The sequence below is a fragment of the Kribbella catacumbae DSM 19601 genome (assembly GCF_000372465.1).
In the GTDB taxonomy this organism is placed as follows: domain Bacteria; phylum Actinomycetota; class Actinomycetes; order Propionibacteriales; family Kribbellaceae; genus Kribbella; species Kribbella catacumbae.
This window is the reverse complement of record NZ_AQUZ01000001.1, coordinates 56,056-170,680: the sequence shown is the minus strand read 5'-3', so window position 1 is coordinate 170,680 and position 114,625 is coordinate 56,056. Positions and strand designations below refer to the sequence as shown.

Below are 114,625 nucleotides of genomic sequence, written 5' to 3'. Positions count from 1 at the left end.
CTCCTGGGGACGACCATTCGGGCTGTAGCGCAGCTTGGTAGCGCATTTGGCTGGGGGCCAAAGGGTCGCAGGTTCAAATCCTGTCAGCCCGACCGAAAAGAGGGGCACCGATTCTGTCGGTGCCCCTCTTTATTGTCTCCCCATGAACACCATCGGGGACAAGCGCAGCTGGAGCGATGCCCAACTGCGCAAGGCGGTTGAAGGCAGCCTGACCTGGCGTGCTGTCGCTCGCTTGTTGGGGCTGAAGGCGAACTCCGCCGGGGTGATCCGGACCATCAAGAGACACGCGGATCGCCTTGGCCTGGACGCGTCGCACTTCACCGGGCAACGCCGCTGGTCCGATGGGCAGATGCGGGAGGCTGTACCCTTCTCGACGTCCTGGGCTGAGGTGCTGACCCGTCTCGGTGTCGCCGACAACGCGGCATCCCGGGTCCGCGTGAAGGGGCATGCCGCGCGGCTCGGCGTGAGCTACGAGCATCTGATGACACCCGACGTCCCGTCTCCGGAGGACGCGTTCTTCGTCCGGCCAGGCCAGCTGGAGATGCTGCGCGTCGCCGCTCCGGCGGTAGCGATGGCCTGGTTTGCTCTGCGAGGTTGTCCGGTCGCGTTGCCGGTCGAGCCTCAGGTGTACGACTTGCTGGTCACAACGGAGAAGGGAATCCAGCGAGTGCAGGTGAAGAGCTGTACGCAGCGCGATGGCAAGGGCCGCTGGGTGGTCGGTATCGGGTGGCGGCCTTATGTTCTGGACAAGACTGCAGCCAAGGTGCCGTACGACCCGGATTCACTCGATCTCTTCTTCATCCTGCTGGGCGACGGCAGCATCTTCCTTGTCCCGATCGCCGCATTGGCTGGGCGGACGCAGATCTACGCCCACAACTACACCCCTTACCGGGTGGGAGACGCGTCGAGTCTGTTGACCTAGAGACGTTCGCTTGATTGCTGAGTAATGATGTAATCAGGAGGCGGCGTGATGATGGATGACGAGGTGCTGGACGCGTACTCGCGGGTGGTTTCCGGGGTGGCGGAGCGGTTGATCCCGCGGGTGGCGAGTCTGCGGGTGCGGGGCCGGCGAGGTGACTCGTCCGGGTCGGCGGTGGTGCTGACCGGCGACGGGCATCTGCTGACCAATGCGCACGTCGTCGGCGACGGCACGAGCGCGACAGCGGAGTTCGCGGACGGTACTGCGGCGCAGGCGCGGCTGGTCGGGGTGGATCGGCTGTCCGACCTCGCCGTACTGCGTGCCGACCGGGAGATCCCGGCGCCACCGGAGTACGGCGACGCGGACCGGCTCAAGGTCGGCAACCTGGTTGTTGCCGTGGGCAACCCAATCGGCCTGGCCGGAAGCGTGACGGCCGGCGTGGTGAGCGCTCTCGGCCGATCGCTGCCGGTCCGGTCCGGGGCGGCGAGCCGGATCATCGAGGACGTGATCCAGACCGACGCGGCGCTCAACCCGGGCAACTCCGGCGGAGCGCTTGCCGATGGCAACGGCCGGGTGATCGGCATCAACACCGCGGTCGCCGGGATCGGCCTCGGGCTGGCCGTGCCGATGAATCCGACCACTCGCCGGATCATCTACTCGCTGCTGCACGACGGCCGGGTCCGGCGGGCGTACCTCGGGCTGGTGACGACGCCGGCGCCACTGCGTCCGCAGCTGGCCGAGCGCTTCGGTCAACGCAACGCGTTGCGGGTCGTCGAGGTCATCTCGGGTAGCCCGGCGGCGGAGGCGGGCTTGCGGCAAGGTGATCTGGTGCTGGCCGTCGACGGCACCCCGCTCCGAGACGCGCAGTCCCTCCAACGTCAGCTCTTCGCCGACGCGATAGGCCGTCGTACCGAGATCACCGCCGTCCGCAACGGCGCCCTGGTGGATGTGGTGGCCGAGCCGGCCGAACTGACTGACTGAGCATGGCCAAAGGTTTCGGTGACGGTACTGTCGCGGACAGCTACCTACGGGACCGCCCCCTTGGAGGTTGCGCATCCTCGACGGCGGCAGTGGCAACACCATCCAGACCTTCGAAATCCCCGACGTCACGCTTTGACCGGTCCGCCCCGGAGCGGCTGACCGTCGGCGGCGCGATGCTCGTTGTCGCGGACCCGCGGCTCGTAGTGGGCGAAGAAGATCTTGCCGACCAGGTCGCGCCGGCTGCGAACCCCGGTCTTGTCGAAGACACTCTTGAGGTGTTGCTGCACGGTGTTCGCCGAGACGAAGAGGCGCTCGGCGATGTCGGTGGTCGAGTTCCCCTGCAGCACCAGGCGGGTGACCTCCTGTTCCCGATCAGTCAGCCCGTACGCCGCCATCAGCAGCGGAGCGATGCGGCTGGGATGGGCCGGCTCGACGATGACGGCGACCCGGCGTGAACTCGACGAGACCAGCGAGGTCCCATGCAGCACGACCCAGCCACCCGAACGGGACATCACCCGGGAGACGGCGACTTCCCCGGCATCGGGGTACGTCGCAGTACGCAAGGCGCGGCCGGCGACGGCGAGAACAGCCGAGGGGAGACGGCCCGCGGCCAGGTCGCCGTCCGGGAGCTCGGCGAGCCAGCGTTCGACGCCGGGCGTCGCGGACTCGATCTCCCAGTTGTCGGTGACCACGATCAGCCCGGGTGCGTCGGCGCCTTCGGGATCGATGGCCTCACCGAGCAGTAGGGAGTTGCGGGCCCCGGCCGCGAGCACTGGCGCCATGGCGCGGATGAAGGCCAGGTCGTCGTCGTCGAACAGCGGCTGTCCCTGTTCGCGGTACAGGCCGAGTGCGCCCCACACGTCGCCGCTCTTGGTGCGCAGGGACGCGATCAGCTCCTGGTCTCCGCCGTACATCATGTTCTGGTGCCACCGAGGGCTGCTGGCCGGATCGCCACCCGTGGCCTCGTGCAGGGTCGAGATGCCCCGCGCGGATCGGGCGACGTCCACGAGCTGGTTGACGTCGTCCTCGTAGTACTCCTGCGCGAGCCATTCGGGCGGCAGCTCCGGCATGCCTTCGTTGAAATGGCTGGTCACCAGCAGCGACGCCGGGTCGAGCGTGTACCAGCAAGGCGCGTCGTAGTACTGGACCGCGGGCCGGAGCGCCTCGGTCGCCTCCCGCCAGAGAGTCACCAGATCGAGGCCTTGTCGCGTCAGCGCGGCGATCCTGTCGCTGGCCCGCTGCTTCGCGTACCCGCTCACCTCCCCACCGTACGACGGTGTGGCGGGTTCTGCGGATACCAGATTTCTGGAATGGGCGGCAGCCGCTCCCAGCCGTAGCTTCAGCCTTATCCGAAGTAGGGGAGGAAGCAATGAACCCGCAGATCACCGGGCCGCGAGTGCTCGGTCCACACGACGGCTTGTCCATCACAGACCCAGGGAACCGGACCGACCGGTTCTTGATCGACACCGAGGACTCCGGCGGAGGCTTCTCGCTGGTGGAGCACACGCTGGCGCCCAAGGTGCTTGCTGCTCCGCTCCACCGGCACACCAGAGAGGACGAGTACAGTTTCGTGCTCGAAGGGCGGTTAGGCGCATTGCTGGGCGAGGACGAGGTCTTCGCGGAAGCCGGCACGCTGGTCTACAAGCCGCGCGGGCAGTGGCACACGTTCTGGAACGCGGGGGACACCCCGATCCGGCTGCTTGAGATCATCTCGCCTGGTGGTCTGGAGCAACTGTTCCGCAAGCTCGGCGAGCCCGGCGGCGAGTACGACCCCGAGACGCTGCCGGCCCTGGCGGCGGAGTACGGCTGCGAGGTCGACTTCGAGGCGACGATGCCGATCGTCGAGCGCCACCAATTGACCTTCTAGGTCGTCCTCGTGGCCCGCAGTCCTGAGGAGCTCGAGACGATGCTCGAGGACGCCTTCGTCGTCCATGACGGCGAGGCCCTCGCTCAGCTCTTCGAGCCGTACGCCGTGGTCCACACGTCGCTGCGCGAGGCACGGGGCCGGGAGCAGATCGACCAGCTGATCCGTCGCCTGTGGGACGGGCAGGTCACCTATCTCGCCGATCCGCTGGCGATCCTCCAGGAGCGGGGGATCGCCCTGATCGTCAGCGACCTGGCCGTCAATGTCGCCCGCCGCGACTCCGACGGCAACTGGCGCTACGCCGTCATCTTCTTCACCCCCGGCTACCAGCCCCGGGCGCGCCACTCCGGGAGGGCGGGACGCTCGGCGCCGAGGGTGGTGTCGGCGCCGTGGCCCGGGTAGACCCAGGTTTCGTCGGGGAGGCGGTTGAAGAGCTTGGTTTCTACGTCGTCGAGTAGGGACTCGAAGTTCTCCTTGTTGCCGCGGGTGTTGCCGACGCCGCCGGGGAACAAGGAGTCGCCGGTGAAGAGGTGGGGTGGGCCGGTGGGGTCGTCGTACAGGAGGGCGATCGAGCCGGGGGTGTGGCCGACCAGTTGGATCACCTCGAGGGTGAGCTCGCCGAAGTGGATCCGGTCTCCGTCGCCGACGGGCTCGTCGGTCGGTACCGGGATGCCTTCGGCGTCGTCTCGGCCGGCGACTGTCACGGCGCTTGTCCGGGCGACCACCTCGGCGAGTGCCTGCCAGTGGTCGCCGTGCTGGTGGGTGGTGATGACCCGGCTGATGCCGCTCTCGCCGATCACCTTGAGCAGCGTGTCAGCCTCGTTGGCGGCATCGATCAGCACCTGCTCGTCGGTGATCCGGCTGCGCAGCAGGTACGCGTTGTTGTTCATCGGACCCACGGCGACCTTGGTGATCATCAGCTTCGCCAGCTCGTGCGTCTGGGCCGGCCCGCCGACATGGACATTGCCGTGATACTCGGTCATGGGCTCTCCCTAGATCTTGTGGTCATCCAAACGACGGCAGCTCGGGCAGGTCGTCGCCCAGCTGGCTGCCGTCGCTCCGGCCGAGCGCCCAGCTCAGCAGAGCCGCACTGCCGCCAGTGACGATCCTTGCACCGGCTGGTCTCACAGGCGACGACCAGGTGCTGTCAGAGCTCTCCAGTACTACGGGGAAGTCCGCGGGCCATTTGGCGGTCACGTACGTGAGCAGTACGTCGCGCGACTCGGCCGGTACGTCGTCGAACGTGTACCCGAGGCCCAGGTCGACATGGTGCACCTCTAGCTCGTTCAGCCGGGCTGGCACCACCTGGTACGCCGTAGCGGGGGTTCCGCTCGGCCAGGTGACCTCGGCGGCCCAGGCGGCAGCTGGGAGATCCTCGAAGCGCTCCAGCAGCCGGGCCTCGGCAGCGGCGATGTCCTGGACCTGCTCCGCGATCGGCCGGGCAGCGCCCTCGGCGATGTCGGCCTCGCGTGCCTCGACCGAGACGTACATCGGCTTGCGGACGCCGGTGAGAGCCCAGTCGCACAGATTCACCAGGGCGTCGGCGTTCCGGGCGACGTGACTCAGCACGTGTCCCACGCTCCAGCCGGGCAGCAGTGACGGGCGCAGTACTACTTCGTCCGATAGCTGGGTAACGGTGGCGAGCAGGCGCCGGTTCGCGGACGGTAACTTCGCGATCAGGCGACTCGTTGGCTCCGGTGCGACCATGGACCGACTCTATCGAATATGCTTTCGAAAGAGGTCGCAGAACTGGCTTCTGACCGGCACTGAAGTTTTTGTCGGTGGGCCTCGTTAGCATGGCCGGGCATGTCCCAGGAGTCGGTTCCGCAGCCTCGGCGAGGCGCCCGGTGCCGCCCAGAAACCCTCGAGAACGGCTGAGAGTGAGCTTGTGTCTGACCGTCTGATCGTGCGTGGAGCGCGTGAGCACAACCTGAAGGACGTCTCGCTCGACCTGCCGCGCGACGCCATGATCGTCTTCACCGGACTGTCCGGTTCCGGCAAGTCCAGCCTGGCCTTCGACACCATCTTCGCCGAGGGCCAGCGGCGCTACGTCGAGTCGCTGTCCGCCTACGCGCGGCAGTTCCTCGGCCAGATGGACAAACCCGACGTCGACTTCATCGAGGGCCTGTCACCGGCCGTCTCGATCGACCAGAAGTCGACCTCGAAGAACCCGCGCTCGACCGTCGGCACGATCACCGAGGTCTACGACTACCTGCGGCTGCTGTTCGCCCGGGCGGGCCGGCCACACTGTCCCGAGTGCGGTGAGGCGATCGCCAAGCAGACCCCGCAGCAGATCGTCGACCGGGTGCTGGAGCTGGACGAGGGCACCCGCTTCCAGGTGCTCGCGCCGGTCATCCGCGGCCGCAAAGGCGAGTATCTCGATCTCTTCCGCCAGCTCACCGGCCAGGGCTTCTCCCGGGCCCGGGTGGACGGCGAGACGATCCAGCTGACCGAGCCGCCGAAGCTGGACAAGCAGAAGAAGCACACCATCGACGTGGTGGTCGACCGGCTCGCGGTGAAGGGCTCGGCCAAGCAGCGCCTGACCGACTCGGTCGAGACCGCGCTCGGGCTGTCCGGCGGCATCGTCACGCTCGACTTCGTCGACCTCCCGGAGAAGGACCCGCGCCGCGAGCGCCGGTTCTCCGAGAAGCTCGCCTGCCCGAACGACCACCCGCTGGCGATCGACGAGCTGGAGCCGCGCTCGTTCTCGTTCAACTCGCCGTACGGCGCGTGCCCGGTCTGCTCCGGGCTCGGTACCCGGATGGAGGTGGACCCTGAGCTGCTCGTCCCGGACCCGTCGAAGTCGCTCGACGAGGGCGCCATCCAGCCGTGGGCCGGTGCGAACGTCACGCAGTACTTCGAACGGCTGCTCGGCGCCCTGGCCAAGGACCTCGGCATCAAGACCAGTACGCCGTTCGCCGAGCTGCCGGCCAAGGCGAAGAAGTCGCTGCTGACCGGTCACGAGACCCAGGTGCACGTCTCGTACAAGAACCGCTACGGCCGCGAAAGGTCGTACTACACCACCTTCGAAGGCGTCATCCCGTACGTGGAACGCCGGCACGCGGAGGCGTCCAGCGACACCAGCCGGGACCGCTTCGAGGGCTACATGCGCGAGGTGCCCTGCCTGGCCTGCAACGGCGCGCGGCTGAAGCCGATTTCGCTGGCGGTCACGATGGGCGGCAAGAACATCGCCGAGATCGGCGCGATGTCGATCGACGAGGTGCACGACTTCCTGGCCGGCATGGAGCTGTCGCCACGGGAGAAGCAGATCGCCGAGCGGGTGGTGAAGGAGATCGGCGAGCGGCTGCAGTTCCTGCTCGACGTCGGCCTGGACTACCTGGCACTGAACCGGCCGGCCGGGTCGCTGTCCGGTGGCGAGGCGCAGCGGATCCGGCTGGCGACGCAGATCGGCTCCGGCCTGGTCGGCGTTCTGTACGTGCTGGACGAGCCGTCGATCGGTCTGCACCAGCGCGACAACCGGCGGCTGATCGACACCCTGGTCCGGCTGAAGGACCTGGGCAACACGCTGATCGTCGTCGAGCACGACGAGGACACCATCGACCATGCCGACTGGGTGGTCGACATCGGCCCGGGCGCGGGTGAGCACGGCGGCCAGGTCGTCGTGTCGGGCACGGTCGAGGACCTGCGCAACCACCCGGACTCGATCACCGGCGCCTACATCTCGGGCCGCCGGGAGATCCCGATCCCGCCGGTCCGTCGGCCGCTGACCGAGGGCCGCGAGCTGACCGTGTACGGCGCTCGCGAGCACAACCTCAAAGACATCGACGTGACGATCCCGTTGGGGGTCTTCGTCGCGGTCACCGGGGTGTCGGGCTCGGGCAAGTCGACGCTGGTGAACGACATCCTCTACACGTCGCTGGCGCGCCAGATCTACGGCGCCAAGACGATCCCCGGCCGGCACACCAAGATCTCCGGGCTCGAGCTGGTCGACAAGGTGATCCACGTCGACCAGTCGCCGATCGGGCGAACCCCGCGGTCCAACGCGGCGACGTACACGGGAGTCTGGGACCACGTCCGCAAGCTGTTCGCGGAGACGCCGGAGGCGAAGGTCCGGGGCTACCAGCAGGGCCGGTTCTCCTTCAACGTCAAGGGCGGCCGCTGCGAGGCGTGCTCGGGCGACGGCACGCTGAAGATCGAGATGAACTTCCTGCCCGACGTCTACGTGCCGTGCGAGGTGTGTCACGGCGCCCGGTACAACCGGGAGACGCTCGAGGTGCACTACAAGGGCAAGACGGTCGCCGACATCCTGGACATGCCGATCGAGGAGGCCTCCGACTTCTTCGCGGCCATCCCGGCGATCGCCCGGCACCTGACCACGCTGAACGAGGTCGGTCTCGGGTACGTCCGGCTTGGCCAGCCCGCGCCGACGCTGTCCGGCGGTGAGGCGCAGCGGGTCAAGCTCGCCTCCGAGCTGCAGAAGCGTTCCACCGGGCGCACCGTCTACGTGCTGGACGAGCCGACCACGGGTCTGCACTTCGAGGACATCCGCAAGCTGCTGGGCGTGCTCGGCAGTTTGGTTGACAAGGGCAACTCGGTGCTGGTGATCGAGCACAACCTCGACGTGATCAAGACCGCCGACTGGATCGTCGACCTCGGCCCGGACGGCGGCCGCCGCGGTGGCACGCTGGTCGCCGAGGGTACGCCGGAAGACGTCGCGGCGAACCCGGCGTCGTACACGGGGGAGTTCCTCGCGGAGATCCTGCGCGGCCGGGCAGCCAAGCCGAGCGCGAAGCAACTCACCGCCACCGCGAAGTCCAACGGTGCGAAGTCGAGCGGCGTGAAGTCGGCCGACGTGAACGGTGCCGTGGTGGCGGCGAAAAAGACCGCGGCCAAGGCGATCAAGAAGGCCCCGGCCAAGAAGGCTGCCGGGGGTGGGACGGCTGTGGGCACAGCGACGGCGAAGAAGACCGCGGTGAAGAAGGCGGTCGCTGCCAAGAAGGCGCCGGCCAAGAAGGTCGCGGCGAAACGAGCAGCCGGATAAGAACACGACCAGGTCGTTGACCTTAGCAACCAATCTGGCTGAGTGGGATCTTCTCCTCCGCAGACCTGGTGTGCGCCAACCTTCTCGTCTCAGTCGAAAGGTCCGCGGACGGCTCGGCGGCAGGAACCGGGTGACCCGTTCGGCCGTCTATCGTTGCGTTCGCGGCGTAACGACTTCGAAGGAGAGAATGTGACCGGACGTTGGGACATGGGCCAGGACACCCTGAGCCAACTGGCCAAGAAGACCGGGACGGGGACGCAGGACCTCGGCGGTCTGGTGAAGCAGCTGGTCGCCGCGGCGCAACCGCTGGAAGGCAAGATGAGCGGCGCCGGCAAGGCGATGTTCGACGGGTTCAAGGCCAATGTCGACGGTATCGCCGCCGACCTGAACGCCGGGCTCGCGGCGATCAACCAGGGCCAGTCCGGCATGGACGCGGCCTTCCGTACCGGTGACACCGAGATGGCCGACACCGCGAAGAAGAACCAGGGCGGGGCGGACTTCAACGCCGCCAAGTTCGGGAAGCGCTGAGAGAGGGACTGACGATGGCAAATCGCAACAGCTACGACACGGCCGCCTCCGGCGAGGTGCAGTCGACCATCAACAGCCTCTCCGGTCAGATCTCAAGCCTGATCGCGACGCACAAGCAGAACGTGACCGCGGCTCTGGCGGACGCCTCGGCCAGCGGCGTGACCGAGAACTACCGCGGCGTCGAGGCCAAGTTCAACACGGCGGCCGAGCAGACCCTGGCGATCATCAGTTCGCTGAAGGAGACGCTGGCGCAGAACGACTCGACCGCTGCCGCGACGCTGAAGAAGGCCTCGGCCGCCGTCGACGGCATCGGCGGCTGACCGGTAGTACGCACATCTTCACGGCCGTGGACGTCACCCAGTGAGGGGGTCGTCCCGGCCGTTTGCGGCCTGGCGCAGGGCCGGACACAGACCTGAGGGGTGACAGTGGACTGGGACATCGATATCGCGGCGGCCAGCAAGGTACTCACGGACACGGTGACCGAGGCGGAGCCGTTCGACGGGTTGGCGACGACGTACGGCGAGAACCTCACGGCCATCATGGAGGGCCTCAACTACGACGTCTTCACGATCGTCGCGGTGGCCATCGGCGAGTACGCCGAGCACTGGTCGCCGACCCTGGAGGCGGCGGCGAACCAGGTCGGCGCCTCGCTGACCGGTGCCCAGAACGCGCTCATGGCCTACATGGAGGGGCAGGAAGAGATGGCCCTGACCGCGCAACGCAACGCGGCGAACGGCGTGATCCCCGACCCGCCGGGGACGCCGGAAGCACCCAAACCGACCGGGGAGAACATCGCGGTATGACCGATCAGGAACCGGCGGAGGTGCCGGCGGAGATCGCCGAGGCGGCGCGAGTGCGGCTGGCCGAGTGGCTGACCGCTGAGGCGCCGACCCCTGAGCTGGGCGCGACGCCCGAGGACCTGGCGGACTGGACGGCGCACCAGGCGGAGGAGTACCTCGTGTTCGTTCCGCCTGGGTACGCCAACCTGCTGTTCCTTGTGGCCGAGCACGGCATCAGCTCCTTCGCGCCGAGCGAGCAGTCGCTCGAGCAGGCGATGGCGGCGGCCCGGCCGCAGTCGTGACCACGGCCGCGCGCCGGATCTGAAGCAATCGTCGACCCACGTGTGACCGAGGACTGAACTGAGATGATCAAACCCGAAGGTATCCCGATCACGGAGCTGACCAACGTGGTCTCGGCTCTCGACAACAACGTGTCGGAGCTGAGTGGCCTCGGGCAGGGGTTCGCCGACGTGGGCGACGGCATCCACAACACGTTCGGGGGCCTGAACAACTGCTACCACGCCCCCGAGCGCGAGTTGCTGGTCAACTCGACGCAGAAGATCCAGACGAACCTCGCCGAGTTCGGTCCCAGCCTGCCGGCGATGTCGGGACACCTGGTGACACTCGCCGACGAGGTGCGCGGCCGGCTGGGCACGCTGAAGGACATCCGGACCGAGGCCTATGAGTGGCATCGCCGGAAGAACGGCAATCCGGAGTGGCAGAACGATCAGGACATGATCGACGACAACAACCGGATGTTCCAGGACACCAACCGGATCATGACGGAGGAGCTCCCCGGGCTCTGCTTCGCCGCGGCCAACGAGATCGTCAAGCTCCACGGCGGTAAGACCTGGGATCCCGAGACCGGTGTGCGCGAGGGCGAGCAGCCGCCCCCGCCGCCGGACGAGGACGCTGAGCCGGAGGAGCCGGCGTGGGGGTCCGAGGAGGAGCGGGACAAGCCGCTCTGGCAGGACATCCTCGAGTTCCCGGTGGATTTCACGGTCGGTGTCCTGACCGTCGTCGGCGAGACCATCGAGGGCATTCTGACGCTGATTCCGGTGCTGCCGCTGCTCGGCATGATCCCGGGCTTGAAGGACTGGGCGAAGAACACCCTCGGGTACGACATCCCGACCTGGGAGGACGCGGGTAACGCCTGGGTCGGCCTCGCCACGTTCGTCGGCCAGATAGCGACGCTTCCGCATCAGCTCGCCTGGTGGGGCTTCGACAAAATCACCGGCCAGGACACCCGGCCCGACTGGGTCAAGGAGTGGGGCGAGACGGGCCTCACCATGGGCGAGCAGATGTTCAAGGGCTTCGTCGCCTGGGACGAGTGGGCGAAGAACCCGGGCAAGGCACTGGGCATGGCGCTCACCAACATCGTCGCCACCGTGTTCACCGGCGGCGGCGCCGGAGCGATCAAGACCGCGGCGCTGGCAGGCAAGTTCGGCGCCGCGAGCACCGCGGTGGCGAGGGTGGCCGGGGCGGCCTCGAAGCTGCAGGGTTTGCGCACCGGGCTGCACGACCTGGCCCTCGGCGCGACGATGAAGATCCCGAAGGTCGGCGATGTCATCAACGGCCTGGCGAAGATCCCGATCGTCGGCGACACCTTCAAGATGCAGAACCCGAAGGTGGACGTGCCGTCCTCGGTGGACACCCCCGACAGCTCCGGCGTGTCGCACACCTCGGTCGACACGCCCACCGTCTCGGTGGACAGCCCGTCGATCAGCAGTCCGTCCGTGGACACTCCATCGGCGAACACCCCCGACACTGGCAGCGTCGACGCCCCCAGCACCACCAACGTGCCAAGTACCAACACCCCGTCCACCACGCCTGTGTCACACGCCAACCCGGGCACGACGACACCGGGCACGACGACGCCAGGTTCGACGACACCAGGTACGACCACACCGGGTACGACCACACCGGGCACGACGACGCCAGGTTCGACGACGCCAGGTTCGACGCCAGGTTCGACGACGCCAGGTACGACGACACCGGGTACGACGCCCGGTACGACGGCGGACCCTGGCACGACAACACCAACCAACCGCGGCCCCGAAACCAGCACATCACCCGGTCCACGCACGCCGGACTCGACCACATCGCCTGGTACGCGCACGCCCGACTCGACCACGCCGAACTCCGGAACCCCGGACCCGACAACACGTACGCCGGAGACCTCGCGCACGCCGGAGACCTCGCGCACACCGGAGTCCACGCGTACGCCGGAGACCTCGCGCACGCCGGAGACCTCGCGGACGCCTGAGTCCACGCGTACGCCGGAGACCTCGCGCACGCCGGAGACCTCGCGCACACCGGAGTCCACGCGTACGCCGGAGACCTCGCGCACGCCGGAGACCTCGCGCACACCGGAGTCCACGCGTACGCCGGAAACGTCCCGGACGCCGGAGACCTCGCGGACGCCTGAGTCCACGCGTACGCCGGAAACCTCGCGGACGCCGGAGTCCACGCGTACGCCGGAGTCCACGCGTACGCCGGAGACCACGCGCACGCCCGAGACAAGCCCTACGCCGGGTACGACACACACGCCGGAGCCCATGGCGGCTCGGCACGCGGACCCGGCCGTCACCCCGGTCATGCCGTTTCACCCCGGCGTACCCGGTCATGCCAACGTGCCGAACACCCCGAACACCCCGAACACCCCGAACACCCCGAACACCGGCACGCCGAATCAGCCTGGTCGCGTGGAGCCGCCGGCGGCCCGTCGGGAGCCGGATGCGCCCGACGCCGGCAATGACCCGAATTTCGACAGCCCACTCGAGCGCCAGAAGGTGATCGACGAGCTGAAGCCGGACTACCTTCGTCCGGAGCCGGGCAAGGACCGGTCGAAGATCGACCCGGATCAGTACATCGAGGCGGACCTGAGGGATCCTCGCCGTGGCGAGCTTCGCGACTCGGTCGGCGACCCGCCGGAGCGCAACCCCGAGAACTGGGTCGGCAAGGTCAACCCGGACTACGGCCGGAGCCACCAGTACCGGATGAACTGCGCGGACGGTTCACGCAAGACTGCGGCGATCTTGAACGGCGAGACCCCGGATCTGTCCGCCGGCCGGAAGCTCGCGAACGGCGAGAACCCCGAAGCTACCCTCGAGTGGATGGATCTGGAGGACTTCCCGGCAGAGAACAAGATGGGGCTGGAGGACTGGGACGCCGACCCGGCGGACTTCACCAACGCCGCCTACCGAAGGGTGTACGACGCGCTGGCCGGCCGTCCGCCGGGCACGCACGCGAACATCTTCGTGACCTGGCGGTCGAGCATGCCCAACATCCCGGGCGGTGGTCACGTCCTGAACGCGTTCGTCGACCCGGCGGGGCGCGTCAAGTTCCTGGACTCGCAGCCGCCGGGCGGCAAGATCGTCGATGCGTTCCCGGACGGTCACCCGGGTGCGCACCCGAAGAATCCGTACGACGACGGCACCGGCAAGGGCAACATCACGTCTATCCAGTTCGCCGTCCGTGAGCGTGGCGGCCGCTGGGAAGGCCCTCCGCGCAGCCCGAACACTCCGCCGGCCTCGCAACTGCAACACATGCGCCAAGCGATCCCCCCGATCGCCCCGAGGCCCGGAACTCCTGGGTACAACCCGTCGGGGGCCAATCCCCACGGGACCCATTCACCGGACCCGAACACTCCGGACCCGAACACTCCGGACCCGAACACTCCGGACCCGAACACTCCGGACCCGAACACTCCGGACCCGAACACTCCGGACCCGAACACCCCTGACCCGAACACCCCTGACCCGAACACCCCGGACTTGCAGACGCCGGCGTCCAGAGCTTCCGAGCAGTACGGGTCGGCTGGGACGTCTGGGCACCGGGATCCTGGACCGTTCGACGGATCGGAACTGGCCGACCCCAGTTTCCGGGCGTCTTCGCAGGACCTGGCGCGGTTCCGCGACACCTTGGGATCGATCGACCAGAGGAAGATCGCGGAGCACCGGCGACGCGGCCAGGAGCAGCTTCCCGACCACATCGACGATCTGTCGGATGTCGAGCTCACCGCCATGGAACGGATGCTGGGAACCGACCATCAGGACATCAACAACGCCTACCGGGCCGGTGACCTGAGCGTCGAGAACAAGCCACTTGTCCGGGTCGCGGCATCGGCAATGAAGAAGCTGCCCGATTTCAAGGGGCCGATCGACCGTGGCATCGCCTTCGACACCCCGGAGCAGTTGCAGGCGTTCCTGAACCGCTACCAGCCCGGCCGCAGTCCGGCGGAGCCTGCGTTCACTCACTCGGACAAGGATCCCGACGGCGCCAAGATCTTCAGCGGCGGTCGGTACTCCGCGGGCCGGGTGGTGCTGCACATCGATGCTCGGCACGGCAAGGACATGTCGTTCCTGCGTGACAAGTACGTCGGTGTCGACGAAGTCATTCACCCGCCGCACACCCCCTTCTACCCGACCGCGAGGCCGGAGTTCGACGAAGCGACCAACACGTGGCACGTGCATGTCCGCGACCACAGCGGGCCGGTAGACGTACCACCTGGAGACGCGCCGTCGCCGATCGCGGTGCAGCCCGATACTGGGCGCTCGTACTGGGCAGAACAGGCGGAGTCCCGCTACCCGACCCCGCACCAACCGCCGTACCACCCAGGGCAGCAACCTGCGCCGCAGCAGCCGGCGAACCCGTTCAACGACGGCCGCCCCCAGCAGTCGTTCGGCCCGGGCCAGCAGCCCGTCTACCAGCCCGGCCAGCAACCTGGCTACCACCCGGGCCAGCAGCCGCCGGGCCAGTTCGGTCCAACGGGTCAGGAGCCCGGTCAGCAGCCTCAGCCGCCGTACGGGCCGCCACAGCAGCACCAGCCTGGTTATCAGCCGGGCCAGCAGCCGCATCCGGGTCAGCAACTGTACCCACCTCAACCGGGTCAGCCGCACCCACACCAGCCGGGTCAGCCGAACCAGCCTGGTCGGTACCCGGAGCAGCAGCATCAGCCTGGGCGCCATCCGGAGCAGCAGCCGCCGTATGGTCCGGGACGACAGGACCCGTACGCGCCTACGCATCAGCCGGGGCAGCAGTACCCGCCGAACCAGCCGGGGCAGCCGGGACAGCCGAACCAGCCGAACCAGCCGGGACAGCAGTACCCGCCGCAGCAGCCTGGGCGGTATCCGGAGCAGCAGCCGCCATATGGACCGAGACGACAGGACCCGTACGCGCCTACGCATCAGCCGGGGCAGCAGTACCCGCCGAACCAGCCGGGGCAGCAGTACCCGCCGAATCAGCCGGGACAGCCGAACCAGCCGGGACAGCAGTACCCGCCGCAGCAGCCTGGGCGGTATCCGGAGCAGCAGCCGCCATATGGTCCGGGACGACAGGATCCGTACGCGCCTACGCATCAGCCGGACCCGTACGGACCCCCGCACCAGCCTGGGCAGCAGTACCCGCCGCACCAGCCGGGACAGCCGAACCAGCCTGGGCAGCAGTACCCGCCGCACCAGCCGGGACAGCCGAACCCACCGCACCAGCCGGGGCAGCAGTACCCGCCGCAGCAGCCTGGGCGGTATCCGGAGCAGCAGCCGCCGTACGGGCCGGGTCAGCCGGATCCGTATGCGCCGCCGCATCAGCCCGATCCGTACGGTCCGCCGCAGCAACCGGGGCACTACCCGGGGCAGCGGCCGTTCGGTCCTGGGCAGCCGGAGCGTCCTGCGTACAACCCGCAGGAATTCGGACCGAACGCGCGGCACACGCCGGAAACGCCGAACGAGTACGGCGGACAGCCGCCAGCCCAACCACACGGCCAGCAACCGCCGTACGGCCAGTCGGATCCGTACGGCTCGGCAGACCCGTATGGCTCGGCAGACCCGTACGGCTTGGCGGATCCGCCTGGTTCGGCCGCTGCACCCAGTTCGGCGGATCGGTCGGCGGCTGCGGCACCGGGGCCGGGTGAGGTGATCAGGAAGGGGAGCGGGCCGAACTCCGACTACGACGTTCGGATGCCGGATAAGGACGAGTTCGTCGAGAACGATCCGGACCTGGACGACGGGTACCGCAACATCCGGGACACGACCACCGACGTGCCGAAGATCGCCGACTCGCTCGACCTGCACGACGACGACCCGGCGACCCTGGCCGAGTTGGAGGAGGTGGTCGACGTGGCGAAGCGGAACATGTTCGTGAACAAGCACGACGTGGCGATCGGCCCCGATGACATCCGGCACGGCAACTTCCAGGCGATGCCGGAGATGGCCAAGCTGTGGAAGAAGGCGATGTCGGGGCGCTTGGACCGGATGGAGACGAACCAGGTGCGATCCCTGATCGCGCACGAGTACGTGGAGGCCAAGCTGCTCGAGCTGGGCGTTCCGTACAAGCTGGCCGACCCGGACATGTGGGACGCGGAGGGAACCTACCGCGGCCGGAAGAATCCGGGGCCGCACGAGCTGGCGCCGTTGTCGACGCGAGGCGGGGAGGAAGTCGATCTCCTGGGTCTCTGGGACATCTACGGGCTGACCCCACCGTTCCCTGGGCCGTTCCGGCCGAAGGATTTGTCGAAGGCGACCCTGGATGCGATCGTTCAGGCAATCAAGGAGCAAAGGGGATGGTGACCGACATGACCGCCGCGGAGCGGATGGTCGAGCGCCTGCTCGCGGTGAATTGGGACAAGGCCGCCGCGCTCGCGCACGAGAAGTCGCGTGCCCGGTTGGCCCGCGAGTTCCTCCGGCGTACGGCGCAGTGGGCAGTGGCCGTCGGCGCGGAGCGGGGCTGGCCGTCCAGTGATCTGGCGAGTGGTGTGGATCCTGAGGTCGCCGTCGATCCGGCGCTGCTGGCCAGGCTCGAGCTGGACGAGTCGTCGATGGACCTGTTCCCGGTTCCGACGGACCTCGCCGCGGCGATCGTGCGCTGGGCGGCACTCGGCGACCTGCCTCGGCAGCGGTTCCCACAGCTGGACGATCCCTACGAGCCGATCCTCGAGCTGTTCGACCGCGGTGGCGGTTTCGCCCGCGGTCCAGGGGAGCTCGACCTCGGCTTCATCTCGATCCAGCTCCGGTCGGTGACCGACCGGGCCACGCTGGAGCCCCTGCCGATCGATGCCGCGACGCTGGACGCACTGGATCAGGAGGCCTGAGTGTCCGGGAACTATGGGACCCAGGTCATCGAGTCGGTGGCGGTTCGGCGGCGGCGGTTGCGGGAGGCTTGGCTGTTCGGGGCTGAGCGGGCCAAGAACACGTTGAACGAGCAGACCGGGAAGGTGCTCGCGAGCGTGATGATCGGTGCGGTCGCGTGTGCGGGGTGTGCCGGGGTGTCGTACTTCAAGTCGGCGCAGGCCAAGGAGAAGCAGAACCAGCAGCCCACGCCGACCGCGACCACGTCCGGCCCGGTCAGTCCTTCGCCCTCGAAGTAGCCGCCTCAGCTGTGGCTAGCGGCCGAAGAGGTGGCGTAGCCAGCTGTGGCGGGGCTGGGGTAACAGGGCGGCGGGGAGTACTGCGCTCGGCGGGGTCGCCAGCGTGACCGGGACCTGGACCATTTGGTCGCCCTGGAGCCAGTAGAGGTCGGGGGAGCACTGGTCCGGGGCGCCGCGGTAGCAGTCGGCGACCCAGCGGGCCAGCGTGTCGGCGTGCGCCTGGCCGGCGTCGGCGGGGCAGTAGGCGACGGCGCTCAACCGCGGTACGCCGATCAGCACGCCGGCCCTTAAAGTTGCCTGAGGCAACCAGTTGTCCCGGTCGACGATCGCCATCGACACCAGCGGATCACCGTCGCGGCTGAGCACCGATATCCCGCCGTGCCGCTGCGGTTCGAGGTCCGCGATCTCCGCCAGGGTGAGCCGTACCGGCGAGGGCACGCCGGGGTCGCCGAGTCCCAGCATCGACCGCCGTACGACGGTCAGCCGGCGCAGCTCGCTGCCGGTCCGGATGAACACCACCACCTCGAAGTGGTCCCCGAACGGCAACAGCGCGTCGGCGACCGGCCCGGCGGTGCGTGCGGACCAGCCACGTTGCACGAGCAACGCGCGCTGGCGTTCGGCGACGTCGCCGAACCGGTGCTCCTCGGTGGCCAGCTCGCCCTCGGTGACGACGGCCCGCAGCCAGGCCTCGATCTGCTCGGGCCAGCGGCCCTGTGGTAGCTGAAGGCAACGATCGATAACCTCGCCGACGCTGACGACAGCCGACATCTGCAGCCCGCCACGGCCCCAGCCGATCTCGACCGTGCGCTGCTCGGTGTCGACAACGCACCCCGGTAACCAGATCGGCGCGAGTTCCGCAATGATTTCCACCACGGTGGAATCGTCTGTACCTGTCATCTCGTGACCTCACCCACCACTAGAGTGTCTCGCGCGTCCGTCGGTAAGAAACAGCAAATGTCCCCGCGCACCCGCGGGCTGGTCCAGCGGAGGAAAACCTTAGTGGCAAGCCGGATCGTGCACCGCCCGGCGCGGCGCACATCTGCCCCCGTGGTGCCGCAGCAGCGTGTGATCGAGACCGCGCCGTCTCTCGGTGGCGGCGGTGGCGGTGGGGGCGGTGGAGCTCTGCAGATGCTGTTGCCGATGGTCGGCAGCCTCGGCTCGGTCGCGATGATGACGATGGGTCGGTCCGGTCCGATGGTGATGGTCGGCATCGGGATGTTGGGGCTCACCCTGGTCGGCTCCGTCGCCGGCATGCTCTCGTCCCGCGGCCGGGGTGGCAAGGATCGCAAGAACCAGCGCCGCCGCTACCTCGACTACCTCGAGCGGATGCGCGACGACTTCTCGGTCCAGGAACGCAAGGCGCGGTCGCAGGCGCTGGAGCTGAACCCGCCACCGGACGCGCTGCTGGACTGCGTGGCCGACGTGTCCCGGCTGTGGGAGCGCCGTCGTACCGACAGTGACTTCCTGCAGCCGCGGTGCGGCAGTGGTCGCGTGCCGGCGGTCCCGGCGATGGTCGGTCAGGGCGGCTCCGCGATGGATCCGCCGGACCAGTTCATGATGGCCGAGGCGAACGGCCTGGTACGGCGCTTCACGCTGAACCCGGACATGCCGCTGACCGTGCCACTGGACCACGTGGGCAACGTCAGCATCATCGGCGACCGCGAGGGCGTCGTCCGGGTGGCCCGCTCGCTGCTCGTGCAGACGGCGGTCTTCCACGCGCCGGAGGACGTGAAGCTGGCCGCGTGCTTCCCGTGGGACACGATGCGGGACTGGCAGTGGATGAACTGGCTGCCGCACGTGCAGGACCCGGAGCGAAGGCAGGGCCCGATCCCGTTCCGCCGGATCGCCGAGACACCTGACGCGTTGGCTCGGCTGCTGTCAGACGATCTGAGCGAGCGCGTCCAGTGGGCCACCGAGTCACGCCGCGGGTCGGTGAACTTCGAGGACCGCCGCCGGCTGACCAAGCGCCTGCTCGTGCTGCACGACACGTACGGCGATGTCGCCGCCGAGGTCCGCCCGCTGGCCGACGACTCGCTCCTCCCCGGCGAACTCGGCGTCACCGTGCTGCACCTGGTCGCCGACCGCGTCCAGGAGCCGAGCTCGGTGACGATGCGGATCACCGTGTTCGGCGACGAGGTCCGGATCGAGGACCTGCGTGGGCAGTACCCGATGGTCGCCAGCGGCCAGGTGGACCGGATGGAAGCCGCCGTCGCCGAGGGGATCGCCCGCGAGCTTGCTCCGCTGCGGCTGTCCGCGGAGTCGCTGGACGAGGACGCTCAGCGCGACGACGTCGACTTCATGGGCCTGATCGGCATCACCGACGTGGCCCAGCTCGACTTCCAGCAGCTGTGGCAGCCACGTCCGGATCGCGCGTTCCTGCGGGTCCCGCTGGGGATCGACGACCATGGCGCCGTCGTACTGGTCGACCTGAAGGAATCGGCCCAGCTCGGTATGGGCCCGCACGGACTCTGCATCGGCGCGACCGGCTCGGGGAAGTCCGAAGTACTGCGGACCATGGTGATGGCCTTGCTGGCCACGCACAGCCCGGACGACCTCGCACTGGTCCTGGTCGACTTCAAGGGTGGCGCCTCGTTCGCGCCGTTCGCCGGTGTGCCGCACGTGGCCGGCATCATCACCAACCTGCGCGACGACGCGAGCCTGATCGAACGCGCGTACAAGAGCCTGGAAGGCGAGGTGCTGCGCCGCCAGCAGGTGCTGAAGGACGCGGGCAACATCGCCAACATCACCGACTACCGGCTGCACCGCGAACGCAACCCGGACCTGCCGGCGCTGCCACACCTGTTCGTGATCATCGACGAGTTCGGCGAGTTGCTGAACGAACGGCCGGACTTCATCGACCTGTTCCTCTCGATCGGCCGGATCGGCCGGTCGATCGGTGTGCACCTGCTGCTGTCCAGCCAGCGGGTCGAGGCGGGCAAGCTGCGCGGTCTGGAGACCTACCTGTCCTACCGGCTGGGTCTGCGGACGTTCTCCGAGGAGGAGAGCCGGACGGTACTGGACACCACCGACGCGTTCCACCTGCCGCCGCTGCCCGGGTTCGGGTTCCTCAAGGTCGACACGAGCGTCTACCAGCGCTTCAGGGCGGCCTACATCTCCGGTCCGTACGTTCCGCCGACGGGCGAGATCGTCGAGGACGAAGGTGCGGAGGTCCGCCCGCAGGCGCTGCCGCCGTACCAGCAGTCCGAGGAGGAGCTGGAGGCGCAGAAGCCGGTCGAGGCGAAGGCGACCGAGCGTACGACGGGGCCGACGGTGCTGACCACGTTCGTCGATCAGGTGGCCCGGGCAGCCAAGCCGGTGCTGAAGATCTGGCTGCCGCCGCTGCCGGCCGCCTGCACGCTGGACGGTCTGGCCGGCCGTGCCGACTTCGTCCAGGGCCGCGGTCTCCAGCTGTCGGTGAAGACTCCGCAGATGCAGCCTCCGGTCGGTGTGATCGACGACCCGGGTAACCAGCGCCAGGAGGTCCTCCGGCTGGACCTGACCCGCGCCGGCGGTCACGTCGCGATCGTCGGTGGTCCGCAGTCCGGCAAGACGACGGGGCTGCGGACGCTGGTCACCTCGCTGGCCCACACCCACACTCCGGCGGAGGTCGCGATCTACGCGCTCGACCTGGCCGGCGGTGGCATGCAGGCGCTGGAGCAGTTGCCGCACGTCGGTGGCGTCGCGCTGCGCACCGACCGGGAGAAGGTCCGGCGGACTGTCGAGGAGATCCGCGGGATGATCGACCATCGCGAGCGGGTGTTCCGCAATCACGCGGTCGACACCATGGAGGCGCTCCGCAAGGACCACGCGGCCGGCGCGATTCCGGAGCTGCCGACGGCGGACGTCGTCTTGGTGATCGACAACTTCGGCGCGATCCGGACCACGTTCGACGAGCTGGACGAGCCGATCACCGACATCCTGTCGCGCGGCGGCAACTACGGCATCCACGTGGTCGCTTCGATGATGCGCTGGAACGACGTCCGGATGCAGAACCAGGCGATGTTCGGCACGATGCTCGAGCTGCGGCTGAACGACCCGTCGGACTCCAGCATCGACCGGCGCCTGCAGGAGGTCCTGCGCAAGGCCGGACCGGGCCGGATGCTGGTGCCGGGCTCCAAGCTGTACGCGCAGTTCGCGCTGCCGCGGGTGGACGGCCTCGCCTCCGACGAGAACCTGTCCGAGGTGCTCGAGGGTCAGGCGGTGTCCGCGCGGTCGACCTGGCAGGGACCGCAGGCGCCGCGGATCCGGATCCTGCCGCTGAAGCTGCCCCGGACCGAGGTGGCCGACGAGATCCGGCAGGCGGCCGTTGTTCCGATCGGTGTGGACGAACGCGCGCTGGCACCTGTGTACCTGGACCTGGCCGGCCGGGACAGCAATCTGGTGGTCTTCGGCGACAGCGGTTCCGGCAAGACCAACATGGTCCGGCTGATCATCCAGCAACTGATCGAGCGGCACACGTCCGACCAGCTCGTGTTCGCGGTGATGGATCCGCGGCGCGGCCTGCGCGAATTCGTCCCGGAGGCGTACGTCGGTGGCTACGCGCCGACCGGCCGGGTCGCCGGCGGTCTCGCCGCGGGCGTGTCAGAGGAGCTGGCGAAGCGGATGCCGGACGACACCGGCGCCATTCCGGAAGCAGGCCTTGGCGGACCGCGGATCGTGGTGCTGGCCGACGACTACGACCTGCTCACATCGGGCGGGCAGTCGCCGATGGACCCGTTCCTGCCCTACATCTCGTCCGGCCGGGACATCAGGTTGCACTTCATCGTGACCCGGCGCGCCTCGGGTGCGTCGCGGCAGATGTACGAGCCGTTCCTGTCCGCGGTCCTCGAATCCGGGGCGGCCGGCCTGGTGATGTCCGGCGACCGCAGCGAGGGGCAGCTCTTCACCGGCGCGCGTCCGGGCGACTACCCACCAGGCCGCGGCTTGTTCGTACGACGGGGCGACGGGCCACAGCTAGTCCAGACGGCAATCGCCGACGCGGCGCAGGCCGTCACCGAGAACAGCGGAGGAACGTCATGACCTACGACCTGGTGGCCCTCGTGGACGGGCGCCCGTCCAGCGACGACGTCCTGGCCGGCCTTGCCGCGGCCGGGGAGGAGCTCGGAGTCCGTGCGGTGAGCGGCGGCGCCGTCGTACAGCTCTGCGACGAGGAGAACCTGCCACTGGTGTCGATCGAGCTGCCGCTGCTGGTCCAGGTGCCGGGTGAGGTGGAGCGGATGCTCGGTACCGCGGTCGGGTCGGTGGAGACCCCGGCCTGGTGGGTCGAGATCCGTGCGACGGCCCGCGACGGTGCCCGCGAGATCGCCGAGAGGTACGCGAACATCCTGATCAACCGGCTCGGCGGCAAGGTCTGGACGTCGGCGGGCGTCGAGCTTTCCCAGCGCACGAGCGAAGGAACCGACTGAGATGCCGAACGACCTGATCTTCAGCCCCGGCGTCGACCTGATCACCGAGAAGGTTGCCGTCGTCATGCAGGACCGCCCGGTGATCGGCATGTCGGCCTGGCTGACCGACGCGCTGACGTCGGCCAAAGTGGCCGGGCGGGACGTCCAGCTCGTCACGCCGCTGACGTCCAGGCTGACCTGGCCGACCCGGTCGACGCTGTTCCGCGGCGCCTACTCGAAGTGGGTCGTCACCGGTTCGGACGGCGAGTACTTCGACGGTCTGAACGGAGTACGGCTGAAGTGGAACGGGGACCTGTTCCTCGCTCGGTCGACCGCGAAGCCGGGGGAATCGAGCTCGGACCTGCACCCGGACTTCGTCGTCCAGGAGGAGCCGTTCGGCCAGCTCCAGTTCACCGTCCGGGTCCGGCACAAACCGGTCCAGAGCCTCGTCCTGGGCCGTGTCGCGGAGCGGCTGTTCAACGCGACCACTGGGAGCGGGCCGGCCGGCTGGGCGACCTCCGAGCCGGTGACCCAGCCGTGGAGCCCGGACGCGGTGACGGAGTACTGCCGGGGCCGGGCGCCGGATCCGACGTGGCTGATCCTGGCGGGACAGCCGGGCGCGGAGTTCAGGCCGTCGGTCGGCACCCTCGAGGCACGCCGGACCAAGTCCGGGCTGGACGAGACGGTGACTCTCGCGGTCGCGCAGCCCGGGATGGACTTCCCGGACGTGAACCAGGTCGGCCAGTGGATCGACGACATCGCCGACCACTACGAGCTGATCTCGGCGATGGTGATGGGCTCGTACGGCGCCGCGGACGGCACCTACCAGCCGCGCTTCCTCGGGATGGCCTGCCCGATCGGCGTCGCCGCCGGAAATGAGGCGGTCCAGGCGTCCAGCGTCGCGGAGATGGTCAAGGTCGAGGGCATCAGCAGGGCCCTGGCCATCGGTCCCGCGCATGCACCCGCGATCTGGTACCCGATCGGGAACGGGCGCGAGCCGCGGGACTGGGAGAAGTACGCGTCCCTGATGAAGAAGCTGATCCCGGCCGACGTGGCAGCCGGCAAGCGGTGACGAACCACCAGAAGCGAGGACTTCGATGAGCACCTATAGCCGGGTCACGGTGATTGGGCAGCGCAAGCGGATGGATGCGGTGTTGCCCGCCGACGAGCCGCTCGGCGTACTGCTCCCGGACCTGCTCCGGCTGCTGGACGAGCCGATGCAGCAGACCCCGCAGCGCCGGTTCCTCACCACTGCGAGCGGTGTGCTGGTGCCACCGGAAGGGACCCTGAGCGCCGCCCAGATCACCGACGGCGCCGTACTGCGCCTCGCGGCCGAGGGTGAGCTTCCGCCCCCGCCGACCGTGTACGACGTGACCGAAGAGGCCGTCGAGGACCTGAAGCGGCGCGGCGCGAGCTTCCAGCCCAAGCACCGGCGGATCCTCGCCGGCGCCGGTCTGGTGTTCTCCGCGCTCGCCGGCGCGGTGGCGCTGTTGATCGCGGCGCCGGTTGCGCTGACCGGCGCGGCACTGCTCGTGCTCGCGGCGATCTGCGCGTTCGTCGGGATCGTTCTCGGCCGCGGCGGAAACAAGGTCGTCGCCTTCCCGCTGGTCACCATCACCACCCTGCTGCTGTCGGTGACGGTCGGGTTCTGGGCCGCGGACGCGGGCTGGGAGACCGGGCTCGTCCTCACCTCGGCGGCGTTGTGCCTGAGCTTCGGGCCGCTGATCTTCGCCTGCGCGGGTCTTGCCGGTGGCGGCGTGGTCGCAGGTGCGGCCGGGGTGCTCTTGGTCGCTGTCTGGATGGTCGGCGTCGGATCCGGTCTGGCTGTTGATCGGGTCGGCGCGTTGGCCGCTCTGCTTGCTGTGCTGTTGCTGGGCCTGCTGCCCCGGCTCGCGCTGGCGTTGTCGGGTCTGTCGGGCTTGGACGACAGGCGGGCTGCTGGGCAGGAGATCATGCGCGGCGATGTCCGGAGCGCCTTGAACGCGGCGCACCTCGGCCTGGCATTGGCGACGGTCCCGATCGCGGTGTCGTCTGCCGTGGCCGGCATCATGCTGGTGCGCGACGGCGCGGGCTGGGCGATCGGTCTCGCGCTGGTACTGGCGCTCCTACTCGCTTCGCGGTCCCGGCTGTATCCGCTGGTCAGCGAGGTCGCGGTTCTGTTCGGGGCGTCGTTCACCGTGGTCGCCGGCTGCGTGCTGATCGCGGCGGTCAAGGGTGAGGGTGGCGCGTTCATCGCACTCGGCCTGCTGGTGCTGGTGGTGATGTTCTGCGCCTTCGGTCTCAGTTTCGCACCGGCGGAGCATGTCCGCGCGCGGCTCACCCAACTGCTCGACTACCTTGAGGTCGGTGCGATCATCGTGACCGTACCTCTGGCGCTGGGAGTCTTCGGCGTCTACACCGACCTGCTGCACGCGTTCTGACCGGATGGCATGACTGAATCTGACTGGCAGGGTGACATGCTGCGCCGGATCACGGCGGAGCAGTCAGCCGGCGAACAACCTGAACACGCGGACGAATCCCCGGACCACGCAGCACCACCGCCGGTCCCGGGGAATCAGCCCGCGCCTCCGGCCGCACCCAGTCAGCCACCGCCTCCGCAATACCAACCGCAGCCGGGATACCAGCAGCAGTACCCGCAGCAGCAACAGCAGCAGTACCCGCCGCCGTATCAGCCTGCCCCGCCTTACGAGCAGCCCCCCGGGTACCAGCAGCCGCCGTACGCGGACGCCACCTACTACCAGGCCCCGCCGCCGTACCACCAGCAACCACCCGGCCAGGCCGCGCCGCAGTACCAGCAGGCGCCACCGCACCCTCAGGGCGACCAGACCGGCTGGGGAGCTCCGCAGGAGGAGCCTGAGTCCGGCGGAGTCTTCCGGCGGTTCCGTCGCATCGCGTCGGAGGCGGCCTACCTGGTGGGTGCGTCCGGTCAGATGCAGCGCGACGTCGACAACATCGCGACCGTCCGCCGCCCGATCGCGATCATGCGCAGGGTCGGCGTACTCAGCCCGGTGACCGGTGCGGGTACGTCGACCGTGACCGCGTTGCTGGCCACTGTCCTCTCAGCACAGCGCGCGGACCGCGTAGTCGCCGTCGACGCCGACCCGATGGAGGCGGAGCTCTCCCGCCGACTCGAGCAGGCCCTAGGCTCCGGTCCCCTTGAGGGAGTCAGCCTGGTCCGCAGCGAGACCACGGCCGAGGCGGTCCGGAGCACACTGGCCGAGGTCCAGACGAAGGGCGCCCGGGACGTCGGTCTCGCGCTGGTCGACTGCCCGGACACGATGTTCGGCGAGATCAGCACCGAGCTGGCGTCCAACGGTCACGCGACAGTGCTCGTCGTTCCGTCGGTCCAGCACATCGCTACGTACGCCCTGGCCCAGCTGGACCAGCTCACCCCGGACGGCCAGGACGTCCTGCTGACCCGCGGCGTCATCGTCATCACGGTCGTCGAGAACGCCAATCCCGAATCGGTCCGCTGGCTGGTCGACGCGTTCCGCCAGCGCGGTCTGGAACCGGTCGTGGTCCCGTACGACGCGCACGTCGCCCGAGCGTGGCCGCTGCGCTCGGAGGAGCTGCAGGCAGAGACCCGCCGAGCAGTCCTCGACCTGGCCGCCCGCGTGGTCGAGGTGGTCACCCGCACCACCGCCGGGTAACACCTTTCCGCCCGGCAGCTGAACCGTCCTGCTCATTCAGCCGTTTGTCCGGGTGTGGCCCCGTCTTTCGGCCGATTTTTGACCGGGTCGGGTAGAAAGCTAGAAGCCAAGCGTTCAACTATCCTGCCAGCAGGCTCTTGGAGGTCCAGATTCATGAGCGACAACACGGCCGAACTCGCCCGGGCGATCGACACGTTGCGTGACCGGCGGGCGGTGCTCCGCGGTGCCGCGGTGGCCGGTCTCGCCGGTGTCAGCGTGCCGTTGCTCGCCGCGTGCGGTGGCAGCGACGACGCGGGCGGTACGCCGTCCGGCGGCACCTCCGCACCGACCTCAGCGCCGTCCTCGGCCCCGAGTTCGGCGCCTTCCTCCTCCAGTACGCCGACCAGCGGCGGCGGGGGAGCAGTACTCGGTCCGGTCACCGACGTTCCGGTGGGTGGCGGCAAGGTGTTCGACAAGGTCGTGGTGACCCAGCCGACGGCCGGTGAGTTCAAGGCCTTCACGGCGGTCTGCACCCACGCGGGCTGCGTCGTTCGCACGATCGAGAACAACACCATCAACTGCCCGTGCCACGGCAGCAAGTTCAGCGCCACGGACGGCAGCGTCCAGGGTGGCCCGGCGCCGTCGCCGCTCGCGGCGGTCCAGGTGACCGTGCAGGGCGGCAACATCCTCGGCCCCGCCTGACAGACAGAGAGGCCCGGCCGTGACGGCCGGGCCGCCCTGATCAGAAACCTACGGCTGGGCCGGGTCGACCTTGCCGGTGAACAGCAACTTGTTCGGCGAGCCCGTGCCCGGGTCACCGACCTTGTCCGGGGTCGACGCGCCGAGCAGTGCGGTGGCGACCTCGGCCGGCGTCGCCTCCGGATGTGCGCTCAGGTAGAGCGCGATGCCACCGGCGACGTGCGGGGTCGCCATCGACGTACCGCTCATCTTGGCGGTCGAGTCCGGCGAGGTGATGCCGACCGACTCGACGTCCACGCCCGGCGCGAACAGGTCGACACACTTGCCCCAGTTGGAGAAGTTCGCCTTGGCGTCCTTGTCGTCGGTCGCGCCGACCGTGATCGCCGCCGGCTCCTTGGCCGGTGAACCACCACAGGCGTCGGAAGAGTCGTTGCCAGCAGCAACGGCATAGGTGATGCCCTTGTCGATCGAGGCCTTCACTGCCGCGTCGAGGGCCGCGTCGGCACCGCCGCCGAGGCTCATGTTCGCGACCGCGGGCTTCTTCGCATTCGCCGTCACCCACTCGATACCGGCCACGACGCTCTCGGTCGAGCCCGAGCCGTTGCAGTCGAGCACCCGGACGCCGAAGATCTTCGCGCCCTTGGCGAGGCCGAAGTTCGTACCGGCGATAGTGCCGGCCACGTGGCTGCCATGGCCCATGCAGTCGACGCCGTTCTGGCCGTCGCCGACGGTGTCGGTGCCGACCGAGGCGCGGTCGCCGAAGTCCTTGTGGGCGGCGTAGATACCGGTGTCGATCACGTACACGTTGACGTTGTCGGCCGTCGCGGTCGGCTCGAACTTCTTGTCCAGCGGCAGATCCCGCTGGTCGGCGCGGTCCAGGCCCCACGGCGGGTTGTCCTGGTTCGCGGTGAACTTCTGGTTCTGCTGGACGAACGCGACCCGTTTGTCGGCCGCCATCTGCGTCGCCTGCTCCGCCGACATGCTCGCGGAGAAGCCCTTGATGGAGGCACTGAACTGCTGACGCACCTTGACGTCGTACGACGTCGCCAGGCTCTGCGTGGTGGCTCGCGTCGCCGCGGCCGAACGCGACCCGGACAGGACGACGACGTAGCTGCCGGGGATCGCGGTCGGGCTCTCGGCCCCACGGACTGAGGCTGCTGCTGGTGTGGGCGCAGTTTCACTGGCATTGCTGCCGGCCGCGGTGGCGACCAGGCCGGCCGCTGCTATCGCGGCAGCGGCAGCAGCACCAACGGCGGCCCTCAGCCGACGAGGTGTAGTCACTGGGGACATGGGCGGAACTCCCTCGGGTCTGCGTGGGCCCGGTTGCCTCACGCTCGGATCCAACACGTCAACCCTGAGTGACAAGTTACGGACAGCGCCCATCCCAACCTGGGATCAAACGGGAGATATGAGGCAACCCGCAACACGATCTTCGCGCGATCGTTAGGTCTTTCGGTTGTTGTCGGTGCCGCGAACTAGGCTGGGTCGGTGGCTGATCCTTCCTCTTACCGTCCCGCTCCCGGGTCGATTCCCGACTCGCCTGGTGTGTATCGCTTCAGCGACTCCGCCGGGCGGGTGATCTATGTCGGCAAGGCGAAGAATCTGCGGTCCCGGCTGTCGTCGTACTTCCAGGACCTGATCAACCTGCACCCGCGAACCCAGACGATGGTGACGACTGCGGCCAAGGTCGACTGGACGGTGGTGGCCAACGAGGTCGAGTCGCTGCAGTTGGAGTACTCCTGGATCAAGGAGTACGACCCGCGCTTCAACGTGAAGTACCGCGACGACAAGTCCTACCCCTGGCTCGCGATCACGCTGAACGAGGACTATCCCCGGGTGATGGTCGGCCGCGGCCCGAAGAAGAAAGGCGTCCGGTACTTCGGTCCGTACAGTCACGCCTGGGCGATCCGGGAGACCGTGGACCTGTTGCTCCGGGTGTTCCCGATGCGCTCGTGCAGCAAGGGTGTCTTCAACCGGCATCGCCAGATCGGCCGGCCCTGCCTGCTCGGTTACATCGGCAAGTGCGCCGCGCCCTGCACCGGTCAGGTCAGCCAGGACGAGCACCGCAAGATCGTCGAGGACTTCTCCGCCTTTCTGTCCGGCCAGACCACGACGTACGTGCGGCGGCTGGAGAAGGAGATGAAGGCGGCGGCGGCCGAGCTGGAGTATGAGCGGGCCGCGAAGATCCGGGACGACCTGAGTGCGCTGGACAAGGCACTCGCGAAGAACGCGGTGGTGCTCGGCGACGGCACGGACACGGATGTGATCGCGCTGTCGGAGGACCCGCTGGAGGTCGCAGTACAGATCTTCTATGTGCGTGGCGGGCGGATCCGTGGTCAGCGCGGCTGGATCGCCGACAAGGCCGATGGCGACGCGACGACCGCCGACCTGGTCGAGCGGTTCATTCAGCAGACGTATGCGGGGGAGTCCGCCGACACGATTCCGCGGGAGATCCTGGTGCCGACCCTCCCAGAGGGGGAGGAGGCCCTGATCGAGTGGCTGTCGGAGCGGCGCGGTTCGCGGGTCGCGATCCGGGTCCCGCAACGCGGCGACAAGAAGGACCTGATGGCGACCGTCGAGCGCAACGCGCTGCAGACGCTGGCCATGCACAAGACCAAGCGGGCCAGCGATCTGACCACCCGCAACCTCGCGCTGGAGGAGATCCAGGTGGCGCTCGACCTGCCGGAGGCGCCGCTGCGGATGGAGTGCTACGACGTCTCCAACCTGCAGGGCACCGAGGTGGTCGCCTCGATGGTCGTCTTCGAGGACGGGCTGCCGCGCAAGAGCGAGTACCGGCGGTTCGTGATCAAGGGCGTCGAGGGGCAGAACGACGTCGCCTCGATCGCCGAGGTGCTGACCCGGCGGTTCAAGCGGATGCTGGAGGACCGGGTCGACATCCCCGACGGCGAGGACCCGACGGCGTACCTGGTCGATCCGGAGACCGGCCGGGCGAAGAAGTTCGCCTACACGCCGGGCCTGGTCGTCGTCGACGGCGGTCCGCCGCAGGTCGCCGCGGCCCGGCAGGCGCTGGACGAGCTCGGTCTGGGGGACATCCCGATCTGCGGTCTGGCCAAGCGGCTCGAGGAGGTCTGGCTGCCCGACGACGAGGACCCGGTGATCTTCTCCCGGACGTCGGAAGGCCTGTACCTGCTGCAGCGGCTGCGCGACGAGGCGCACCGGTTCGCCATCACCCACCACCGCAACCGGCGGTCCAAGTCGATGGTCGAGAGCGTGCTGGACGACGTCGCCGGGCTCGGCGAGGTGCGCCGCAAGACCCTGCTGAAACACTTCGGCTCGCTCAAGAAGCTGCGCCAGGCAAGTGTCGACGAGGTGGCCGGGCTGCCCGGTTTCGGCCGGCGTACGGCAGAGTCGGTAGTACTGGCGGTGAACTCCGCGGCAACGAAGGCGGACACCTCACGCGAACCGGCCGTCAACACCGCGACGGGCGAGATACTGGACGACGACGTACCGGAGCTCTCCGGTGCGCCTGATGGGGACCGAACGGGGAGAACTGACAACTGATGGACGAGTCGAGCGGCAACCTCATCATCGTGTCCGGCATGTCCGGCGCGGGACGGAGCTCGGTCGCGGACGTACTGGAAGACCTCGGCTGGTTCGTGGTCGACAACCTGCCGCCGATGTTCTTGACCACCATCGTCGAGCAGGTCGTCGGTACCGGCGCCTCGCCGCGGCTGGCGATCGTCGTGGACGTCCGGACCGGGATGTTCTTCGACGAGCTCGGCGCCGCGATCCAGGACCTGCGCACCAAGGGGTACCGGCCGGTGACGCTGTTCCTGGAGGCGTCCGACGACGTGATCGTGCGCCGGCAGGAGAGCGTCCGGCGGCCGCACCCGCTGCAGGGTGAGGGCCGGCTGCTGACCGGTATCCAGCGCGAGCGCGAGCTGCTGGGTGACATCCGGGCCGGCGCCGACATGGTGATCGACACCTCGAACCTGAACATCCACCAGCTCGCCGCGAAGATCGTGAACGGCTTCGGCGACGAGGAGAACGCCGAGCTGCGCGCCACCGTCGTGTCGTTCGGTTTCAAGTACGGCATCCCGGTCGACGCGGACGTGGTGGCCGACATGCGGTTCGTGCCGAACCCGTACTGGCAGCCTGACCTGCGCCCGATGACGGGCCAGGACAAGCCTGTGTCAGACTTCGTGCTCGGTCATCCGCTGGCCCAGCAATTTCTGCAGAACTATGTGGACGTGCTGGACACGCTGCGGACCGGCTATCTGAACGAGGGCAAGCGGTTCGTCACGGTCGCGATCGGCTGCACCGGTGGGAAACACCGGAGCGTCGCGATGGCCGAGGAGATCGGAAAACGTCTGCGGGAGAAGGGGTCACCGACCTTGGTAGTACACAGGGATCTGGGGCGGGAGTGACCAGAGCTCCACGAGTCGTCGCGCTGGGCGGCGGGCATGGCCTAGCCGCCTCGCTGTCCGCGCTGCGGCAGGTCACCGACCAGCTGACCGCCGTCGTCACCGTCGCCGACAACGGCGGCTCCTCGGGCCGGCTCCGCAAAGAGCTCGGCGTACTGCCGCCGGGCGACCTGCGGATGGCGCTGGCCGCGTTGTGCCGCGACGACGAGTGGGGCCGCACCTGGGCCGACGTCCTGCAGCACCGCTTCCGCAGCGATGGTGAACTGCACGACCACGCGGTCGGCAACCTGCTGATCGTCGCGTTGTGGGAGCTACTGGGCGAGGCCGTCGACGGGCTTGACTGGGTGGCCAGACTGCTCGGCGCGCAAGGCCGCGTCCTGCCGATGTCGGCTGTCCCGCTCGACATCACCGCGCGAGTGCTCGGTCTCGACCCCGAGCACCCTGAGCGGATCACTGAGATCCGCGGCCAGGCCGAGGTGGCGACCACCGAAGGGCACGTGGTGGACGTCGCGCTCGACCCGGCCGACCCACCGGCCTGCCCCGAGGCACTGGTCGCGATCGCGGAGGCCGACTGGGTCGTCGTCGGACCGGGTTCGTGGTTCACCTCGGTGATCCCGAACCTGCTCGTCCCGGCGTTGTCCCGTGGTCTGCAGGAGACGAGCGCCCGCCGGCTGCTCACTCTCAACCTCGGTGAGCAGAAGGGCGAGACCGACGGCTTCTCCCCGGAGACACACCTCGAAGTGCTGGCCGCCCACGCCCCGGACCTCCGCATCGACGTGGTGCTGGCGGACGAGGAACACGTCCCGGACCCTGCATCGCTACGCCGTACCGCGGACTCCCTCGGCGCCGACCTGGTCATCGCCGACATCGCCGACGACCAGCGCCACCTCCACCACGACCCCGGCAAACTCGCCAAGCTCTACCGCGAGATCTTCGACTAGCTCAGCCGTTGGTCAGGATGTAGTGGTCGAACACCTTCTTACCCGCGTCGTCGTAGCCCCTCAGCCGAACCGTGATGAGTCCGGGGTTGCCGGGTTTGCCGGGTCGGACTGCCGGCTTCGTGCTCGGCTTGGTGATCGAGAAGGGGCGCCAGAGGAAGTAGCCGTCGTCGCCCATCAGGGCGCTCCGAAGGTCCTGGCCCGGATACTCGACCACGACCCGCTTCACCTCGTCCGTCGTCCGGCACCAGCCAGGCCCGCAGGGACGCGTTCGCGACGGCGCCTCCTTCGGTTGCCCGAGGGAGTCCTTCGTCTGCTGACCGTCGGGCAATCGGGAGATCTGAGCCAGCGAATCGCGGCCGTAGCTGGATTCGCCGATGGGATAGGCAGGCTTGGTCAAGCCGCAGAACGCCACGACCTTCCTGTCCGGTGAGACGATCAGCGCCGTGAACTTGTCACCGGTGCCGACGCCAGATTTCAGCGGGACGGTCCAGCCTGCACCGATCGGCCCGGAACCGTCAGGCGGCACCGGCATCCCGGGCGGTTGATCCCGCAGGAACTCGGCGTCCCAATCGCTGCAGCGCTTGATGATCTCGGCGTCGCTCAGCCCGCTCACCGGCGGTGCCGGCTTGATCGTGCCGCCGGTCTCGGCGTCGATGGCAACGGTCTGACCGCCGCCGGCCGGGGCCACGCCCGCTGGGCGGTTCGCCGACCAGACGGTCACGCCGCCGACGACAGCGGCGGTGCTGAGGGTCGCGGTCACGAGGTTGGCCAGCCGGCGGTTGCGGACCGATCGGCGGCCGCGCCCGACGATGTCGTCGACAGAGTGCCGCATCGGCTGGTCGCTGTCATCGGTCGCTTCGGCCAGCAGGCGTTCGATGTCTGTGCTCATAACGAGGTCCTCTCACTCAGTAGTTCGCGAAGATGCACCAGGCCGCGGGAGGTCTGGCTCTTGACGGTGCCGACTGTGATACCAAGCACTTGGGCGGTCTCCTCGATGCTCAGATCGGCGTAGTGACGCAGTACGACGCAGGCCCGCTGGCCGGTCGGAATGCCTTCCAGAGCAGCGATCACCAGTTGCCGGTCGTCGATGATGGTGGCGCCGTCGGGGCGCGGCAGTTCGCCGGGTTCGGCGGTCGAGTGCTCCCGGCGCCAGGGCCGTTTGGACTGGTCGAACACGACCGACACGACGACCTTGTGCGCGTAGGTGTTCAGGCCATGGATCCGGTTGAGCTTGTCCCAGCGCCGGTAGATCCGCACCAAGGCGTCCTGCGCGGCGTCCTCGGCCCGGTGCCAGTCGCCGCACATCAGGTACGCCGTCCGCCGCAATCTGCCGAGGGTGGCGGCCGCGAACTCGGTGAAGTCCGCTTCGTCGCGTCTTCGCATCCACTGCTCCTCTCGCTCGAAGGTGGTAACGAGGCCAGAGACGCGAAAGGTTGCCGGAACGCGTAACACCAGCCACTTCTGGCAGTTGGACACCAAGTGAGCAACTCGCCACCACGCGAGCGGAGCGAGCTGCGGGTGAGGGTCTTTGACAGCAGTGGGAGGATTCCCTACATGGCGATGACAGCACAGGTGAAGTCCGAGTTGACCAGCATTCAGGTCACGAAACCCTGTTGCCGCAAGGCTGAGGTGTCGTCCGTACTGCGGTTCGCGGGCGGTCTGCACATCGTGTCCGGCCGGATCGTGGTGGAGGCCGAGCTCGACAGCGGCGCGGCCGCACGCCGGTTGCGCAAGGACATCGCCGAGATCTTCGGGCATCCCTCGGACGTCGTGGTGATCTCACCGTCCGGGATCCGCAAGCAGACGAAGTACGTCGTCCGCGTGGTCCGCGACGGTGACGCGCTGGCGCGGCAGACAGGCCTCGTCGACAACCGCGGCCGCCCGGTCCGGGGTCTTCCCCCCGCAGTCGTCTCTGGGGCGTCCTGTGACGCCGTGGCGGCCTGGCGCGGCGCATTCCTGGCGCATGGCTCGCTGACCGAGCCGGGCCGGTCCTCGTCCCTCGAGGTGACCTGCCCCGGCCCCGAGGCAGCACTCGCCCTGGTGGGTGCCGCGCGCCGGCTTGGAATCGGCTCGAAGGCGCGTGAGGTTCGGAACGTGGACCGCGTGGTGATCCGCGACGGTGACGCGATCGGCGCGCTGCTGACCCGCCTCGGCGCGCACGAGTCGGTGCTCGCGTGGGAGGAGCGGCGGATGCGGCGCGAGGTCCGCGCCACCGCGAACCGGCTGGCCAACTTCGACGACGCGAACCTGCGCCGCTCCGCGCGGGCAGCCGTCGCGGCCGGTGCGCGCGTCGAGAGGGCGCTGGAGATCCTCGGCGACGACGTACCGGACCACCTGCAGGTGGCGGGCAAGCTGCGGCTGGAGCACAAGCAGGCCAGCCTCGAGGAGCTCGGCCAGCTGCACGAGCCGGCGCTGACCAAGGACGCGGTAGCGGGCCGGATCCGGCGGCTGCTGGCGATGGCCGACAAGCGGGCCGCCGACCTCGGCATCCCGAACACCGAAGCCAACCTGACCCCGGACATGCTCGACCCGGCCTGATTTGGTCTGGTCCGGAGGCTACCGGTGAGTCCGGGTGGTCTGATGTGGACGGTACCAGTGGGTCGAGTGGGCTGTTGGGCTAGTGTTTCGGACGTAGCGGCAGTGCTCAAAAGCTAGATCTGAGGAGACGCAGTCCCGTGACCGTTCGCGTAGGTATCAACGGCTTCGGCCGGATCGGCCGTAACTTCTTCCGCGCCGTACAGGCGTCCGGTGCCGACATCGAGGTCGTCGCCGTCAACGACTTGACCGACAACCAGACCCTGGCTCACCTGCTGAAGTACGACTCGATCCTGGGCCGCTTCCCGGGCGACGTGTCCGCGACCGAGACCGACATCAGCGTCGGCGGTCACACGTTCAAGGCGTTCGCCGAGCGCGACCCCGCCAACCTGAAGTGGTCTGATGTGGGCGCCGACGTGGTGATCGAGTCCACCGGCTTCTTCACCGACGCCACCAAGGCCAAGACGCACGCCGACAACGGCGCCAAGAAGGTCATCATCTCCGCCCCGGCGAAGAACGAGGACCTGACCGTGGTGATGGGCGTCAACCACGAGCTGTACGACGCCGACCAGCACACCGTCATCTCGAACGCGTCCTGCACCACGAACTGTCTGGCACCGATGGCCAAGGCCATCCACGACGAGTTCGTCATCCAGCAGGGCCTGATGACCACCATCCACGCCTACACCCAGGACCAGAACCTGCAGGACGGCCCGCACTCGGACCTGCGTCGCGCCCGCGCCGCGGCCCTGAACATCGTGCCGACCTCGACCGGCGCCGCGAAGGCGATCGGCCTGGTCCTGCCGGAGCTGAAGGGCAAGCTGGACGGCTATGCGCTGCGCGTCCCGGTGCCGACCGGCTCCGCCACCGACCTGACCATCACGGTCGGCCGTGAGACCTCCGTCGAGGAGGTCAACGCGGCTGTCAAGGCTGCCGCCGAGGGTGCGCTCAAGGGCTACCTGCGGTACACCGAGGACCCGATCGTGTCGAGCGACATCGTCACCGACCCGGCCTCCTGCATCTTCGACGCCGGCCTGACCAAGGTGCTCGGCAACCAGGTGAAGGTCGTCGGCTGGTACGACAACGAGTGGGGTTACTCCAACCGCCTCGTCGACCTGGTCAACTACGTCGGCGCCTCGCTCTGACGTTCCGTTCCCCAGCTTGCGTCCGATGGCGACCCGGTGGTCGCTTCGGGCGCAAGCCTGTTTCGACAGAGGACTGCTGAAACTGTGAAGACCATCGAAGACCTCGGGGAGGTCGCCGGCCTGCGGGTGCTGGTGCGCTCCGACCTGAACGTGCCGATCAAGGGTGACGAGATCGGCGACGACGGCCGGATCCGGGCCAGCGTGCCGACCCTGCTGAAGCTGGCCAAGGCCGGCGCCAAGGTGATCGTGACCGCCCACCTCGGCCGGCCCAAGGGCAAGCCGAACCCGGAGTTCACGCTGGCACCCGTGGCCAAGCGGCTCGGCGAGCTGCTGGAGCCCGAGGGCGTCAAGGTGCGCTTCGCCACCGACGTGACCGGCGACAGCGCCCAGGAAGCCGTCCAGGAGCTCGACGAGGGCGAGGTCCTGCTGCTCGAGAACGTCCGGTACGACGCTCGCGAGGAGAGCAAGGACGAGGCTGAGCGCGGCGCGCTGGCCGAGGAGCTCGCCGGCCTGGCCGACGTGTTCGTCAGCGACGGCTTCGGCGTCGTCCACCGCAAGCAGGCCAGTGTGTACGACGTGGCCGGCAAGCTCCCGCACGCAGCGGGTGGCCTGGTGCTGGCGGAGGTCGAAGTACTGAAGAAGCTGACCGAGGAGCCGGCCCGCCCGTACGTCGTCGTCCTGGGTGGCGCCAAGGTGTCGGACAAGCTGGCCGTGATCGACAACCTGCTGGCCAAGGCCGACAAGCTGCTGATCGGTGGCGGCATGGTCTTCACGTTCCTGAAGGCGCAGGGCCACGAGGTCGGCAAGAGCCTGCTCGAGGAAGACCAGCTCGACACGGTCCGGGGCTACCTGGAGACCGCGAAGGCCAAGGGTGTCGAGATCGTGCTGCCGACCGACATCGTGGTCGCGCCGGAGTTCAAGGCCGACTCGCCGGCCACGGTCGTCGCCGCGGACGCGATCCCGGCCGACCAGCTCGGCCTGGACATCGGCCCGGACTCCGGCAAGGCCTTCGCCGCCGAGATCTCCGCGGCCAGGACGGTGTTCTGGAACGGCCCGATGGGCGTCTTCGAGATGGCGGCGTTCGCCGGTGGAACCAAGGCTGTGGCACAGGCGTTGACCGAGGTGGACGGGCTCAGCGTGGTCGGCGGTGGCGACTCGGCGGCCGCAGTACGGCAGCTGGGCTTTGCCGACGACCAGTTCGGGCACATCTCGACCGGCGGCGGTGCGTCGCTGGAATACCTGGAGGGCAAGGAGCTCCCGGGTCTTGCTGTTCTGGAAGAGGAGTAACAAGGAATGGCTGGCTCTGAGGTTTCGGCTGCCCGTACGCCGTTGATGGCGGGCAACTGGAAGATGAACGTGAACCACGTCGAGGCCGTGCACCTGCTACAGAAGCTGAGCTGGACGCTGCAGGACAAGAAGCACGACTTCGCCCGGGTCGAGGTGGCGGTGCTGCCGCCGTTCACCGACATCCGCAGCGTGCAGACGCTCGTCGACGGTGACCGGATGAAGATCGTCTACGGCGCGCAGGACATCTCCGTGCACGACGAGGGCGCCTACACCGGTGAGATCTCGGCGGCGATGCTGACCAAGCTCGGCTGCAGCTACGTGCTCGCGGGTCACTCCGAGCGCCGGCAGTACCACGCCGAGGACGATGCGGTCGTGAACGCGAAGGCCACCAAGGCACTGGCGGCCGGGATCACCCCGATCGTCTGTGTCGGTGAGGGTCTGGAGGTCCGCAAGGCCGGCGAGCACGTCGAGTACACGCTGGCCCAGCTCGACGGCGCGCTGGCCGGGCTGAAGCCGGACGACGTCCGCAAGGTCGTCATCGCCTACGAGCCGGTCTGGGCGATCGGCACCGGTGAGGTCGCGACCCCCGAGGACGCGCAGGAGGTCTGTGCCGCGATCCGGGGCCGGCTGGAGGAGATTTCACCCTCGGTGGCCGACTCGGTACGGATTCTTTACGGGGGGTCAGTGAAGATGACCAGCGCAGGTGGCATCATGGCCCAGCCGGATGTCGACGGCTGCCTGGTGGGTGGAGCAAGCCTCAAGGTGGACGAGTTCGCCGGTATCTGCCGTTACCTGGACCTTCAGTTAGGCTACTCCTCGTGATTCTCGCTTTCTCGATCGTCGTCATCCTCTGCAGCCTGATCCTCACGGGACTCGTGCTGCTGCACAAAGGCCGCGGTGGTGGCCTCTCCGACCTGTTCGGTGGCGGTGTCTCGTCCAGCCTGGGCGGGTCCTCGGTCGCCGAGCGGAACCTCGACCGGATCACGATCGGCGTCGGCCTGATCTGGTTCGCGGCCATCGTCGGGCTCGGCCTGCTTTACAAGCTCGGCTGAGAGGGGAGTAGCTCCCGTGGCTGGTGGTGGCAGTGCAATTCGTGGCAGCCGGGTCGGTGCCGGACCGATGGGCGAGGCGGAGCGCGGCGACACCGCGCCCCGTCAACGGGTCGTCTTCTTCTGTGCCAATGGGCACGAGACCGCGACCGTGTTCGCGGTCGAGGCAGCGGTGCCGGAGGCTTGGGACTGTCCGAGGTGCGGTCTGCCGACCAGCACCGACGTCAACAACCCTCCGCCGCCCACCAAGATCGAGCCGTACAAGACGCACCTCGCGTACGTGAAGGAGCGCCGCAGCGAGCAGGAGGCCGCGGAGATCCTCGACGAGGCACTGCAGAAGCTTCGCGCCCGCCGCGCCCGTGGCGAGATCATCTTCTAGATCTCAGCAGTACTGCGAACAGGCCCGAGCCGATCCCCGGATCAGCTCGGGCCCTTCGTCTGCACTGGGAACGGACGCTCCTCGACGATGCGCCGCATCACGATCGTCGAGGTCAACCGCCGGACTCCCGGTAGCGTGGCCAGCTTCTCGTCACGCAGTCGCTGGAAGGCCGCGATGTCGACGGTGGCAACCCGGACCAGGTAGTCGGGATCCCCGAACAACCGCTCCGCGTTCCGTACTTCGGGAACTCCGGCCAGGCCGGCCTCGAACGCCGTGATGGTGACCGCGTCCTCCCGGTCCATCGTCACTGACACCAGTACTTCGAACCCGAGCCCGATCGCGGCCGGATCGACCACCGCGCGGTAGCCACGAATGGCCCCTGACCGCTCCAGCTCCCGAAGCCGTCGATGACAGGGCGCCGCACTGAGCCCGATCCTTTGCGCCAACTCGGCGACCGTCAGCCGGCCCTCGGATTCCAGCTCCGCAAGAATCATGCGATCTGTCTTGTCCATTGCGAAGATTCTAGCCCGGACAGACCGGTCCGAGCATGAAGTCGCACGAAACGTCCCTCCAAATCGCCATAGTCTGACGGTATGCTCGACTATCTGCCGATCGTGGCCGCCGCGTTCGGGATTCCGCAGTACCTGCCACAGATTCTCAAGCTGCGGCTCACCCAAGACACCGCCGGACTCTCCTGGCCGTGGGCGGCGCTGACGAGTCTCAACAACGCAGCCTGGCTCGCCTACTTCCTGCTGTCGCACTACTGGACTGCGAGCATCCCGTCGTCAGCGGCCGCGACGCTGGCCGGCACAGTCGCGGTGATGCTCGCGCGCCGGGGGCTGGTGACGACGCGGGCGGCGATTCTGGTCGGGGGTTGGGCGGTACTCCTGGTCACGTCGTACGCCGTGGCCGGGCGTGCGGGCCTCGGGACGTTGCTCGCCGCCGCATCCATCATCCAGGTCACACCGTCGATCTGGACGGCTTACCGAACGGCCCGGCCGACCGGAATCTCCCGCGGTACGTGGCTGCTGCTCCTCGGTGAACTCTCCTGCTGGACCGTGTTCGGCCTGTACCAGTCAGACGCGCGCCTGATCTCGCTCGGCATCACCGGGGTGATCGCCAGTCTCCTCATGCTCGCCCGGATTCTCCTGGTGACGCGTGCCGAGCGAAGAGTGCGTTCAGCTCGCCCTGAGGAACTTGATTCGCTGCGAACGTGATGGTGCCTTCGGTCTGGAGTTCCTGGGCTGCCGCGCGGATGAAGGCGAGCGCGGCGCGGGCGATGCTGCCGCCGAGGCTGATCCGGGTGACGCCGGCGGCCAGCAGGTCGTGGGTGGTCAGGCTCGAGCTCCCGAGGCCGATCACGACGTTGAGTGGGCCGTCGATCTCCTTGACCAGGGTGGCGATCGCGTCGAGGTCGTTGACGCCGGGGACGTAGAGGCAGTCGGCGCCGGCTTCGCGGTAGAGGTTCGCGCGGTGGATCGAGTCCGCCAAGACTGTCGGCGTCTGGAGTAGCTGGCCATCGGTTCGCGCGGTCAGGACGAAGCCGGGTCCGGCAGCCTCTCGGGCTGCGGCGATGCGCTCGACGGACAGCGCTTCGGCGTACAGGGCGCGGCCGTCGTAGTCCTCGATGTTGCCGCCGGCCAGGCCTGCCCCGCGGGTCAAGCGGATCGTGTCGGCCACGGCCTCCGGTTCCGCGCCGTACCCGTCCTCGAGATCTCCGTTCACCGGTACGCCGGAAGCTTCGGTGATCTGCTGGACCCGCTCGAACATCTGGTCGCGTGAGACCGACGGTGCTCCATCGGGAAGCGTGTGGTCGCCCTTGCCGAGCGAGAAGGCGATCCCAGCGCTGGTGGTCGCAATCGCCGGAAAGCCGGCCTCGGCGAGCAGCACGGCGCTGCCCGCGTCCCAGGCGTTCGGCATCACAAAACCGGTGGTCGCGTTGTGCAGCTCACGAAACGTCGTCATGACCGTCATCGTGCCACCCGTATTGTTCGGCGACCGCCGAACCCAGCCGGCGTCAGCGCTACGAGAGCTTCGAGGAGGCGGTCTCGTCGAGAAGCCAGAGCGTGCGGTCGATGCCCTTCGGAATGGAGGCCGGCAGATCGCTGGTGCCGGACAGTGCCCCGGCGACAGCGTCCGCCTTGTCCTCGCCGGAGACGACGAACCAGGTCTCCCGTGCGTTCGCCAGCGCTGGGAAGGTCAGTGACACCCGGGTCGGCGGCGGCTTGGGGGAGTCGTGCACCGCGACCGTCGAGCTGTCCACCACGATCCGCGCCGGGTTGTCCGGGAACAACGACGCCACATGTCCATCCGGACCGACACCCAGCATCAGTACGTCGAACGCCGGTACGCCGTCGCCGTCATCCGTGCCCGCCACAGCCGCCAGAGTCGCGGCGTAAGCCTCCGCGGCGGCCTCGGCGCCCTGACCGGTGTCGGCGGGCATCGCGTGCACCAACGCGGGGTCGACATCCACGCGGGACAGCAGCGCATCCCACGCCTGCGTCGCATTGCGCTCGGGGTCGCCCTCGGGCAGGAAGCGCTCGTCGCCCCACCAGAACTCCACCCGGCGCCAGTCGATCGCGGTCCGGGCCGGGGACTCGGCGACGGCCCGGTAGACCACCGCAGCGACGCGGCCGCCGGTCAGGACGACCTGGGCGACCCCGCCACTGCTCTGTACGTCGACCAGCTTGGTGATGAGCCTGGCCGCGACGGCGTGGGCCAGGCCCTCGGCGTCGCGGTTGACCAGGACCGACGGTGAACTCATGACCGTCCAGCCACCCTCTTGCTCGTGCTCTTCTTCGCCGCTGACTTCTTGACCGCCGACTTCTTGGCACTGGCCGGCGCCGCCTTCTTGGCCGCCACCGACTTCTTCGCCGCGCCGGTCTTCTTCGCGGTGGCCTTCTTAGCAGCAGCCTTCTTCGCACTGGACTGGCGCCCACGCCCGGCAGCCTTGGCCTCGAGCGCCGGCGACGCCGCCTTGCCCGCGACCTTCGCCGTCCGGACCGCGGCCTTCTCGGCGGCGGTCTGGACGGACCGGCGGTCGGCATCGCTGACGACCTTCGCCGAGTCGGGCAGGTTCTCCCGCTTGACCATACAAGCCAGCGTCTGCGCGTAGACGTCGTCAGGATCCAGCCGCCGCAGCTCCTCGCTCAGCAGCTCGGACGTGTTCCGCCGCTTCAGCGCCACCGGCCGGTCAGGCTGACCCGGGATGCTGAACGTCGCCACCGAACCGTCCGGCCGCGTCAACGAGATCGGGCCAGCCGGCGTGAACATCCGTACTGCGGTGATGCCCGGCCCCCGCGAGATCCGCTGCTCCACTGGTACTCCGAGACGGCACTGCAGCCAGGCGGCCATCAGATCCGCACTCGCGTTGCCCTTGGCGGACACCACCTCGGCACCGCTGACCTTGGTCGGGTACTGGTCCAGCGCCGCGGCCATCAGCGCACGCCACGGCGTCAGCCGCGACCACGCGAAGTCCGTGTCGCCTGGCGCATAGCCCTCGGCTCGCGCCGGGAAGTCCACGGCTGCCCGACGGGTCGCGGCCGCATCGGTCACCCGGCGACGTCCCAACGCCCCCAGCGGGTCGTCGTGCGGCACCTTCGGCCCGCCACCCGGCCACCAGACGATGACGGGGGAGTCCGGCAGCAGCAGCGGCGTGATGACGGACTCGGGCACCTTGGCGAGCTCGCCGTGCAACCGCAGCAGCACCGCCTCGCCCGGAATCCCTTCACCAACCCGTACTTCGGCGTCCAGGCCGCCCGTGCCCCGGCCGGGACGCAGGATCGCCACGAGCACCCGCGAGGGGTGTTCGCGACCGGCCTCGTTCGCCGCCTTCATCGCGTCGTGGTGGGACGACTCGTCCACGACCACCACGATCGTGCCGACCATGCCCATCGCCGGCGAACCGGCGTTCCGGCGGGCCTTCAGCAGCGCCGACGCGATCTCGCTGGACGTCGTACCGGTGAGGTCGATGATCATGGCCGCCTCCAGGCGCGTCCGTCGCGGGCGAGCATCTCGTGGGCGGAGTCCGGGCCCCAGGCGCCGGACGCGTACTGCTCGGGCTTACCGTGCTCGGCCCAGTAGTTGATCACCGGGTCGAGGATCTTCCAGCCCAGCTCCACCTCGGTGTGCTGCGGGAACAGCGGCGGGTCGCCGAGCAGGACGTCCAGGATCAGCCGCTCGTAGGCCTCCGGCGACGACTCGGTGAACGAGCCGCCGTACGCGAAGTCCATGTTCACGTCGCGGATCTCCATCATCGTGCCGGGCACCTTGGCGCCGAACCGCATGGTGATGCCCTCGTCCGGCTGGATCCGCATCACCAGGGCGTTCTGGCCGAGTTCCTCGGTCTCCGTCTTGGTGAACGGCAGGTGCGGCGCGCGCTTGAACATCACGGCCACCTCGGTGACCCGACGGCCGAGCCGCTTGCCGGTCCGCAGGTAGAACGGGACGCCGGCCCAGCGGCGGGTGTCCACGTCCACGCGCAGCGCGGCGAACGTCTCGGTCGCCGACTCCGCCGGGATGCCGTCTTCCTGCAGGTAGCCCTTGACCTTGGTGCCGCCTGCCCAGCCGGCGGCGTACTGGCCGCGAGCGGTGTGCAGGTCGAGGCGCTCAGGCAGCTTGACGGCTGCCAGCACCTTCTTCTTCTCCTGTCGCAGCGACCACGCGTCGAAGCTGACCGGCTCTTCCATCGCGATCAGCGCCAGCAGTTGGAGCAGGTGGTTCTGGATCACGTCCCGCGCGGCGCCGATGCCGTCGTAGTACCCGGCGCGGCCGCCGATGCCGATGTCTTCGGCCATCGTGATCTGCACGTGGTCGACGTAGTGACTGTTCCAGACCGGCTCGAACATGGCGTTGGCGAACCGCAGCGCCAGCATGTTCTGGACGGTCTCCTTGCCCAGGTAGTGGTCGATCCGGAAGACCGCCTCGGGCGGGAAGACCGACTCGACGACGTGGTTCAGCTCGCGCGCGCTCTGCAGGTTGTGCCCGAACGGCTTCTCGATCACCACCCGCCGCCAGGATCCTGGGTTCTCCTTGGTCAGCCCGTGCTCACTCAACTGCTGCACGACCTGCGGGAACAGCCCCGGCGGGATGGACAGGTAGAACGCGTGGTTGCCACCGGTACCGCGGTTGACGTCCAGCTCGTCCACGGTCTCCCGCAGCCGCTTGAAGGCCTCGTCGTCGGTCAGGTCGCCGGGGACGAACCGGAAGCCCTCGGCGAGTTGCTGCCAGACCTCCTCGCGGAACGGCGTCCGCGCGTGCTCCTTGACCGAGTCGTGCACGATCTGGGCGAAGTCCTGGTTGCTGAAGTCGCGCCGGGCGAAGCCGACCAGCGCGAAACCGGGCGGCAACAGGCCCCGGTTCGCCAGGTCGTACACCGCCGGCATCAGCTTCTTGCGGGCCAGGTCACCGGTGACGCCGAAGATCACCAGGCTGCAAGGCCCGGCGATCCTGGGGAGCCGACGGTCCTGGGGATCCCGCAGCGGGTTCACCGGGCCGGGCGACTCCTCGTCGAGCTCTGCGGTCATGCGCCGCCGTCCTCCGATTTGTCAGGTGCGTTGAGTAGGGCGATCAGCTGCTCGACACCGGCGGCGGGGTCGGTGAGGTGCAGCCGCAGTACGGGCCTGCCACGGTCCGCCAGTACGCCGGCGTCGCCCGCGGCCTGGGCCGAGATGAGCGTGCCGAAGGTGAACGGGCGATCCGGGATCTCGACGTCGGTCGACTCGGCGGTCGTGATCTGCAGGAACACGCCCTGCGGGTGACCGCCCTTGTGGTACTGGCCGGTGGAGTGCAGGAAGCGCGGACCCCAGCCGAAGGTGACCGGACGCCCAGTGCGGCTCGCCAGAGCGGGCCGGATGGCGTGCAGCTTCTCGTCGCGCTCGGAGTCCAGGTAGGCCATGACGGCGACGTAGCCGTCCTCTGCCAGCTGGCCGAGCAGGGAGTTGAGCGCACCCTCGACCGTTTCGACGCCGTCCAGCAGGCCGTCGGTCCCACGGACCTCCACAGCGCCGTCGGTGAAGGCCGCGGCCTCCGGCTCGGGCTGTGCGTCCAGCAGACCGCGCGCGGCATTCTTGGCGCTCTCCACGTCCGGCTGGTCGAACGGGTTGATCCCCAGCAGGTATCCGGCCACAGCAGTGGCCGTTTCCCACAGCAGGAGCTGCCCGCCCAGCGAACCGGTGGTGACGACAGTCGGCGTCCCCGAGGCGACGGAGGCCGAGCTGGTGTCGGCAGCGAGCAGCGCGTGGACTAGATCTCCGGCGCCGCTGTGCAGCTCCGGAGCGTGCATGCCCTTCACAGCAACGGGCAGTACGCCGGTGCCGTTCTTGCCGGTGCTCTCGGCGATCAGCTGCTCGGCCCAGTCGGGGAAGCCCACGATGGACGAGCCACCGGCCGCAATGATGGCCTTGTCGCGACCGGGGCTGCCGGCCAGTACAGCGGCGAGGATGAGCGCGGGGTTGTCCGCACTGTCCTCTTGCAGCTGGGGCGCTGCCTCGGCCGCTTGGTCGAGCAGCTCGGCGACGTCCGCGCCGGCGAGTGCCGACGGCACCAGGCCGAACGCGGTCAGCGCGCTGTAGCGGCCGCCGACGTGCGGGTCGGCGAGGAAGGTCTTGCGGTACCCCTCGTCCTCGGCCAGCTTCTGGAACGGCGAACCCGGGTCGGTGACGACGACGATCCGCGAAGCCGAGTCGATGCCGGCGTCGTCGAACGCCTTCACGAAGGCGCGTCGCTGGCTGTCGGTCTCGACCGTGCCACCGGACTTGCTGGAGACCACGACGACGGTGCGCTGGAGATCACCGGCCAGCGCCCGGGCGATCACGTTCGGGTTGGTCGAGTCGAGCACGACCAGCTCGACGCCCGCAGTACGGGTGATCACTTCGGGTGCCAGGGACGAACCGCCCATGCCGCAGAGCACGATCCGGTCCAGCCCTTCGGAGCGCAGATCGGCCTGCAGCGCCTCGATCTCGGCCAGCAGCGGCCGGGACGAGTCGTACAGGTCGACCCAGCTCAGCCGGATGGCCGACTCGGACTCCGCCTCCGGACCCCACGTGGTGGCGTCCTTGGCGGCGATCCGGGAGGCGATCTTCTCCCCGGCCAGCCGGTCGACGACCTCGCGCCAGCCTTCGCCGTACGCGGTGACAGTGAGGGACTCGGTCACTTGGCGGCCGCCTTCAGTGCCGCGGTGACGGTGTCCTGCAACTCGGTCCAGGACATCTCGAACTTGCTGACGCCCTCGTCCTCGAGCACCTGGACGACCTCGTCGTACGAGATGCCCAGCTTCTCCAGGTCCGCGATCACCTTGCGATCGGCGTCATAGCCGGCGCGGACGGTGTCACCGCGCACCTCGCCGTTCTCGGCGAACGCGTCGATGGTTGCCTGCGGCATCGTGTTGACGACACCGCTGGTGATCAGCTCCTCGACGTACATGGTGTTCTTGTACGCCGGGTCCTTGACGCCCGTCGAGGCCCACAGCGGGCGCTGCGGCTTGCCGCCGGCGGTCTCGATCTCGCGCCAGCGGCCGGAGGCGAAGATCTCCTCGTACGCCTCGAAGGCCAGCCGGGCGTTCGCGATCGCGGCCTTGCCCTTCAGGGCTTTCGCTGTGTCTTCAGAAGCGGTGCCGATGAAAGCGTCCAATCGCTTGTCCACCTCGGAGTCGACCCGGCTGACGAAGAAGGACGCCACGCTGCCGAGCTTGGTCACGTCGTGGCCGTTGTCGATGGCCTTCTCCAGGCCGGTCAGGAACGCGTCCGCGACGGCCTTGTACCGGTCCAGCGAGAAGATCAGCGTCACGTTGACACTGATGCCCTGGGCAAGCGTCTCGGCGATCGCCGGGATGCCTTCCTTGGTGGCCGGGATCTTGACGAAGACGTTCTCCCGGCCGACGGTCTCCCACAACTCCTTGGCCTGGGCGATCGTCTTGCCGGTCTCGCGGGCCAGGCCGGGCTCGACCTCGATCGAGACCCGGCCGTCGACGCCGTCGGTGTCGTCGTACACGGGCTTGAACAGGTCAGCCGCGGTGCGGACGTCGTCGGTGGTGATCACCCGGATCGCCTGGTCGGTCGAGATGCCCTCGGCCGCCAGGCGCTGGACCTGCTCGGCGTACGCGTCGGCGTCGGAGATGGCCTTGGCGAAGATCGTCGGGTTGGTGGTCACCCCGCTGACGTGCTGGTCGTGGATCAGTGCCTCCAGGCTGCCGCTGGTCAGCCGCTGCCGGGAGAGGTCGTCGAGCCAGATGGAAACGCCGGCGTCGGCGAGGTCTTTCAAACGATCGGTCATGTCCGAAGCCCTCCGAATGTTCTGTTGTGGGGTGTTCAGTGCTGGGCGAGGGCGGAGTCGGCCGGTCCGACCGGCCCGGCCGCGGCACGTCCAGCCGGTACGCCGTTGCCACCGAGCTCGGCCGCCGCGGCGATGCTGTCCTTCGCGGCCTGGGCGACGGCGTCGGCGGTGATGCCGAACTCCGTGTACAGCCGCTGGTAGTCGGCCGAGGCGCCGTAGTGCTCCAGGCTCACGCTGCGCCCGGCGTCGCCGATGATCTCGCGCCAGCCGAGCTTGATGCCGGCCTCGACGGAGACGCGGGCCCGGACGCCGGCCGGGATGACCGAGTCGCGGTACGCATCGTCCTGCTCGTCGAACCACTCGCGCGACACCATCGAGACGACCCGCGCCTTGATGCCGTCGGCCGCCAGCGTCTTGCTCGCCTCGACGGCCAGCTGCACCTCGGAGCCGGTACCGATCAGGATGACGTCGGGCGTGCCGTCGGTGTCGAGCAGCGTGTACGCGCCCTTGTGGACGTTCTCCGTAGTCGCGAACCCGTCGGTACCGCGCGGGTAGGTCGGCACGTTCTGCCGGGTCAGCACGAGGCCGGCCGGGCGGTCGGTGTGCTCGAGGATCGCGGCCCAGGCGGCAGCCGTCTCGTTCGCGTCGGCCGGGCGGACGATGTCCAGGCCCGGGATCGCGCGCAGGGCCGCCAGGTGCTCGACCGGCTGGTGGGTCGGGCCGTCCTCGCCGAGACCGATCGAGTCGTGGGTCCAGACATAGGTGACGGGCAGCTTCATCAGCGCGGCCAGCCGGACCGACGGGCGCATGTAGTCGCTGAAGACCAGGAACGTGCCGCCGTACGGCCGGGTGCCGCCGTGCAGGGCGATGCCGTTCATGACCGCGCCCATGCCGTGCTCGCGGATCCCGAAGTGCAGGACGCGCCCGTACTCGTTGCCCTGGAAGTCCTTGGTGGAATGCTCGGCCGGGATGAACGACGGCTCACCCTTGGGGGTGGTGTTGTTCGATCCGGCCAGGTCGGCCGAACCGCCCCAGAGCTCGGGCAGTTGCGGCGCCACCTTGGTGAGCACCTCGCCGGACGCGGACCGGGTGGCGACACCCTTCGCGTCGGCCTCCCAGCTCGGCAGCACGTCCTTCCAGCCGGCCGGCAGTTCGTGCTTGGTGAGCCGGTCGAACAGCTCGGCCTGCTCGGGTGAGGCCTGCCTCCAGCCGTCGAACTTCGCCGTCCACTCGTCCTGGAGCGCCTTGCCGCGCTCGACCGCCGTCCGGGTGTGGGCGATCACCTCGTCGGCGACCTCGAAGTTCTGCTCGGGGTCGAAGCCGAGGATCGTCTTGGTCGCGGCGACCTCGTCGGCACCCGCGGCCGAGCCGTGGATCTTGCCGGTGTTCTGCTTGTTCGGTGCCGGCCAGCCGATGATCGTGCGGAGCTGGATGAAGGTCGGCTTGTCGGCGACGGCGTTACCGGCCTCGATCGCGTCGTACAGGGCCTGCACGTCTTCCTCGTAGCCCTCGCCGCCGTTGGTCCAGTCGACGATGTGGACATCCCAGCCGTACGCCGCGTAACGGGCGGCGACGTCCTCGGAGAACGCGATGTTCGTGTCGTCCTCGATCGAGATCTTGTTGTCGTCGTAGATCAGCGTGAGGTTGCCGAGCTGCTGGTGACCCGCGAGCGAGGAGGTCTCGGAGGAGACGCCCTCCTCCAGGTCGCCGTCGGAGGCGATCACGTACACGTGATGGTCGAAAAGACTTTCACCCTTGGCCGTCTCCGGGTCGAACAGGCCACGCTCGCGGCGGGCCGCCATCGCCATCCCGACCGCGTTGCCGACGCCCTGGCCGAGCGGACCGGTGGTGGTCTCGACGCCGGGGGTGTGGCTGTACTCCGGGTGGCCCGGGGTCGCGCTGCCCCAGGTGCGCAGCGACTTGAGGTCGTCGAGCTCCAGGCCGAAGCCGGCCAGGTAGAGCTGGATGTAGAGGGTCAGGCTGGAATGCCCGGCCGACAGCACGAAGCGGTCGCGGCCGGCCCAGTGCGGGTCGGCGGGGTTGTGCCGCATCACCTTCTGGAACAGCAGGTACGCGGCGGGGGCGAGGCTCATCGCAGTACCGGGGTGGCCGTTGCCGACCTTCTCCACGGCGTCCAGCGCGAGGACCCGCACGGTGTCGACCGCGCGCTTGTCGAGCTCGGTCCAGTCAAGCTTGGGGCTGGTCTTCTCCGTCACGCCGGCGGCGCTCCTCTCGATGGCTGCGAACACTGCAGTTGGATCGGCGTCGAGGGGCCGGCCGGACCAGCTGGTCCCACGCCGATCGCGCCCCCGCGCGTCACCGTGAGCGAGCCTACTCGCCCGGTCGTCCAGCACCTTCCATACCTCGGAAACCTGGACCGGCCTGTCGTTGTTCCCCGGTTGGTCCAGGCGTCTGCCAGATCACATCGGGTACCCGTCCGGGCGCGGCCCGACACCCCGGTCAGGGTGGGTGCAAGGGACTCCTACGGGGCGTCGTAGACTGTCGAACCGTCAGCGCCGGTGCCCGGCGTCAATCATGAGTTTTCGAGGTGTTCGTGACGGCCGTCGACCCGCGTCCAGCCGCGACGACGGCGTACCCGGCGCCGCTGCCGATGGACCCATCCCCTGAGGTTGCCAGTCCGTCGGTGCGCGACGTGATCAAGGCGTACGTCGGTCTGACCAAGCCGCGCATCATCGAGCTCCTGCTGATCACCACGGTTCCGGTGATGTTCCTGGCCGCCGGGGGAGTCCCCGGGCTGGGCGTCGTCGCCGCCACCCTGCTCGGCGGGATCCTCGCGGCCGGCAGCGCGAACACGATCAACTGCGTGCTCGACCGCGACATCGACGAGCAGATGCGCCGCACCCGCCGCCGCCCGCTGCCCCGGCACGCGGTCAGCCCGCGCTCGGCGACGGTCTTCGGCATCGTCCTGGGCATCCTGGCGACGCTGGAGCTCGGGCTGCTGGTCAACTGGCTGTCGTCGCTGCTCGCGCTCGCGGCCAACGCGTTCTACGTCTTCGGCTACACGATGGTGCTCAAGCGCCGTACGGTGCAGAACATCGTCTGGGGCGGGATCGCGGGCTGTTTCCCGACTCTGATCGGGTGGACCTCGGTCACCAACTCGCTGGCTTGGACGCCGTTGGTCTTGTTTGCCGTTGTGTTCTTCTGGACTCCGCCGCACACCTGGGCGCTGGCGATGCGCTACCGCGAGGACTACGCATCGGTGGATGTGCCGATGCTCCCTGTAGTCGCGACGCCGGTGCAGACGGCCCGCCAAATCCTGGCGTACTCGATCCTCATGGTGATCACGTCGCTGGCCCTCTGGCCGGTCGGCGGGACCGGCTGGGTCTACCCGCTGGCGGCCGTTGTCCTAGGCATCGTCTTCCTCCGCGAAGCCTTCGCCCTCCTGGCGCGAGCCAACACCGGCGCCGACGGCCCGGCTCTGCGGCCGATGCGCCTGTTCCACTTCTCCAACATCTACCTGGCCCTGCTCTTCATCGCCGCAGCCATCGACCCGCTCCTGCGCTAGCACTCCGGCCTACGTCGCCAACCCCGCTCACCCCCGGGCCAAGGCACGCTGGCGCCTCTGACCACTAGCCCGCTACAGCCCGCCAGTGGCCGTCCGCCCTCACCCAGCTTCCGCCCCGCAGTTCCCTCATCGTCAACTGCCTCACCGCCGGGCCGACGCCCCGACGCGGTACCGCGACCTTGAGCACCGGGTGGGCGGCTGATCCGCGATCGGGCGACTGGGTGGTGCTCAAGGTGCTGGGAGAGATGGGTAGGGGTGCGACTTTGGGCACGGGGTGGGTGGGTGAGTGGCACTTGGGTGACTGGTCGGTGCTCAAGGTCGAGTGGGGGTGACGCTGGAGCCGCGCTCCTGGGGTGAGCGCCGTAGTACCAGCCTGACCGGGCAGAGGTTGTTGCCCTGTCGCCCTATGTGCCCTCGGTGTGCGGGTGGTGCATGGGGGCTTGCCGTTGACCTGGGCGGTTCGTGGTACCAGGCGACGGACCCGGATCCCTACAACTTGGCGGATTCGCCGACCGAGACGAACCCGTTCGGCGTGGCGACGCTGCGTGACGGCACGATTCTCGTTGCCGATGCCGCGAACAACGATCTCCTCCGGGTGTGGCCGAACGGCACGATCAAGACGGTCGCCCGGCTCAAGCCGCGCGTCGTGAAGGTGCCGGCCGGTCTACCTCCGGGTACTCCGCCGGCAGGCGCGCTGATCCCGGCTGAAGCCGTCGCAACGTCGGTGGCGGTCGGATCGGACGGCTGCTACTACGTGGGCGAGCTCCGTGGCTTCCCGGCATCGCCTACTACTTCGCAGGTCTGGCGGATCAAGCCCGGCTCGGTCAACGCGGTCTGTGACCCGGTGAATCCGTTCAAGGGCAACTGCCAGCGGTACGCCGACGGCTACACGTCGATCGTCGACCTGGCGGCCGGCCCGCGTGGAACGCTCGCCGTCGTCGAGTTGGCCAAGGTCGGTTGGCTGCAGTGGGAGCTGAGCGGTCAGCCGACCGCGGTGGGCTCGCTGTTCCTGCAGTACCCGGGCCACCACCACAAGGCCGGCTACAAGAAGGAACTTGCCCCAGGCAAGCTCCAACTGCCGGCCGGCGCGGCGATCAACAAGGCTGGCCACGTCTTCGTCTCGTCGCCGCTCTTTGGCCCTGGTGCTGTCTACCGGATCAAGTAGCCGGCGTGCCGCGTTCGCCGTATACGGCTGTCACCAGGGCGATCAGTACTGCGGCGAAGAACATGTGGATCAAGACCAGCACCCACGGCAGACCCGTGAAGTACTGCGTGAAGCCGACCGCGCCCTGTAGCAGCTCCATCGCCAGTAGCCAGGCAGCGAGTTTGCGCAGGGTGCGGGAGGTGGCCGTGACGCGGGTGGCGATTACCAGCGCGATCGAGGCGCCCAGCAAGGCGAACACGACGTCGGCGTGCAATTGGCTGATCACCGTCTCGTCCAAACCGTTCCGGCCGGTCTCGGGATCGCCCGAGTGCGGTCCGGCACCGGTGACGAGGGTGCCGAGGGCAACGGCCAGCCAGACCGCAACCACACAAGCGGTCGCGAGTGCGCGGACCACCGGGGGAGTGTGCGGGTAGGGGCTCGTCCTTGACCGCCGCATCATTGCCACGGTCAACGTGATGATGATCGGCGACACCAGGAAGTGCGCGGAGACGATCCACGGGTTCAGCCCGGTGAGAACACTCACTCCACCGATGAGGGCCTGCAGCGGGACGCCCAGAGCGGCTGCCGTGGCGAGTCGTCGCAGGTCGGTACGTCGTGGCCGGTAGCGCATCACCGCGAGCCAGGTGCAGATCGCGATCACCGCGACCACGAACCCGAGCATCCGGTTCCCGAACTCGATCGCGCCGTGAATCCCGAGCTCACCGTGCGGCACGTACGACTCATCGGTGCAGGACGGCCAGGTTGGGCAGCCCAGTCCGGACCCGGTCAGCCGGACGAGTCCGCCGGTCGCCACGATGCCGATGTTGGCCACGACAGAGGCCCAGCCCCAGCGGCGTACGGCGTCCAGGCTCGGCTCTGGCACCAGTCGCCAGAATCCGTTGACAGGCTCGGCTTCAGGGGCAGGAGCATCCGTGGTCACCGGCACACTCTAGAGAAGGACTTTCTTAGTCCCACCGGAAGGTCCTGGACACCAGGTATCCGAGCACTCCGGCCCACAACGCCAAAGACAGTGCTGCGGCCCACGGCACAACGCCTTCCAGGGTGGAGTTCGCCAGCCCATTGGCCAGCGCAGCACTGGGCAGCAGCCGTACTACGCCCTGCAGGCCCTCGGGGTACTCCTCGACGGGCGTCATGATCGCGCCGCCGACCAACAGCAGCAGGTACAGGAGATTCGCCGCGGCCAGAGTCGCCTCGGCGCGCAGTACCCCGGCCATCAGCAACCCGAGCGACGCGAAGGCGGCAGTACCGCACAACACCATCAGTAGGACGCCGAAGACCGCAGCAGCCCCGCCGACCGGATTCCAGCCCAAAGCGAAGCCCGCGCCGATCAGCACGGCCAGCTGGATCACCTGGATCGCTAGGACCGAGCCGATCTTCCCGGCGAGCAAACCGGTCCGGGACAGGGGAGAGGCGCCCAGTCGCTTGATAACGCCGTACCGGCGCTCGAAACCCGTAGCGATGGCCAGGGAGGTGAAGGACGTCGACAGCACGGCCAGGGCGAGCACCCGCGGTACTGCGAGGTCCACGGCCGGTCCGTCGCCGAGGGGGAGGCGGTCACCGAGACCCGTGCCTCCCAGGAGCAGCAGGAGGCCCAGCGGGATCACCAGAGCCAGCAGTAGCTGCTCCCCGTTGCGCAGTAGCAGGCGGAACTCCATCACTGCATGCGAGTAGACCTTGCGGTGCCAGGGCGCAGAGCCAGGGCGGGGGACGTACGTAGTACTCACTTGCTCTCCCGAGCCGTCAGCGCCAGATAGACATCCTCGAGCGACTTGGCGCCGTGCTCGGTCAGTACGTCGGGAGTGCCGGAGGCGATCACCTTGCCGGCCGACACCACATGCACCTGGTCGGACAACTGCTCGGCCTCGTCCATCGCGTGGGTGGTCAGTACGACGGTCACGCCGTCGTCGCGGAGATCCCGGATCAGCTGCCAGATCTCCCGGCGGCCGTGCGGGTCCAGCCCGGTCGTCGGCTCGTCCAGGAACACGATCTCCGGCCGCCCGACGATCGCCATCGCCAGCGACAGGCGCTGCTTCTGCCCACCCGAGAGCCGCCGGTACGGCGTACGGCCGCAGGTGCCGAGGTCGAGCCGCTCGATCAGGGCCGGGAGGTCCAGCGGGTGGACGTGTAGCGAGGCGACGTACCGGAGCATCTCCAGCGCGCGGACGCCCGACCAGGCGCCACCCTCCTGCAGCATCACGCCGATTCTGGGCATCAGCTTGTCGTGGTCGGCGATCGGGTCCAGCCCGAGCACCCGGACCTGGCCCGAGTCGGGTCGCCGGAAGCCCTCACAGCTCTCCACCGTGGTGGTCTTGCCGGCGCCGTTGGGGCCGAGGACGGACGTGACTGTTCCGCCGGTTACGGTGAGACTGAGCCCGTCGACAGCGGCCTTCTCGCCGTACCGGACGACGAGATTGTCGATCTCCACCGCGACTGGCACATACGCAGTGTAGGAAACGGCGAGACGTGACGCTGCTCACGGTCACCTTTCCACCCAGGCGGAGTGGCGTGAACCGGTTAGGGCAGCCTTATTTGAAGGCCCTCGGTATTTAGGTGACACTGATGTTGTGAAAACTCCCGCAGAGAGCAGCCGCGTGCCTTCGGGCACTGCTGTGGCGCGGGACGAGTCCACCCGGGACCGGGTCGCCCGCTCGATCCTGACCAACGGGCCGTCCAGCGCCGCGGTGCTGGCCGAGCGGCTCGAACTGACCCCGGCGGCGGTCCGCCGGCACCTCGACCACCTCCTCGACGAGGGTCTGGTCGAGAGCCGCGAGGAGCGCGTCTACGGCCCCCGTGGCCGCGGACGTCCCGCCAAGGTCTTCGTGCTGACCGACACCGGCCGGCACGCCTTCCACCAGGCCTACGACGACCTGGCCGCGACCGCTCTGCGCTTCATCGCGGAGTCCAGCGGTGACGAAGCGGTGATCGACTTCGCTCGCCAGCGGTCCGCCGAGGTGGAGAAGCGGTACCGGGCGCTGCTCGACCTGGCGCCCGAGGGCAAGGAGGCGGAGGTGCTCGCCCAGGCGCTGACCGCGGACGGTTACGCCGCCTCCACGATGCAAGCCGGTGCCGGCGAGCAACTGTGCCAGCACCACTGCCCGGTCGCGCACGTGGCAACTCAGTTCCCCCAGCTGTGCGAGGCGGAGGCCGAGGTGTTCTCGAGACTCCTCGGCCGGCACGTCCAGCGACTGGCCACCATCGCCCACGGCGACGGTGTCTGTACGACACACATTCCCGGTGCCCCGGCATCGGTTTCCCCTGTATCCGACAGCGAATCTGCGAGGACTGCACGATGACGCAAACCGCTCACCCCGAGCTCGAAGGGCTCGGCACGTACAAGTTCGGCTGGTCCGACAGTGACGCTGCCGGTTCCGTCGCCAAGCGCGGCATCAGCGCCGACGTGGTGCAAGGCATCTCGACGCTGAAGAGTGAGCCGGAGTGGATGCTCGACCTGCGGATGAAGGGCCTGAAGCTCTTCGACCGCAAGCCGATGCCGTCGTGGGGTGCCGACCTGTCCGGTATCGACTTCGACAACATCAAGTACTTCGTCCGCTCGACGGAGAAGCAGGCCACCAGCTGGGAAGAGCTGCCCGAGGACATCAAGAACACCTACGACCGGCTCGGTATCCCGGAGGCGGAGAAGCAGCGCCTGGTGGCCGGCGTCGCGGCGCAGTACGAGTCGGAGGTCGTCTACCACCAGATCCGTGAGGACCTGGAGGCGCAGGGCGTCATCTTCCTGGACACCGACACCGGCCTGCGCGAGCACCCGGAGATCTTCCAGGAGTACTTCGGCTCCGTGATCCCGGTCGGCGACAACAAGTTCGCCGCGCTGAACACGGCGGTCTGGTCCGGCGGCTCGTTCATCTACGTGCCCAAGGGCGTCAAGGTGGACATCCCGCTGCAGGCCTACTTCCGGATCAACACCGAGAACATGGGCCAGTTCGAGCGGACCCTGATCATCGTCGACGAAGACGCCTACGTGCACTACGTCGAGGGCTGTACGGCGCCGATCTACAAGTCGGACTCGCTGCACTCCGCGGTGGTCGAGATCATCGTGAAGAAGGGCGCCCGCTGCCGCTACACGACGATCCAGAACTGGTCGAACAACGTCTACAACCTGGTCACCAAGCGCGCCACCTGCGAAGAGGGCGCGACGATGGAGTGGATCGACGGCAACATCGGTTCCAAGGTGACGATGAAGTACCCGGCCGTGTACCTGATGGGCGAGCACGCCAAGGGCGAGACCCTGTCGGTCGCGTTCGCGGGCGAGGGCCAGCACCAGGACGCCGGCTCCAAGATGGTGCACAACGCGCCGTACACCTCCAGCTCGATCGTGTCGAAGTCGGTGGCCCGCGGTGGCGGCCGGACGTCGTACCGGGGGCTCGTCGAGGTGGCGCCGGGTGCGCACCACAGCAAGTCCACGGTGCGCTGTGACGCGCTGCTGGTCGACACCATCAGCCGTTCGGACACCTACCCGTACGTCGACGTCCGCGAGGACGACGTGGCGATGGGGCACGAGGCGACCGTGTCCAAGGTCAGCGACGACCAGCTCTTCTACCTGATGAGCCGCGGGATGGCCGAGGACGAGGCGATGGCGATGATCGTCCGCGGCTTCATCGAGCCGATCGCCCGCGAACTCCCGATGGAGTACGCGCTGGAACTGAACCGACTGATCGAGCTGCAGATGGAAGGGGCCGTCGGCTGATGTCAGCCACCGAAACCCTGGTTGCGACCGGTAACCAGGCGCACTCCCACGGGCCGGGCTCCCCAGTGCCGTTGCAGGCCCGGAACGAGCGGACCACGTCGTACGACGTGGCCGACTTCCCGGTGCCGAACGGCCGTGAAGAGGAGTGGCGCTTCACGCCGGTCAAGGCCCTCAAGGCGCTGTTCGCCGACGAGGCCGGCACCGAGACCCCGAAGATCGACGCGTACGGCCCCGACGGCGTCGTCGTCGAGAGCATCGCCCTCGACACGGTCAAGGTGCTCACGCCGCAGGACCGGATCGCCGCTGTCGCCTGGACCCATGCGGGTGCTGCGACGGCCGTGCGCATCCCGGTCGAGGCCGAGCTGACCGAGCCCGTGCACGTGAACGTCGCGAGCCTCGGCGGCCGTGGCTACGGTCACCTGGTGATCGAGGCCGGCCGGCACAGCCGCGCGACCGTGATCATCGACCACACCGGCAGCGGTGAGTACGGCGCCAACGTCGAGATCGTGGTCGGAGACGGCGCCGAGCTGCGCGTCGTGTCGATTCAGCAGGGCGACCACGAGTCGATCCACATCGGTCAGCACGACGCCGTGATCGGCCGCGACGCCAAGCTCAACCATGTCACCGTGACGCTGGGCGGCAAGATCGTCCGGCTCTCCACCAACGTCCGGTACGCCGGTCCGGGTGGTGACGCGAACCTGCTCGGCGTGCTGTTCGCCGAGTCGGGCCAGCACCACGAGAACCGGCTCTTCGTCGACCACGAGGCGATCAACTGTAAGAGCAACGTGCTCTACAAGGGCGTGCTCGCCGGCGACCATGCCCGCTCGGTGTGGATCGGCGACGTGCTGATCCGGGCCGCGGCCGAGGGCACCAACACCTTCGAGCTGAACCGGAACCTGGTCCTGACCGACGGGGCACGCGCCGACTCGGTGCCGAACCTGGAGATCGAGACCGGCGAGATCGAGGGCGCCGGGCACGCTTCGGCGACCGGCCGGTTCGACGACGAGCAACTGTTCTACCTGCAGGCCCGCGGCATCCCCGAGGACGAGGCACGGCGTCTGGTGGTGTCCGGCTTCTTCAACGACATCATCGGCCGGATCGGCGTCCCCGAGGTCAGCGAGCACCTGCACGACGTGATCGAGCAGAAGCTCGCGCGGACGGCAGAGCTGAGCGCCGCGGCGGCCAAGGCCTGACCATGAGTGACTCGTTCGAACGCGCTTGCGCGGTGGCCGACGTTCCCGACGAGGGAGTGGTGGCCACCGAGGTCGGCGGCGTCGAGGTGGCGGTCGTGAAGAGCGAAGGCCAGTACTTCGCCGTTCGCGACGAGTGCTCACACGCGCAGATCCAGCTGTCCGAGGGTGATGTCGGCGGCTGCGAGATCGAGTGCTGGCTGCACGGCTCCCGGTTCGACCTGCGCACCGGCGAGCCGACCAGCCTGCCGGCGTACGACCCGGTGCCGGTCTATCCGGTCCGCGTGGACGGCGACGATCTGCTGGTCGACGTCAAGAACCCCCTGAACCAGGCTTCCTAGTAAAAGACGGAGAATAGAAACCCCATGGCGACACTCGAGATCCGCGACCTGCACGTGTCGGTCGACACCGAGAACGGCCCGAAGGAGATCCTGCGCGGCGTCGACCTGACCATCGCCGGTGGTCAGACGCACGCGATCATGGGTCCGAACGGTTCCGGCAAGTCCACGCTGGCGTACTCGATCGCCGGCCACCCGAAGTACAACGTCACCAGCGGCACCGTGACGCTGGACGGCGAGGACGTGCTCGACATGAAGGTCGACGAGCGCGCCCGGGCCGGCCTGTTCCTGGCCATGCAGTACCCGGTCGAGGTGCCCGGCGTGTCCGTGTCGAACTTCCTCCGGACCGCCAAGACCGCGATCGACGGCGAGGCGCCGAAGCTGCGTACCTGGGTCAAGGACGTGAACAAGGCGCTGACCGACCTGGACATGGACCCCGACTTCGGCACCCGGAACGTGAACGAGGGCTTCTCCGGTGGTGAGAAGAAGCGGCACGAGATCGTCCAGCTGGAGTTGCTGAACCCGAAGATCGCGATCCTCGACGAGACCGACTCCGGCCTCGACATCGACGCGCTGAAGATCGTCTCCACCGGCGTCAACCGGTTCGCGGAGCAGGGTGACAAGGGCGTTCTGCTGATCACCCATTACACCCGGATCCTGCGCTACATCAAGCCGGACTTCGTGCACGTCTTCGTCGACGGCAAGGTTGCCGAAGAGGGTGGCCACGAGCTCGCCGACGAGCTCGAGGCCAACGGGTACGAGCGCTTCCTGAAGACAGGCGCGAAGGCATGACGGGCGCCCGGACGTTCAGCAGTCCCCTGGACCTGCAGTCAGTCCGGGCGGACTTCCCGATCCTCGCGCGCGAACTCGCGAACGGGTTCCCGCTGACCTACCTGGACTCGGCGAACTCCTCGCAGAAGCCGGCCCAGGTGGTGCAGGCTCTCTCTGACCATTACCTGAAGCACAACGCGAACGTCGCCCGCGCCATGCACCAGCTCGGCGCGGAGGCGACAGCGGCGTACGAGGGTGGCCGGGACAAGGTCGCCGCCTTCATCGGCGCGACCAACCGGAACGAGATCGTCTTCACCAAGAACGCCTCCGAGGCGCTCAACCTGGCCGCCCACACGCTCGGCGCGGCGCTCAAGCCGGGGGACGAGGTGGTGATCTCCGAGATGGAGCACCACAGCAACATCGTCCCGTGGCAGCTCGCCTGCGAGCGGACCGGTGCCACGCTGCGCTGGTTCGGCGTCACCGACGAGGGTCGGCTGGACCTGAGCAACATCGAGGAGCTGATCACCGAGCGGACCAAGGTCGTCTCGCTGACCTGGGTCTCGAACGCGCTCGGCACGATCAACCCGATCACGGAGATCGCCGCCAAGGCGCACGCGGTCGGCGCGCTGGTCGTCGTCGACGCCTCGCAGGCGGTGCCTCAGTTCCCGGTCGACGTTTCTACTTTGGGCGCGGACCTGCTCGCCTTCACCGGCCACAAGGCCGTCGGCCCCACGGGCATCGGCGTGCTCTGGGGACGGTACGAGCTGCTCGCCGAGCTGCCGCCCTTCCTGGGTGGGGGCGAGATGATCGAGGTCGTGCGGATGACCGGCTCGACCTATGCCCCGCCGCCGGCCCGCTTCGAGGCCGGTACGCCGCCGATCGCGCAGGCGGTCGGGCTCGGTGCCGCCCTGGACTACCTGGCCGGCATCGGGATGGACAAGGTCGCGGCCCACGAGCAGGCGATCACGGCGTACGCGCTGGAGGGTTTGCTGAGCGTGCCCGGGCTGAAGATCCTCGGGCCGACCGACATCGCCGACCGCGGCGGCGCGATCAGCTTCGAGCTCGACGGCGTTCACCCGCACGACGTGGCGACCGTGCTGGACACCCGCGGGATCGCAGTACGGGCCGGGCATCACTGTGCGCGGCCGGTGCACGAGCGGTTCGGCGTACAGTCCTCGACGCGGGCATCCTTTTACCTGTACACGACGCCGGAGGAGGTCGACGCGCTCGTCGACGGCCTGGGCTTCGTTCGTTCCTTCTTCAAGGTGGCTTGACGGCTTATGCAGCTGGATTCGCTGTACCAGGAGATCATCCTGGATCACTACCGCAGCCCGCACCACGCGGGGCTGGCGGACCCGTACGACGTGGAAGTGCATCACGTGAACCCGTCCTGCGGGGACGAGGTCACACTGCGCGTCGAGCTCGACGGTGACACGGTGACGGGCCTGACGCACCACAGCGTCGGGTGCTCGATCAGCCAGGCGGCCACCTCGGTGATGAGTGACCTGGTGATCGGCAAGCCGGTTGCCGAGGGCATGGCGACGTACGAGAAGTTCCTGGAACTCATGCAGGGCCGCGGGAATGTGGAACCGGACGAAGAGGTTCTGGAAGACGGCGTCGCCTTCGCGGGTGTCGCGCAGTTCCCGGCCCGGGTGAAGTGCGCACTGCTGGGCTGGTCGGCTTGGCGTGACGCCACCGCCCAAGCGCTAGCCAAGAAAGAAGGAGCCAGCAATGTCTGACCAGACCGACGAGAAGATCGAGCTGCCCGAGGTCGACCTCGAAGCCGCAAACAAGCCGGCTGGTACGACCGTCGTCGCCGTCGAGGACGTGACCGAGGCGCTCAAGGACGTCGTCGACCCCGAACTCGGCATCAACGTGGTCGACCTGGGCCTGATCTACGGCGTGACCGTGGACGACAGCAACACCGCGATCATCGACATGACGCTGACGTCGGCGGCCTGCCCGCTGACCGACGTGATCGAGGACCAGACCCGGATGTCCCTGGACGGCCTGGTCAACGACTTCCGGATCAACTGGGTCTGGATGCCGCCGTGGGGCCCGGAGAAGATCACCGACGACGGCCGCGACCAATTGCGAGCCCTGGGCTTCAACGTCTGAGCGACACCGTACTGCGCTAGCCCGGGTCAGGTGGCCCGGGCTTTCGCATGCCCGGTACCGCGTACGCCGCCCACGCGCCTACCGCGCTCCCTCCTGCGTCACTTCCGCAGATGATTCTTGAGAGTGAGTCGCGCAGAACGAAGACCTGGTACTTCGAGTGGCTGGACCGTAACGACTTCCAAGCCCTAGTCGCGTGCCCTTTCCAACATCGCTGACACCTCAGGTCCGCTGTACTGCGACAGCAGTTAGAGCACACCGCGCAGTCGTCCACCAGGCGATCCCGAGCAGGGCCATCCGAGCAGGCCACCCTCGACCATCCGGGAGCCAGTCGCTCAGGGATGGCGAGCGGCGGCTACGTGGCACCTCAGGTCAGGTCAGGTGGCTCCGGCTGCGGATCGTCTGCTGATGACTGAGGTGGTCGGGTGAGCTTGGGTGGAGGGGGATCGTCGGGTGGTGCTTGTGGATGGTGGGTGGGGTTGTTGGGGTAGTGGCGGCCGGTGGGGCTGGTCCAGGTGTGGGTGCCGTCGGGGTTGGGGTGGATGTGCCAGCCGCCTTCGTGCTTGAGGCGGTGGTGGTGGCGGCACAGGCACCAGAGGTTGGCCGCGGTGGTTCGTCCGCCGGCGGTGAATGCGGTCCGGTGGTCGAGGTCGGTGAATTCCGCGGGCCGGTTGCAGCCGGGGAACTGGCAGGTGCGATCTCGCAGCCGGACATACCTGTCCAGTGCGGCTGATGGTGCGTATCTGTCGGGGTCGCTGGTGGGTGGTTGGTCGGTGATCTGAAGCTCGATTCGTGAACCACCGCCGCCGCCACCGCCACCGCCGCCGCCACCGCCGTCGCCTCCGCCGGCCGGACTTCCGCCTCGTCGGCCTCCGTCATCTCCATCGCCCGTGCCGCCACCTCGGCTGGTGTGACCGGTTGGGGTGGTCTGGGTGCGGGGGCGGTGGGTTGCTGGGCCGGGGCGGGGGCTGTTGGGGGTGGTGGGGAGGTTTGGCAGGAGGGTTTGTGTGAGGGCTTTGATGAGGTATCGGCGCAGTGTGGTCTGGGGGATGGGTCCGTGGTGGTCGGCTTCTCCGCCGGTTGCTGGTTCGCCGTTGATGAGGGCGCGGATCTCGTCGCCGGTGGCGTGGATGACCACGGTGGCCTCTGCCCCGCCTGCGGCGTCGTCGATCTCGTCGATGACGTCGAGATCGGGCGAGGACTCAGGATCGGCGGTGCCGCTGTCGTAGCCGCCGTGACCGTTTCCATGATCGCCGTCGTGACCATCGACATAGCTGTCGTAGCAGTGACCGCAGCTGCAGCCGTTGTGACCGTCGCCGCCGTAGCCGTAGCTATGGTCGCCGTCGGAATCGCTGCCGTCGTAGCCGGCGTGACCGCCGCCGTAGCCGTCGGGATCCTGGCCGCCGAGCGCATCGTCGTAGCCATCGTTGCCGTGACCGTAGCTGCCGTGACCGCCGTGGCTGTCGTCGTGGTGGTGCGTGCAGGGGCCGGAGTGGCTGGGGTCGCTGGACGGGCGGCTGCCGTTTTGCTGGTCTTCGCCGACCGGCTGTTGGTGGCTGACCGGTTCGTCGCTGACCGGTTCGTGACTGGCCGGTTCGTCGCCGATCGGCTCCTCGTGGGCTGGGTTGGTGGATTTGGTGCGCGGGAGGAGGCGGGCCAGGGCGATGTCTGCGCGGAGTTGGTCCATGGTGCGGGGGTCGCCTTGGCGGCGGCGGTGGGCGGCGGCGCGGGACAGGCTGGTCATGACGGCGGCGGCTTCGGTGGCGTCTTGGTTGTGGACGAGGTCGGCTCGGCCGCGGTCGTCGGGGTGCATCCGGACGGAGCGTTCGTCGTGGGCGCGTTGGTAGGCCTTGTCGGTGGCGGCGGGGGATCGGCGGGCGGTTTCGCGGTGGCATTCCTTCTTGAGGTCGGTCAAGGGATGGGTGCGGGCCCAGTCCAAGATGGCGGCCTCAGCGGCACGGAGTTCGTCGAGATCGTCCAACACGGACAGTTCGGTGACGATCGTGAACGCGGCCCGTTCGGTCAGCAGCCCGTCGCTCAAGGCGGCCAGCGTGGCCGGGAAGTTGTGGACCAGTTCGCAGGAGTTGTGGATCCGGGTGGTGGCATGGCCGCGGTGCACGTTGAGGATCAGGGCGATCTCGTCGGAGATGGAGCGTAGGTCGCCGGCGATCCAGCGGCGTTCGCCGGGGGTGGCGTCGCGGTCGCCGGGGTGGGGGTAGCGGTGACCGAGGTCGGCGGAGACGCCGTGCAGGGAGTCGTCGAACCCGGCGACGGTCTCGGCTTCCAGGGCGGCGAGGCGGGCTTTGATCCGGGTGATCGCGTCGAGCCGGTCCACCCAGCCGTCATCGGTCAGCTGGGTGGTGTCTTGGAGGACGACGGCCTCGTACAGCAGGGTGCCGCGGCCGGGGTCGTCGGCCACGTCGAGGCGCAGCAGGCTCTGCAAGCGTGGACGCCCGGCGGTCGGCGGCACCGGGCGCGGTGGCCCGTCTGCCGGTCGACTGCCAGGATGTCTGCTCATGAATCGATCGTATGTTCGAATACTCTCCGAAGCAAATCGGCCACGCGACGCGACCAAGGCCTGGCTTTCGCATGGGTTAGCGTCGGCGTCGTGACTCGTATCGTTTCCGTCGGCCCAGAACGCCTCGAACGCTGGCTAGCCGGCTTCACTGAGCGCCACGGCGTCACGGAGTACGACGTGACACCAACTCACCTGAGCGCCAAAGCCGACGACGGCTCGCGCGCCGATATCGACGTACCGTTCGGGCCGCTGGAAGATCTGAGTCCAGCCGGTCTCGTCGCGCATGTGCTCAAAGACCGCCGGCTCGGCCTGCTGCTGGTACGCCGTGGCGGCTATGGCGCGGGCGTATTCGAGGGCACCAAACTCGTTAGCTCCAAGGTCGGCTCCCGCCACGTGCAGGGGACCACCAAGGCCGGCGGCTGGTCGCAGCAACGATTCGCCCGGCGACGGGACAACCAGGCCCGCGAGGCGTTCGCAGCAGCCACCGAGGTCGCAGTACGGATCCTCACGCCAGCCAAGCTCGACGTGCTGATCTGCGGGGGAGACCGCAAGGCGATCGACACAGTGCTAGAAGACCCGCGTTTGAAAGCACTCCGCCCGCTGGTCCGGCCACCCTTTCTAGGCGTGGCCGATCCCAGGCAGAAAGTCCTCGAGCAAGCCGGTATCGACGCCCGCGCGATCCGGATCGAACTAACCGACCCGCCAGCTCAAGCAGACGGTCCGTAGAGCGCGCGGAAGTCGTCAAGCGTGCCGCGGTAATACTCAAGGTCGTCGACCAGCTTCGACCGGGTCACCAACTCCGGGCTCCGTGCGACTGCCTGGCGGCCGAGCTCGGACCAGACACCTTCGGCCGGCACCTGCTCTGCGCCCTCCGGCAGGAACTTCAGTGCCTCGCCGACCGCGTCCGCGGCGAACTCCCAGTTGAGTTCGACACTGCCGCGATCCTGATCCGGGCCGCCGGTGTAGGCCATGTCGGCCTCCAGCGCCCGGCGCGCGTACGTCGCCGCCACCAGTGCCCACTGGGCCGCGTCGATGAGCTGGGAGAGCCCGAGGCCGAAGCGCGAGCCGATCGTGCGGGCTGCGTCTTCCGACGCGTACGGCACCGCGATCTCGCCGGCCGTCGTGGTCACCGTCCAGGCGTCCTCGCCCTCGGCGAGGTTCGGGCCTGGCTCGATCGGCGCGGGCGCCGTCGCCGGTGCGGTCTCGTCGGCCGCGGTCATCACGCTCACGTAGACCTGCGCTTCGGCGAGGGTCCTTGCGGTCAGCATCGGTTATTTCGCTCCTGTTTCTCGGACGAGTTCGTGGTACGCGTCGCGCACCACCAGCAGGCGGTCCAACCGGAACCTACCCGGCTCCGCCTCGAAAACACGGCGGCCGTCCGGTGTCCAGAACTCGTCCGCCGGTACTGCGTCCTGGCCCGGCGGCACGAACTTGATGACCTCCTCGACCGCGGCCCGCGCGATGGACAGCGCCGGCCCGGCCTCCACGGGATCCACGGGCACGTTGCCGGCGACCTGGTCGGCTATCGCCAGCCACTGACCGGCATCGAGCAACTCCGACGGCTCGGCCCCGCCGAACGTCGGCCACGACCCCGCTGGAGTCTCCCGGGCCGGCAGCCCGAACAAATACTCCCGCTCGGCTCCGCACCCAGGACAAACGGCGGCGTAACTGATGGTCAACGAGCCGTCGACCTCGATCAGGGCGTGCTCCCAAGGTGCCTCGGCCGAACCGCAGTCCGGGCAGGGCTGCAGCTCGAGGTACAGGTGAGCCTCGTCCCTCGTGCGTGCGACCGCGAACGCCATGCCGTCCCTCTCGTCGTGTCGGACCATCATGCCCGCAGTCACGAGCCGGCGATGGACGGGCCGTGACCTGACGCCGTGATCGTCCGGCCGGCCGCCCCGCCGACTTGTCGCCGAGCGCTCTGATCCGGTTTGGTGGCCAGCTGCCGGGCGGTCGTCGAATGGTCGAGGCCCTTCAGCATCGAGATCGGTACGCCGCTGCGTCCGAGCTCCTCGGCCACCTTGCCGTTGAACGACTCCGACCTGGCCGTGGTGTTGTAGAGCTCGCGCAGGTCGATGCGTCCCTCGCACATCAGGGCGATCTGCGGATGCAGGGTGGCGAACGCCTCGGCATAGCCGCTGCCGTCGCCCACCTCGGTCAGCGATCCGTTCGGGAAGGCCTGGTAGGTCCGCTCCACCCCGCTGGCCTCCTGCATGGCCAGAGTCACCGTTTGCTTGCTGGCGACAGCCTGCCTCAGCGCCTTCAGCATCGGCCGATAGGGCTGGTGCACATCGTTGCCCTTGTCATCTTTCCCGTACTCCGTCGCCCGCTCCGGCTTGCCCAGCTCGGCCGGGGCCGCCGCGAGCAATGGGTCGGCCGTAGTACCGGTCTCGAGTTGCCGCAACCCGTCCAGGTACTTGTGCGTCAGCATCTTGAGCGAATAGACGGCCTTGGCGGTCTCGGGCAGTTGCTCCGAGTGCTTGGTCTTCGGCAGGCCGCGGCCGGTGTTGGCGATCTCATGAACCGTGACGTTGTAGACCATCGGCGTCTCGACGACGGCGAGAGGGCCGTTGCTGAAGGCGCTCGTCTCCATCCGGGTGGCGTGCGAGTCGGAGGTCTGCACCTTGACGTTCTCACCGATCGAGGCGCCGATGTTGACGATGCCACCGCTCGCGCCGCCGGAGCCCGTGACCGGAGCCAGCTGGTTCCCCGTCGTGCTGACTCCGTTGCTCTCCTCCGAACGCGAAACGCTGCCGTCCTGCTGGCCGTCGAGAACTTCCTTCAGGTCCCAGCCCACCGGCCTGGCCTTGATGACGACGACGAACGCGGTGTTCCCGTTGCCGCGGCCGGCCATCGGCGTCAGTTCGAGTCCCCGGCTGCTGGTCAGGTGCTTGATGTTGGCGCCGAGGGCGGTCGGCGAGAGCTGGCCTTCCAGCGCGACGTCGTACTCGCGCATCGCCGCGTCGCCCATGTCCTTGTGGCCGGCCAGGTAGGCCCTGATCTGCTGGTGAAGCTGGTCAACCTGCGGGTCGTCTTTCTCGCCGTACGGCAGCATCGCCTCGGCGGTGACCCCGGCAGGCATCTGGAACTGGCGATGATCGGGCTGCGGTTCCTCGACCTCTGTTCCCGGAGCGTTCTGCGCCGCGGCGTTCGCGGGCAGAGGTGTGAGCAGCTTCCGCGGCACCATCAACGTCATCTGGCCGCGAACCTGTTCGGGAGTCGCATGGGTCGTCTGTCCGGCCGGCAGCGTTTGGTTGAGCCGCCAGCGCGCACCGGCCACCGCGGCGGCGCCGGCGTTGTGGACCCGGGACACCTGAATGTCGAAGACCACCTCGCGCTGGACCTCCGCCAGCTCGAAGTGCCCGGTCCGGTCCAGAGTGGTGTTCGTGGTGCCACGCCTGGCCGAGACGACGCGCGTGCGGTTGACCCCGACGCCGGCGGACGCGGTGGTGTCGCCGGCGCCCTTCAGCTCAACGCCTGCCGAGTACGTCGTACTGTGCGTGACCGACTCACCCTGCCCCTGGTAGCTGTAGTTCTGCTTGAGACCGATCGCGGACACCTCGCCGAGGTCCGGTGTCCCGTCGACCATGACCGGACCGGCGTACCGGGCGGTGTCCCGGATCACGATCAGATCGGGGTTCGGCTGGCCGGGGATCGGGACCTCGATCTCGGCGACGAAGCCGCGGACGCCGAACATGTCGCCCAGGTGTCCGTGCCAGCCGTCGGTGCCGAGGTCAGTGGCCAGCGCGGATCGCAGCATCGGGTCCGACGCCAGCAGGCCGGGTGCCAGCTGCTCGACCTGCCGCAGGGCCGGAGTCAGGTGATCCACCTGTTCGCCCGGTCGTCCGATCGGGCTGATGTCCTCGATCTGTGCGGACGCCAGCCCGTTGTTGTACTGCCTGGGCAGAGCCATCGCACGCTGCTGGGCAGCCTCTTGGTCGACCGTGGTGAGCGTCTCGTCGAACCGCTGCGCGGCGGTCGGTGCCGTCGACTCGGCGGTCTTGGCATGCGCGATGACCTTCTCGGTCAAGCGCTCCTCGGTGTGCTCGGCCGCAAGACCGGTGGCAGCGCCGGCCTCCTGCTTGTACCGGCGGATGAAGGCGCTGGCGTCCCGGGGGCTGATCTTGAGCTGGCCGTTCAGATAACGCTCGGCCGCGTCGGAGACGACCTCCAGCGGCAGGTCGAGCTCACGTCGCCCGTACATCCGCAGAGTCCGTCGCTCGGGCGTCGTCGTCTGCACCTTGGCGTCTTGCAGCGGCACGCTCTGGACCACCGTGCCGCTGGCGTCGACGACGTCGGCGACCATCTTGTACCGGTCCACGAACTGGTGATGCGTGCCGACGTTGATCAGCAGGCCCTCTTCGCCCGCGGTCTGACTGTTGGTGGTCGACTGCGACCTACCGCCGGTGCGGCCGAGGGTGCCGCCGGCCGAGAGCGAGGAACCGTCGGCCTCGACCGGACCACCGCCGCCGTCGAGACCGCCTCCACCCGAAGCCGAACGGCCGGCGGTGAAGCTGGTGTCCTTCATGGTCAGGTTGATGTCGCCGGTGTTCTGCTCGGTGGTTGCGACAAAGGTCCGGTCGACGGCCTCGCCACGGACCACCACGCTGAACCGCTGCGGCAGCAGCGCACCCTGCTGGATCGCATCGATCGGGTTGCCGGCGGGCGGGACGATCGTCATCGGGAGCCGGTACTCCCCGTTCATCCACTCCTTGTGCGCGACCAGGCTGTCCGGCCCGAGCATCGAGTGCAGTTCGAGGTAGGTGTTGGAGCCCAGCTCGATCGCATCCACTGCAGACGTGATCCGGTCGACCGGGTTGCCGGCGTCGACGTGCACCGGCATCGACTGCTTCACCGCGACCGCGCTCGGTGCCTTGCGCTGGGCGGCGTGCACCGGCGCGGCGGCCCGCGACAACGCACTGTCGACGAGGATCTGGGCGCTGCCCTTCTCGTTGGCGATCGGAGCGGAGTCGCCGTTCGGGGTGACCTCGGTGACGACGATCCGGTGGCCGGTGCGCAGCTTGTCCACCGGGCCGGTGCTCTCGGTCAGCGAGACCCGATTGACCCGGCGGCCAGCCGACCAGTTGAAGCTCCGGCCGATCGCGTTCCGGCTGAGCTTGAAGCCGAGCCGGCCGGCCAAACCGCGGACGCCTTCGGCCGGGCCGTTGCTGACGCCGGCTCCGGCCGACAGTGGAGCGCCCTTCGACCGCCCACCCGACCGGCCGCTGGCGTCGGAGGCGATCCCGAGCCGCACCACGTTGTCCGTCGTACTCGTGCCTTCGCCGGTGACGTCGCCGAAGTCCTGCCGGATCGCGATCCGGAAGGTGCGGAGCTTCGGCGCATGCCCGGTCTGCTGGTCGACCAGAACCATCGGGATGCCGCTCTGCGCGGCCTGGTTGTAGCCGGCCTCGAGACGTTCGGCCGCGATGTGCTGGATCACCCGGTCGTAGTTGATCAACTGCCCGGCACGCTGCCTCCGGTCGGACGGAAGTTTGCCGAAGTCAGGCTGGAGGATGCCGAGACCCTTGCGCAGCCGGTGACCGGCTTCGTCCAGCGGCGGGACCAGACCCTTGCCGCTGAGGTCCCGCAGCGTGCGGTTCAGTGCCGCACGATCGCCGGTGAGGTTCTGCACGAGGGCCTGGCCGGAGCCACGCATCTGCTCTTCTTCCGGCCCGATCGTGGCCGGCAGCGTCTGTACTCCGGTCGGCGGCTCGGGATCGCCCCGCAGCAACGCCCGGTCGTACTGGTCCAGGCGAACCGTTTTGTCGGGGTTACGCAGTACGGCCTTCGCGTCGACCCGCGCGCCGGCCCGGAGCAGGTCGTTCTCCGGGACGCGAAGCCTGGCGTCGCAGAAGTCCGTCACGACGACGGGCTGGGCGTCGGGGTCGTTGAGCTTGCGCAGGGTGGCCCTGATCCCGAGACCGACCACCACACCCTGGGTCGGGCCCTGGCTGCGGTGCACCACCGGGGTGATGGAGGTCGCGCTGACGTTCAGCCCACCTTGCCGCGAGACGTTGCGGCCGGCCGAGCCACGCGGCGAGACGTCCATTGACGTCGAGCCGATGTCGCTCAAGGCGGTCGGACTCGGCATGTAGCCCGGCACGGGCTGCCCGTCGACCGCCTTGCCCGGGTAGGCCACACCGACCGAGGCGGAAGCCGAGGTGCTGAAGCTCTGGCTGGCGTTGACGCCTGCGAAGTCGACCTCGACCTCCTCCTGCCACAGGTCCGGGCTGGACTCGCCGCTGAGCTTCGCGGTACTCCAGATCGGCTCGACCTCGAGCTGCATGTGGTACTGCGCCTCGCCGGCGCTGACGATCTGACGGCCGTACCCACCCGGCTTGCTGGTCTGCCGCAGCAGCCGCGACATGTCCTCGGTGAGCAGGCCGTTGATCTGGCCGTAGGCGACCTTGTCGATCGCACCGAAGCGTTCGCGGCCGCCCGCGACGAGCCGGTCGCGGATGGAGGTCATGCCGTCAATGTCGGTGACGGTGTGGCGGGGGAAGGCCGGGTCGATCTCGTCCGCGCGGCCGAGATCCGCCAGCGTGACGGTCTCGGCCGCGGGCTTCACGGTGTAGGCGGCCGACACCCAGGTCAGTTGCGGGCCGGCGTCGAAGGTCTCGGCCGGCGACCACGGATCGGTCGCGGACGCGCGTACCTCGATCTCCCAGGTGCCGTTCCAGCCCACCTGCAGCGACTCGCCCCGGTTGTCGTCGACCGCGCCCTGCTTGTCGTGCGAGCTGGAACCACTCGATTCGCTCTGCGCGCGGCCGGAGGACGCATCGACGCGCAGACCGGCGACCTGGGACAGCGAGTGGACCGTGCCCCCGGGCGGCGCCATCGCCATCAGCGGCTGGAGGTCCAGCCCGAAGTTGAAGTTGGTGGAATGCGCCGCGGTGGTCGAGACACTCTGACCGCCGTCGCCGATGGTGCCCGACATCTGCTCGGCGAGGTCGTAGTCCAGGTCGAGATTCTCGCGGACGTCGTGCGGCCGCAGCTTGAGCCGGACCTGCGCCAGCTTCGTGACATCGGAGTTCGGGCTGCCACCGACCGTGAACTCCATCCCCGCAGGGGACAGCAGCCGCCGGTACGCCGCCTCTGGCAGCGGCAGCGGACCAGTGCTGTCGGCGAGTTGCGCCGAGATGCCGCGCGCGGCCAGCACCTGGTCGATCTGGGCGACAGGAGTTTCGAGTGGCCCGCCAGCCGGTACGCCGGTATTCAGTACGTCCTTCACCGGCAGGGCCTGGTCGGTCGCGACCTGGTAGGCGTCGGTCTTCTCAGCGGCGTCCCGGGCCAGGGTGGCGATCGCGGTCTGCGGCCGGTTCGGATCCGCGATGACGGCGTCGAGCTCGGTCAGCAGGTCCTGCTGACCGGCCAAGGCCTGACCGGCAGCGACCGCCGCCTTCCGGTAGCCCTCGGAGATCTCGGCATGGCGATGGGCTTTCCGGGTGGCGCCCGAGGCCTCGACTTCGAGCACACGAGCCCGTTCGGGCGCGCCCTTGTCCTTGAAGGACAGTTCGGCGTCTGCCTTCAACGAGAGTTCCTCCGCCTGCTTGAGTGCCGCGGCGGAGCTCACGGACTTCGCAGCGGCTAGCCGTTCGAGTCCCTGAACCTCCGACTGCAGGTCGGCAACCTCGTCCACAACCTGCAGCCGCAGAGCAGGCGGCGTGTACGGCGCGACCTCGGCCGCCTCTGTCCGTACTGCGATCGCCGCGGCCGTCCCGGCGGCTGCCGCTCCGGGGACATGAATGGCGTCAGCAGCCCAGGGGAGTGCCGGCGCCGTACCGCCCTTCTTCTGGATCGAAGTCGCGAGAGCCTCGACGTCGCGCTCCAGCTCCGCGACGCTCTGCGGGCCGGTCGGCCGCCCGTACGCCGCCGTCTGCGCCCTCGCCCGATGCCAGGAGCTGGTGAGGAACTGGTACGACGCGTAGTCGGCGTTCAGGCTGCGATCGCGCTTCTCGTGGCCGAGGAGTGACCGCAGCCGGCCCCTGATCCCGGTCGGCCGCCCGGCGTTGGCCGCGTCGAGCTGCTGACTCACCTGGTTGAGCTGGTGCACCCAGACCTGGGCCAGCTGGTCGTCGGCCAGCCGCGGCGAGAACCGTACGACGTGGGGGTCGTTCTCTGTGCCGGAGTGCAGCTGCCCTTCGGCCGCCGTACCGCGGCTGGTCGGCAGGATCTCCACTCGCACGTGTTGCGGCGCATTGCTCGCGGCGGTCTCGATCACGGCCAGCTGCGCCTGGGGGTTGATCGTCGGCTTGCTGGTGATCGTGCCGCCCAGTTCAGCGCGGTCGAGTTGCTGCAGGGCTGCGAGAGCAGTGGTCTCGTTCAGGTCGGGATCGAGGACCGGTCGGCCGCCGATCCCCGTGACGAGTCCGGACCCGCGCACCTGAGGCGTCGCGGTCCGTGCGTTGTTCACTCGCCGGTGTCTCGCGCCGACCTGAGATCGATGCCGCCCGGTCCGCGGCTGAGGCGCCCCGACCGGCAGCGCAGTACCGGGTGATGTGCTGCTGGGTGCTGCCTGGTTGGCGAGTAGATGCGCGTCGCGGCGGATCTGGCGTGCGGTCGACACCAGGTGCGTCGGCCTGGCTGTGCGGGATTCGTCAGGCAGGGTCGCCAATCGTGCGGCTGCCGCCTCGGACCGCGGGGCGGCGCTCTCCAGGACGCTCCGCAGCATGGCATCGGCCTCGACACGGTGAGCCTGCTGGAGACCTGGGACGTGCAGCAGCCGATCCAACGCGGCGGTCGCGCCGTCGGCCGGATCGAGCCCACGGTTCCGGGCGACCTCAGCGCCGACCAAGGCGACCGACTCGGCCAGCAGCCGCTCATCGCTCGCGCGGTCCGCCGCACGACGGCTGAGCCGCTCGTCGAGTGTGTTGACCACCTGAGCGGGCAGAACCTCCTGGGCGTCCAGCCGGAAGCTGCCGTCGCGCAGCCGTACGCCGGCCGGGGCGACGACGCCGAAAGCGGTGCCGAGAGCCTCACGTGCACGGGCCACGGCCAGGTCGCCCTGTGCTGGAGTGCTCATCCGGTGGTCTCCTTCGGCCAGTCCGCGCTGTCACCTTCGATCTTGACGCCTTAGGGGAGCAAGATGCCAAGAATGTGACGGCAAAGTAACTTCTTGACCACGCCGCGGCAACCATCGGAAGGTCACAATCGGTGATCAACGCTCGGCGGGCGGAAAGAAACCGACGGTGAACGTAGCCCGGTGGTAACTCCCTCCGAACGCGGCGCGGCGAGGCTGGCCGACGGATCGATGCCTCACCGCGGGAAGCACTGGAGGACAGGTTCGCGCGGGCCGTCACCGAGGACCTCGGCGGTTTGCGCAAGCGGCACAGCTTCCGGGCCGTCCGCAAGCTCAACAAGGTGCTCAAGACGCTGACAACGAACCCGAAGATGACCCACTCGGGCGGCGAGGTCCGGCTGGGCGCGCCGCACGACAACATCGACGTCGCCTCCGACCGCGACCTGTCCGCGCTGAACGAGCTCGCCCGGAGCGGTGGGCCGCGGTGGACAGCTCGCGGCAGTCGTTGAAGGGCAGGGGAATTCTTCGCCAATCCGAGGAGTCCGAGCGCCTGAGGTTCGCGGATCCTGGCATGCTCAGGTGGGTGCAGACTCATGTCGGTCAGTCGGCGGCGCATCTCGGTGTTGCCATGCCCACCGTCGCCCTCGGTAGCCCATCGACGGGTGCCCGGCCGGGTGCAGCCCGGCGTACGGTCGGTCCGGGGCAGGCGGTGACCAGGTGACTGTGCTGACGCCCTCCACCTGGACGGTGCCCGAGGCCCGGAGTCTCACTGCTCAACTGCGGCAGGTAGCCACTGACGGCGACGCCTACGACGGCATCGAGCTGTTCACCGCGCTTTGCGACTATCTGGATCAGCTGTACGGCGGCGCCGGCTTCGACCGGTTGCTGTCCGAGCCGGGGCGGCTTGAGCTCGGTGGACTCATCCATCGGGCCCGGGGGAGAGCCCGGACGGGATCGGTGCTGCTCGACGACAACGGCGTACCGGTGGATCTTTCGACTGCCGACGCCGATCCGGTCTACGACACGCTGGTGCGGCTGGACCAGCCGGTCAACGCTGCCGTGACGCTCGCCCAGGGCCGCAAGCTCGCCGCCGACCTTGCTGCTGCTGACGACTGGCAGGGCGAGCTCGGCCGCGCGCTGCAGGGGCTTTTCACCTATCTAGACCACTTGTACGGCGGCCCCGGCGCCTTCACCGAGTTGCTCAGTCCCGATGAGCGTGAGCAAGTCGCTCAGCGAGCACCGAAGAGGTAACGGCCATGCCTTTCGGTCCAGTTGGTACCTAGCGACCATTACGGTAGGCGCGTGAGTTTCTCGTCGTCCACGCGTCCCTCGGCCTCCGGCGCCCGCGGTTCAGGCAAGGCACCGGTCAGTGGCTCGAACCGTCTCCCCGCCAGCCGCGAACGCCGGCCCGCACTCGCCGCGCTGGCGGTGATCCTGATCCTGCTCGGCGCCGCCGGGTCCGCCTTGATCGCGTTGCGCAGCGGCGATCGGACGGACTACGTCGCGATCAACCCGGCCTCCATCGCGCCTGGGCACAAGATCGTCAAAGAGGATCTGGCCAGAGGCGATCTGGCCGGCAAGACCGGCGCGATGATCCCGTGGGCCGACCGGGACAAGGTGCTCAACAAGTACACGACCGGCTGGCTGTTCCGCGGCCAGTACCTCACCCTGGCGAACGTCACCGCCGAACCCATCCCGGCCGGCGGTGCCCTGGTCGGTGTCACCCTCGAAGCCGGCCGGGCTCCGTCAATGCTGCTGCAGGGCGGTGACATCCTCCAGGTGGTCCAGGTGCCGGCCGTCAACCAGGCCGGTGGCGCATCCTCCATCCTGGTCGCCGCCGCCAAGGTGATGGACGTCTCGGGTGGGATCAGTGACGCGAAGACGAACGCGAACAGCACGCTGAACCTCACCATCCTGGTGCCGACCTCGAAGTCCACCGCCGTCGCGGCCGCGGCCGCGGCCAAGACGCTGGTGGTCGTCAAGTTGTCGGAGAGCACTCCTCCTGACGTACCGCCGGCCGGCGGAGCCGGCTGATGGCACTGGTCGCATTGGCGAGCGCCAAGGGCTCGCCCGGGGTGACGACGACCGGCCTGGTACTTGGCGCGCTCTGGCCGCGGCAGGTGCTGCTGGCCGAGTGCGACCCCGCAGGCAGCGACGTCGCGATCCGGATGACGGCGCCCGGTGGTCAGCCGCTGAACTCCGACCGCGGGCTGGTCAGCCTCGCTGCGGCCGGCCGCAAGGGCCTGGACGACGACGTGATCCTGGCCCACAGCCAGCAGCTCGACGGCGGACTCGACGTGATGGTCGGCGTCCGGTCGCCCGAGCAGATCGGCGGCATGGGCGGGCTCTGGCATCCGCTCGGCCTCACCTTCAACCAGATGTTCAGCGCCGACGTGATCGCGGACTGCGGCCGGATCGGCCCGGCGTCGCCGCAGCTGCCCATCATCCAGGCGGCCCGGCTAGTCGTCCTCGTCTGTACCGCGACAGGCTCGTCGGTCGCGCACCTGCGGGAGCGGCTGTCGTCGCTCGTGCACCACGTCGACGCGAAGATCGGCGTCCTCGTGGTCGCCGACCCGAAAAAGCGCGACGGCGTGAAGCAGGTCTGGTCCGTGCTCGACGCGATGTCCGTGCGGGTCGAGCACCGCTGGCACCTCGCCTACGACCCGGCCGGTGCCGCGTTCTTCGACGGCCGCGGCCAGGGCCGCCTGAACCGCACGCCGTTGATCCGCACGGCCAGCGACATCGCGGCCGAGATGGCGTCCGTGGTCGCGATGCCGACCCAGCACGACTTCGACATGGCCCAGGCCGCCTTCCCCGACGGTGCTGACGGCGCCCGGGAGGGGAGATGATCACGGACCAGGACCTCGTCCGTAAGCTCCGCGTCCAGGTCGCCGAGCGGCTGAACGAACAGCGCCGGCGCGACCAGGCGAACGGCGTACCGCCGATGAGCGCGGAGGACGAGCGGGAGTATGCCCGGTCCCTCATCGTTCAGGTGCTCGAGGACCACGCCCGGTACGAGCTGGCTGAAGGGCGCACGCCGCCCACGCCGGAGGACGACGCCCAGATCGCCGGCGCGATCCACTCGGCGCTGTTCGGCGTCGGGCGGCTGCAGCCGCTGATCGACGACCCCGACGTCGAGAACATCGACATCAACGGGTGCGACCAGGTCTTCATCCAGTACGGCGACGGTCGCGAGGAGCGTCCGGGGCCGGTGGCCGACAACGACGAAGAGCTGGTGGAGCTGATCCAGGTGCTCGCGGCGCACGCCGGACTGACGAGCCGCCCGTTCGACTCGGCCAACCCCCAGCTCGACCTACGGCTGCCCGATGGCTCGCGGTTGTCGGCCGTGATGGGTGTGACGTCGCGTCCGTCCGTCTCGATCCGGCGGTCCCGGCTCGGCAAGGTGTTCCTCCAGGATCTGGTTGCCAATGGCACCATGTCGGCCGACATCGCGTCGTTCCTGCGGGCGGCGGTCGCGGCTCGCAAGAACGTGATGATCGCGGGCGCGACAAACTCCGGCAAGACGACGCTGCTGCGCGCGCTGGCCAACGAGATCCAGCCGCACGAGCGGCTGATCACGGTCGAGCGCTCGCTCGAGCTCGGGCTGGGGGAGTTCAAGGACCTGCACCCGAACGTGGTCGCGTTCGAGGAGCGGCTGCCGAACTCCGAGGGTGTCGGCCAGGTCAGCATGGCCGACCTGGTCCGCCGCTCGCTGCGGATGAACCCCAGCCGGGTGATCGTCGGTGAGGTGCTCGGCGACGAGATCGTCACGATGCTGAACGCGATGAGCCAGGGCAACGACGGTTCGCTGTCGACGATCCACTCGAACAGCTCGATGGAGGTGTTCAACCGGATCAGCACCTACGCGATCCAGGCGTCCGAGCGGTTGCCGATGGAGGCCACCCAGATGCTGATCTCGGGAGCGCTCGACTTCGTCGTGTTCGTCCGCAAGCACAACGACTACCAGCACGGCGGCACCCTCAGCCGGTACATCGAGAGCATCCGCGAGGTGACCGGCTGGGACGGCCGGGTGCTGTCCGGCGAGGTCTTCGCGCCGGGTCCGGACGGCCGGGCCGCGGCACACGCGCCGATCGCGTGCATGGACGAGCTCGAACACTACGGCTACCAGCCGCTGGTCCACGGGCGGTGGGCTTGATGAGCAACGACACACTGTTGGCACTGCTTTGCGGTGCGGTGGTCGGTGGCTCGTTGATGCTGCTGTTCGTAGCGATCCGCGGTACCAGGCCACGCGAGGCGACCCCGTCGTTGTTCAAGCGGGGCGGCAGCGTTGAGGGCCGCAAGCAACTGATCCGGCTCGGTACCGGCCTCGGGGTCGGCATGGTCGTTCTCGTCGTGACCCGCTGGCTGGTGCTGGCGGCCGCTCTCGGGCTGCTCGCCGCGCTGGCCGATCGCTTCTTCGGTGGTACGGGTGAAGAGCGGCGCGCGATCGAGCGGCTGGAAGCCCTGGCCACCTGGACCGAGGCGCTACGAGACACCATTGCCGGCGCGGTCGGTCTGGAGCAGGCCATCCCGGCCACCGCGATCAACGCGGCGCCCGCGATCAAGCCTGGCCTGAACCTGCTGGTCGACCGGCTCCGGATCCGCGAACCGTTGCCCTCGGCACTGATGCGGTTCGCCGACGACCTGGACGACCCGTCCGCCGACCTGATCGTCGCGGCCCTGGTGCTGAACGCCCGGCTCCGCGGTCCCGGTCTGCGCGAAGTGCTGAGCGCGCTCGCCGACTCGGCCCGCGAGGAGCTCGACGTACGCCGCAAGGTCGCCGCCGAGCGCCGGTCCACCCGGCGCAGCGTCCAGGTGGTGGTGGCGATCACGCTGCTGGTGGCCGCCGCGCTGATCCTGTTCAACCCGACCTACGTCTCGCCGTACACCAGTTTCGTCGGCCAGTTCGTGCTGTTCATCGTGATCGCCCTGTACGCCGTCGGCCTGGTCTGGCTGCGCAAGCTGGCGAAGATCGAAGTACCGGACCGGTTCCTGATCCGCAGTGACGACCGTCGGGCGGCTCGTAGTGGCGACGAGCGGATGGAGGTGGTGGGCGGATGACCGCGGCATTCATCACGGGTGGTCTGGTCGGCTTCGGTGTCTATGTGCTGATCCGGCTGCTGATCCGGCCACGCGCCAACGTGCTCTCGACGATCGCGCGGATCGACGCCGGCCGGTCGGGGTACGTCAGCGCGGCGACCGCGAGTGCGGCGGGGGAGCGGGTGCTCGGCGGCGTGGACCGCGCTCGCGAGACGCTCGGCCAGCGGCTGGAGGCCGAGGCCAACGCGCGCGGCTGGACCTTCGGGCGGTTGCGCCGCGACCTCGCGGTGATGAACCAGCCGTTCGCGGCGATGCTCGCCACCAAGGTGTTCTTCGCGCTGGGCGCGCTGGTCTTCATCCCGGTCGTGATGTTCCTGTTCTCGCAGCTGGGCTTCAGCGCACCGGGGGCGACCCCGGCGATCGTCACGCTCGGCGCGATGGCGTTCGCGTTCTTCCTGCCTGACCTGGCACTGCGCCAGGAGGCCGAGGCACGGCGACGTGATTTCCGGCACGTGGTGGGCAGCTTCCTGGACCTGGTCGCGATGAACCTGGCCGGCGGCCGTGGGCTGCCGGAGGCGCTGATGACGGCGTCCACGATCGGCGACCACTGGGCGATGGCCAGAATCCGTCAGGCGCTGGCGAACGCTCGGCTGATCGGCATCACGCCGTGGGACGCGATGGCCCGGCTGGGCGAGGATCTCGGCGTAGAGGAACTGCGAGACCTCGCCTCGGCGCTGGCGCTGGCCGGTGACGAGGGCGCGAAGATCCGCGCCTCGCTGCTGGCCCGGGCGGCGTCGCTGCGGCGCAAGGAGCTCGCGGACGTCGAAGGCAAGGCGGGTGAACGGTCGCAGTCGATGCTCGTCGCGCAGCTGGTGATGTGCGCGGCGTTCATGTTGTTCCTGGGTTACCCTGCCGGCGCCGCGATCCTCGGTAGTTAGCGATGATCGCGTCGGGGAACAGGGATCCGTCACGCATTTCTGTCCGTCGTACAGGGCATACTGAGCCTCGATCGGGCTCAGGAGTGGAAGTAACGAGTTTCGGAGGGCAAACCGGATGAACGTGGAAACGCAGTTCGTGCGCGCGATGGTCGGCTACGCGCTGGCGCGGGCCCACACCCAGCGGACCCGTGGCCGGGCCGCTCGTCGCAGCCGCAGTGAGCTCGGTGCGTCGGCGCTCGAATGGGCCATCATCTCGGCGATCCTGGTCGCCGCGGCGCTGGCGATCGGTCTGGTGGTCCGGGGCGTGATCGACAAGCGCACGGGCGAGATCCAGAACGGCTGAGGTCTTGTCGCGGCGCCGGTCGGAGCGAGGAGCGTCCTCGCTCGAGCTGGCCATCCTCGCGCCGTCGATCCTGGCGCTGATCTTCATCTCGATCCAGACCGCACTGTGGCTGTACGGCCGGTCGGTCGCGCTGAACGCGGCACAGGAAGGAGTCTCCCGCCTGAGACTCGTCCAGCCGCCGTTGTACACCAGCGCGATCGGCGAGAAGGTCCGCACCGACATCGAGGCGTACGCCCAGCAGCTAGGCGGCAACACCCTGGGCGACGCCCAGGTGGCGCCACCGGCGTACAACAACCCCGAAGGCATGGTGTCCTTCACCGTCACCGGCGAGACCATCTCCCTGGTCCCCGGCCTCAAACTGACCGTTAGCCGAACCGCCACCGGCCCAATAGAACAATTCGAAGCCGACGACAAATGAGTGAGGCATGACCACCCTGGGGAAGCGTCACCCACGCCCACACCGCGGCGGGCTGCGGCGTGCGCGGGGTGACGAGCGCGGGACTTTGGCTTTGGAGATGGTGATTCTGGCGCCTCTCCTGCTGATCTTGTTCATGTTCTTGCTTGCCTGCGGCAGGTACTTCCAGACGTCTTCTCTGCTAGAGAACGCAGCGAGAGACGGCGCCCGCTCAGCCAGCCAGACCCGCTCGCTCGCCGACGCCCAGGGACAGGTCGACGCCGCCGTCAGCCGCACGATGGATCAAGCGGTGAAGTCTTGCAAAGACAGCGCCGGCGGCAGCATCACGACCGCGTTCGCGGCCGGTTCACCACTGTCCGTCGAGGTGACCTGCACGATCAACTACCGCGACCTCGGCCTGCTCGGCATCGGGGGCGACACCACGATCACCAAGCGGTTCAGCTCATCCGTCGACCCCTACCGAGGTGTCCGTGATGGCAACCAGCCCTGACCGCGGCGCGGCCGGCACCGACGCGCCCGCCCGCCGTACGACGCCGTGGACCCGGCTCACCGCGTTCCTCCGAATCGATGCCCCCGGCAACCACCGCGGCGCGCTCAGCCCGGCGGTCGCGATCCTCGCCGTGATGATCTTCACCCTGGCCGGCCTCGTCATCGACGGCGGCCGCCAGCTCGGCGCGAAGTCCCGCGCCGTCGGCTACGCCCAGGAGGCCGCCCGCGTCGGCGCCGCCACCATCCAGCTGAACACGTCCGAAGCCAAGATCGACACGGCAAAGGCCGGTACCGCGGTCGCCGCCTTCTGCGCCCAGGTCTCGCAGAACGACAAGGCCGTCCAGCAATGCGGGACGACCGAACTCACCGACGAAGGCCTCAAGGTCCAGGTTGTCATCGGGAACAAAACGACCTTCCTCGGCATGGTCGGCATCGGCCATCTCGACGCCACCGGCACCGGCGAGGCCCACGCCGAACAAGGCGTCAAAAAGGCCGACGACAGCCCCAAGATCCCCCCGATCGTGGTCAGCACCCCAGGCGACGGTCCGGGCAACGTGACGATCACCGACACCGCAGTACCGCCGACTCTCGATCTGCCCTGCCCGACCTGGACGATCGGCTCGCCGACCCCGACCTGGACGCTGTCCTTCCCGTTCCCGCCCACCTGCACCCCGAGCGTCACTCCGACGCCGGAGTCGCCGACGCCTACTTCGCCTTCGCCTTCACCTACTCCGTCCGGGGGTGGCGGCGCGCCCCTCGGAGTACCGGAGAACTCGCAGCCCCCGGGAGCCAACCGATGAATCCGTCGACCTTCGAGGAGTCCCCGTCGTGCGACGTCTAGGCGTCCCAGCCGCCCTGCTGGCCGCAACTTTGCTGTTGACCGCCTGCAGCGGAAATCAGACGGATGGCGGCATGCCCGTTCCGGTCGAGGGCGACGATCCCAGCAGCACCATCACGCTCTCCGGTACGCCGACCCCGCTGCCCTCGTCGGCGCCGACCTCCAAGCCGTCCGCTTCGGCGACCACGGCAGTTCCGCCGGCGAATGCGCAAGTTGTCGTCGTCCCAGGGAACTTCGCCGACAATCCCGCCGTCCAAGGCCTCGTGAAGAGCTACCCGGTGTACTTCAGCGCACTGGTTGCCCGGGACTCGGACATCATCAAGAGCAACTTCCCGGCGTACTTCTACGCGGATACTTCGGAAGGCATCGACGAGGCCAAGCGCAACGGCTGGGTGATGAAGCCGCCGGGCAGCGTTGTGGTGACCGGGATCTCCACCGAGCCGATGGGCATCGTCCGGGTGAAGCTTTGCCGGTCGCAGACCACCCAGTTCTGGGATCCGAAGGGAAAGCGGTGGACCGTGGCGGCGCCGAAGGGCGCCCCGCAGGTGCTCGACATGCTCCTGACAGGCCTCGGCTGGCTGCCTTACCGCGTCGGTCCGTCGGCAGGCGTCAATTGCGCAAAGGTGCACTTTCCGGCCTAGATCGGAACGGAATCGTTGACGGAACTACGTGACGGGACACATTTCAACGGGCATGATGCCCCTGGTCGAAGATAACCTGCGAGTAGACGAGACTCTGGAGTGAGGATGCGCAACCGAGTGAGCCGAGGGCTGATCGGCCTGACCACCGTGCTCGCCCTTCTGCTGACCTACCCCACGTCAACCGCCTCCGCGGACACGATCCACGGTGGGGACCGCGTCTGCAGCATGTACGTCAACTCGGTCGGATTCGGCGCCTACTGCAGTTCCGGAGAAGCGCACTGGGGCGGGGCCGTCCAGACCTGGAAGCAGAAGCTCGGCAACAACGTCTTCATTCCATGCCGCGACTTCGACATCCCCGCGGGCATCCAATTGCCCGCCCCTCCCGCAGGCAAAGAATGGGTGCTGCGGGTAACGATCGAGGACTACGACCTCAACAGCGCCAACGGTGGCAAGAATGTCCATCTGGAACGGATGATCGTGCCGGTGGGAGAAGACGAAAGGGGTCAGTGCCCTACCCGGGGGTACATGGACGTCTTCTGGGCGCCGTTCCACAGCACCTATCCGGATCCGGCTCTCCAGGTGAAGCCGACCTACACCCCGCGGGTGAACATACCGGCCTACTTCTCGCTGACCCGCGACAGTTCGTTCATCTTGAAGAACAAGAAGCCTGGCACGCCGGGCACAGATGGCGAGCCGAACAGCGCCTTCTACGACCCCACGCACAACCTCACGATGCGTGGGCTGGTGGGCTCGATGACTGTCGATCCAGGGGACGGAACCCCGCCGTTCGAGTGTCCGATGGGGACCGGCCGGCTGGACGAGGACTATGACGGCTATGACGAGGCCAGCGACCCGTTCACTCAGATGAGCACTTGCAAGCACATTTACAAGAAGTCGAGTGCCAGTCAGCCCGATGGCATGTACACGGTCAAGCTCACTCTGAGGTGGGACGTGACGTACTGGACCGGTCAGCCTAACTGGAAGCCGGTCGGCTCGGCGCTGGTCCACGCGGTACAGCGCCTGCCTGTGCAGGAAGTTCAGGCTATCGGTGGGTAAGGGAGGGGCGACGATGGTGAAGACGGGTGCGCCGGTGCAGAACGCGCGGCTGCCGCAGCGGTCCGGCGGTGGGGCCGCCGACCGGCTGAAGGGCCTGGTGTCGCTGGTCGCGATCCTTGCGATCGTCGGCGGCGTGCCGTACGTGCTGCTGCAGTTCTTCGGCACCCCCTGGCCGAACCAGATGCCGAACCGGGACGTGCTGTTCAGTGAGCTGAGCGCCGAAACGATCATCGGCATCATCGCCTTCTTCATCTGGCTTGCCTGGTTGCACTTCGTCATCTGCCTGATCGCCGAAGCCGTCTCGGAGATCCGCGGCCACGGACTGTCGCCACGGATCCCGCTCGGCGGCGGTTCGCAGACGCTGGCCCGCCGCCTGGTCTCCGGTGTCGTGCTGATCGCCGGCGCCGCCAGCGTCACGCTGCCGGTCGCCAGCGCGGTGACCGCATCCTCGGTCAACACCCCGACGTCGGTGAGTGTTGCCCAGGGCAACGACAACAGTAGCCGCGACACGTTCCGGCAGACCGAGCCGCGCAGCTCGGTGCAGATCGGCGCGCCGGCGGTGAAGCACACCCACACCGGCGTACGGACGAACAACGACCACTCCGGTCAGGTCGTGAAGTTCACCGAGGTCCGGCCGCCGCAGGGTCGCAACTACGACTGCCTGTGGGACATCGCCGAGCGCTACCTCGGCGAGGGGCGGCGCTACAAGGAGATCTACGACCTCAACAAGAACAAGCTGCAGCCCGACGGCCGCCGGCTGACGAACCCGGACCTGATCCTGCCGGGCTGGCAGGTGCGCCTGCCCGCTGACGCCAAGGGCCCGGGCGTGCACACCGTGCTGGTCAACGTGGATCACCAGCCCACCAGCAAGACCACGTCGAACACCAAGCCGACCACCGCCAAGCCGATCGCTAAGCCCGCCGAGAAGCCGACCGCCAAGATCAACCCGGCGAGCGAATCGCGCACGGCCGAGCAGGGTCCCAATGCTGTGGGCAGCCGTTGGTTCGAGCAGCAGGAAGCCGAGCAGGGCTCGTCGGTCGAAATCGGCAGCGCTGTGAAGGATCCGACCGCCAGGACCGCGAAGCCGGGCATCGACGCCACCTCACCGCACGAGCCCGGCAAGACGGGCGCCGAGCCGGGCGATCCGGTCGCGGGTGGTACCAAGGTCGAGAACGAGGCTCCGGCTCCGGTCGCCGAGGGCGGCTTCGACGCCGCGGAGGCCGGTATCTACGGCTTCGGCGCCACCTTGCTCGCCGCCGGTCTCGCACTCGCGCTGAAGCGCCGTCGCGGCTGGGCCCAGGGCCCTGGCCCCAAGGCGGCAGGCCATCGGCAGACCGAGGTCGGCCTGCGCCTCGCGTCCGACGTACCGACTGCTCAGTTCGTCGACAACGCGCTGCGCTCGCTGGGTGCCGCGATGACCGACGCCAACCGTCAGCTGCCGTCCGTGGTCGCCGCGCTGGTGACCGATCGCGCGCTGACGCTGGTGCTGCAGCCTGGATCGACTCAGGCGCCGCCGCCGGCGCCGTGGCAGGTCATTGCCGAGGGCACCCGCTGGGTACTGCGTCGCGCCTACGCGCCGGAAGGCGAGGTCGACGCGCCAGCGCCGTACCCGACGCTCGTCACGCTGGGCCGCAACGCCGACGGTGCGACCGTGCTGGTCGACATCGACACGGCGGACGGCATCGTCAGCTTCGGTGGCATCACGAACGCCTCCCGCGACGTCGTCGGTTCGCTGGCGGCCGAGCTGGCCACGAACCTCTGGTCCGAAGGCGCGCATGTCAGCATGGTCGGCTTCGGTGACGACCTGTCCGTGCTTGCGCCTAGCCGGCTGAGCTACTGGGTGAGCCTGGACGACGCGTTGCGCGAGGTCACGCGGCGTACCGACGCTCAGGCGCAGGCCTGTGGCCGGCGGGATGCCGACTCGGTCGCCGACGCGCGGATGGCCCACCCGGACCCGATGCTGTGGGGCGCGGAGATCATCTTCGTTTCCGCGCCGCCGTCGCCCGAGGAGGAGGAGCGGCTCGCGCGCCTCGCCAGGGACCCGAAGCGCTGCGTCGCGGTGGTTGTCGTCGGCGACGTGATGAGCTCGCCGTGGCGGTTTGTCGTGGACGAGAAGAACCAGGCGGTCTGCCGGCTGCTCGGACTCGAGGTCGATGCCCACAGCATCAATCCTTCGCAGTTCGCGGATCTCGTCGCGCTGTTCGGCGTGGCCGAGGCCGAGGCGTTGGACAAGCGTCGCGCGGAGCAGGACATGCCCGCGTACGAGTTCTCCACGTCGGATCTCAGCCGGCCGGCGCCGGTCGAGGTCGATCTGCTCGGCCCGGTCGAGGTGGACGCTCGTGGCGCGATCGACCCCGGCCGCGTCTCGCTGTCGACGGAGATCGTGGCGTTCCTGGCCAGCCAGGACTACGGCGTACACCCGAACGTGCTGGCCGGGGCGATCTGGCCCCGCGGCATCAGCGACGAGCTGCGCAACGCGGCGCTGGAGCACACCCGCAACTGGGTCGGCATGGACGCCATGTACGCCGACGAGTCCGGCCGGTGGCTGCTGAACCGCAGCATCGTCCGGGTCGACTGGGACGTCTTCCGCACGCTGGCCAAGCAGTCGTCGATGATGGACGACCCGCGCGGCCCGCTGTCGACGGCGCTGAGCCTGGTACACGGCCAGTCGTGGTCCAACCTGCCCGCAGGCCGCTACTCGTGGCTCGCGGCGTCCGGCATCGAGCGCAAGATGGCCGAAGCGGTCGTCGACGCCTCCCTCCGCCTCGCAGAAGCCAGTCTCCGCCACAGCGACGGCAACCTGGCCCGTACGGCCCTCCAGACCGGCCTGAGCTTCTCACCGGCCTCCGAGGACCTCTGGCGAGCCACGCTGCGCCTGGCAGCCCACTTCGGTACGTCGAACGACATCACCAACGTGGCCAGCCAGATGTACACCGCCCTCGCCAAGCACGGCGGCCCCCGCGGCCCCGAGTCGGAAACCGACGCCCTGGTCGACGAACTCCTCCCGGGCTACCACCGCCCAGCCGCAGTCGCGTAATACAGAATCAAGCGAAGAACCCGCCTCACGCACTTGCGAGGCGGGTTCTTGCTTTCGGTAGTTAGAGCGCGTTGGTGGACCAGGTGTCGCAGGTGGTCATGTCGCCGGAGTCCATGCCGGTCTTGAACCACTTCATCCGCTGTTCGGCGGTGCCGTGGCTGAAGCTTTCCGGGTTGACCTGGCCCTGGGTCTTCTCCTGGATGCGGTCGTCGCCGACCGAGGCGGCGGCGTCCAGGCCGCGGCTGATGTCGTCCTCGGTGAGTTCGGTGATCAGCGGTTTGCCGCTCTTGGTGGGCACCGTGGTCGCGTGGTTCGTCCAGATGCCGGCGAGGCAGTCGGCCTGCAGGTCAGATCGGACCGCGTCGGACTCGGGGCCCTGGCGGGACTTGATCTTGCCGAGAATGCCGTAGAGGTTCTGGACGTGATGTCCGTACTCGTGCGCCACGACGTACGCCTCGGCGAAGTCGCCGCCCTTGGCGCCCAGTTCGGTCTGCAGGGTCTTGAAGAAGCCCAGCTCCAGGTAGACCCGCTTGTCGGGCGGGCAGTAGAACGGCCCGACGGCCGCCGTGGCGGGGCCACAGCCCGTGTTCACCGAGCTACTGAACACGCGCATGGGTGCCCGGGTGTACTTCTTGCCGCGGCGGGGGAGTTCGGCGGCCCAGAAGCCCTCGATCGAGTTCTGGTAGAAGACGAACCGGCAGTCCTTGTTGGTTGCCAGGTCCTTCCCGCTCTCGCAGGAGCTGAGATTGCCCGGTGCCGTGTTGCGGGCGTCCGGCTCGTCGGTGCCACCGCCGCCGGAAAAGGTGCCGTTCAGGAGCAGGATGACGACCAGCAGGATGATGCCGCCGATGCCGCCGCCGACCGGGATGCCCATCCCGCCCGGGAGCAGGCCGCCGCCACCGCCACCGCTGCCACGGGTGTCTTCGACACCGCTGGTGTCCAAGTCGGCGTCTGGGTTGAATTTCACCTCACATACACTAGACCTCGCTGCCGGAATAGGCCGCCTTGTGACGCGGCGTTGCCGCCCGTCGCCCTCCCGCCGAAACCAACCCTGAGGACACCTGCGCCGCCATGATCACTGTCACCAACCTCGAGGTCCGCGTCGGGGCCAGGCAACTGCTCTCGCCTGCTTCGTTCCGCGTCGGCCCGGGGGACAAGGTCGGGCTGGTCGGGCGCAACGGCGCCGGCAAGACGACGCTGACCAAGATTCTGGCCGGCGAAGGGCTGCCGGCCTCCGGCTCGGTGACGTCTTCGGGCGAGATCGGGTACCTGCCGCAGGACCCGCGGACGGGCGACCTCGAAGTACTGGCCCGGGACCGGATCCTGGCCGCGCGTGGGCTGGACGAGGTGGTCCGGCGGATGCGCAACGCGGAGAAGTCGATGGCCAGCGCGGACGAGAAGACGCGCGAGAAGGGCATGCGGCGGTACGAGCGCGCCGAGGCGGATCTGCACGCCGCCGGTGGGTACGCCGCGGAGTCCGAGGCGGCCCGGATCGCGGCCAACCTCGGCCTGCCGGATCGGGTGCTGGGGCAACCACTGGGAACGCTGTCGGGCGGTCAGCGGCGCCGGGTCGAGCTGGCCCGGATCCTGTTCGCCCAGGCCCAGACGCTGCTGCTGGACGAGCCGACCAACCACCTGGACGCCGACTCGGTCGTCTGGCTGCGGGACTTTCTGAAGGGGTATCCCGGTGGCGTGATCATGATCAGCCACGACGTGAACCTGCTGGAGGAAACCGTCACCCGGGTCTTCCACCTGGACGCCAACCGGGCCGAGATCGACGTCTACAACGTCGGTTGGAAGGCCTATCTGCTGCAGCGCGAGACCGACGAGCGCCGCCGTAAGCGCGAGCGGTCGAACGCGGAGAAGCAGGCATCGCAACTGGTCGCCCAGGCGAACAAGATGCGCGCCAAGGCGACCAAGGCGACCGCGGCCCAGCAGATGCTGAAGCGGGCCGAGAAGTTGATGTCGTCGCTCGAGGACGAGCGCGCCTCGGACCGCGTGGCCAAGATCGTCTTCCCGACGCCGGCCTCATGTGGCAAGACGCCACTGATGGCCAAGGAGCTGTCGAAGTCGTACGGGTCGCTGGAGATCTTCACCGACGTGGATCTGGCGATCGACCGCGGCTCGCGGGTCGTCGTACTGGGCCTGAACGGTGCGGGCAAGACCACGCTGCTGCGGGTGCTGTCCGGGATCGAGAAGTCGGACACCGGCGAGGTGATCGACGGACACGGCCTCAAGCTCGGGTACTACGCCCAGGAGCACGAGACCCTCGACGTGGACCGGACCGTGATCGAGAACATGAAGTCGGCCGCGCCGGACCTGAACGAGACGCAGGCACGCAGCGTGCTCGGCTCGTTCCTGTTCACCGGTGACGACGCGGACAAGCCGGCCCGGGTGCTGTCGGGTGGAGAGAAGACCCGGCTCGCGCTGGCCACGCTGGTCGTCTCGGCGGCGAATGTGCTGCTGCTCGACGAGCCCACCAACAACCTCGACCCCGCTTCGCGGACCGAGGTACTGAACGCGATCCGTTCCTACACCGGCGCGATCGTCCTGGTCACCCACGACGAGGGTGCCGTGGAGGCGCTGGAGCCCGAGCGCGTACTGCTGCTGCCGGACGGCGTCGAGGACCTCTGGACCAACGATTACGCCGACCTGGTGTCGCTGGCCTGAGGGCTTTTCCACAGGTGACAATCGCCGCACGGAAAGCGTCGCGAGTTGCCGTATGTTCACTGACATGAGTGATCTTGGACTGCGGTTGACGGTGGACGGACCGGTCGCCCGGGTGGTGCTGGACCGGCCGGAGGTGCGCAATGCGCAGACTCCGGCGATGTGGAGCGCGTTGTCGGACTTCGGTGCGTCGCTGCCGCCGGAGGTGCGGCTGGTGGTCGTGTCGGGAGAGGGGCCGTCGTTCTCGGCCGGCCTTGATCGCAACCTGATCATGGGCGAGCCGGTCGATGGACAGGAGCCTCTGCTCACGCTCGGGGCGAAGCCTGCCGCCGAGCTACAGGAGCTGATCTCGCACTTCCAGGCCGGCTTCTCCTGGCTGCGCAGGCCGGAGATCGTCAGCATCGCGGCGGTGCAGGGCCACGCGGTCGGGGCCGGCTTCCAGCTGGCGCTGGCCTGTGATCTGCGGGTGGTCACGCCGGATGCGAAGTTCAGCATGCGCGAGCCCGCGCTCGGGCTGGTACCGGATCTGGGTGGGACTCAGCCGCTGGTGCAGTTGGTCGGCTACTCGCGGGCGCTGGAGATCTGTGTGACCTCGCGCTGGGTCGAGGCCGAGGAGGCACTCCAGCTCGGGCTGGCGAATATCGTCGTACCGGCTGAGGAGCTGGCGGCGACCGTGAAGGATCTGTCGGAGGCGGTGATGTCGCCGTTGGTGGGCGCTGTGCGGGAGACCAAGGCGTTGCTGCTGGGTGCTGCCGATCGTTCGTACGAGGAGCAGCTGAAGGCCGAGCGCGAGGCTCAGGCCCGGCGGTTGAGCGAGCTCCTGGCGGCCTTCGGCTGAGGCTGCGGGAAGCTTCGGCCGACCTCAAGTGTTGTCAAGGTTGACGAGTTGATTGCGGGGAGGGGATCGGATGTCTTCAGGGATGCGAATGGGTGGCGGCGGCAGCGCGATGAGCTGGCGGCGGCAGGACGCGTCGGTGGTTGATCAGAAGCTGGCCAAGGGCACGCTGCGGCGCATCCTGCGGTTCGCGAAACCGTTCAAGTGGTACATCACGGCCTTCCTGGCGCTGGTGGTCGTCTCGGCGTTCCTGGTGATCGCCTCGCCGCTGCTGTTCAAGAAGATCGTCGACGACGGCATCTCCAAGGGGAACGCAGGGCTGGTGACCGCCCTCGCGCTGGTGGTCGCGTTGCTGGCCGTGGTCGAGGCGGCCCTCGGGCTGATGCAGCGCTGGTTCTCGGCACGCATCGGTGAGGGCCTGATCTACGACCTGCGGACGCAGGTCTTCGCGCACGTGCAGCGGATGCCGGTCGCGTTCTTCACCCGGACCCAGACCGGCGCTTTGGTCTCCCGCCTCAACAACGACGTGATCGGTGCGCAGCAAGCCTTCACCTCGACACTGTCCGGGGTCGTCTCGAATGTCATCAGCCTGATCCTCGTGGTCGGTGCGATGCTCTTCCTGAGCTGGCAGCTGACGATCATCGCGATCGTGCTACTGCCGGTCTTCCTGCTTCCCGCCCGGTATCTCGGGCGCCGGTTGGCCGCGATGACGCGGGAGCAGATGCAGCTGAACGCGGACATGTCCACGGCGATGACCGAGCGGTTCAGCGTCGGTGGCGCGTTGCTGGTGACGCTGTTCGGCAACCCGGACCTCGAGAACCAGCAGTTCGGCGAGAAGTCGGGCCGGGTCCGCGACCTGGGCATCCGGATCGCGATGCTCGGCCGGGTCTTCTTCACCGCGCTGACCCTGGTCGCCGCGCTCGCGACCGCCCTCGTGTACGGCGTGGGCGGCAACCTCGCCGTTCGCGAAACGCTGACGATCGGGACCCTGCTGGCCCTGGTCGCCTTGCTGGGCAGGCTTTACGGCCCGCTCACGGCGCTGTCCAACGTGCGCGTCGACGTGATGACCGCGCTGGTCTCCTTTGAGCGCGTCTTCGAGGTACTGGACTTGGAGCCGATGATCCAGGACGCTCCGGACGCGCGACCGCTGCCCCCGAATGCGGCGTCGGTGACCTTCGATCACGTGTCGTTCGCCTATCCGACCGCGGACCAGGTGTCGCTGGCGAGCCTCGAGTCCGTGGCGGTGCTCGACAAACGCGCTTCCTCGCAGGTGCTCGAAGACATCAGCTTCACCGTCGAGCCAGGTCAGATGGTCGCGCTGGTCGGACCATCCGGTGCAGGCAAGACGACCATCACGAACCTGGTGGCCCGCTTGTACGACGTGACGGGTGGTTCCGTTCGCATCGGCGGTGAGGACGTTCGTGAGGTGACATTGGAGTCGCTGCACGACACGATCGGGTACGTGACGCAGGACGCGCACATGTTCCACGACACGATCCGCGCGAACCTGACCTATGCCAAGCCGGGCGCCACCGACGAGGAGATGGCCGACGCGCTTCGCTCGGCGCAGGTGTGGGACCTGGTGTCGTCCTTGCCCGACGGGCTGGACACGGTGGTGGGGGACCGCGGACACCGGCTGTCCGGTGGCGAGCGGCAGCGACTGGCGATTGCCCGGTTGCTGCTGAAGGCACCGCACATCGTCGTACTGGACGAGGCGACCGCGCACCTGGATTCGGAGTCCGAAGTGGCGGTGCAGTTGGCGCTGGACACCGCGCTGGAAGACCGGACGTCGCTGGTGATCGCCCACCGGTTGTCGACGGTGCGAAACGCGGACCAGATCCTGGTGGTTGACCACGGCAACATCGTCGAACGCGGCACGCATGAGCAGTTGCTCGCGCTCGACGGGGAGTACGCGGATCTGTACCACACGCAGTTCGCGGAGTCGGGCACAGCCGCAGGCGTGTAATCCCGGGAATGCACTGCTCATCCACTGACCCGCCGAACCGAGTGCGGGCCGCCACCACTACCGAACCCGGTCGGCGAGCGCTTTCCCCCGGCGTGTCGATGCACCGGTGTCGGGTTGCGTAGTGGTGGCGGTCCGCGTGCCTACTTGCTGGTTTTCTCCTCGTGTTCGAGGAGGTGGAGGACCGGCACGCCGAGGTGGCGGCGGGCTGAGTTGGTCCAGTCGAGGTGGAAGAATTCGGCGACGATGTGCGGGCGGGTCAGGATGATGACCTCCTGGCCGCCGACCTTGTCCACCGTTGCGGTGAGGGCATCGATCGGGCGGTCGTGGGAGATACCGCCCTCGGCTTGCTGGCCGAGGGCGATCAGCCGCTGCACGCTGCGGCCGGTGCACCCCTTGGCTTCGCTGTCGATCGACTTCTGCGCCTCGGCGAGTTCCTCGCGCTGGTCGACGAGCCCCGGTCCGTAGAGGTCCGCGGTTCCGAGCGCGCTGATCGACGCCTCGACGCCGGATTCGGCGTTGTGGCATGGCACGAGTACGTGGTACTTCACCTGCTCGGGCATGTCCTGGTGGAGCTCGACCACGCGCCGGGCATCGGGTTCGGTCAGTTCCTGCTCTACGAGCAGCACGACGTCGTACATCTCGGTACCTCCGGTTCGTACCAGTCGGTATGCCTCCATCATGCCCCCGCGGTGAGCTTTATGGGGGCAGAATGGCGCCATGCAGCTACCCGTGATGCCGCCGGTCCCGCCGATGCTGGCGAAGCCGATCAAGCAGATCCCGGACGGGAACGTCAGCTTCGAGCCCAAATGGGACGGATTTCGCTCGATCATCTTCCGTGACGGCGACGAAGTGGAGATCGGCAGCCGCAACGAGAAGCCGATGACGCGGTACTTCCCGGAGCTGGTCGAGGCGATCAAAGAGAACCTGCCCGAGCGGTGCGTGATCGACGGAGAGATCGTCGTGGTCGGAGAATCCGGTGACCGGCTGGACTTCGAGGTGCTGCAGCAGCGCATCCACCCGGCCGCCTCGCGGGTCAAGATGCTGTCCGAGACGACGCCGGCACGCTTCGTAGCGTTCGACCTGCTCGCGCTCGGCGACACCGACTACACGGAGCGCCCGTTCTCGGAGCGCCGGGCCGCGCTCGAGCAGGCGCTGGAGAAGTCCGCGGCACCGATCCACCTGACCCGTACGACGACCGACAAGGCAACCGCGACCGAGTGGTTCCACCAGTTCGAGGGCGCCGGTCTGGACGGCGTGATCGCGAAGCCGCTGGACGGCCTGTACCAGCCGGACAAGCGGACCATGTTCAAGATCAAGCACGAGCGAACGGCGGACTGCGTCGTCGCGGGCTACCGCGTGCACAAGAGCGGCGAGAATCGGATCGGATCGCTCCTTCTCGGGCTCTTCAACGCTGATGGTGTGCTCGCCAGTGTCGGCGTGATCGGTGCGTTCCCGATGGCTCGCCGCGAGGAACTGTTCCTGGAGATGCAGGAACTCGTCACGGACTTCGACAACCACCCGTGGGCCTGGGCGAAGCAGGAGGCCGGCAACCGCACGCCGCGCAACGCCGAGGGCAGCAGGTGGCAGGCAGGCAAGGACCTGAGCTTCGTACCGCTGCGCCCTGAGCGAGTCGTCGAGGTCAAGTACGACCACATGGAGGGTGTCCGCTTCCGCCACACCGCCCAATTCGTCCGCTGGCGCGAGGATCGCACGCCGGAGTCCTGCACCTACGAGCAACTCGAAGAGCCGATCAAGTTCGACCTGGCCGACGTGCTCAGCGCCAGACCCTGACCCTGCCTCCGCCGGTACGGCGTACGCAGTACCGGCGGGCGGGAATCGGGCGTGCTGGACAGTGAACCTGGCGGCACGGACAATTCGGTTATGACCCCGACGAGGCTTGTGCAGGAGCGCCCGTCGGATGCTGAGCGCGATCGGGCGCTCGCGATCCTGCGCGACGGGGCCGGCTCGGGACGGCTCTCGCACGACACGTTCATCCGCCGGATGAACTTCGTTCTGCGCGCCCAGAACCGCCGCGAACTCGCCGACGCGACCAACGACCTCCCCAAGGACGAGCCACGACTGCTCCGGCTCTTCCGCCAGGTGGTGGCGCAGATCCCACGCCTGACCCTGACGCCTCGCACAGCCGACCGAGCGATCCGCCTGCCCGGGCTGGCCCTACCGGCCCCCGGCGCCCCAACGGTCCGAGTCGGCCGAGGCCCTGGCGCCACCCTCCGGATGGCCGACCTCTCAGTCTCCCGCTTCCACGCCGAACTCCGAGCAGTCGACGACGGCTGGCTCCTCCGAGACCTCGGCTCCATGAACGGCACCCATCTCAACGGCCTACGCATCACCACACCCGTCTGGGTCCGCCCCGGCGACCACATCGCCTTCGGCGCCGTCAACTACCGGCTAACCTGGACCGACCCCCGCACCTAACCCACGCGAACCGCAAACGTCCATGCCCGGGAATCTTCCGGAGGCGGTCAAAGCTCCTTCTTGGTGGAGGTTTCGGGGCCGTCGGGCGTGGCTTTGCGGGCCTCGGGATCCGCAGGATCGGGGGCGGAGGTTATTCCCGGGGATCGATGACCGTGGGATGGGCGTTGGGGTGGTGGTGCCACCAGGGGCGGTTGGCGGCGTGGGTGGCGATTGTTTGGCGGTAGACCTCGGTGAAGGCTTGGTGGATGAGGTCGATGTCTTCTTGCGGTGTGCTGTCCGCTCGCCAGCGGAGGGCTCGGCGCCAGAGGAGGGGCTGGTCGGTGATCGGCAGGACGATCGTGTTGGGGATCTCGCGGACCGTCGGTGCGCACAGGCTGATGCCGCGGCCGGCGCCGATTAACTGTTCAATCTCGGACGTGTCGAGGTTGGCGTAACGGAACTCCGGCGTGAAGCCGGTCGACTCGCAGACGCTGCGCAGGTACGCGAGGTCGCCGTCCTCCTTGCCTGCCGGCGGGCAGATCCAGATCTCGTCGGCAAGGTCCTCCAGTGCGACCGCATCTTTGTCCGCCAGCCGATGGTCGGCCGGCAAGGCGATCGCGAACGGCTCGGGCCAGACCATCGTCTGCTCGCGGATCCCCGGCGGGCAAGGTGGTGCATGGGCGTCATCGCAGCGCCCAAGCATCACCACGTCGATCACGTCGGCCGCCAACAGATCAGTGAGTACTGCGCACGACGGATCCACCTGCGCGTCGATCCGCCGTCCGGGCAGCAGTTGCTCGAGTCGCGACAGCCATGCCCCGAACATCACTGTCCGCACGGCGCCAATCCGCAGTACTCCGGATGCGGTCGTGTAGCGCCGGCTGCTGCCGACCAGCTCGTCCATGTCGGCCAGCATCGCCCGGGCACGGCTGAGCACGTGCTTGCCGAGAGGCGTTGCCAGTACGCCGTACGGGCCTCTCTCGAACAGTGGTCCGCCGATAGCGTCCTCTATCCGGTGCAGCTGGGCGGTGAGCGACGGCTGCGAGACCCCCAGGGCGGCGGCGGCCTTCGAGACGCTGCCTGTGTCGGCCAGGCGGCAGACGACCCGCAAATGGCGTATTTCCAGCTCCATAGCGGTGAGGTTATGCCCTGCTGGGATATCACAGCCATAACTCGCAGGTGCCAATCTCGTCCCACAGAGGACGCCGGGAGTTCATCCACCTGCCCAGCGGAACCCAGGCGTCCTCCAGCCCTCGCCATCCGCCGGCTGGTTTGCAGCCCCCCGGCCGGTGGCGAGGGCTCCCGCCCCCTCAGTGAGGAAGTGTCCAGTGAAGAGCACAGCCCTGCGCACAGCCGCAGCCGGTTGCGTGCTGAGCCTGGTGGTAGCCGCGACAGCGGTGGTCGCCATGAAGATGCCAGCAGCCACGGCCCAGCAAGCCGAACCGCCCGTGAATCCGAGGGCCGCGGCCGTGAAGACCGCCGACCGTCTGGTCCAGGGGCGCGTCGCCGAGCTCAAAGCGAGTGCCGGCGACCAGTTCATCCGCCAGCAAGAGATCAGCACGCCGTGGGGCCTGCAGTATGTCAGCTACGAGCGCACGTACCACGACCTGCCTGTGATCGGCGGCGACTTCGTCGTCACGACCGATGCCAAGGGCAACGCCAAGAACCTCGCTGTGGCTCAGCAGGACGTCATCAACGTCGACCGCCAGCCCGTCGTCACCAAGGCCTCGGCCAAGAAGGCGGCGCTCAAGGCGATCGACCAGGGCAAGCCCGCTCCGGGTGAGCCGACGCTGGTCGTGTACGCCGGTGGTAAGAAGCCCGTACTGGCGTGGGAAGCCATCGTGCAGGGTCGCCACGACGGCGAGGCAAGCCGGCAGAAGGTGTACGTCGACGCTCGCAACGGCAAGGTGCTGCACTCGATCGAGCAGACCGCCTCGGGCACGGGCACCGGCGTGTGGAACGGGTCGAACCTGTCGTTCGGCACCACCCAGTCCGGTTCGACGTACACGATGGCCGACCCGGGCCGCCCGAACCTGCGCTGCGCCGACTACAGCACCGGTACGACGTACTCCGGCTCCGACGACGTCTGGGGAAGCACCTCCAAGACGGACAAGGAAGCCGGCTGCGTCGACGTCATGTACGTCGCCACCGGTGAGTGGAACATGCTGAAGGACTGGTACGGGCGCAACGGCCTGGACAACCAGGGCCGCTGGGCCGACGCGCTCGTCGGGCTGGGCGACGTCAACGCCTACTGGGGACATTCGAGCAATCCTGACGGCGTGGTGTTCGGCTACAACAACAACCGCCAGTGGATCACCGGCACCGACGTGGTCGCGCACGAGTTCGGCCACGGTCTGGACGCCAAGACGCCGGGTGGCATCTCCGGACACCCGTCACAGGAATCGGTGGCCGACATCTGGGGCACGCTCACCGAGCACTTCCTGAACAACCCGAACGATCCGCCGGACTACGAGGTCGGCGAGGAGATCAACCTGCAGGGCAACGGGCCGATCCGGTACATGTACGAGCCGGCCAAGATCTCCGGCCACCCGAACTGCTACTCCACCAGCCTCCCGTCGTCCGTACACGCCGCGGCGGGACCGATGAACCACTGGTTCTACTTGCTTGCCGAGGGCACCAACCCCGGCAACGGTAAGCCGACCAGCCCGACCTGCAACAACACCACGCTGACGGGCATCGGCCACCAGGACGCCGGCAAGATCTTCTACAACGCGATGCTCACCAAGACCAGCGGCATGACCTACCCCAAGTGGCGGGTGGCGACTCTCGCCGCGGCCAAGGGCCTCGACTCCAGCTGTGCCCTGCACGGCAAGGTCAAGGCTGCCTGGAACGCAGTCAGCCTTGGCGCTCAGTCGGGCGAAGCGACCTGTGCTCCGACCGGCAACGACTTCACCATGTCGGTGTCGCCGACCACTGGTTCGGTCAAGCCGGGCGAGACCGCGACCGCCACGGTGAACACCGTGATCGGCAACGGCTCGGCCCAGACTGTCCGGTTCACCGCGACCGGCCTGCCGAGCGGTGCGACGGCGACCTTCGACCCCAGTTCGGTGCAGTCGGGTAACTCGGCGACCCTGAAGATCGCGACGACGTCGAGCACGGCCGAGGGCACCTACGACGTGACCGTCACCGGTGACGGCACCGATGTCGACAAGACCGCCACCTTCCGGCTGACCGTCGGCGGTACCACCCCGCCCGCCGGCGTACCGGATATCGATGTGGAGAAGGTCAAGGCGCATCTGGTCGCGCTGCAGCAGGCGGCTGACAACAACGGCGGCCACCGCCGGGCCGGGAGCGCGGGCTACACCGCGTCGGTCACCTACATCGAGCAGAAGCTGCGCGACGCCGGCTACACGGTCGCCAAGCAGCGCTGCACGAACTGCACGTACCCGTCGGACAACCTGATCGCGGACTACCCGGGTGGTGACGCCAACCAGGTGATCATGCTCGGTGCACACCTCGACAGCGTCAGCGCGGGTCCGGGCAGCAACGACAACGGCTCCGGCTCGGCCGCCATCCTGGAGGTCGCGCTGCGGCTCGCCCAGGAGAAGCCGGAGCTGGTCAAGCACGTCCGCTTCGGCTGGTGGACCGACGAGGAGCAGGGCCTGAACGGCTCCGAGTTCTACGTCGGCCAGCTGGCCTCGACGGACCGGACGAAGATCAAGGCGTACCTCAACTTCGACATGGTCGCCTCGACCAACGCCGGGTACTTCGTCAACAACATCACCACTGAGACCGGCAAGGTGCTGAAGGCCTTCTACGACGGCCTGAACCTGCAGCCTGAGGAGAACACCGAGGGCGCCGGCCGGTCCGACGACGCGTCATTCAAGAACGCGGGCATCCCGACCAGCGGCGTGGCCGCCGGTGCGAGTGCCCGCAAGACCAGCACGCAGGCGCAGAAGTGGGGTGGCACGTCGGGTTCGGCGTACGACCCCTGCTACCACGCCGCCTGTGACAAGTACCCGTCGAACATCTCGGCGACGGTGCTGGACCGGAGCTCGGACGCCGCGGCGTACGGGCTGTGGAAGCTGGCGGTCGGCGATGCTCCGCCGACCGGTAGCGACTTCTCGATCTCGCTGAGCCCGACCTCCGGGTCTGTCGCCCAGGGCAGCTCAGTGCAGTCGACGGTCGGTACTGCGACCACCGACGGCGACCCGCAGTCGGTCCAGCTGTCGGCGAGTGGTCTGCCGACAGGGGCGACCGCGAGCTTCTCGCCTTCGACGGTGACGTCGGGCAGCTCCTCCACGCTCACCTTGGCGACGTCGGCCTCAACGCCGGCCGGGACGTACCAGGTGGTCGTGAAGGGCACGGGAGCGGTCAGCCACGAAGCGACGTACAGCTTGACCGTGACAGGGTCGTCGACCGGCACCGTGACCGTGCAGAACCCGGGCAGCCAGTACGGGTTCGTCGGCTGGTCTTCCTTCCCACTGCAGATCCGGGCCACCTCTAGCGCCGGCCTGCCGATCACCTTCCGGGCGACGGGCCTTCCTGCAGGCCTGTCGATCAGCGCTACCGGAGTGGTGTCTGGTACGCCGACGGCACGCGGCTCTTACACGGCGACAGTGACTGCAACCGACACCGGTGGGGCGACTGGTAGCACCTCGTTCGGGTACACGATCTGGTAAGCAGCACGCGGCAGCGCCCCGGACCGTCCACCAGGCGGTCCGGGGCGCATGCGCGTGTCAGGGGATCAGTACAACCTTGCCGACGGTCTCGCGGTTCTCCAGCGCCCGGTGGGCGTCCGCGGCCTTGGCCAGCGGGAACCTCGTGACCAGCGGAGCCCAGCGGCCCTCACTGGACTCCTGAAGCGCTGCGGTCTCCAGTGCTCGCAGCTTGCGCATCAGCTTCGGGCCGATCGCCCAGGTGGCGCTGAGGCCGCGATTCATCAGGTCCTCGGTGGTGAGCTGAACAGGTCCGCCACCGGACCACCCGAACATCAGCAGGCGCCCACCGATGCCGAGCAGCTCGAAGGCCCGCTGCCCGTTCTCACCACCGACGCCATCCAGTACTACGGTCAGCTCCCGCCCGTCGAGTTGTTCCTTGACCTGGTCGGGCCAATCTGGAGTGGTGTAGTCGATCGCGATCTGGGCGCCAACGGCTTGCACCTGCTTGACCTTCTCCGGCCCGCCCACGAGGCCGACCACCAAAGCACCTGCGTTCCGGGCGGCCTGGACGAAGAGGCTTCCCATGCCGCCTGCCGCTGCCGTGATGAGGACGACGTCGTCCGCACTCAACGCTGCCTGCTCCAGGATCCCGGTGGCCGTGCGCCCTGTTCCGATAGTGGCGACAGCGGCGGCACCGTCCAGGTGATCAGGGATCTCGTGCAGGGACTCCACCTTCGCGACCGCCAATTCGGCATAGCCGCCAGGAACCGGCCCGAGGTGTACGACGACGCGCTTGCCGACCCACGACTCGTCCACGTCCGGCCCGACGGCATCGACCGTACCCGCGACCTCTCGGCCAGGGATCGTCGGCAGGACCGGGGGAGCGACCGGGCCACCGCCCGCGGTGCCCGCCCGGAGAGCGGTGTCCATCAGGTGCACGCCGGCGGCCTCGACCGCGATCCGGACCTGTCCGGTGCCCGGGACCGGGTCCGGCACCTCCTCGTAGCTCAGATTCTCGGCGGGACCGAACTCGTGCAGCCGTACCGCGTGCATCAGATCTCCTTAGTCGACCGTTGAGCTTGCCAAGCTAGTACCTCAAGAGAAGTTGAGGTCAAGCCTTCTCATAGGGTGTGGGCATGCCGATCCGACTCAGCGAGCGCCGGCCGGAGGTCAGTCCGGATCGGCTGCTGTCCGAGTGCGTGCCGCCACCGCGCTTCGCCGACGTCCGCTTCGACACCTACCGCCCGAACCCGGCCGAACCGAGCCAGTCAGAGGCTTTGGCCGTACTGCGCCAGCGTGGGCTGGCGCTCGCGGAGCCGCGCAGGGAGCGCTCTCTGTGGTCCCGGCTGCGTGGCACGAAGCCAACGCCTGCAGGCAAACCAGGGATCTACCTCGACGGCGGCTTCGGCGTCGGCAAGACCCATTTGCTCGCGTCGCTGTGGCACGTGTCGACCGGCCCGAAGATGTACTGCACCTTCGTGGAGCTGACGAATCTGGTCGGTGCCCTGGGCATGCGCTCGGCGGTCGAAGCGCTGTCGGAGTACCGGCTGATCTGTATCGACGAGTTCGAGCTGGACGACCCGGGCGACACGGTACTGATCTCGCGGCTGCTCAGGCAGTTGGTCGATGCGGGCGTCGAACTCGCGGCGACGTCGAACACGTTGCCGGACAAGCTCGGCGAGGGACGCTTCCAGGCGATCGACTTCCTCCGCGAGATCCAGGCCCTTGCCGCGCACTTCGACGTACGGCGGATCGATGGGCCGGACTATCGCCATCGGGGGCTGCCGGTCGCACCCGAGCCGTGGCCGGACACGCGTGTCGAGCAGGCAGCCGCCGAGTGGCCTGGTGCGTCGTGCGACCACTTCGTCGATCTCTACCACCAGCTCGCCGAGCTGCACCCGAGTAAGTACGGCGCTCTGCTTGATGGTGTCACCGCTGTCGGGATCACCGACATTCGCGAGCTCAACGATCAGAACGTGGCGTTGCGGCTGGTGGTGCTGGCCGATCGTATGTACGACCGCGACATCCCCTTGCTGGCTGGGGGAGTGCCGCTCGACCGGATGTTCACGCCGGAGATGCTCAAGGGCGGCTACCGGAAGAAGTACCTGCGTGCGTTGTCGCGTCTGATCGCGCTCGCGCAGGTCGGGATGACACCGTCGAGTTGAGTGGTCTTACTCAGGCTTGGTGGGCCGGTGTCGTGCTTCCCTGAGGTCATGTCCAGTGCAGAGCAGCGGTCAGTCGCCGGGGCCCTCGGGTCGTTCGTTGCGAGTCTCGCGGCGGTCAGCTCCGGCGGATTCGTTTTTTTCAACGACACTCCAGATACGGTCAACCACCGGAACTTGCCGCTGGGTGCGGTTGCAATGGTCCTGGTGATCGCCGGGGTCGTGGTTGCCGCCCGGACTGCGACCGCGCGGCTGTGGCTCGGCGGAGCTCTAGGTCTGCTCGACGTGTTCCTGATCTGGCAGAGCACCACCAACAACGCCTTCCGGTTCGTCTGGGGTAGTGGTGAAGGTGAGATGTTCATGTTCCAGGTCGTGCTCGGCCTGACCGCCCTGGTCCTGATCGCCACCGGGCTCCAGCCCTCGCGCCAGACCGAGCCCGACACCGAGGTCGCGACTGAGCTCAAACCCGGCGCCGGGCGCTGGCTGGTGCGGGCAGCGGGTTACCTGTGCGGGACCGTGATCATCGTCTTCGTCGCCACTTGGGCGGGCATCGACTACTACACGCCGACCATCTGCGACGACTGCCTTGACGGTTTGAAGGGCCTGTACTGGGGCATGGCCGCAGTGCTCGCCTGTCTGGTGGCAGTCGTGGTGATCGAGCTCGTACTCCGGAGCCGGCGCAGGCAGGAGCGGACGGAAGGCATCCGCGCCTGAGCCGATCCGCGGGACGGATGAGGCAGGATGGGCGGATGGCGAAGAAGAAGACTGCGAAGCCTGATGAGACCGTGAGCGGCAAGCTGCTGGACCAGTTGCGGGTGCCGCAAGGGCCGGTGGATCTGAGCGCCTGGGACACCCGCGCGACGACCGGGTTCTCCGGGACCAAGGAGGCAGGCAAGCTGGCGCTCGACGCCGTCGGTCCCGAGGTCTCCGACTGGCAGGAACGGTTGTTCGCCGAGGGACGCAAGGGCGGCGAGCGGAGTGTGCTGCTGGTCCTGCAGGGGATGGACACCTCCGGCAAGGGCGGCGTGATCCGGCATGGTGCAGGCCTGATGGATCCGCAGGGTCTGCGGATCACCTCCTTCAAAGCGCCGACGCCGGCCGAGAAGCGACGCGGCTTCCTCTGGCGGATCCGCCAGGCGCTGCCGACGCCGGGCTTGATCGGCATCTTCGACCGCTCGCATTACGAGGACGTACTGATCGCCCGCGTCCGCAACCTGGTCGCACCGCCGGTCTGGAACCGCCGCTACGAGCAGATCAATGAGTTCGAGGCCGAGCTGGCCGCGAGCGGCGTGACAGTGCTCAAATGCTTCCTGCACATCTCGCCGGAGGAGCAGAAACTCCGCCTGGAGGCCAGGCTCGACGACGAGACGAAGCACTGGAAGTACAACCCCGGCGACGTCGACGAGCGTGGGCTCTGGCCCGACTACGCCGAGGCGTACCAGGCCGCCATCGAGAAGTGCAACAACGCCGAGACGCCCTGGTACGTGATCCCCAGCGACCGCAAGTGGTACCGGAACTGGGCCGTCACCACCCTGCTGCTGGAAACCCTGCAGGACCTCAACCCCGAGTGGCCCAAGGCCGACTTCGACGTCCCCGCCGAGAAGGGCCGCCTGGCCGCCACCTGACGACCGGCCCGTGCAGGCTGGCAGGTGCCGGGCGCCCATGCATGCACGGCCTCGGGCGCGACCTGCGACACGCCGAGGGAGGCGGTTGCCGGGGGTAGTTGGGTATGCGTGCACCTCCGGGCCTCCTGCAGACAACGGCGGGCGGCTCCGTTCCCTCGGAGCGGGCGGCTTCGTTCGCCTGTGGATAACTCAAAGCAGGCTCGGCCTCGAAGGCGCAGACTTGGGCGGTGGCCGATGTGGTGGAGATCTTGCAAAGGGCCGGCGGCAGCGCCCGGTACGCCGAACTCGCGGGCCTGACACCGGCGCGATCGATCCGTACGGCGCTTGAGCGCGGCGAGATCGATCGGGTGGCGAAGGGCGTCTACGCGCTTCCAACCGCACCCTCGGATCTGACGGTCGCCCTCGCGAACGGTGGAGTGCTGGCGCGGCAGAGCGCGGCATTGCACCACGGTCTCGAGGTGGTGACGCGACCGCTTGTGCCGCACGTACTGATCAGCCGGACCCAGCGACGCCGCGAGACCGAGCTGAGTTGCGTCATGCATCGCACGAAGACCGGCTTGCCGGAGCGCGTCACGGCGCCCCTCCAGACGGTCATCGACTGCGCTCGGCATCTACCGTTCGGAGAGGCGTTGGCGCTCGCGGACTCGGCCTTACGCTTGAAGAAGGTGGATCCGGCTGCGCTGGCAGACGCAGTTCGCGCAGATCGGGGTGCCGGTAGCGCCGCCGTACTGCGAGTTGCCGCGTCGGCTGACGCCCGTGCGGAGTCAGCGCTCGAGTCGATGCTCAGGGCGCGGGTGATCGACGCCGGGTTCGCGGGTTTCGTTCCGCAGTACCGGATCAGGGACGCGTCGTTCTTCGCCCGCGTCGATCTGGCCGATCCGTTCCTGCGCATCGTGCTCGAGGCGGACAGCTTCGCCCACCACGGCAGCCGGACCGCGCTCCGCAAAGACTGCCGCCGCTATGTCGAACTCGCGATCCGCGGCTGGTTGCTGCTGCGCTACTCGTGGGAGGACGTGATCCTCGACGAGACCTGGGTCGGTACATCGCTCGACGCTGCGGTCCGCCAAGCCGCGGTGATCCCGACCGCCTCGCGTATCGCCGCCGCCTGACGTTTGCCGGACCGCCACGCACGCACAGCCCTCTGGCCAGGTCGCGACACGCCGAGGGAAGCGTTTGCTGGGCGAGGGTGTGCATGCGTGCACGTCCGCGCCCCGACGACCAGGGATGCGGTCGTCGGGGCGGAGGAGGTCAGGCGGTGTGGAGGAGGTCAGCCGGTGTGGCGGAGGTCAGGCGGTGCGGACCAACTCCGGGCGGAGGAGTTGTGGGCGGGGGGCCGGCACCAAGGTGAGTAGGTCTAGGCCGGCTACGCCGTAGCGGAGGAGGACCAGGCGGGCTACCTCTGCGCTCACGCCGAGAGGGCGGGAGACGGCGACGGCACCGGCCTTGCGGGACGTCTGTTCGGCTCGGTCCGGCAGGACGCCGGGTGCCAGGAAGAACGACCCGACTGCGACGTGGCGGCGGCCTTCGAGTCGCCACTGGAGGACAGCCTCGGCCGGGCTCGGGGTTGCGGCGGCGGTGAAGGCAGCCGTGACGGGCAGCTTGTGACGCTGGCCCCAGAGGCGGGCGAGTCGGGTGATGGCCGCGTTCGCCTGGGCGTCGCTGGATCCGGCGCAGGCCAGCACGAGCGCGTCGAGTTCGCGCACCCGGCCGTCCTTGAGCTCGGCCCGCATCCTGCGATCCAGTACGTCGAGCAGCGTGTCGTCGTACCCGAGGACGTCGGAGGCGATGATCCGCAGATCCGGGAACCGGCTGCGGGCCTCGTCGACGACGGCCGGGATGTCGACCCGGGCGTGGAAGGCGCTGGACAGCAGCAGCGGCAGGATGACGACCTCTTCGACACCCTCGGCGGCGAGCTTGCCGATCTTCTGGTACGGCGTGGGCGGGCAGTGGTCGAGGAAGGAGGCTTCGATCCGCAGGTCGTCGCGCAGGTCACGCAGGCACTTGACCAGCGAGTGGACGGTGGCGGCCGAACGCGGATCGCGGCTGCCGTGGGCGAGGATCACGAGCGCTGGAGCAGTCACAGCAGTTCCCCTTCTTCGTCGTCGATCATGCCGGCCGCCAGCGTCCACCCGTCGTGGGCGTCGATCAGCAGGAAGGATCCGGTGATGTTGTTGCTGGAGTACGGATCGGCGGCCAGCGGTGCGGCGATCTTGAGTTGCACCTTGCCGATGTCGTTCAGGTCGAGCCCGGTGGCGTCGATGACTCCGAGCGTGTCCAGATCAAGTGCACCGTTGATCTTGGTGACGATGGCCTGGGCGGTAGTGGTGGTGTGCTTGATCAGCAGCCGGGCACCCACGGTGAGTGGGCGGTCCGACAGCCAGCACACGGTGGCGAGCAGCTCGCGGCGGGTGCCGGGGGAGGAGTCGGCGGCGACGATGACCGAGCCGCGGGCGACGTCGAGGTCGTCAGCGAGCCGGACGGTGACGGCTTCGCCGGCGACGGCGGACGGGCGCTCGGCGACCGCAGTACTGGTGGCGCTGATGACCGCACGGTCGATGCCGGACACCGAGGTACGGCGGCCTGCGGGCAGGACGATCACCTCGTCGCCGACCGAGACGGTGCCGGAGGCAACTGTTCCGGTGTAGCCGCGGTAGTCACGGTACTGGTCGTCGGTTTGCGGGCGGATCACGTACTGGACCGGGAAGCGCAGCGGCCGGGCCGAGATGTCGTCGCGGCCGGTCGCGTTCTCCAGGTATTCCAGCAGGGTCGGTCCGTCGTACCAGGCGGTCTCGGGAGAGCGCTCCACGACGTTGTCGCCGACGAGCGCGGAGACCGGGATCGCTTGGACGTCGGCGATCCCGAGCTGGTCGGCGAGTTGCGAGACGTCCTTGCCGATGCCCTTGAAGACCGCCTCGTCGTACCCGACGAGATCGATCTTGTTGACGGCCAGTACTACGTGAGGCACCCGCAGCAGCCCGGCCACGGCGAGGTGCCGCCGGGTCTGCTCCAGTACGCCGTGCCGCGCGTCGACCAGGATGATCACGACATCCGCGGTCGACGCGCCGGTCACCGTGTTCCGGGTGTACTGCACGTGCCCGGGGCAGTCGGCCAGGATGAACGAGCGCTTGTCGGTGGCGAAGTACCGGTAGGCGACGTCGATGGTGATGCCTTGTTCGCGTTCGGCGCGTAGGCCGTCGGTGAGCAGGGCGAAGTCGAAGTCACCGCCACGGGCCTCGGAAACCGTCTGCACGTGCGCGATCTGGTCGGCGAGGATCGCCTTGCAGTCGTGCAGCAGCCGGCCGACCAGGGTCGACTTGCCGTCGTCCACCGAGCCCGCCGTGGCGAGACGTAGCAGGGTGCTCATCAGAAGTACCCCTCTCGTTTGCGGTCTTCCATCGCGGCTTCGCTGGCCCGGTCGTCGGCGCGGGTGGCGCCACGCTCGGTGATCTCGCTGGCGGCGACCTCGATCACGACCTCCGCAGGGGAGGCCGCGGTCGACGCGACCGCGCCGGTGCAGGACATGTCGCCGACCGTCCGGTACCTGACCAGCCGACTGGAAACCGTCTCACCGGATCTCGGCTGCGAGTAGGGGCCGACGGCAAGCAACATGCCGTCGCGCTCGAACACGTCCCGCTCGTGGGCGTAGTAGATGCTCGGCAGCGGGATCTGCTCGCGCTCGATGTAGTTCCAGATGTCCAGCTCGGTCCAGTTCGACAGCGGGAACACCCGGACGTGCTCGCCCGGCTTGTGCTTGCCGTTGTACAGCGACCACAACTCGGGCCGCTGGTTGCGCGGGTCCCACTGGCCGAACTCGTCGCGGAGGCTGTAGATCCGCTCCTTGGCGCGAGCGCGTTCCTCGTCGCGGCGGCCGCCACCGAAGACAGCGTCGAACCGGTGCCCGTTGATTGCATCGAGCAACGGAATCGTCTGCAGCTGGTTGCGGGTGCCGTCGGAGCGTTCGCGCAGCCGGCCGTCGGCCAGGTAGTCCTCGACCTTCGCCACCTCGAGCCGCAGCCCGAGAGCGGCGACGGTGGCGTCGCGGTAGTCGAGCACCTCTTGGAAGTTGTGCCCGGTGTCGACGTGCAGCAAGGTGAACGGCACCGGCGCCGGTGCGAACGCCTTGCGCGCCAGGTGCAGCATCACGATCGAGTCCTTGCCACCGGAGAAGAGGATCACCGGCCGCTCGAACTCGGCTGCCACCTCCCGGAAGACGAAGATCGACTCGCTCTCCAGCGCGTCCAGCTCGGTCACGATCGACTGGGTCGAGGGCGTGGGAGACGTTTCGTAAACGGCGGTCATGTGTGCAACCCGCATTCGATCTTGCCCTGGCCGGCCCAGCGCCCGCTGCGCGGATCCTCGCCCGGAGCGACCTGCTTGGTGCATGGCTGGCAGCCGATCGACGGGTAGCCGTCGTACTGCAGCAGGTTCACCAGCACGCCGTTGTCGTTGATGTAGCCGTCGAGGTCTTCCTGCGTCCAAGGGGCGATCGGGTTCAGCTTCACCATGTCGCGCTTCTCGTCGTACTCGACGATCTGGGTGTTCGCGCGGGTCGGCGCCTCTTCCCGGCGTACGCCGGTGACCCAGGCCTTGTAGCCCGACAGAACCCGGTTCAGCGGCTCGACCTTGCGCATCGCGCAGCACTTGTCGGGCTCGCGAGCGAACAGGTCCTTGCCGTACTCCGCGTCCTGCTCGGCGACGGTCTGCTTCGGGGTGGCGTTGATCAGGTTGATCGGGAGGGTCGCGGCGACCGCGTCCCGGGTGCCGATGGTCTCGGCGAAGTGGTAGCCCGTGTCGAGGAACAGTACGTCGACGCCAGGGGCCGCCTCGGCCGCGAGGTGGGGCAGTGCCCCGTCCGCCATCGACGCGGTCACCACCAGCTCGTCGCCGAAGGTCTCCCGCGCCCACGCCAGCACTTCCAGCGCCGAGGCGTCGGCTAGTCGTTCGTTCGCCTCTTCGGCGATCGTCTTCAAGTCAGTACTCATTCCACCGTCACCCGCAGTCCGATCATCTTCAGCTGGAACACCCGTGCACAGGGCCGGCACTCCCAAGCGCCATGGCCCTCTTCGGAAGGACGAAGGTCCTCATCACCGCAGTACGGGCAGTACAACGGTGCGGCTCTCTCACTCATTGCAACGCTCCTTCCTCGGCACGGACGACCCACTGGGCGAAGCGTTCGCCCTCGGACCGCTCTTTCAGGTAGTTCTGGGTGACCCGCTCGACGTAGTCGGCGAGTCCTTCGGAGGTCACCTTGTGACCGCGCAGCTTCCGGCCGAAGCCGGCGTCCAGCCCGAGCCCGCCACCGAGGTGCACCTGGTAGCCCGGCACCTGCTTGCCGTCGGCATCCAGCACCAGCTGGCCCTTGAGGCCGATGTCGGCGACCTGGATCCGGGCGCAGGAGTTCGGGCAGCCGTTCACGTTGACCGTGATCGGCACGTCCAGGTCGGGGATCCGCTCCTCCAGCTCGCCGATCAACTCGGCCGCGCGGGCCTTCGTCTCGACGATCGCCAGCTTGCAGAACTCGATCCCCGTGCAGGCCATCGTGTTCTGCCGCCAGGCCGACGGCCGGGCCTGGTAGCCGAGTTCGGCCAGCTGGGCGACCAGCGACTCGACCTGCGCCTCCTCGACATCCAGCACGATGAACTTCTGCTGCGCGGTGGTCCGGATCCGGTCCGACCCGTGCGCCGCGACGACGTCGGCCACCTTGGCCAGCGAGCTGCCGGAGACCCGCCCGACGACGGGCGCGACGCCGACAAAGTACCGGCCGTCCTTCTGCTTGTGCACGCCGACGTGATCACCCTGTACTGCGGGGATCTCCGGCGCGGGTCCGTCGATGAGCTTGCGGCCGAGGTACTTGTCGCTCTCGAGGATCTCGCGGAACTTCTCCATGCCCCAGTCGGCGACCAGGTACTTCAACCGGGCCCGGGTCCGCAGCCGGCGGTAGCCGTAGTCGCGGAAGATGCCGACGACGCCCTTCCAGGCCAGGTGCACCTCGTCCAGCGGGATCCACGCCCCGACGCGCTGGGCGAGCATCGGGTTGGTGGACAGGCCGCCGCCGACCCACAGGTCGAAGCCGGGGCCATGTTCGGGGTGGACAACGCCGACGAAGCTGATGTCGTTGACCTCCGGCACCACGTCGTGGGACGGGTGGCCGGTCATCGCGGTCTTGAACTTGCGCGGCAGGTTGGAGAACTCAGCGCTGCCGATGTACCGCTCGACGATGTCGTCGATGGCCGGCGTCGGGTCGATGATCTCGTCCGCGGCGATGCCGGCGACCGGGCTGGAGATGATGACGCGCGGGACGTCGCCACAGGCCTCGGTGGTGTAGAGCCCGACCGCCTCCAGCTTCTGCCAGATGGCCGGTACGTCCTCGACCCGGATCCAGTGCAGCTGGATGTTCTGCCGGTCGGTGATGTCGGCGGTGTCCCGCGCGTAGGTGCTGGACACCTCGGCGATCACCCGCAGCTGCTCGGTGCTGAGCTGGCCGCCCTCGATCCGGACCCGGAGCATGAAGTACTTGTCGTCCAGCTCCTCCGGCTCCAGCGTGGCGGTCTTGCCGCCGTCGATCCCGGGCTTGCGCTGGGTGTAGAGCCCCCACCAGCGGAACCGGCCGCGCAGATCGGCGGGGTCGATCGAGTCGAACCCCCGGTGGGCATAGATGTTCTCGATCCGGGCCCGGACGTTCAGGCCGTCGTCGTTCTTCTTGTTCTCTTCGTTCTTGTTCAGTGGCTCGCGATAGCCGAGCGCCCACTGACCTTCGCCCTTGCCCTTACGGGGGCGAGCGGGTTTGCGGGCGGTGCCGGTTTGCGGTGAGGAGACGCCAGTCATCCGGAACGGTGTCCTTGTCCTAGAGACAGGTGCGTCCGCGTGAGGCTAGCTCGAAGCGTCGTCGATTCGATCTGGTCTGCGCGGTGCGCACCCAGCAGATGTTTCGAGCGGGGTGGCTGTCAGAGCATCGAAGGACAACAGATGGCGCTGCGCATGCGACCGAGGTCGACGTGAATCCGACCTACGAGATGAGTCGAGCGGGCAGCGAGCATGGTGATAATGCTCAGCGCGATCGGCTCGTAAATCAACTCCCATTCTCTCATCGTGAGACGCGATCTCACGATGCGGCTATGTCTACCAGTGTACTTCGGATTGTTTCGGCCCTGAAAGACACCCCCGCGGCCGCCGGTCAGCGGGCTCAGGCGAGCGCTGAACTGGCAGGTAGCAGCTCGCGGCACCCCTCGACCGAGACATGGCTCACATTGACGCCGGTGTGGTCACCTCAGCCGGAAGATCTCTACGACATGGGGCGCATCGATGAGGGTGTGTGGTGCGACTGCGTGGTAGGCCCAGACGTGCGTCCACGCGTTGCCGGTGCGCACGGTCAGGACCGTCTTCATCATTCCTGGGCCGAAATAGGTGAAGAACAAGAAGATGATCGACAGGAGCCAGTTGGCCGGTGAGGTGAGAACCGTCCACGCGTCCCAGAGGTGCAGGAGGGTGTAGGTGATGCCGCCGAGAATGACCGTCGTCGCGGTCGAGCCGGTCAGCTTCAGGAACCGGGGCACCAGGATGCAGTACACGAAGATCATCGCGGGCAGTACTGCGCCGGCAAGGTAGAGGATGAACGTGAGGGGCAGGCCGACGAGGTACTGCCCGGTGGTGAGTTGCCCGAAAGCCGTCGTCAGCGTGGCGAACTGGATCGCCGACTCGATGAGCAGTACGACGACGATCACCCGGGCGTCACCGCGCCGGTCGCTGGACTTGAGGTTCAGTTGCTCCGCCGAGTACTTGCGGCGGAAGTACGCCAACGGCAGTACTGCGTAGACCATGACGTTGTAGCCCGCCCATGTGATCGCCTCGGCCGGAGCGACGTGGTCGTGAGTGCCGAAGATCGAGCCGGCAAGGTGCAATCCGAAGGGGTGCCAGCCGAACAGCCGGGCGAGGATGAATCCGAGAGCGAGGCCGAGTGCCCCATAGATGAGCAGCAGTAGGGTCTCCCGGCGCGCGACCGCGAGGTCCGGGGCCCTGGCGGCGAGGTCGGGCCGGACGCGGCGTCTGGTCAGCAGGCAGGTCACGGCCATCAAGCCAAAGATCCCCAGCATTCCGAGATTGGTATTCACCACGTGGTCGACCGTGGAGCCGGGCACGCCTGGCCAGCCGAACGGCAGCGCCTCATCCGCGACGAGCAGAACCACGGCGTTTGCGGCGCCCCAGACCGCGGCCGTGATCCGGACGCTGCGCTGGCGTGCCAAGCGGCGCACTGAGGTCAGGGCGCGCGGTGGGGTAGCCGTGATCGACATGAGGCTCCTTTTTTGGTACAGCTGTACTAGTGGCGATCAACGTAGCACAGCTGTGCTATAAAAAACTATGCCGAAGATCGTCGATCCCACTGAACGACGCCAGCACCTAGCGGAGGCGGCATGGCGGGTGATCCTTCGCGACGGGCTCGAGCACGCGTCGGTCCGCAACGTCGCGCGCGAAGCCGGGTTGTCCAACGGCTCGTTGCGCCACATGTTCAGCACGCAGGCCGAACTGCTGGTCTTCGCGATGAACCAGGTGGTCGAGCGCATCGAGCGCCGTCTCGACTCTCTCGATCCGACCGGTGACCCGCGTGCGACCGCGGAGCGGTTCCTCGTCGAACTGCTGCCCCTCGATGAGGAACGCCAGAAGGAGAACGCCGTCTGGCTGGCCTTCACCGCACGTGCACTGGTTGACCCGGAACTGCGCGAATGCGCCGAGAGGAGTTACGACGCGCTGCGTGCCGGCTGCCGCCGCTGGGTGACCGAGATCGCCGGCGACCAGATCGACGTCGAGCAGGAGGCCGACCGGCTCCACGCAGTACTCGACGGTCTCGCCGTTCACGCCGCGACCCGGCCGGAGATCGCCACCGCAGACAGGCTTCGAGCGACATTGGCGATGCATCTCGACACTCTCGTCCCCTCAGGACCGCGCTGAATGCTCTTCCCGCAGATGGTGTACTCCGTCGCCGGGCTGCGCTAGCGTGTGCCGCAACCGTTAGGAAGGTTTCCTAATGGTTGTTGCAGCGTCGATGCAAGGTCGAGCAAGGGAGCCTGCGATGGGGACGTTCCGCCGCGTCATGTCGATCACTCTGGCCGCCGGATTGGTGGTGACTCCGGTGACGGCCGCCGGTGCCGGTACTGCGGTTGGGGAGGTGGCAGGGGCCGGGCTGATTCGGGTGAACCAGCTCGGATACAGCGGCACGGTGGGCGAATCGGCGTACCTGATGACCGAGCAGGTCGCGGCGGGAGCACGCTTCGACGTGGTCGACAAGCGGGGACGCCGGGTGCTCAGTGGGCGCGCGGGTGCGGATGCGGGGGAGTGGAACGCGAAGTACCGGCATGTCTATCGGTTGGATCTTTCGGGACTTCGGTGGCCGGGGACGTACCGGGTGAAGGTGGCCGGGGTGCCGGTGTCGCCCGCGTTCGAGGTCGGCTCGGACAAGCGGTTGCTGGAAGGCGCCAAGGACAAGGCCGTGAACTTCTTCACCGAGCAGCGGGACGGAGCGAACGTAGTACCGGGGTCGCTCGGGCGTCGTCCGTCGCACCTGACCGACCGGGCCGCGCAGGTCTATGACTGGCCGACCTTCGCGGGTCCCGACACAGATCAGACCGTCGGTGAGATGCGCCGGATCGGTGGGCCGGTCGATGTCGAGGGCGGCTGGTACGACGCGGGCGACTACCTCAAGTTCACCCACATCGCGGCGTACTCGGATTCGTTGCTGTGGGCATCGGCTCGGGACGGCCGGTGGCCGGATTCGACGCTACTGAAGGAAGCTCGGCACGGTCTGGCCTGGCTGGACAAGATGTGGGACGAGCGGACGAAGACGCTCTACATCCAGGTCGGCGCCGGCACCGGCAACGTCGAGGAGACCTTCATCGGCGACCACGACATCTGGCGGTTGCCCGAGGCGGACGACCAGGACGACGCACCTGGGCACCAGTTCATCAAGAACCGGCCGGTCTTCCGGGCCGCTGCACCGGGCATGCCTATCAGCCCGAACCTTGCCGGTCGGACCGCGGCGGCTTTCGCTCTGGCTGCACAGGTCGAGGCCCGTACTGCGCCCGCTCGGGCTCGCCGGCATCTCGAGACCGCCGCGCAGATCTACGCGCAGGCGCAGACGTCTGGGGTGACGCAGTTGGTCACCTCGTTGCCCTTCGCCTTCTACCCGGAGAGCGCCTGGCGGGATGACCTGGAGCTTGGCGCTGCTGAGCTTGCGCTTGCTGCACAGAAACTGGGCGACCGTCGTGCACGCGCTTGGGTGCGCGCTGCGGAGCACTGGGCGGGGGAGTACCGCAAGCACGAGGCGGGTGGGGACACGCTCAACCTGTACGACGTGAGCGCGCTCGCGCATGCCGACCTGATCCGTGCCGCTCGTTTTGATCGCTCGGTGGACGTTGCCGCGTTGAAGAACGATCTTCGGGCCCAGCTGGAGATCGGGGCGAAGCGTGCCGCCGCGGATCCGTTCGGCGCCGGCGCGCAGTACGACAACTTCGACGCCGTCCCGCACGCCTTCGGGTTGGCGGCGACTGCACGGCTCTACCGCACGGCGACCGGCGACCGGCGGTACGACGCCTTCGGTACCGGTCAACTGAGCTGGAACTTCGGCGCCAACCCATGGGGTGTGCCGTTCATGGTCGGAGTCGGCGAACCGATGACGCGCTGCCCCCACCACCAGATCGCCAACATCGTCGACCGCCCGCTGACCGGTGCCGTGGTGAACGGCCCCAACTCCGCGGATCTCTTCGAGGACGGCCTCGGCGACAACCTGGATGGCATGAAGCCCTGCCCGGCCGACGGCGTAGACCGCTTCGAGGAGTTCACCGGCCGAGGCTCGCGCTACGTAGACGACGTCCGCTCCTGGCAGGCTTCAGAACCCGCCGACGACTTCGCCGCCATCGCGGTCTACGCCCTTACCCGCTAGAGCTGTCTGCTCAGCCCCACTCTGTGCACCGTCCAGTCAATCTACTTTCGAGTAGCTGCTCAGGCGGTGCACAAGGTGGAGTTGGGTCAACGCGAGCTAGTTGGCTGGGTGCTCTTTGCGCCAGGAGTTGACCAGCTGGTCTAGGTCGGCGCGAATGAAGGCGAAGAACTCGGCGGCCTCTGCGAGGCGGTCGCCGACGACGGTCTTTGCGCCGAAGAGGTCCGCCCCAGAGCGCACCGACGATTCCCACTCGCCCAGTGCGCTGTTTCGGCGTTCGAGGATGGCTGCGAAGACGTCCTCCCGGATCCGGTAGTGATCCTTGCGCGACCCGGGCAGCCGTTCTCGCGTGATGAACGAGACCTGGATGAGCTGCCGGACAGCACCAGACACAGCCGGCTGGCTGATCTGCAGCGCTTCGGCGAGTTCGGCCGCGGTCATCGTGCCGGTCGGGCTGACCAGCATGCGGGCCATCACCCGGGCCGACATCGTCGGTACGCCGCTGTTGGCGAGGACGCCGGCGAAGCGCTCGACGAACTGGCTGATCTCGGCGGGCGTGGGATCCGGTGCCATGGCCGAACACTACTAATTATCACAGAGTTCTGATAGTTCGGCAGAGAAAAGCGCCCGCCGCCAGGAAATGGAGGCGGGCGCCGGTGGAACTCAGTTCAGGTCGAGCCCGGGGTACAGCGGGTGCTTGTCGAGCATCTCCGCCGAGGCGGCGCGGACCTTGTCGGCCACGCCGTCGGCGAGCACGTACTTCGCCTTGGACGGCGCACCGGCGGCGGTGGTCGTCGGGGTGACGCTGGACAGTACGTCGACCATCAACTCGGCGACGCGGTCGAACTCGTCGGCGCCGAAGCCGCGGGTCGTCAGCGCCGGCGTACCGATCCGGACGCCGGAGGTGTACCAGGCGCCGTTCGGGTCACGCGGAACCGCGTTGCGGTTCGTCACGATGCCCGCGTCGAGCAGCGCCGACTCGGCCTGCCGGCCGGTGATCCCGTACGCCGAGACGTCGAGCAGTACGAGGTGGTTGTCCGTGCCGTCGGTGACGAGCTTGACGCCACGCTTCATCAGGCCCTCGGCCAGGGTCACCGCGTTGTCCGCGACGTTCTGCGCGTAGGTCTGGAACGAAGGCTGACGCGCCTCGGCCAGCGCGACGGCCTTGGCCGCCATCACCTGGCTGAGCGGGCCACCGAGCACCATCGGGCAGCCGCGGTCGACCGCGTCGGCGTACTCCGGCTGGCAGAGCACCATGCCGCCGCGCGGGCCGCGAAGCGACTTGTGCGTGGTCGTCGTCGTGACGTGCGCGTGCGGGACCGGGTCGAAGTCGCCGGTGAAGACCTTGCCGGCCACGAGTCCGGCGAAGTGCGCCATGTCGACCATCAAGGTGGCGCCGACCTCGTCGGCGATCTCGCGCATCTTGGCGAAGTCCACCTTGCGCGGGTACGCCGAGTAGCCGGCGATCAGGATCAGCGGCTTGAACTCACGAGCCGTCGCGGCGACCTTGTCGTAGTCCAGCAGACCCGTCTCCGGGTCGGTGCCGTACGAGCTCTGGTGGAACATCTTGCCGGAGATGTTCGGCCGGAAACCGTGGGTCAAGTGACCACCGGCGTCCAGGGACATGCCGAGCATCTTCTGGTCGCCGAGCGCTTTGCGGAGCTTGGCCCAGTCCTCGTCGGACAGGTCGTTGACGTGCTTGGCGCCGACCTCGGCCAGGGCCGGGGACTCGATCCGCTGGGCCAGGATCGCCCAGAAGGCGACCAGGTTCGCGTCGATGCCGGAGTGCGGCTGGACGTAGGCGTGCGGCGCGTCGAAGAGCGCCCTCGCGTGGTCGGCCGCGGTCTGCTCGACGGTGTCGACGTTCTGGCAGCCGGCGTAGAAGCGGTGCCCGACGGTGCCCTCGGCGTACTTGTCCGAGAGCCAGTTCCCCATCGTCAGCAGGGTCGCGGGGGAGGCGTAGTTCTCGCTGGCGATCAGCTTCAGCGAGGACCGCTGGTCGGCCAGTTCGGCCTTGATCGCGCCGGCGATGGTGGGTTCCACCGCGCCGATCACCTCGAGCGCGTTGCGGTACGCGGCCGACGCGGCTGCGGCGTCGAAGGGTTGAGTCATCTTCGTCTCTCTC

At 68.3% G+C, this 114,625-nt stretch carries 100 protein-coding genes and 1 tRNA gene; 66 read left to right on the top strand and 35 right to left on the bottom strand.

The features are described 5' to 3' along the window. Window positions 1-18 precede the first annotated feature (18 nt). From A3ES_RS0100795 to A3ES_RS0100785, 3 genes are all read left to right on the top strand, one after another. A tRNA-Pro gene (locus A3ES_RS0100795) sits at window positions 19-92 on the top strand. 50 nt (window positions 93-142) lie between these two features. Then, entirely contained in the window at window positions 143-922 is a 780-nt protein-coding gene (locus A3ES_RS0100790) for a group I intron-associated PD-(D/E)XK endonuclease (RefSeq protein ID WP_026162448.1), read from the top strand. A 48-nt stretch (window positions 923-970) separates the two neighbouring features. Continuing rightward, window positions 971-1,900 (top strand): S1C family serine protease, encoded by a 930-nt coding sequence (locus A3ES_RS0100785; RefSeq protein ID WP_020384859.1) that lies wholly within the window; start codon window positions 971-973, stop codon window positions 1,898-1,900. 125 nt (window positions 1,901-2,025) lie between these two features. Here the strand turns inward: A3ES_RS0100785 and A3ES_RS0100780 are convergent, their stop codons facing one another. Further along, window positions 2,026-3,159, bottom strand: a complete 1,134-nt coding sequence (locus A3ES_RS0100780) for a LuxR C-terminal-related transcriptional regulator (RefSeq protein WP_020384858.1) — start codon at window positions 3,157-3,159, stop codon at window positions 2,026-2,028. 110 nt (window positions 3,160-3,269) lie between these two features. Here A3ES_RS0100780 and A3ES_RS45790 point away from each other — a divergent pair, with 110 nt between their 5' ends. Both A3ES_RS45790 and A3ES_RS0100770 read left to right on the top strand, forming a co-directional pair. Further along, entirely contained in the window at window positions 3,270-3,767 is a 498-nt protein-coding gene (locus A3ES_RS45790; protein WP_020384857.1) for a cupin domain-containing protein, read from the top strand. A 9-nt stretch (window positions 3,768-3,776) separates the two neighbouring features. Beyond that, window positions 3,777-4,166: a nuclear transport factor 2 family protein gene (locus A3ES_RS0100770; protein ID WP_157630243.1), complete on the top strand. Its 390-nt coding sequence runs from the start codon at window positions 3,777-3,779 to the stop codon at window positions 4,164-4,166. Here A3ES_RS0100770 and A3ES_RS0100765 read toward each other — a convergent pair. Both A3ES_RS0100765 and A3ES_RS0100760 read right to left on the bottom strand, forming a co-directional pair. Then, the gene (locus A3ES_RS0100765; protein ID WP_020384855.1) at window positions 4,088-4,747 is read right to left on the bottom strand and encodes an MBL fold metallo-hydrolase; all 660 of its coding nucleotides are present in this window, start codon (window positions 4,745-4,747) and stop codon (window positions 4,088-4,090) included. The genes A3ES_RS0100770 and A3ES_RS0100765 overlap by 79 nt on opposite strands. Before the next feature lie 22 nt (window positions 4,748-4,769). Then, entirely contained in the window at window positions 4,770-5,471 is a 702-nt protein-coding gene (locus A3ES_RS0100760) for a maleylpyruvate isomerase family mycothiol-dependent enzyme (protein ID WP_020384854.1), read from the bottom strand. A gap of 181 nt (window positions 5,472-5,652) precedes the next feature. Between A3ES_RS0100760 and uvrA the strand changes: the two genes are divergently transcribed. The 8 genes from uvrA to A3ES_RS0100720 all read left to right on the top strand — a co-directional run bounded on the left by uvrA (window position 5,653) and on the right by A3ES_RS0100720 (window position 17,436). Next, window positions 5,653-8,766, top strand: coding sequence for an excinuclease ABC subunit UvrA (gene uvrA / locus A3ES_RS0100755; RefSeq protein WP_020384853.1), 3,114 nt, complete (start codon window positions 5,653-5,655; stop codon window positions 8,764-8,766). A 189-nt stretch (window positions 8,767-8,955) separates the two neighbouring features. After that, window positions 8,956-9,294: a hypothetical protein gene (locus tag A3ES_RS0100750; protein WP_202806408.1), complete on the top strand. Its 339-nt coding sequence runs from the start codon at window positions 8,956-8,958 to the stop codon at window positions 9,292-9,294. A 14-nt stretch (window positions 9,295-9,308) separates the two neighbouring features. Beyond that, the gene (locus A3ES_RS0100745) at window positions 9,309-9,614 is read left to right on the top strand and encodes a hypothetical protein (protein WP_020384851.1); all 306 of its coding nucleotides are present in this window, start codon (window positions 9,309-9,311) and stop codon (window positions 9,612-9,614) included. Window positions 9,615-9,713: 99 nt separating this feature from the next. Beyond that, the gene (locus A3ES_RS50885; protein WP_157630242.1) at window positions 9,714-10,097 is read left to right on the top strand and encodes a DUF6507 family protein; all 384 of its coding nucleotides are present in this window, start codon (window positions 9,714-9,716) and stop codon (window positions 10,095-10,097) included. Next, window positions 10,094-10,375, top strand: a complete 282-nt coding sequence (locus tag A3ES_RS0100735) for a hypothetical protein (RefSeq protein WP_020384849.1) — start codon at window positions 10,094-10,096, stop codon at window positions 10,373-10,375. The genes A3ES_RS50885 and A3ES_RS0100735 overlap by 4 nt, the downstream gene beginning before the upstream one ends. A 63-nt stretch (window positions 10,376-10,438) precedes the next feature. After that, a complete protein-coding gene (locus A3ES_RS56650; RefSeq protein ID WP_026162446.1) occupies window positions 10,439-16,639 on the top strand; it encodes a toxin glutamine deamidase domain-containing protein in 6,201 nt (2,066 codons plus the stop codon). Continuing rightward, the gene (locus A3ES_RS50875; protein ID WP_020384848.1) at window positions 16,633-17,160 is read left to right on the top strand and encodes a hypothetical protein; all 528 of its coding nucleotides are present in this window, start codon (window positions 16,633-16,635) and stop codon (window positions 17,158-17,160) included. Before A3ES_RS56650 ends, A3ES_RS50875 begins: the two co-directional genes overlap by 7 nt. After that, complete coding sequence (locus A3ES_RS0100720; RefSeq protein WP_020384847.1) at window positions 17,161-17,436, top strand: hypothetical protein; 276 nt, start codon at window positions 17,161-17,163, stop codon at window positions 17,434-17,436. Window positions 17,437-17,451: 15 nt separating this feature from the next. Here A3ES_RS0100720 and A3ES_RS0100715 read toward each other — a convergent pair whose 3' ends face one another. Beyond that, window positions 17,452-18,309, bottom strand: a complete 858-nt coding sequence (locus tag A3ES_RS0100715) for a hypothetical protein (RefSeq protein WP_169501722.1) — start codon at window positions 18,307-18,309, stop codon at window positions 17,452-17,454. Between the two features lie 177 nt (window positions 18,310-18,486). Between A3ES_RS0100715 and eccCa the strand changes: the two genes are divergently transcribed. From eccCa to A3ES_RS56915, 6 genes are all read left to right on the top strand, one after another. Next, window positions 18,487-22,455, top strand: coding sequence for a type VII secretion protein EccCa (gene eccCa, locus A3ES_RS0100710; RefSeq protein ID WP_237744825.1), 3,969 nt, complete (start codon window positions 18,487-18,489; stop codon window positions 22,453-22,455). After that, window positions 22,452-22,841, top strand: coding sequence for a hypothetical protein (locus A3ES_RS50870; RefSeq protein ID WP_026162444.1), 390 nt, complete (start codon window positions 22,452-22,454; stop codon window positions 22,839-22,841). Before eccCa ends, A3ES_RS50870 begins: the two co-directional genes overlap by 4 nt. A gap of 1 nt (window position 22,842) precedes the next feature. Then, complete coding sequence (locus A3ES_RS45765) at window positions 22,843-23,892, top strand: DUF6177 family protein (RefSeq protein ID WP_026162443.1); 1,050 nt, start codon at window positions 22,843-22,845, stop codon at window positions 23,890-23,892. A 25-nt stretch (window positions 23,893-23,917) separates the two neighbouring features. Beyond that, window positions 23,918-25,240, top strand: a complete 1,323-nt coding sequence (locus A3ES_RS0100695) for an EsaB/YukD family protein (protein ID WP_020384844.1) — start codon at window positions 23,918-23,920, stop codon at window positions 25,238-25,240. Between the two features lie 9 nt (window positions 25,241-25,249). Continuing rightward, the gene (locus A3ES_RS0100690; RefSeq protein WP_020384843.1) at window positions 25,250-26,470 is read left to right on the top strand and encodes a hypothetical protein; all 1,221 of its coding nucleotides are present in this window, start codon (window positions 25,250-25,252) and stop codon (window positions 26,468-26,470) included. Window positions 26,471-26,623: 153 nt separating this feature from the next. After that, window positions 26,624-27,151, top strand: coding sequence for a Rieske 2Fe-2S domain-containing protein (locus A3ES_RS56915; RefSeq protein WP_020384842.1), 528 nt, complete (start codon window positions 26,624-26,626; stop codon window positions 27,149-27,151). 48 nt (window positions 27,152-27,199) lie between these two features. Here the strand turns inward: A3ES_RS56915 and A3ES_RS0100680 are convergent, their stop codons facing one another. Beyond that, complete coding sequence (locus tag A3ES_RS0100680) at window positions 27,200-28,438, bottom strand: S8 family peptidase (protein ID WP_020384841.1); 1,239 nt, start codon at window positions 28,436-28,438, stop codon at window positions 27,200-27,202. 198 nt (window positions 28,439-28,636) lie between these two features. Here A3ES_RS0100680 and uvrC point away from each other — a divergent pair, with 198 nt between their 5' ends. The 3 genes from uvrC to A3ES_RS0100665 are packed head-to-tail and all read left to right on the top strand — an operon-like array spanning window position 28,637 to window position 32,474. Beyond that, complete coding sequence (gene uvrC, locus A3ES_RS0100675; RefSeq protein WP_040453717.1) at window positions 28,637-30,670, top strand: excinuclease ABC subunit UvrC; 2,034 nt, start codon at window positions 28,637-28,639, stop codon at window positions 30,668-30,670. Further along, window positions 30,670-31,536, top strand: coding sequence for an RNase adapter RapZ (gene rapZ, locus A3ES_RS0100670; protein WP_020384839.1), 867 nt, complete (start codon window positions 30,670-30,672; stop codon window positions 31,534-31,536). Before uvrC ends, rapZ begins: the two co-directional genes overlap by 1 nt. Next, a complete protein-coding gene (locus A3ES_RS0100665; RefSeq protein WP_020384838.1) occupies window positions 31,533-32,474 on the top strand; it encodes a gluconeogenesis factor YvcK family protein in 942 nt (313 codons plus the stop codon). The genes rapZ and A3ES_RS0100665 overlap by 4 nt, the downstream gene beginning before the upstream one ends. Before the next feature lies 1 nt (window position 32,475). Here A3ES_RS0100665 and A3ES_RS0100660 read toward each other — a convergent pair whose 3' ends face one another. Beyond that, window positions 32,476-33,363, bottom strand: a complete 888-nt coding sequence (locus A3ES_RS0100660) for a hypothetical protein (protein WP_020384837.1) — start codon at window positions 33,361-33,363, stop codon at window positions 32,476-32,478. After that, entirely contained in the window at window positions 33,360-33,857 is a 498-nt protein-coding gene (locus A3ES_RS0100655) for a SigE family RNA polymerase sigma factor (RefSeq protein ID WP_020384836.1), read from the bottom strand. Before A3ES_RS0100655 ends, A3ES_RS0100660 begins: the two co-directional genes overlap by 4 nt. Window positions 33,858-34,028: 171 nt before the next feature. Here A3ES_RS0100655 and whiA point away from each other — a divergent pair, with 171 nt between their 5' ends. The 6 genes from whiA (at window position 34,029) to A3ES_RS0100625 (ending at window position 38,869) form a co-directional block, all read left to right on the top strand. Next, window positions 34,029-35,012 carry a DNA-binding protein WhiA gene (whiA, locus tag A3ES_RS0100650; protein ID WP_020384835.1) on the top strand — a complete coding sequence of 328 codons (984 nt, stop codon included), beginning with the start codon at window positions 34,029-34,031 and terminating at the stop codon, window positions 35,010-35,012. 137 nt (window positions 35,013-35,149) lie between these two features. Further along, entirely contained in the window at window positions 35,150-36,154 is a 1,005-nt protein-coding gene (gene gap, locus A3ES_RS0100645; RefSeq protein ID WP_020384834.1) for a type I glyceraldehyde-3-phosphate dehydrogenase, read from the top strand. Between the two features lie 84 nt (window positions 36,155-36,238). After that, window positions 36,239-37,441, top strand: a complete 1,203-nt coding sequence (locus tag A3ES_RS0100640) for a phosphoglycerate kinase (RefSeq protein ID WP_020384833.1) — start codon at window positions 36,239-36,241, stop codon at window positions 37,439-37,441. A 6-nt stretch (window positions 37,442-37,447) separates the two neighbouring features. Further along, the gene (gene tpiA, locus A3ES_RS0100635; RefSeq protein ID WP_020384832.1) at window positions 37,448-38,263 is read left to right on the top strand and encodes a triose-phosphate isomerase; all 816 of its coding nucleotides are present in this window, start codon (window positions 37,448-37,450) and stop codon (window positions 38,261-38,263) included. Further along, on the top strand, window positions 38,260-38,493 hold the full coding sequence (gene secG, locus A3ES_RS0100630) for a preprotein translocase subunit SecG (protein WP_020384831.1): 234 nt from the start codon (window positions 38,260-38,262) through the stop codon (window positions 38,491-38,493). The genes tpiA and secG overlap by 4 nt, the downstream gene beginning before the upstream one ends. Before the next feature lie 16 nt (window positions 38,494-38,509). Then, the gene (locus tag A3ES_RS0100625) at window positions 38,510-38,869 is read left to right on the top strand and encodes an RNA polymerase-binding protein RbpA (RefSeq protein ID WP_026162441.1); all 360 of its coding nucleotides are present in this window, start codon (window positions 38,510-38,512) and stop codon (window positions 38,867-38,869) included. 41 nt (window positions 38,870-38,910) lie between these two features. Here A3ES_RS0100625 and A3ES_RS0100620 read toward each other — a convergent pair whose 3' ends face one another. Further along, on the bottom strand, window positions 38,911-39,381 hold the full coding sequence (locus tag A3ES_RS0100620; RefSeq protein WP_020384829.1) for an Lrp/AsnC family transcriptional regulator: 471 nt from the start codon (window positions 39,379-39,381) through the stop codon (window positions 38,911-38,913). A gap of 81 nt (window positions 39,382-39,462) precedes the next feature. Here A3ES_RS0100620 and A3ES_RS52270 point away from each other — a divergent pair, with 81 nt between their 5' ends. Continuing rightward, window positions 39,463-40,086: a PQ-loop domain-containing transporter gene (locus A3ES_RS52270; RefSeq protein WP_083933104.1), complete on the top strand. Its 624-nt coding sequence runs from the start codon at window positions 39,463-39,465 to the stop codon at window positions 40,084-40,086. Here A3ES_RS52270 and A3ES_RS45760 read toward each other — a convergent pair. Genes A3ES_RS45760 through tkt form a run of 7 tightly spaced genes read right to left on the bottom strand, consistent with a single transcriptional unit; the run spans window position 39,998 to window position 49,356 of the window. Next, complete coding sequence (locus tag A3ES_RS45760) at window positions 39,998-40,834, bottom strand: isocitrate lyase/PEP mutase family protein (RefSeq protein ID WP_020384826.1); 837 nt, start codon at window positions 40,832-40,834, stop codon at window positions 39,998-40,000. The two genes, A3ES_RS52270 and A3ES_RS45760, sit on opposite strands and share 89 nt — an antisense overlap. A gap of 58 nt (window positions 40,835-40,892) precedes the next feature. Then, on the bottom strand, window positions 40,893-41,633 hold the full coding sequence (gene pgl / locus A3ES_RS0100600) for a 6-phosphogluconolactonase (RefSeq protein ID WP_020384825.1): 741 nt from the start codon (window positions 41,631-41,633) through the stop codon (window positions 40,893-40,895). Continuing rightward, window positions 41,630-42,847: a glucose-6-phosphate dehydrogenase assembly protein OpcA gene (locus tag A3ES_RS0100595; protein ID WP_020384824.1), complete on the bottom strand. Its 1,218-nt coding sequence runs from the start codon at window positions 42,845-42,847 to the stop codon at window positions 41,630-41,632. The genes pgl and A3ES_RS0100595 overlap by 4 nt, the downstream gene beginning before the upstream one ends. Then, window positions 42,844-44,394, bottom strand: a complete 1,551-nt coding sequence (zwf, locus tag A3ES_RS0100590; protein WP_020384823.1) for a glucose-6-phosphate dehydrogenase — start codon at window positions 44,392-44,394, stop codon at window positions 42,844-42,846. The genes A3ES_RS0100595 and zwf overlap by 4 nt, the downstream gene beginning before the upstream one ends. Beyond that, a complete protein-coding gene (locus tag A3ES_RS0100585; protein WP_020384822.1) occupies window positions 44,391-46,022 on the bottom strand; it encodes a glucose-6-phosphate isomerase in 1,632 nt (543 codons plus the stop codon). Before A3ES_RS0100585 ends, zwf begins: the two co-directional genes overlap by 4 nt. Further along, complete coding sequence (gene tal / locus A3ES_RS0100580; RefSeq protein WP_020384821.1) at window positions 46,019-47,140, bottom strand: transaldolase; 1,122 nt, start codon at window positions 47,138-47,140, stop codon at window positions 46,019-46,021. Before tal ends, A3ES_RS0100585 begins: the two co-directional genes overlap by 4 nt. 35 nt (window positions 47,141-47,175) lie before the next feature. Further along, the gene (tkt, locus tag A3ES_RS0100575; RefSeq protein ID WP_040453763.1) at window positions 47,176-49,356 is read right to left on the bottom strand and encodes a transketolase; all 2,181 of its coding nucleotides are present in this window, start codon (window positions 49,354-49,356) and stop codon (window positions 47,176-47,178) included. 395 nt (window positions 49,357-49,751) lie between these two features. On the opposite strand from tkt, the gene A3ES_RS0100570 reads away from it, so the two are divergent. Beyond that, window positions 49,752-50,666 (top strand): heme o synthase, encoded by a 915-nt coding sequence (locus A3ES_RS0100570; protein WP_051084599.1) that lies wholly within the window; start codon window positions 49,752-49,754, stop codon window positions 50,664-50,666. Window positions 50,667-51,162: 496 nt separating this feature from the next. After that, window positions 51,163-51,831, top strand: coding sequence for a ScyD/ScyE family protein (locus tag A3ES_RS0100560; protein WP_020384817.1), 669 nt, complete (start codon window positions 51,163-51,165; stop codon window positions 51,829-51,831). Here A3ES_RS0100560 and A3ES_RS0100555 read toward each other — a convergent pair. Genes A3ES_RS0100555 through A3ES_RS45755 form a run of 3 tightly spaced genes read right to left on the bottom strand, consistent with a single transcriptional unit; the run spans window position 51,824 to window position 54,268 of the window. Then, a complete protein-coding gene (locus A3ES_RS0100555) occupies window positions 51,824-52,750 on the bottom strand; it encodes a COX15/CtaA family protein (RefSeq protein ID WP_026162440.1) in 927 nt (308 codons plus the stop codon). The two genes, A3ES_RS0100560 and A3ES_RS0100555, sit on opposite strands and share 8 nt — an antisense overlap. A gap of 25 nt (window positions 52,751-52,775) precedes the next feature. Continuing rightward, on the bottom strand, window positions 52,776-53,555 hold the full coding sequence (locus A3ES_RS0100550; protein ID WP_020384815.1) for an ABC transporter permease: 780 nt from the start codon (window positions 53,553-53,555) through the stop codon (window positions 52,776-52,778). After that, the gene (locus A3ES_RS45755; protein WP_237744824.1) at window positions 53,552-54,268 is read right to left on the bottom strand and encodes an ABC transporter ATP-binding protein; all 717 of its coding nucleotides are present in this window, start codon (window positions 54,266-54,268) and stop codon (window positions 53,552-53,554) included. The genes A3ES_RS0100550 and A3ES_RS45755 overlap by 4 nt, the downstream gene beginning before the upstream one ends. A 127-nt stretch (window positions 54,269-54,395) precedes the next feature. Between A3ES_RS45755 and A3ES_RS0100540 the strand changes: the two genes are divergently transcribed. From A3ES_RS0100540 to A3ES_RS0100505, 8 genes are read left to right on the top strand one after another with little or no spacing between them, the layout of a single operon-like run. Then, on the top strand, window positions 54,396-55,124 hold the full coding sequence (locus A3ES_RS0100540; RefSeq protein ID WP_420323119.1) for a helix-turn-helix transcriptional regulator: 729 nt from the start codon (window positions 54,396-54,398) through the stop codon (window positions 55,122-55,124). Continuing rightward, entirely contained in the window at window positions 55,121-56,533 is a 1,413-nt protein-coding gene (sufB, locus tag A3ES_RS0100535; protein ID WP_020384812.1) for a Fe-S cluster assembly protein SufB, read from the top strand. Before A3ES_RS0100540 ends, sufB begins: the two co-directional genes overlap by 4 nt. Then, window positions 56,533-57,726, top strand: coding sequence for a Fe-S cluster assembly protein SufD (sufD, locus tag A3ES_RS0100530; protein ID WP_020384811.1), 1,194 nt, complete (start codon window positions 56,533-56,535; stop codon window positions 57,724-57,726). Before sufB ends, sufD begins: the two co-directional genes overlap by 1 nt. Before the next feature lie 2 nt (window positions 57,727-57,728). Continuing rightward, a complete protein-coding gene (locus A3ES_RS0100525) occupies window positions 57,729-58,064 on the top strand; it encodes a non-heme iron oxygenase ferredoxin subunit (protein WP_020384810.1) in 336 nt (111 codons plus the stop codon). A gap of 24 nt (window positions 58,065-58,088) precedes the next feature. Beyond that, window positions 58,089-58,853 carry a Fe-S cluster assembly ATPase SufC gene (sufC, locus tag A3ES_RS0100520; RefSeq protein WP_020384809.1) on the top strand — a complete coding sequence of 255 codons (765 nt, stop codon included), beginning with the start codon at window positions 58,089-58,091 and terminating at the stop codon, window positions 58,851-58,853. Further along, window positions 58,850-60,106: a cysteine desulfurase gene (locus tag A3ES_RS0100515; RefSeq protein WP_020384808.1), complete on the top strand. Its 1,257-nt coding sequence runs from the start codon at window positions 58,850-58,852 to the stop codon at window positions 60,104-60,106. The genes sufC and A3ES_RS0100515 overlap by 4 nt, the downstream gene beginning before the upstream one ends. A 6-nt stretch (window positions 60,107-60,112) precedes the next feature. After that, window positions 60,113-60,571: a Fe-S cluster assembly sulfur transfer protein SufU gene (sufU, locus tag A3ES_RS0100510; protein WP_020384807.1), complete on the top strand. Its 459-nt coding sequence runs from the start codon at window positions 60,113-60,115 to the stop codon at window positions 60,569-60,571. A 22-nt stretch (window positions 60,572-60,593) separates the two neighbouring features. Continuing rightward, window positions 60,594-60,950: a metal-sulfur cluster assembly factor gene (locus tag A3ES_RS0100505; RefSeq protein ID WP_202806413.1), complete on the top strand. Its 357-nt coding sequence runs from the start codon at window positions 60,594-60,596 to the stop codon at window positions 60,948-60,950. A gap of 364 nt (window positions 60,951-61,314) precedes the next feature. Here A3ES_RS0100505 and A3ES_RS50865 read toward each other — a convergent pair whose 3' ends face one another. Continuing rightward, window positions 61,315-63,465, bottom strand: a complete 2,151-nt coding sequence (locus tag A3ES_RS50865) for an HNH endonuclease signature motif containing protein (protein ID WP_085955527.1) — start codon at window positions 63,463-63,465, stop codon at window positions 61,315-61,317. A 90-nt stretch (window positions 63,466-63,555) separates the two neighbouring features. Here A3ES_RS50865 and A3ES_RS0100495 point away from each other — a divergent pair, with 90 nt between their 5' ends. Continuing rightward, a complete protein-coding gene (locus A3ES_RS0100495) occupies window positions 63,556-64,191 on the top strand; it encodes an acVLRF1 family peptidyl-tRNA hydrolase (RefSeq protein ID WP_040453713.1) in 636 nt (211 codons plus the stop codon). Here A3ES_RS0100495 and A3ES_RS0100490 read toward each other — a convergent pair. From A3ES_RS0100490 to A3ES_RS0100480, 3 genes are read right to left on the bottom strand one after another with little or no spacing between them, the layout of a single operon-like run. Beyond that, window positions 64,173-64,733 (bottom strand): hypothetical protein, encoded by a 561-nt coding sequence (locus A3ES_RS0100490; RefSeq protein ID WP_020384804.1) that lies wholly within the window; start codon window positions 64,731-64,733, stop codon window positions 64,173-64,175. The two genes, A3ES_RS0100495 and A3ES_RS0100490, sit on opposite strands and share 19 nt — an antisense overlap. A gap of 3 nt (window positions 64,734-64,736) precedes the next feature. Continuing rightward, window positions 64,737-65,297, bottom strand: a complete 561-nt coding sequence (locus A3ES_RS0100485) for a hypothetical protein (RefSeq protein WP_237744823.1) — start codon at window positions 65,295-65,297, stop codon at window positions 64,737-64,739. 8 nt (window positions 65,298-65,305) lie between these two features. Then, a complete protein-coding gene (locus tag A3ES_RS0100480; RefSeq protein ID WP_020384802.1) occupies window positions 65,306-72,487 on the bottom strand; it encodes a hypothetical protein in 7,182 nt (2,393 codons plus the stop codon). Between the two features lie 293 nt (window positions 72,488-72,780). Here A3ES_RS0100480 and A3ES_RS0100475 point away from each other — a divergent pair, with 293 nt between their 5' ends. From A3ES_RS0100475 to A3ES_RS0100410, 14 genes are all read left to right on the top strand, one after another. After that, window positions 72,781-72,993, top strand: a complete 213-nt coding sequence (locus A3ES_RS0100475) for a hypothetical protein (protein WP_020384801.1) — start codon at window positions 72,781-72,783, stop codon at window positions 72,991-72,993. Window positions 72,994-73,201: 208 nt separating this feature from the next. Then, on the top strand, window positions 73,202-73,735 hold the full coding sequence (locus A3ES_RS0100470; RefSeq protein ID WP_157630241.1) for a hypothetical protein: 534 nt from the start codon (window positions 73,202-73,204) through the stop codon (window positions 73,733-73,735). A gap of 51 nt (window positions 73,736-73,786) precedes the next feature. Next, a complete protein-coding gene (locus A3ES_RS0100465) occupies window positions 73,787-74,518 on the top strand; it encodes a hypothetical protein (protein WP_020384799.1) in 732 nt (243 codons plus the stop codon). Beyond that, complete coding sequence (locus A3ES_RS0100460; RefSeq protein WP_020384798.1) at window positions 74,518-75,333, top strand: CpaE/TadZ family protein; 816 nt, start codon at window positions 74,518-74,520, stop codon at window positions 75,331-75,333. The genes A3ES_RS0100465 and A3ES_RS0100460 overlap by 1 nt, the downstream gene beginning before the upstream one ends. Further along, entirely contained in the window at window positions 75,330-76,640 is a 1,311-nt protein-coding gene (locus A3ES_RS0100455; RefSeq protein ID WP_020384797.1) for a TadA family conjugal transfer-associated ATPase, read from the top strand. The genes A3ES_RS0100460 and A3ES_RS0100455 overlap by 4 nt, the downstream gene beginning before the upstream one ends. Beyond that, on the top strand, window positions 76,640-77,545 hold the full coding sequence (locus A3ES_RS0100450) for a type II secretion system F family protein (RefSeq protein ID WP_020384796.1): 906 nt from the start codon (window positions 76,640-76,642) through the stop codon (window positions 77,543-77,545). The genes A3ES_RS0100455 and A3ES_RS0100450 overlap by 1 nt, the downstream gene beginning before the upstream one ends. Next, on the top strand, window positions 77,542-78,462 hold the full coding sequence (locus tag A3ES_RS0100445) for a type II secretion system F family protein (RefSeq protein WP_020384795.1): 921 nt from the start codon (window positions 77,542-77,544) through the stop codon (window positions 78,460-78,462). The genes A3ES_RS0100450 and A3ES_RS0100445 overlap by 4 nt, the downstream gene beginning before the upstream one ends. A gap of 115 nt (window positions 78,463-78,577) precedes the next feature. Next, the gene (locus A3ES_RS0100440; RefSeq protein WP_020384794.1) at window positions 78,578-78,805 is read left to right on the top strand and encodes a hypothetical protein; all 228 of its coding nucleotides are present in this window, start codon (window positions 78,578-78,580) and stop codon (window positions 78,803-78,805) included. Window positions 78,806-78,809: 4 nt separating this feature from the next. Next, on the top strand, window positions 78,810-79,223 hold the full coding sequence (locus tag A3ES_RS0100435) for a TadE/TadG family type IV pilus assembly protein (protein WP_020384793.1): 414 nt from the start codon (window positions 78,810-78,812) through the stop codon (window positions 79,221-79,223). A 7-nt stretch (window positions 79,224-79,230) separates the two neighbouring features. After that, complete coding sequence (locus A3ES_RS45740) at window positions 79,231-79,710, top strand: TadE/TadG family type IV pilus assembly protein (RefSeq protein WP_083933102.1); 480 nt, start codon at window positions 79,231-79,233, stop codon at window positions 79,708-79,710. Then, a complete protein-coding gene (locus A3ES_RS0100425; RefSeq protein ID WP_020384791.1) occupies window positions 79,694-80,509 on the top strand; it encodes a TadE/TadG family type IV pilus assembly protein in 816 nt (271 codons plus the stop codon). The genes A3ES_RS45740 and A3ES_RS0100425 overlap by 17 nt, the downstream gene beginning before the upstream one ends. 28 nt (window positions 80,510-80,537) lie before the next feature. Continuing rightward, complete coding sequence (locus A3ES_RS0100420) at window positions 80,538-81,188, top strand: hypothetical protein (protein ID WP_040453710.1); 651 nt, start codon at window positions 80,538-80,540, stop codon at window positions 81,186-81,188. Window positions 81,189-81,293: 105 nt separating this feature from the next. Further along, the gene (locus tag A3ES_RS0100415; RefSeq protein WP_020384789.1) at window positions 81,294-82,244 is read left to right on the top strand and encodes a hypothetical protein; all 951 of its coding nucleotides are present in this window, start codon (window positions 81,294-81,296) and stop codon (window positions 82,242-82,244) included. Between the two features lie 13 nt (window positions 82,245-82,257). Then, window positions 82,258-85,281 carry an AfsR/SARP family transcriptional regulator gene (locus A3ES_RS0100410; protein WP_020384788.1) on the top strand — a complete coding sequence of 1,008 codons (3,024 nt, stop codon included), beginning with the start codon at window positions 82,258-82,260 and terminating at the stop codon, window positions 85,279-85,281. 61 nt (window positions 85,282-85,342) lie between these two features. Here the strand turns inward: A3ES_RS0100410 and ypfJ are convergent, their stop codons facing one another. After that, complete coding sequence (ypfJ, locus tag A3ES_RS0100405; protein ID WP_020384787.1) at window positions 85,343-86,248, bottom strand: KPN_02809 family neutral zinc metallopeptidase; 906 nt, start codon at window positions 86,246-86,248, stop codon at window positions 85,343-85,345. A gap of 104 nt (window positions 86,249-86,352) precedes the next feature. On the opposite strand from ypfJ, the gene abc-f reads away from it, so the two are divergent. From abc-f to A3ES_RS0100390, 3 genes are all read left to right on the top strand, one after another. Beyond that, complete coding sequence (abc-f, locus tag A3ES_RS0100400; RefSeq protein WP_020384786.1) at window positions 86,353-87,951, top strand: ribosomal protection-like ABC-F family protein; 1,599 nt, start codon at window positions 86,353-86,355, stop codon at window positions 87,949-87,951. A 64-nt stretch (window positions 87,952-88,015) separates the two neighbouring features. Then, window positions 88,016-88,786, top strand: coding sequence for an enoyl-CoA hydratase/isomerase family protein (locus tag A3ES_RS0100395; RefSeq protein ID WP_157630240.1), 771 nt, complete (start codon window positions 88,016-88,018; stop codon window positions 88,784-88,786). A 70-nt stretch (window positions 88,787-88,856) separates the two neighbouring features. After that, on the top strand, window positions 88,857-90,749 hold the full coding sequence (locus A3ES_RS0100390; protein ID WP_157630239.1) for an ABC transporter ATP-binding protein: 1,893 nt from the start codon (window positions 88,857-88,859) through the stop codon (window positions 90,747-90,749). Between the two features lie 140 nt (window positions 90,750-90,889). Here A3ES_RS0100390 and A3ES_RS0100385 read toward each other — a convergent pair whose 3' ends face one another. Then, window positions 90,890-91,387, bottom strand: coding sequence for a hypothetical protein (locus tag A3ES_RS0100385; protein ID WP_020384783.1), 498 nt, complete (start codon window positions 91,385-91,387; stop codon window positions 90,890-90,892). A gap of 79 nt (window positions 91,388-91,466) precedes the next feature. On the opposite strand from A3ES_RS0100385, the gene A3ES_RS0100380 reads away from it, so the two are divergent. Both A3ES_RS0100380 and A3ES_RS0100375 read left to right on the top strand, forming a co-directional pair. Continuing rightward, on the top strand, window positions 91,467-92,540 hold the full coding sequence (locus A3ES_RS0100380) for an ATP-dependent DNA ligase (protein WP_020384782.1): 1,074 nt from the start codon (window positions 91,467-91,469) through the stop codon (window positions 92,538-92,540). A gap of 90 nt (window positions 92,541-92,630) precedes the next feature. Then, on the top strand, window positions 92,631-93,185 hold the full coding sequence (locus A3ES_RS0100375; RefSeq protein WP_026162438.1) for a DUF1707 and FHA domain-containing protein: 555 nt from the start codon (window positions 92,631-92,633) through the stop codon (window positions 93,183-93,185). A 130-nt stretch (window positions 93,186-93,315) separates the two neighbouring features. Here A3ES_RS0100375 and A3ES_RS45735 read toward each other — a convergent pair whose 3' ends face one another. Then, a complete protein-coding gene (locus A3ES_RS45735) occupies window positions 93,316-94,296 on the bottom strand; it encodes a LysR family transcriptional regulator (RefSeq protein ID WP_083933100.1) in 981 nt (326 codons plus the stop codon). 196 nt (window positions 94,297-94,492) lie between these two features. Here A3ES_RS45735 and A3ES_RS0100365 point away from each other — a divergent pair, with 196 nt between their 5' ends. Then, window positions 94,493-97,807, top strand: a complete 3,315-nt coding sequence (locus A3ES_RS0100365) for a M28 family peptidase (protein WP_020384779.1) — start codon at window positions 94,493-94,495, stop codon at window positions 97,805-97,807. Between the two features lie 57 nt (window positions 97,808-97,864). Here the strand turns inward: A3ES_RS0100365 and A3ES_RS0100360 are convergent, their stop codons facing one another. Next, a complete protein-coding gene (locus A3ES_RS0100360) occupies window positions 97,865-98,839 on the bottom strand; it encodes a zinc-binding dehydrogenase (RefSeq protein ID WP_020384778.1) in 975 nt (324 codons plus the stop codon). A gap of 83 nt (window positions 98,840-98,922) precedes the next feature. Between A3ES_RS0100360 and zapE the strand changes: the two genes are divergently transcribed. The 4 genes from zapE (at window position 98,923) to A3ES_RS0100340 (ending at window position 102,682) form a co-directional block, all read left to right on the top strand. After that, a complete protein-coding gene (gene zapE, locus A3ES_RS0100355) occupies window positions 98,923-99,951 on the top strand; it encodes a cell division protein ZapE (RefSeq protein WP_020384777.1) in 1,029 nt (342 codons plus the stop codon). Window positions 99,952-99,999: 48 nt separating this feature from the next. Beyond that, window positions 100,000-100,662: a hypothetical protein gene (locus A3ES_RS0100350; RefSeq protein WP_020384776.1), complete on the top strand. Its 663-nt coding sequence runs from the start codon at window positions 100,000-100,002 to the stop codon at window positions 100,660-100,662. 35 nt (window positions 100,663-100,697) lie between these two features. Further along, window positions 100,698-101,573, top strand: coding sequence for a PPK2 family polyphosphate kinase (locus tag A3ES_RS0100345; RefSeq protein WP_020384775.1), 876 nt, complete (start codon window positions 100,698-100,700; stop codon window positions 101,571-101,573). Between the two features lie 227 nt (window positions 101,574-101,800). Beyond that, window positions 101,801-102,682: a type IV toxin-antitoxin system AbiEi family antitoxin domain-containing protein gene (locus A3ES_RS0100340; RefSeq protein ID WP_020384774.1), complete on the top strand. Its 882-nt coding sequence runs from the start codon at window positions 101,801-101,803 to the stop codon at window positions 102,680-102,682. A 177-nt stretch (window positions 102,683-102,859) separates the two neighbouring features. Here the strand turns inward: A3ES_RS0100340 and A3ES_RS0100335 are convergent, their stop codons facing one another. The 7 genes from A3ES_RS0100335 to A3ES_RS0100305 form a co-directional block, all read right to left on the bottom strand. Further along, window positions 102,860-103,654 (bottom strand): sirohydrochlorin chelatase, encoded by a 795-nt coding sequence (locus tag A3ES_RS0100335; protein WP_020384773.1) that lies wholly within the window; start codon window positions 103,652-103,654, stop codon window positions 102,860-102,862. Then, window positions 103,651-104,937 carry a sulfate adenylyltransferase subunit 1 gene (locus tag A3ES_RS0100330; protein WP_020384772.1) on the bottom strand — a complete coding sequence of 429 codons (1,287 nt, stop codon included), beginning with the start codon at window positions 104,935-104,937 and terminating at the stop codon, window positions 103,651-103,653. Before A3ES_RS0100330 ends, A3ES_RS0100335 begins: the two co-directional genes overlap by 4 nt. Then, a complete protein-coding gene (gene cysD, locus A3ES_RS0100325) occupies window positions 104,937-105,872 on the bottom strand; it encodes a sulfate adenylyltransferase subunit CysD (protein ID WP_020384771.1) in 936 nt (311 codons plus the stop codon). The genes A3ES_RS0100330 and cysD overlap by 1 nt, the downstream gene beginning before the upstream one ends. Beyond that, a complete protein-coding gene (locus tag A3ES_RS0100320; RefSeq protein ID WP_020384770.1) occupies window positions 105,869-106,555 on the bottom strand; it encodes a phosphoadenylyl-sulfate reductase in 687 nt (228 codons plus the stop codon). Before A3ES_RS0100320 ends, cysD begins: the two co-directional genes overlap by 4 nt. Next, window positions 106,552-106,701, bottom strand: a complete 150-nt coding sequence (locus A3ES_RS54915; protein WP_166665480.1) for a hypothetical protein — start codon at window positions 106,699-106,701, stop codon at window positions 106,552-106,554. Before A3ES_RS54915 ends, A3ES_RS0100320 begins: the two co-directional genes overlap by 4 nt. Continuing rightward, window positions 106,698-108,398, bottom strand: coding sequence for a nitrite/sulfite reductase (locus tag A3ES_RS0100315; protein WP_020384769.1), 1,701 nt, complete (start codon window positions 108,396-108,398; stop codon window positions 106,698-106,700). Before A3ES_RS0100315 ends, A3ES_RS54915 begins: the two co-directional genes overlap by 4 nt. A gap of 437 nt (window positions 108,399-108,835) precedes the next feature. After that, window positions 108,836-109,861 carry a hypothetical protein gene (locus A3ES_RS0100305; RefSeq protein WP_020384767.1) on the bottom strand — a complete coding sequence of 342 codons (1,026 nt, stop codon included), beginning with the start codon at window positions 109,859-109,861 and terminating at the stop codon, window positions 108,836-108,838. Between the two features lie 67 nt (window positions 109,862-109,928). Here A3ES_RS0100305 and A3ES_RS0100300 point away from each other — a divergent pair, with 67 nt between their 5' ends. Together A3ES_RS0100300 and A3ES_RS0100295 are read left to right on the top strand one after the other, a co-directional pair. Continuing rightward, window positions 109,929-110,516: a TetR/AcrR family transcriptional regulator gene (locus A3ES_RS0100300; protein ID WP_020384766.1), complete on the top strand. Its 588-nt coding sequence runs from the start codon at window positions 109,929-109,931 to the stop codon at window positions 110,514-110,516. Window positions 110,517-110,637: 121 nt separating this feature from the next. Next, window positions 110,638-112,503, top strand: a complete 1,866-nt coding sequence (locus A3ES_RS0100295) for a glycoside hydrolase family 9 protein (RefSeq protein ID WP_020384765.1) — start codon at window positions 110,638-110,640, stop codon at window positions 112,501-112,503. A gap of 96 nt (window positions 112,504-112,599) precedes the next feature. Here A3ES_RS0100295 and A3ES_RS0100290 read toward each other — a convergent pair whose 3' ends face one another. Both A3ES_RS0100290 and A3ES_RS0100285 read right to left on the bottom strand, forming a co-directional pair. Then, complete coding sequence (locus A3ES_RS0100290) at window positions 112,600-113,073, bottom strand: GbsR/MarR family transcriptional regulator (RefSeq protein WP_020384764.1); 474 nt, start codon at window positions 113,071-113,073, stop codon at window positions 112,600-112,602. A gap of 90 nt (window positions 113,074-113,163) precedes the next feature. After that, window positions 113,164-114,612: a glycine hydroxymethyltransferase gene (locus tag A3ES_RS0100285; protein WP_020384763.1), complete on the bottom strand. Its 1,449-nt coding sequence runs from the start codon at window positions 114,610-114,612 to the stop codon at window positions 113,164-113,166. Window positions 114,613-114,625: the final 13 nt, after the last annotated feature.

What these genes read in the sequence shown, in the direction of transcription:
- sufB (WP_020384812.1), top strand. Translation starts at nt 55,121, where the DNA reads ATGACGCAAACCGCTCACCCCGAGCTCGAAGGGCTCGGCACGTACAAG.
- A3ES_RS0100785 (WP_020384859.1), top strand. Translation starts at nt 971, where the DNA reads ATGATGGATGACGAGGTGCTGGACGCGTACTCGCGGGTGGTTTCCGGG.
- A3ES_RS0100570 (WP_051084599.1), top strand. Translation starts at nt 49,752, where the DNA reads ATGGACCCATCCCCTGAGGTTGCCAGTCCGTCGGTGCGCGACGTGATC.
- A3ES_RS56650 (WP_026162446.1), top strand. Translation starts at nt 10,439, where the DNA reads ATGATCAAACCCGAAGGTATCCCGATCACGGAGCTGACCAACGTGGTC.
- A3ES_RS0100320 (WP_020384770.1), bottom strand. Translation starts at nt 106,555, where the DNA reads ATGAGTACTGACTTGAAGACGATCGCCGAAGAGGCGAACGAACGACTA.
- A3ES_RS0100455 (WP_020384797.1), top strand. Translation starts at nt 75,330, where the DNA reads ATGATCACGGACCAGGACCTCGTCCGTAAGCTCCGCGTCCAGGTCGCC.
- A3ES_RS0100345 (WP_020384775.1), top strand. Translation starts at nt 100,698, where the DNA reads ATGGCGAAGAAGAAGACTGCGAAGCCTGATGAGACCGTGAGCGGCAAG.
- A3ES_RS0100395 (WP_157630240.1), top strand. Translation starts at nt 88,016, where the DNA reads ATGAGTGATCTTGGACTGCGGTTGACGGTGGACGGACCGGTCGCCCGG.
- A3ES_RS0100290 (WP_020384764.1), bottom strand. Translation starts at nt 113,073, where the DNA reads ATGGCACCGGATCCCACGCCCGCCGAGATCAGCCAGTTCGTCGAGCGC.
- A3ES_RS0100480 (WP_020384802.1), bottom strand. Translation starts at nt 72,487, where the DNA reads ATGAGCACTCCAGCACAGGGCGACCTGGCCGTGGCCCGTGCACGTGAG.
- A3ES_RS0100620 (WP_020384829.1), bottom strand. Translation starts at nt 39,381, where the DNA reads ATGGACAAGACAGATCGCATGATTCTTGCGGAGCTGGAATCCGAGGGC.
- A3ES_RS0100760 (WP_020384854.1), bottom strand. Translation starts at nt 5,471, where the DNA reads ATGGTCGCACCGGAGCCAACGAGTCGCCTGATCGCGAAGTTACCGTCC.
- tpiA (WP_020384832.1), top strand. Translation starts at nt 37,448, where the DNA reads ATGGCTGGCTCTGAGGTTTCGGCTGCCCGTACGCCGTTGATGGCGGGC.
- sufU (WP_020384807.1), top strand. Translation starts at nt 60,113, where the DNA reads ATGCAGCTGGATTCGCTGTACCAGGAGATCATCCTGGATCACTACCGC.
- A3ES_RS56915 (WP_020384842.1), top strand. Translation starts at nt 26,624, where the DNA reads ATGAGCGACAACACGGCCGAACTCGCCCGGGCGATCGACACGTTGCGT.
- rapZ (WP_020384839.1), top strand. Translation starts at nt 30,670, where the DNA reads ATGGACGAGTCGAGCGGCAACCTCATCATCGTGTCCGGCATGTCCGGC.
- zwf (WP_020384823.1), bottom strand. Translation starts at nt 44,394, where the DNA reads ATGACCGCAGAGCTCGACGAGGAGTCGCCCGGCCCGGTGAACCCGCTG.
- A3ES_RS0100690 (WP_020384843.1), top strand. Translation starts at nt 25,250, where the DNA reads ATGACTGAATCTGACTGGCAGGGTGACATGCTGCGCCGGATCACGGCG.
- A3ES_RS0100380 (WP_020384782.1), top strand. Translation starts at nt 91,467, where the DNA reads ATGCAGCTACCCGTGATGCCGCCGGTCCCGCCGATGCTGGCGAAGCCG.
- A3ES_RS0100595 (WP_020384824.1), bottom strand. Translation starts at nt 42,847, where the DNA reads ATGATCATCGACCTCACCGGTACGACGTCCAGCGAGATCGCGTCGGCG.
- A3ES_RS0100295 (WP_020384765.1), top strand. Translation starts at nt 110,638, where the DNA reads ATGGGGACGTTCCGCCGCGTCATGTCGATCACTCTGGCCGCCGGATTG.
- A3ES_RS45735 (WP_083933100.1), bottom strand. Translation starts at nt 94,296, where the DNA reads ATGGAGCTGGAAATACGCCATTTGCGGGTCGTCTGCCGCCTGGCCGAC.
- A3ES_RS0100515 (WP_020384808.1), top strand. Translation starts at nt 58,850, where the DNA reads ATGACGGGCGCCCGGACGTTCAGCAGTCCCCTGGACCTGCAGTCAGTC.
- A3ES_RS0100525 (WP_020384810.1), top strand. Translation starts at nt 57,729, where the DNA reads ATGAGTGACTCGTTCGAACGCGCTTGCGCGGTGGCCGACGTTCCCGAC.
- sufD (WP_020384811.1), top strand. Translation starts at nt 56,533, where the DNA reads ATGTCAGCCACCGAAACCCTGGTTGCGACCGGTAACCAGGCGCACTCC.
- A3ES_RS0100450 (WP_020384796.1), top strand. Translation starts at nt 76,640, where the DNA reads ATGAGCAACGACACACTGTTGGCACTGCTTTGCGGTGCGGTGGTCGGT.
- A3ES_RS0100305 (WP_020384767.1), bottom strand. Translation starts at nt 109,861, where the DNA reads ATGTCGATCACGGCTACCCCACCGCGCGCCCTGACCTCAGTGCGCCGC.
- whiA (WP_020384835.1), top strand. Translation starts at nt 34,029, where the DNA reads ATGGCGATGACAGCACAGGTGAAGTCCGAGTTGACCAGCATTCAGGTC.
- cysD (WP_020384771.1), bottom strand. Translation starts at nt 105,872, where the DNA reads ATGACCGCCGTTTACGAAACGTCTCCCACGCCCTCGACCCAGTCGATC.
- A3ES_RS0100390 (WP_157630239.1), top strand. Translation starts at nt 88,857, where the DNA reads ATGTCTTCAGGGATGCGAATGGGTGGCGGCGGCAGCGCGATGAGCTGG.
- A3ES_RS0100765 (WP_020384855.1), bottom strand. Translation starts at nt 4,747, where the DNA reads ATGACCGAGTATCACGGCAATGTCCATGTCGGCGGGCCGGCCCAGACG.
- A3ES_RS0100375 (WP_026162438.1), top strand. Translation starts at nt 92,631, where the DNA reads ATGACCCCGACGAGGCTTGTGCAGGAGCGCCCGTCGGATGCTGAGCGC.
- A3ES_RS45765 (WP_026162443.1), top strand. Translation starts at nt 22,843, where the DNA reads ATGCCGAACGACCTGATCTTCAGCCCCGGCGTCGACCTGATCACCGAG.
- A3ES_RS45790 (WP_020384857.1), top strand. Translation starts at nt 3,270, where the DNA reads ATGAACCCGCAGATCACCGGGCCGCGAGTGCTCGGTCCACACGACGGC.
- A3ES_RS0100330 (WP_020384772.1), bottom strand. Translation starts at nt 104,937, where the DNA reads ATGAGCACCCTGCTACGTCTCGCCACGGCGGGCTCGGTGGACGACGGC.
- A3ES_RS0100485 (WP_237744823.1), bottom strand. Translation starts at nt 65,297, where the DNA reads ATGATGGTCCGACACGACGAGAGGGACGGCATGGCGTTCGCGGTCGCA.
- A3ES_RS0100745 (WP_020384851.1), top strand. Translation starts at nt 9,309, where the DNA reads ATGGCAAATCGCAACAGCTACGACACGGCCGCCTCCGGCGAGGTGCAG.
- A3ES_RS0100680 (WP_020384841.1), bottom strand. Translation starts at nt 28,438, where the DNA reads ATGTCCCCAGTGACTACACCTCGTCGGCTGAGGGCCGCCGTTGGTGCT.
- A3ES_RS0100440 (WP_020384794.1), top strand. Translation starts at nt 78,578, where the DNA reads ATGAACGTGGAAACGCAGTTCGTGCGCGCGATGGTCGGCTACGCGCTG.
- A3ES_RS0100655 (WP_020384836.1), bottom strand. Translation starts at nt 33,857, where the DNA reads ATGCGAAGACGCGACGAAGCGGACTTCACCGAGTTCGCGGCCGCCACC.
- abc-f (WP_020384786.1), top strand. Translation starts at nt 86,353, where the DNA reads ATGATCACTGTCACCAACCTCGAGGTCCGCGTCGGGGCCAGGCAACTG.
- A3ES_RS0100695 (WP_020384844.1), top strand. Translation starts at nt 23,918, where the DNA reads ATGAGCACCTATAGCCGGGTCACGGTGATTGGGCAGCGCAAGCGGATG.
- zapE (WP_020384777.1), top strand. Translation starts at nt 98,923, where the DNA reads ATGCCGATCCGACTCAGCGAGCGCCGGCCGGAGGTCAGTCCGGATCGG.
- A3ES_RS0100350 (WP_020384776.1), top strand. Translation starts at nt 100,000, where the DNA reads ATGTCCAGTGCAGAGCAGCGGTCAGTCGCCGGGGCCCTCGGGTCGTTC.
- A3ES_RS0100410 (WP_020384788.1), top strand. Translation starts at nt 82,258, where the DNA reads ATGGTGAAGACGGGTGCGCCGGTGCAGAACGCGCGGCTGCCGCAGCGG.
- A3ES_RS0100415 (WP_020384789.1), top strand. Translation starts at nt 81,294, where the DNA reads ATGCGCAACCGAGTGAGCCGAGGGCTGATCGGCCTGACCACCGTGCTC.
- A3ES_RS0100790 (WP_026162448.1), top strand. Translation starts at nt 143, where the DNA reads ATGAACACCATCGGGGACAAGCGCAGCTGGAGCGATGCCCAACTGCGC.
- A3ES_RS0100285 (WP_020384763.1), bottom strand. Translation starts at nt 114,612, where the DNA reads ATGACTCAACCCTTCGACGCCGCAGCCGCGTCGGCCGCGTACCGCAAC.
- sufC (WP_020384809.1), top strand. Translation starts at nt 58,089, where the DNA reads ATGGCGACACTCGAGATCCGCGACCTGCACGTGTCGGTCGACACCGAG.
- pgl (WP_020384825.1), bottom strand. Translation starts at nt 41,633, where the DNA reads ATGAGTTCACCGTCGGTCCTGGTCAACCGCGACGCCGAGGGCCTGGCC.
- A3ES_RS45740 (WP_083933102.1), top strand. Translation starts at nt 79,231, where the DNA reads ATGACCACCCTGGGGAAGCGTCACCCACGCCCACACCGCGGCGGGCTG.
- A3ES_RS0100385 (WP_020384783.1), bottom strand. Translation starts at nt 91,387, where the DNA reads ATGTACGACGTCGTGCTGCTCGTAGAGCAGGAACTGACCGAACCCGAT.
- A3ES_RS50870 (WP_026162444.1), top strand. Translation starts at nt 22,452, where the DNA reads ATGACCTACGACCTGGTGGCCCTCGTGGACGGGCGCCCGTCCAGCGAC.
- A3ES_RS50875 (WP_020384848.1), top strand. Translation starts at nt 16,633, where the DNA reads ATGGTGACCGACATGACCGCCGCGGAGCGGATGGTCGAGCGCCTGCTC.
- A3ES_RS0100460 (WP_020384798.1), top strand. Translation starts at nt 74,518, where the DNA reads ATGGCACTGGTCGCATTGGCGAGCGCCAAGGGCTCGCCCGGGGTGACG.
- A3ES_RS0100660 (WP_020384837.1), bottom strand. Translation starts at nt 33,363, where the DNA reads ATGAGCACAGACATCGAACGCCTGCTGGCCGAAGCGACCGATGACAGC.
- A3ES_RS0100445 (WP_020384795.1), top strand. Translation starts at nt 77,542, where the DNA reads ATGACCGCGGCATTCATCACGGGTGGTCTGGTCGGCTTCGGTGTCTAT.
- A3ES_RS0100315 (WP_020384769.1), bottom strand. Translation starts at nt 108,398, where the DNA reads ATGACTGGCGTCTCCTCACCGCAAACCGGCACCGCCCGCAAACCCGCT.
- A3ES_RS0100490 (WP_020384804.1), bottom strand. Translation starts at nt 64,733, where the DNA reads ATGCTGACCGCAAGGACCCTCGCCGAAGCGCAGGTCTACGTGAGCGTG.
- A3ES_RS0100425 (WP_020384791.1), top strand. Translation starts at nt 79,694, where the DNA reads ATGGCAACCAGCCCTGACCGCGGCGCGGCCGGCACCGACGCGCCCGCC.
- A3ES_RS0100300 (WP_020384766.1), top strand. Translation starts at nt 109,929, where the DNA reads ATGCCGAAGATCGTCGATCCCACTGAACGACGCCAGCACCTAGCGGAG.
- A3ES_RS54915 (WP_166665480.1), bottom strand. Translation starts at nt 106,701, where the DNA reads ATGAGTGAGAGAGCCGCACCGTTGTACTGCCCGTACTGCGGTGATGAG.
- tal (WP_020384821.1), bottom strand. Translation starts at nt 47,140, where the DNA reads ATGACCGATCGTTTGAAAGACCTCGCCGACGCCGGCGTTTCCATCTGG.
- A3ES_RS45760 (WP_020384826.1), bottom strand. Translation starts at nt 40,834, where the DNA reads ATGACGACGTTTCGTGAGCTGCACAACGCGACCACCGGTTTTGTGATG.
- A3ES_RS52270 (WP_083933104.1), top strand. Translation starts at nt 39,463, where the DNA reads ATGCTCGACTATCTGCCGATCGTGGCCGCCGCGTTCGGGATTCCGCAG.
- A3ES_RS0100360 (WP_020384778.1), bottom strand. Translation starts at nt 98,839, where the DNA reads ATGCACGCGGTACGGCTGCACGAGTTCGGTCCCGCCGAGAATCTGAGC.
- A3ES_RS50865 (WP_085955527.1), bottom strand. Translation starts at nt 63,465, where the DNA reads ATGAGCAGACATCCTGGCAGTCGACCGGCAGACGGGCCACCGCGCCCG.
- A3ES_RS0100735 (WP_020384849.1), top strand. Translation starts at nt 10,094, where the DNA reads ATGACCGATCAGGAACCGGCGGAGGTGCCGGCGGAGATCGCCGAGGCG.